Source organism: Dysosmobacter segnis (genome assembly GCF_014297285.1).
Lineage (GTDB): Bacteria > Bacillota > Clostridia > Oscillospirales > Oscillospiraceae > Oscillibacter > Oscillibacter segnis.
On the sequence record NZ_JACOQI010000008.1, the window covers coordinates 57,672 to 161,262 of the forward strand.

Genomic DNA, 103,591 nt, shown 5'->3' on the forward strand with positions numbered 1-103,591 from the left:
TGGAGCAGGCGGCATAGAGCATAATGAGGGCCGGGAACAGATCGTTCCCGACCTTCATTTTATACCATAGGTTTAATGTTTGCGCGCGTCCTCCGTGGTATGCTGAACTCATATAAGGGGGGACAAAATCATGGGCATTGAGAGTCAATATTTAGGAGAGATCAATATCCCGGAGGAACACCGGGCGGAATACGCGCAGCAGGCGCTGAAGCTCCTGCGGGCAGGCAGTATGGTGACAGTGGAACCGGTACAGCTATACGGACACAAGCTGTATCTGCTCTCTCCGCCGGAGCTGGACGAGGAGGACGGCAAGGCCGTCGGCCACTACAATTATCTGGACGAAAACAGCGGTGAGCAGTGGTGTCTCAACGCGAAAGACGGCTGGTTCGGCTGCGGCAAGATCATTGGAAGCTGCTACTATTCAACAATCGCCGCCGTGCATATATTAACAACGCTCTGGAGCAACTCCTATGCCGCAACGCTCATCAACGGCTGTCTGGTGCGGGAAAAGACCTATATCAGATGGATCAACTATGTGCTGGGCACACAGTATACGAACCAGCGGGCAACACAGCTGTGGGAGATCGGCAAGCTGCTCCAACTGGACGATGCCTACTGGGTACGTTGCAACCCGGACCTCGGCTATCTGCTGGAGGACTATCCACCGGAGTGCGCGGACCGGGACCACGCCAGCCAGAGCTGGGAGATGCGGCGGGGAGTCACCGCTGAGGCTGCGTTCATCCGGAGCTGCTCCACCCCCGGCCTGGCCTGGGAAGCGCTCGCAGACTACTGCCTGGAGCATTCGGACGAGCTGGACGAGCTGGCACACACCAGCACGGCCTGGGCAGGATACCCGGACGACTGGGCGGCGGCATCAGACGAGCTGATGGACGAGCTGCTGGGGGTGCTGCTATGAGTGCGCTTGCAGACCGGCATCTGGGGGAGGCGTTCGTCCGGCTCCGCCTCCGGCTGGAGCGGCTGCCGCCGGAATATCTGCGGCTGCCTGCCCTCATCCACGAGGGACTCACGCAGCAGATGCCGGACTATGCGGCCGCAGTGCGGCGGCTGGAGGGACTGCTGGGACGAGAACTCAGCGGGGCATTGGATGAGGCGGCCTTCATCACGGCATATGCCGCGCTGGGGCTGCCGGGAGAGAAGGATTATGATAATGATGACTAATATCAATTATAGAGATACCCGGCAGGTGCGGGCCGAGTTGGAGGGATTGCTGCGCACCTACTGGGCGCTCCGCAGGGAGGGGCGCGCCGGATGAGGTGGCTGCAGTTGCGCTCCATCATCCTGGGGATATGATGTATCGGGATCATGGGATTGGTGAAGGATCTGGGTTTCCCGCCGTAATGGCGGGAGGCTCGATTTTTTTGCTTTCGAGCCGATTTTTCAGAACTGAGTGATAGAGGGAATTTTACGGTCAGTTCTGAATCATCGCTCAGAACTGACTGCAAGGCTCAACCGCAAAAGCAGACGAAAACACGCAGGGGGAACGAACCCCCAGCAGCCAGCAGAAGCGCCTGCAACGGACGCTTTTTTGATGGGCAAAATAGCAGCGGAACGGCATGATATAGCGGCGGCATGGCTTCACGCTCAGAACTGAGCATACATCATATAAATAGATCTGCTGCTGCGTTCAGTTCTGAAAAGGCTGCCGGACTGCGCAGGTGTGCAGAAACTCAAAACATTTTGCACGGTGTAGGGCAGCCTAACAACTGTTAGTGCTTCCACTAAAAAGATTGAACAATTGTTAGCGTTTTTGCCTGCCAGAAAATCGGGCAGCTTTGAACTGCCCAGAGCGTCATTTTTTGGCTGGATTTTTAACATTGGGGGCGGTGGAGGGGTACAAGAAGGAAAAATTGCGGAGCGCCAACCGTGTATATTAAGGAAATGGCTGTCATTTTGCCATCATGTCATTGCCGCTTGACGGAACTAACAATTGTTAGTATAATAAACTTAAAAAATATTCAGAGGTAACATTATGCGGCTAAAGGCGCTCATGCACGATTTATTTAAGACCTGCGGAACGAATTCGAAAACGGTTTCCATTAATATGGGGCGAGACCAGAGTTTTCTTTCGGCTGCACTGATGCGGCCTGCTATCAGGACTGACACACTCTGCGAAATTGCTGATATAGTTGGTTATGAGGTTGTACTCCGGCCGAAGCGGTCTCCCAGCAAGAGAGCACGGAATCCGGAAGAGTTCGTGTTGGATTATGTGGACCCCAGCAATCCGGTTCCGGATGACGAAAAGGATGAGGACGAATGAAGAGAGTGGGTTATGGGCGCGTGAGTACAGCCGGACAGGCCCGCAACGGCACGAGCCTCGCGGAACAGAAGAAGCTGCTCATGGCTGCCGGTGTTGCCGAGGAGGATATCTACCTCGACGCGTACACCGGAACGAAGATGCACCGGCCCCAGTTCGACGCGTGCATGGCTGCGCTGGAGCCAGATGATGAGTTCGTTGTGTGCAAGCTGGATCGATTTGCCCGTACCGCCACGGAGGGCACCGGAATTGTCAGAGACCTCGTGGAGCGCGGCATCCGCGTGAACGTGCTGAACATGGGGATCGCGGATAACACGCCCATGGGGAAGATGATGGTTACGGTCATGCTGGCGTTTGCTGAGTACGAGCGCGACATGATCGTGGAACGTACCCAGTCCGGCAAGGCTGCGCGGCGTGAGGCTGACCCGGAATACACCGATGGCCGCCCCCGCATCGAGGCTGACGAGGAGCTGCTCCGTGACGTGGTGCAGCGCCAGATGGCGGGCGAGATCTCCGCCGCTGCTGCTGCCAGCGAACTGGGGATGAGCCGGAGAACCTATTACAACAGGAGGGCCGCCTGGTGTACGGCCAACGCCGTATATCCGCAGAGGAGATAACGCAGGAGTTCCGGGGAGATATCCTTACCTGAGGAAGGAAACGGTTATGTACTATAGTAAAGAAATGACAGAAAAAGCCCGTGCCGTAATTGCCGGGGAAATCGATATTCCGTGCCCGATTGGTTGGCACACGCTGTATGAGTCGAATGTATTGTGTGCGTATGCGTGTACGCTGCTAAGGCTGCCTGATGCCGGCATTGACGCCGACGCTATCGGGGCGGAAGATATCCCTATTTTCCAGTACGGGGTGGAACACAATATCGAGACTGTGACCGGTATAATGTATTCTCATGAAGCAGCCGGCATCACGGATGGCCGTTATGATGGCGTTGGCGGCTCCGACCTATACCGCTGGATTATTGGGCGCTGCGACGATGCCGAGAAGTGGCATCGGGCCAAGCGAGCCGGTATGTTGTACCTGATGGAAGTGAAGCGTAAGGAATGCAGCAGCCATTCCGACTTCGAAAAATTCTGCTGCGGTTTCCTCACGGATTGTCAGGATCTCGTGACTGCAAAAGATGTGAGCGCATGTACCGGCATGCCGCTCGAAGATGTTTTGTGGACGGCCGCAGCGATTGAGAAAAATCCGTTCTACTGATACAATATTTTAGAAAACCTGTCCTATTTGTCCGGTTTTGGTGTGCGATCACAGTTCATGAAGGGGTGCCTTTGCAGCCTCGTCAAATGCCGTGAGGGTTGAGCCGCAGCGGAGATTTGGGGGGTCTTTGCTGCGGCTCCCCAATAAACAATTGCTATCGACAGTCTCCCCGGCCAGCAGCTAATGCTGCTGGCCGCTTTTTAGTGTGCCCGGCATGGGCAGTATCAGCGCCCGGTGCACCGGGCGCGGTTTGATTTGCGGAGCAGGGGAGGGCTTTGTGTTCGGTTGCGTTCCTCCAGAGGAAGATGACGGGGCGGCATGGGCGATTTTACTAAGAAAAAACGGCTTTTCGCCGGGGTTCGTAAAATTTCTTCCGAAGTTCAAAAAAGTTCTTGCATCGTACACCGGTGTACGGTGTACAATCTTATCGCGAAAAAAGAGAGGCGAAATGGCATGTTGGCCGGAGCTGCTCCGGTGACATTTCGTGTCGAAAAAAGGACGTTTCATGCAGACGGCCCCGCAAGGCGCGGAAAATATGCTACACTGAACGTCTAAAGCTGAAAAACTGTCCGGGGGCGCCCCCGGCCCCGTAGGGAGGACTCCCTACGGGAAGCTCTTTGTCCATGGGAAATCAATTTGGGCGGAGAAAGAAACGAACAGGAGGAGATCTATGAAGAAGCGTATCTTGAGCTGTCTCATGGCGCTGGCCCTGTGCCTGACGCTGCTGCCCACGGCGGCGCTGGCAGAGGAGACGGAGGGGACGGCGCAGACGCCTCCGGCCGTGGAGGAACCGGCAGACCCGGCAAACAGGGAAGCGAAGCAGGAGAACCAGCCTGCGGAAACGAAACAGGAAAATCAGCCTGCGGAAGCGGAGCAGGAGAGCCAGCCTGCGGAACAGGAAGAACAGCAGGAGAACTCGACTGTAAAGCAGGACGAGGCCGTGGCCGCCGTGCAGGCGATGATCGACGCTCTGCCTGACGCGGAGGAACTGGACGGCATGGATGACGAGGCGCTGGACACGGTCTACGAGGCGTTTCAGACCGCCTGTGACGCGTATTATGACACCCTGACCGAGGAACAGCAGGCACAGCTGGAAAACACGGAGAAGCTGGCGGCGCTGTCCGACTGGTTCAATGCGCAGATGGCCCCGCTAACGGAGGGCAGCACGGCAATGACTGTGAGCATTAACAAAGTTGCCCTGTCGGCCGCCGCGCCTTATTTTCCCAGCAACGGCACGGCGGCGCAGGCGGAGAAGCCTGACGACAACTACGCCTGGTTCAACGCAGAGACGAGCACGCTGGAGCTGCATGATTTTGCGCTGGACTCCGGCGATATCAAGGTAGTTTCCCCCGTGAGAAACGACCCGCTGACCATCGCCCTCTACGGTGAGAACACACTGAGCGACGGTCAGATCTACGCCTGGAACTCGGACCTTGAGGGAGACGGCGCTATCTACCTGACCATCGAAAAGAGCGCCGACGCGCCGAGCGGCAGCCTGAGCGTTACGTGTTCCGGAAATAAATGGGGAGCGATTATGCCGGGGGACCTTACCGTCAGGGGCGGTGCACAGGTCACCCTCGTCAAGAAAGACGGCAGGGGCGACATCGGCAATTGCGGGATCAATGCCGACGGATGCAACGTGATCATCGAAGGCGAGGGCACGAAGCTCGATGTCACCAATACCGAAACCGATAAAGCCTGCGGTATCCGGGCAAAGGATGTTACCGTCAGGGACGGCGCGAGTGTGGCGATCGCTGCTCCCGGTGGCAGACCGCTTTTTGACCCTGAAGGATCAAGCGGCATGACCGCTACGACGCTGACCGTGGCCAAGGGCACGACAGTGCAGGGTTCTTTCGGCGGTACAACATATCGTGATATTACGGATGATCTGAATGGGGATCAGATGTATTTGTTCAAATATCTGAAGATCAGCGCCGCACCCATAGAAAACCACACCCACGCCATCGGCGTCGGGACGGAGTATGGGGACAGCTCCGAGGTGGCTTTTGCCCACAGCCTGGCCAGCAACAGTGATAAAAAACTGCTGATTGACGGCCGGGTCGTTAAGCATGAACAGATTCCATATAGTAAATTTGACGATTATGGAAACAACGATGTGTTCGTTCTCCCGGAGGGAAACTATTACCTTGAGGATGACATATCGCTGATGTATCCCCTTGCGGTCACCGGCGAAGTGAATCTGTGTCTGAACGGCAAGCAGATCATACAGAATTATACCTATGGTAAGGGGATGCGCTTTCCCACGGTCATCGTCCGACGCGACGCGACGCTGAACCTCTGCGACTGCAGGCCGGAGGGCGCTGTCGGAAAGATCACCCACGCCAGCGATATGATGGGCAGCGGCATCGAAGTCCGGGGAAAGTTCAAAGATGTGACCGGCGAGGCCGGTGTGCTGAATCTGTACAACGCTGAGATCAGCGGGAATAAACAGACCTCGGCCGGTGCCGCAAACGGCGGCGGTGTGTACAACAAGGGCGTCGTCAATATGTACGGCGGAAAAATCACGGACAACGCACATACTAACGGCGGCGGCGTCGGCAACAGCGGCACTTTCACCATGTATGCCGGCGAGATCACCGGCAACACCGCAAACAGCGGTTCATTCGCCGAAGGCGGCGGCGTATATTCCTACGGGACCTTTATTATGCGCGGCGGCAGCATTACCGGGAATCACGCAAACATCCCGGGGGCCAGCTACAATATCGGCGGCATCAGTAATCGCGGCACATTTCTGGTCTCCGGCAAGGTGACCATCAGCGGCAACGACGGCAGCAATTTCTTTGTCAACGAAGGACATCCCGTTCAGGTGGACGGCAAGCTGGATCCTTCCTCGGTGATCTCTCTGGATATGTTCCAGGGGACGGGTAGCTATAAGAAGGATGAGGTTAAGATCGTCGTCGAGGGCGTCACGGATGAGAACGAGGGTGTTTTCAAAAAGGACCGCGGCGAGTGGTACCTGACGCGGATCGATGGCGACAAGCTCGTGCTCCACACGATGGAGAAGGTGCATTATCACCCCGTCTGCGGCGCGACGTGCACGCATCTTGATGAGAATGGCGCCCCCAAGCACCCCAACGTGCTGTGGGAACCCACTGCCATTCTGCCCAAATACGCGGGAAACTACTACCTGACACAGAAAATTGATCTGACCAGCACGTGGACGGTTCCGGCAAACATCGTGCTTGACCTCAACGGGCGGAACATCACTCAGACGAGCTCGGTAAAAGATATCGCCGTGATCGAGGTCCCCGCAAACAAAAGTTTCACCCTTACCGACTGCCATACCGATGACAATAACGGCGGCGAGACGCGCACGATGGGCAGTGTCAAGCACGAATATGCAAACTCACAGTCCGGCCGCGGCGTGGTGGTGAAGGGCAATTTCACCCTGTATAACGGCGGCATTACTACCAACAATTGCAGCACCAACTATCCCCCTGAGCGTCTCTACAGCGGCGCAGGCGTGTACGTCGATGGCGGCGGCAGCTTCACCATGTACGGCGGTAAGGTCGCCGAGAACATCGCCATGAACGGCGCCGGTGTGTATGTCAACAAAGACGGCAGCGCCGCCATGTACGGCGGCAAGATCACCGGGAACAAGGTTGGCGAGGGATATGGCGCAGGCGTGTACGTGGGCGGCGGTACATTTGATATGTACGGCGGCAGCATCTCCGGAAACAATCAACTCGGTTGGAACTACAATGGCGATGGCGGCGGTGTATATATAAACAGCGGCAGCTTCAACCTGCACGATGGCACGATCACCGGCAATAATGGCTATTGGGGCGGCGGCGTGAATCTGTACAACGGTGCCTTCAACATGGAGGGCGGCAAGATCTCCAACAATACTGCCGGAAGAAACGGCACTGGCGGCGGCGTGTATGTATACAACGGTACGTTTACCATGACCGGCGGCGAGATCTCCGGCAACCGTTCCAATGGTTCCGGCGCAGGTGTGATTCTTGACGGCAACGGCAGCTTCATCATGACCGGCGGCAAGATCACCGGGAATACGGCAAACTTCTCTGACCAGGAAAAATATTCAGACAGTACCGATGCTGGCGTGTATGTATGTGCAAAAAAGTTGGCAAACTTCTCCGTCGGCGGCAGCGCACAGATCACCGGCAACCATGTAGGCCAGAGAAACTCCAAGACCAGCAATGTTTATCTGAGCGAAAATACCGAGAATAGCATTCTCAAGGTCATGAACGTTGTCAGCAAGTTCAGCGAGGACGCGGAGATCGGCGTGACCACCGCCAGCACCCCCGCGGAGAGCGGCATCCAGATCGCTCAGGGCAAGGACGGCTACGTTATTTCCGCTGATGACAGAGGGCACTTTACCCCCGACGCCACGGATCAGAACACTGTTGTATTCCTCAAGGAGAATGCACTGTACCTCGGCACCCACACCCACGAGTGGACCTATTCCGGCGTGGATAACACCATCACGGCCGAGTGCGGCAAGTCCGGCTGCCCTGCCCCCGACGGCGGCAGCGTGACCATCAACAAGCCTGCGCACACAACCTACGGCGACGGTAAAGAGGCAGCTGCCACGGTGACGAGTACGCTTGACAGCAGCATCACCAAATCTACCATCACCTATAAAAAGGGCAATGACATCCTTGACACCGCACCCACCGACGCGGGCACCTACACCGCCAGCATCACCGTGGGCGAGGGTGAAAATGCCAAGACCGCCAGCGTGGAGTATACCATTGCAAAGGCTACGCCGCGCGTTTTGAGTTGGATGGGATACCCGCGCGGATGGACGTTTAGGGAAAATACCCCGATCGCCAATCCGACGGAGCTGACGATTGCAAACGGTACATTCAAGGATGTTACACGGTTCGAATGGTACAATGCCACGAAAAATGCCGATAATTATACCGAAGGAGCAAAGCTGGACGGCAATCCGACGGATGCAGGCGACTACATAATCAAGGCTGTATTTGAGGAAAGCAATAACGTCTATGCGGCTGTCGATGCGCTTGGACTGACCATCAGCAAGGCTCAGCACGCCAACAACGGCGACAGCATTGAGGTGCCGCTGACCGTGTATCCGGCATCGGGAGCGTACACATATGATGTGGATATTGCCAAGGCGCTGAACAATATTCCGCATGGCGGCGGCTTAGAGCCGAATACGGCATATAACGGCATCTCTATACACTCGGGCCTTGTAAAATCGGCCAAATGGGACGAAGGCAAGCTGTACGTTACCATGAATCCGTTGGCGGGCATCACGGGAACAACGCTGGGAAGCATCACGGTCAATCTGACCAGCAAGAACTACACGGTTGTTCCGGTGGTTGTGAACATTACGCTCCAGCCCAAGCGGGAAGTGCCGGATATTTCCGTCAGCATGGACAACTGGACCTACGGAGAGAACGCAAAAACGCCACGGTACGATGTGATTGCGGGTGTAGAGGCAACGGTCACCTATGCCGCTCAGGGCAGCAGCGATTTCAGCACAACCGTTCCCACCAACGCGGGCAGCTACACCGTGAAGGTGCAGTATGAGACTGCCATCGAGATCCACACCGGCACGGCGAATTTCACCATCGCACCCAAGACGCTGACGAAGGATGATCTGATCCATTCCGGCCCGATCACCAAGGTCTATGACGGCAGCACCAATGCCCCCAGCGGCCTCACCGTTTCTGTGAAGCACGATTCTCTGGTGGGCAGCGATACCCTCGCTGTCAGCGGCACGCTGAAATACAACAGCGCCAATGTTAACGAGGCAAAGCAAATTATCTTTACCCCCACTGCTATCACCACCGGCAACTATGCGTTGGCAGCCACCGAGGTGCTGACGATCACCGAGGCCGCCATCACCAAGGCCAAGCAGGCCCCGCTGACCGTGACCTCCACTGACGCGACCTACGGCACAGACCTGACGCTGACCACTGATGGCGGCAGCGGCGACGGCACGGTGACCTACACCGTAACGGACGGCACCGGCAAGGCGACGATCGTTGACGGCAGCAAGCTGCATCCCACGAAGGCGGGCACGGTGTCCGTCACCGCGACCAAGTCCGGCGGCGATAACTATGAGGACGTTACCAGCGCCGCAAAGGAAATCACCATCGCTAAGGCGAGTTATGGAGACAAGGACATTCCCGTTTCCGCGAAGATCGGCAGCACAAAAACGGTGGATCTGACAGCGTGGGTCGTGCCGGGCGGCAGCTTGAGCTATTTGCGTAAGGACGATAATTTCTCTGTTGTTGAAAACCCCTCTCTTGATGGCAGCATTTTCTCCTTCACCGTTCGAAATTACGAAGGTGTAGTGGAGAAAGTAGCATACGCCTACTGTCAAGTCTCCAGCGACAACTATGCGGACTACGTCATCAACATAAAAATAACGGCCACCGCCAAGGATAAGCAGACCAACTTCAAGTTTGAGAACGGCAGCGTGACCAAGACCTACGGTGACGGGGACTTCACCCTCGCCGCTGCCGGTGAGGTCAAGGGCAGCACCGTGACCTACGAGAGCAGTGCGCCTGCGGTTGCCGAGGTGGACAGCGCAACCGGCAAGGTCACCATCAAGGGCGCGGGCACGGCGGTCATCACCGCCAAGGCGTCCGCCACGGAGGATTATGACGAGGCGGCGGTGACCTGCACCCTGACGGTGGGGAAGAAGACTGTTACCGTCAAGGCCAAGGATCAGACCGCCTATGTGGGCGACAAGGCCCCCACGCTGGGGGCGGACAGCTGCACCGTTTCCGGTCTGGTGGGCGAGGAGAAACTGACGACCCAGCCGACGGTGAAGTACGTCGGCGCGGACGGCAAGGAAATCACCCCCGACATGACCAAGACCGGCGAGGTCAAGATCCTTGCCGGCGGCGCGGCGGCCTCCGACAACTACACCATCCGCTATGAGGACGGCAAGCTGACCGTTAGCACCCGCCCCTCCAGTGGCGGTGGCGGCAGCTCCAGACCCTCCACCCACCCCGTTCAGGCGGAGGTGAGCAAGGATCCTGACGGCTCCGTTTCCCTCTCCAAGACCAACGCGGCCAAGGGCGACAAGGTGACCATCACCGTGAAGCCGGAGCGCCATTACGAGGTGGACGAGGTGATCGTCCGGGATTCCAAGGGCAAGCAGCTGGCCGTCAAGGACAACGGCGACGGCACGTTTACCTTTGAGATGCCCGCCGACAAGGTCACGGTGGAGCCTACCTTCTCCTGGGTGAATCCCTTTGCGGACGTGGCAAACAGCGCCTACTACGTGGACGCGGTGGAGTGGATGCTCAAGCGCGAGGTCACCCAGGGCACTACGGAGACCACCTTCAGTCCCAACCTGAACTGCACCCGGGCCCAGATCGTCACCTTCCTGTGGCGTGCCGCCGGTTCTCCCGAACCGAAGGGCACGGTCAGCTTTGCGGATGTTCCCGCAGGCAGCTACTACGCCAAGGCGGTGGCGTGGGCCGTTGAAAACGGCATCACCGGCGGTACGGGCGATGGCCTGTTCAGTCCTGACGCCGCCTGCACCCGCGCCCAGTCCGCGGCGTTCCTGTATCGCGCGGCGGGCAGCCCCACGGTCAGCGGCAGCGCCGGGTTCAGCGACGTAGCGGCGGACGCTTACTATGCGCAGGCTGTGGCGTGGGCCAAGGAGCACGGCATCACCGACGGCATCGGCGGTGGGCTGTTCGGCTCCGCCAACGACTGCACGAGAGCGCAGATCGCCGCGTTCCTGTGGCGGCTGTACGCGGAAAAGTGAGATCAAAACCTCTTATAAGAAACCTCCCTGGCCTTTCGGCCGGGGAGGAATTTTTTATGGGCGATAAGCCGGGCCGCGTATGAAACAGGGGGCTGGCGGGTCATGTGAGCCGCCAGCCCCGGTGTTTTACTTGCCCTGATAGGCGCGATAGAGGAAGGTGACGATCTGCGCACGGGTGCAGGGATCGCCGGAGCCGAACAGACCGTTGGCCTTGCCGTTGGTGATGCCCTTCTTCACAGCCCATTCCACTGCCTTGGCATAGTATGCGTCGGCGGGAACGTCCGCGAAGGTGGAGGCAGCCTTGATTTCCGCAAACTCAGCGGTGACGGTGACCTTGCTGTCGGGCATGGTGAAGGTGTACTTGCCGTTCTTTTCGGTGAGCTTCACCTTGCCGCCCTTCTGATCCAGAACCTTGATGGTATCCAGCTCATAGCCCTTGTCGGGCTTCACGGTGACGGTCACGGTGTCGCCGCTGCGGGCGTTCTTGGGAGAAACGGTGATGGAGCCGTTTTCGGTCTTATCCGTGGTGACGGAGTACGGTGGCTGACGGGGACGAGACGCCCCATGCCCTGACGGTGCTGATCCCGAAAAGCACCTATGACCGCATCGTGCTGAAAAGCGTGGCGGAGATCGCCGCCGTGCTGATGCTGCTGGTATTTTTTGCCGTGGGCTGCTGCCTGCTCTATACCCGCCGCTATTTCAGACCCATTCTGGAGGATCTTGTCCATGTCACCGCTGCGGGCGGCGAACGGAGAAAGCCCGTCTTTGAAGAACTGCTGCCCATCTCCGAGAAGTTCCGATCCCACGAGGAGGCTGTGACCGTCCTGAAGGTAGAACGGTAGGATGCACAGGACCGTGCCGAGCAACTTTTGGGCGAAAAGCTGGGCCTTCAGGAGCAGGTGGAGGGCATGCAGGGGCAGCTGGACGATTCCCTTACGGAGATCCACTGTCTGGCCCACCTGGGAAAGAAGGAGCTTGATCCGGCTGACTATGAAAACTTCCTGAAGGGCTATGCCAAGCTGAGCGCCAAGGAGTTGGAGATCTGCGAGGCGCTTGTCAGCGGTCTGAGCACCCGCCAATGCGCGGAGCGGGCCGGCTGCGCCACCAGCACTGTCGATACATACCGCAAGAGGGTCTATGAAAAGACCGGCATCCACAAGGTACGCCAGCTGCAGCTCTGTGTGGCACTCATGCGGATAGAGCAGCAGGAGAAACTATAAAAAAGAGACAGGCTGCGCCGGAAGGCGCAGCCTGTGCTGTTTTCTGGAGGGGAGGAGGAAAGGGACAAGGAAAATCTTCTAAAAGTGAATCAATTTGTAGGAAATTTTGCACCTATTTCTGATGTGAGAGTTCCCTAAATCGTTCAGAACGCTTTCTTGCCGATTTTCCCACATGAAGGTCGGGAGTGGTGCCGCCTTGGTTCTCATAAGACGGCACGTAGCAGAAAGAAACCAAGTTTCCAAAATTTGCTCGGACAGTCCTGAAATCTCACAACAAGATATCATTGACATCTGGAAGAAAACAGTAGGGGATGGGGATTGAGTGTACTTACAAGAGCGGATCAATCCTACGGGAACTGTAGAATGATACCATAACCTATTTGCTCAGATGAAAACCCACATGTGAAATCACATGTGATTTTTAAGTTAACAAGCCGGTTTTGGAGAAAGGTTACCAATTCATCCTCGGTAAAGTTTCCTTCCAAATTATTGGTAATGACATGAGAATATGTGCCATTTTCGTTTGGCTTTTTTTCTGCTAAAATATCTTCTCGAGTTGGTTTCAGCAGGTGAACTTTGATATTGCTAAAATCAGCAAAAAATCCAGAGCGAGACACAAAGAAAATTCCTCCTGACATGGAACGGGAAAGAAGATCATCACCAAATTTTTCAAGTATCTGTTGTTCTTCATTGCGCTCTCGATAGGAAAAGCAGTTTTTGCTGCCGATAACTGTATCGACCGGATGGCTGGCACTATCATTGAGTACGTTGATTATGGGAGATAGCGGTTCCCCAAATTTGACATTTTCTATTTTCAAGTGAGACTGTATTACCCCACAGATAAACGTCAGAATAGATGCTTCAATCGTATTCTTTAGACGTTTATTTTCTTTGCGGGAGAGTTCAAAGCAAAACTCGTAGCGGTTAACCAAGACGGTAGGGTTAGATGTCACGTTTGCAGGCTTATCAGAAAAACGACCCGAAAGAAGCCCGCAATAATCCTTCACTACCTGAGTCCACTTAGAAAGAAAATCACCATTATTCATTAGAAGGTCGTGCTCTTGAATGGCTTCATGGATGGAATACTGTTTATACGTTTCTGACAGAACAGACCTAAGCGAATTCACTGCAATTTTATTAAAGCCAAAGCCAAATAAGTTACAGAAATTGTAATATTTTTGCTCTGTTTGTGTGGATGCAGTGCCATCAGCAAAGTACTGGCTGTATAGCTTGAATTCTTTTCCGACAGCAAAACTTCGCAAAGCGCCAGATAGGAACTCTACTGAAGGGTTAACTGCCATGAAAGAAAAAATCCAAAAATCGTTTGTTACAGAATCAAACACCAAGGTTTTTACGCAGTTTGGTTTTGTTACTTCCCAAAATTGCATCAGGTCATACGATAGTTTGATGTCATCGTTTGAAATGTTAGAAAATACGCAAGACTCGATGACTTGTTGGAAACGAGTTTGGTTGTTTCGTATATAATCACGGCAGAAATGAACCAGCTCTTTGTCCGCCAAAGGCTCGCAGGATGCGATGTAATAGGAATATAGAATGATAAAAAGCTTGTCGATCAAATCGGTAGCAGGACGTATATCAGCGATATTATAAACCTTTTCGTCCAGAATGGTTTTATTCCTATTATCAACCAATGCCTTAAAAAAGTTGAGACGGTCATACCGCTCGAGAAGTGAAAAATCTTGAAAAGGAGAAAACCAGTCATACATCCCAGTTACGAAGCGGTCTTTAATGGAGGCTGTATTTAGCGGGTAAATATTTTCTACAACAGCAAACCGATATATCTGAGTCGTAAATGAACGCAGATCTGCAGCGTTGTTGTAAGCAGGATTACGAAATAGTTCATATCTAAGGTCATCGAGGACTCCACGCTTATGGGCGTCTGCTAAATTCAAATATTTGAGTCCGTTATAGAATTCAAAGCAGACTGCATGGAATATCGGGAATGCATTTGCCTTTTCATTAAAGTTGTGATATGCATCCTGCAATGCATCCACCATACCCAAGATTAAATCACTGCCTTTGGCGGCAAAAAGTTTATTTGCGCATTTGATATACTCGGAATTAAAAGCTGTTTGATCCGTATCACTGCTAACCGACAAGAGCATTTCATTCATGGCAGAGAGCTTTTCTTTTAAATCGTCTATGCTGGCAGTACTTGCGGATTTTATGATATCGTTTACAACTGCTGAGAATTTTTCTTGGGTGGGGGTACTTACTAAGTAAGACCGAATTTCCGACCTATAGAACTGGTAATCTGAGAGCAGCGAAAAGCAGTCTGTCATCAATATCAATGAATTAAACAATGTTACAAAAAAGGTTAATTCCAAAAGGTTGTACCATTGATAACTTGTGCTGACAAAGGCAATTATAATCATGAACATTTGCAGAATGGCGATGGAGTTATAAGTCAGAAAAACAGGCCTCAGTCGCAGTACATATTTAAGGACTGGAACGCCGTATAGAGTATCCTTGGACATACCTGTAATGAGTGCAATAATAGCCAAAGGTAAAACGGCTATTGTTACCTGTATCTGTAGGATCACAAATGAACTGTCGGTAAGTGGCAGATCTGTGAGCAACCATGGTGGTAATGGCAGGTGAAATATTTGCCAGATAATTACCGTTATAAAAGCTAAACCTACAAAAACGCAATAAGCAAGATCACATTTCTTTCTTACACTTACAGACTTCATTCTATTGCCTCCTTGAGGCCGCTGCGGGTTTAATCGGCGGCCTGATTCTATACGTACAATCCATTCCTCACAGAGCTTTGTTTAATTATACCATTTGTCACCTAACGGCTCAAGACATCAACCTGCCCGATAAAGGGAATCGAAAATGGCTGACTCTGTTGGAACGGAGGCTCTTTTCAGCTACGTATCAAATTTCGTCATGCCACGCCTGCTAAAGGACGTCAGACGCGATTGCGCTCATAAAAAAACCGGCATCATGTCATCTGACATGATGCCAGGGGAGAGAGAACCGTTGGCCAGAATACCTGTTTTTGCTTTCCGGGCGAAAAATGCGTAAAGCGACAAGCTGCTGTTCAACCTGACGGCAGGGAGGGAGCCCTTTGATGAATATGCCGGCCGAAAACTATACCTTGACCGTTAACCGTCCGACACCCTGACCGCTGAAAACGGACACCCTTTCCGCTGGTCCTACACCGAGGCCGTGGTGCATGCACCACCACGTCGGTCCACGGACACCGCCCAAATGGTGCACCCGGCCGCCGGGGAAATTACTCTGTCATACCCATGCGCTTGCGCATTGACTCGCCCTCGATCTGAACCGTGTACGCGTTGTAGATGATCCGGTCGCAGATCGCGTCCGCCAGAGTTGGATCATACAGATTTTCATGCCACTCACTGGTGTCATACTGGGAGCAGAAGATGGTGGACGCCACCTTGTTCCGAGCTTCCACCAGCTCCAGTACATCCCGGGCTTCTGCCTCCTTCAGCGGGTACAGCAGCCACTCGTCCAGAATGAGCAGCTTCACCTTTTTCAGCTGCTTCATATATTCCCGATAGGTCCCATCCCTCTGGGCTACAGCGATCTCCACCAGAAGATCCGGCAGCCGGAGATACCGAGCGGCGTAGAAGTTCCGGTTGGCCGCCACACCCAGGGAACAGGCCAGGAATGTCTTTCCAGCACCGGTAGCGCCCAGGATGATCACATTTCGTGCTTCCTGAATGTACGAACAGGATGCCAAGCGGAGGATCTGCTCCCGGTCCAGATGCCGTTCGGCAATATACTCGATATTCTCCACGCTGGCCTGTGTATCTGCATATCATCACGCTGATCGTCTATGGGCTGCTGGGCTTGCAGTATGATGCCAGCTCCGTGGACTCTGAGATGGTGACCATGATGACGGCGGCGATTCAGGAAAACTTCCACATGAATATCCTGCTGCTTCTGCCCGCCGTGGTGGTCATTATCATGGCGGTCTGCAAGTGTCCCTCCATTCCCACGCTGATGGTCTCCACTCTGGGGGCTGTGGTGTTGGCGATGCTCGTTCAGGGGCAGACGCTCTCCGGCATTTTGAATATTCTGGATAGCGGCTTCTCTATTGACACCGCGCTGCCCGAGTTCAACCGGCTGGTGAACAGAGGCGGGCTGCAAAGTATGCTGTGGACGGCGGCTCTGGGCATCCTCGGTATGCTGTACGGCTCCATCATGGAAAAGACCGGCTTGCTGGAGGCTCTGCTATCCAAAATGGACCCTCTGGTGAAGTCTACCGGCGGGCTTGTTACCGCTGTCGTCCTGACGTGCACGCTGCTGCTGATGGCAACGGCATCTCAGACCTTGGCGATTGTGGTGGGCGGCAGAATGTATATCGGCGAGTTCAAGAAGAAAAACCTCCTGCCCCAGACCCTCTCCCGCACCTTGGAGGACTCCGGCACGATCATCAGTCCTCTGGTTCCGTGGTCTCTGTGCGGCGCCTATATGGCGGGCACCCTGGGGGTCTCCACCATGTCGTATCTGCCCTTTGCCATGTTCTGCTGGCTGTGCCCTGTACTGGCTATTGTATATGGCTTTACCGGCAAATTCTTCTGGAAGACCGGCGAAAAGTCCAGCCAGAAAGTCTACCAGCTCAGCACATTGATGGAAGCGTCCTGATAAATTCATTGAGATAAGACCGCACAAAGAACAAAGCAGCTGCCACAAGTAAGCGAAAAGGCTTATTTTTGTGGCAGCTGCTTTTTTCACGCGAGACAAGGCCGGGCGGCCGGAGGGCATCTGTGATTGCATGCTATAATAAAATGTTTAAGAAAACGAGATCAAGACCTCGTAAGTATGGGAACGTGACGCGCGGATCGCAAAAGCTGCATGTAAGAACGGGAAGCTGTGCCGGCGATCCGGGCGGTGTATCGGCTGCGGATATGGGACGGCTCCTCCGGGCGGGGAGAAACAGAGATCGAGTAGGGGAGGGCATTTATCTGGCATCCCGTCTGCCTTTTTTAGGTGAGAATCTTACAAGGCTCAGGCAGGTATAACAATTTCGTGATTTTGCAAGATTCGATTGATTTAGCTAAATTGATGTGGTATTCTTAGTTTAACAAACATGGATGTTTAGCTAAACCGGCTAATAAGCAAAGTGTTTAGCTAAATCGATGTGATACTCTTAGGTTAATGGATGGAGGTGTTTCCTATTTTATCGGATGAATTGGTGGAATTAGTGAAAACGGTCTGCGAACAGCGGGCAGAAACGCAAACGCTGGAATGCAAGGCCGCTCATACCGACTGTCCCAAGCGGCTGTATGATACGCTGTCCAGCTTCTCCAATCAGGACAGCGGCGGCGTACTGCTGTTCGGCATCGGCGAAAAGGCCGGTTTTCAGGTGGTCGGCGTTTATGACTTGCAGGAGCTTCAGAAAAAAGTGACGGAGCAATGCAACCAGATGGAGCCGCCGGTGCGGGCGGTATTTACGGTGGCGGAAGTGGACGGCCGGTGGATCTGCGCGGCGGAGATCCCTGCCATCGATCTGTCCGAGCGACCCTGCTACTATCGGGGAGCGGGCCGCAGCAAGGGCTCCTACATTCGGGTCGGTGACGCCGACCTGCCCATGACGGATTATGAGCTGTACAGCTACGAGGCGTTCCGCCGCCATTTGCATGATGATGAGCGCCCGGTGGAGCGGGCCGCGCTCTCCATGCTGGATGAGGATAAGCTGGAGCAGTATATCCTCCAGCGCCGGGCGGACCGTCCGGGCTTTGCGCAGCTTACCAGAGAGCAGACGCTGGAAATGCTGAATATCACCCGCGATGGGGAAGTGACCTTGGCTGCCGTCATGAATTTCTGTCTCTATCCGCAGGGTTATTTCCCCCAGCTCGGTATTACCGCGATCGTTGTTCCGGGAACGCAGATCGGCGATACGGATACCGATTCTGCCCGCTTTACCGACAACAAGCGCATCGAAGGCACCATTGACAGGATGGTGGAGGATGCCGTCGCCTTCTGCCGCCGGAATATGAAGGTCCGCACGATCATTGATCCGGTCACAGGCACGCGGAAGGATCGGACGGAATATCCGATCAATGCCATCCGCGAGGCCGTTTTGAATGCGGTCATTCACCGGGATTACAGCATCTATACAGAGGGAACGCCTGTGCAGATCGACTTTTTTGCCGACCGGCTGGAGATCCATAGCCCCGGCAGTTTGTATGGCCGCATGACGGTGGAGCAGTTGGGCGTTGCCAGACCGGATCTTCGCAACCCCGCGCTGGCCGTCATGGCTGAAGAGCTGACCGGCGCGGAAAACCGGTACTCCGGAATTCCCACCATTCGCCGGGCCATGGCGGACTATGGACTGCCGGAGCCGGTATTTGAAAATCGCCGCAATGAGTTCGTTGTTATCCTGTATAATCAGACTGCGGCAGAGGCTGCCGCGGAGCACGGTGAGCAGGCAGACGAACCGGATCTGCTGGCGTTCTGCAAAACGCCCCGTTCCCGGCAAGAGATCGCAAATTATCTCGGGATCAAAACGGTGTTCTACGCCATGAGCCACTATGTCCAGCCGCTGCTGCGATCTGGGCAGCTGGCCATGACGCTCCCGGAATCCCCCAAAAGCCGGAAGCAGCGGTACTATGCTGTGTGATGACGGGAGGAACACCCCCAAATTGACTGACCTCCTGCGGAGCGTACTGATATGTTGCTATTTTGCCGTATGTCCGGTATAATTGCGTTATACAAATACCCTATATGAATTATTGAAAGTGAAGAAATTAAATAGAAACCTAAAAGGCCTTTAATATTTTCAGGTGAGAGGGAACCATATGGATGATTTCAAAAAAACTCACAGAGCAACTTTTGAAAATATATATTAACGCTGAATCAGTAAATGGTTTAGATATCGAAAAATATTTTGATGAAAATATTAGTCTGATTGGAACAGGAGAACATGAGGTTTACAGGAATCTGCATGAGTTTCTGGATTCGTTTAAATTTGATGTAAAACGAAGAGGCAAAATCAAAATCGATATAAGAAATTTATGTCAGAAAGAAGAGCAGCTTGATGACAAGTATGTTCTTGTACATGGAATGGTAGATTTTGCAGGTCTATTTGAAGATGGATCGGTCTGCTTTAAAATGAATACAAGATTTACAATTATCTATAAATGGACAGGAGATAAATGGGTAGTTCAGCATCTGCATCAATCAGTTCCAGATCAGGAACAAATGGATGGTGAAGAATTCCCTCTTTCATTGGGAAAGCAGGTGAAGGAGAACCGGCAGGCGCTTCTTGCATTAGGCACTGCCTATTACCATGTATCAAGTCTGAACTTGAAAACAGAGAAAATCGAACTCGTCAAAAGGTCAAGGGCATCAGCTATGGGTATCGAGGAAAATAGTGGAGACTGGTATCCTCAGTTTGAGATTATTAAAGAGGTGATTGCAGAGCCTTTCGTGCAGAAGTATATGTATTTTTTTGATATCAAGACCATGGCTGCGCGGCTTCGTAATAAAGAGTCAATGTCTGATGAATTCATGAAGAAGGATGGGACATGGTTTCTTTCAATGATCGTTCCACAGACCTATGATGCTGATGGAAATGTTGCATCCGTGCTTTTTGCAAATCGAGATGTGACAGACGAAAAACTGCGGGAATTAAGACAGGAGAAAGAATTACGTGAAGCTAAACTAAAGGCAGAAAGTGCAAATAAAGCAAAATCGTCATTTCTGTTCAATATGTCTCATGACATCAGGACTCCTATGAATGCAATCATTGGTTATGCAAATCTGGCGACCAGACATGTAAACGATACAGAGAAACTGAGCAGATACCTTGAAAAAATACAGGTCTGCGGAGGAGAGCTTCTGTCACTGCTCAATAATGTTCTGAACCTCGCAAGAATTGAGAATAACAAGACTGAAATGGAATACACGGTTTCAAATGTCCGCGAGAATTTTGAAAACTGTATCACCATGTTCCAACAGCAGGCAGAAAGTAAAAATCAGACGATTTCCATGACAGAGCAGATTTTATATCCGTACGTATATATGGATGCTCCGCATGTATCTGAAATCTGTCTCAACATCATAAGTAACGCTATAAAGTATACCAATGCTGGAGGATCGATATCCTGTCATATCGCACAGACATCTTCTGAAAAAGAGGACTGGTGCAATTTGGCGATTACCGTGACGGATAATGGAATCGGTATGTCCGAAGAATTCCGGAAGCATCTTTTTGAAGCTTTTGAAAGAGAAAGCAACACTACACTCAGTCATGTTGAGGGGAGTGGCATCGGCATGGGTATTACGAAAAAACTTGTGGAACTCATGGATGGTACGATAGAAGTAAAAAGCAAGCAGGGTGAGGGATCAACTTTTACAGTGACTATACCTTGCAGGAAAGCATCAGAAGAAGATTTCCTGGTGAAGAAAAATAATGCTTTACATGATAAGAATTGTTTAAGCGGCGTCCGCGTTCTATTAGTTGAAGATAATGAGATCAATAGAGAAATCGCCACAGAATTATTGACAGGAGAAGGGTGCATAGTTGAGACGGCCAGCAATGGTGTGTCATGTATTGATATGATCGAGAAGGCGGATGCTGATTATTACAAGATGGTTCTTATGGATATTCAAATGCCGATTATGAATGGGTATGATGCTACATTAACTATCAGAGAGATGAAGGACCCTAAAAAAGCTGGGATTCCGATTATTGCGATGACTGCCAATGCTTTTGCAGAAGATGCAAACAAGGCTCTTTCTGTTGGGATGAATGATCATGTTGCTAAGCCGATTGATATGAGTATTCTTGTCCCAACAATGATGAAATATCATGACACACGAAGCGGAGCAACATTTTTGACAAGGTGAACAGCAGGAGGAGGTACAAAAAGAGCTAAAATGATAAGTTCACTTTGTCAAAATAACTAGGCTAAAAAGTCTTCATACGTCCTGGTTTCACGGAATTTCTTGTTTGTAATCGTATCAATGGCCTTTTTCTGTTTTCTTCTTTGACGATAAGAGACTTTCCGGCGCAGATCCAGATTTCCAACACCGAGCATACCGGCATCGATATAGCGATACAATGTCCGTTCAGATACCGGGATCTTGTCTCTGTGCGTAGAATAAATGTGAGTCAAGGGCTGGCCTTTCTTGATCAGGGGAGTCACCAACTTGTCCAGAGCAGCCAACTCATCCCCGTGTGTTTGCGGTTTACTGCGAGACTCTGAATAACGCCTCATAGCAACAGCATGTGCCTGTGTGGCAACATAGTAGGCGCGATCACAGACACAGTCTCTCCGCAACTGGCAGACATTGCAAACATATGGAGGAGATTGGATACGCATACAGGAGAGTGGGGAATAGGCAGGGCAGAGCGTTCTGCAATCGATTTTTCTGCAAAATACACATTCCTGTCTGCAAAGGAAATCCCCGCAAACGCATTGACGTGTGCATTCTGCAGCGAATCTGCAATCCTTACCATTGAATTTTGCGGCAGGGGCAAGGGTTCTGTTTTGCCGAATTTCTTTTGAAAGAGATTTTCTACTTATACCAGTGTCTTTAGCAATTTTAGTTAGAGAATCTCTACGATAGATACCAGCTTCAATTGCAACTCGTTCGGATAATCCAAGTCTCATAAGATACCTGCTTTCCGCAGAATGTGGCCAAGATTATCCTATCATGACACAATCAAATTGACAAAGAGAAGTTCACCCCTAAGCCGTAAAAAATGGCCTAAAAGGGGAAGCTCACTTTGTCAAAATAACCCCGATGCCGTCTTGGGCCTCATTGGTAGTAATTGAACAAAATGATATTTTTGTTCAATTAAGGGGAGGGCGAGCCAGGGAGGGGGGGTGACAGTTGTTTTGACAAAGTGAACGTCTCCCCCGTTTAGGCGCTTTGCCCTCTTTTTACGCTTGCCATACACGCACCGTCAGTATTTCTTGGGAAAATTCGCCTTTCCTAATTGCCAGAGATATTGGTCGATTTCCTTTACGGTATATGATTCCAATTTATAAAACCGTTGAAAATCATGCAATACTGCAATGTATCATATATTTAATCTTATTACAAGCCAAGACAATAGCCAAGACAAGACAAATCCATCATAGCCTCCATCGCCATATCCTCTAACTGGCTTTTCATTGCATCTATGAAACTGTTCTCACCTTCTGCACGGTGCATGTCAATATCAAGCCATGACTCCCAGAAAAACCACCTGTAGTTGTCTGGATCTTTGTATTCTGCAACAAAATCGATCAGATCCTGAATGTCCTTCTTCGGCTCTTCTGTTTTTGCTTTCTCTTTCAGCTTCTGAAACTGAATTATCGTTGCCTTCTGATTGCACGTGCCGTAGAAATAGAAAATCATCAGCTGTCTTGCATTAAACATCTTTTTGTCCTCCTTATGATCCAAAAATAAACTTTAGGCACCACGGAATTGCGTTGCCTATGTATGTGAAAACCGCCCACCATAGCTGGCAGACGGTTCTCAAAATCGCATTGAATTGTACTTGTGTTAAGATTGAATGAAATCATTCACGCATGACCGTAGAATGTCTACTATCGTCAATGCTCTGACTGCCACAAACGGCAGTAATCCAGTCCGTTTTCATCATGCGTCCATAGCGATAAGTTCTTCTTCATCCTTTTGCTCCTTCCTTTGTTTTGGGTGATAATAGATGCCCTTTGCTTGATCCTCGGCACGTATGGCCTCCTTGGCTGCATCCATTTTTTCTTTCCGTGCCCGCTTATTTTTCCAGTAGTAAGTGGCCTGCCAGCCTGTTGACTTCCTGCGAAGATATGCCTCGTGCCGTTTCTCCCGAATTTTCTGCCGTTTCTCCATCAGCAGAATCTCCTCCGGCGTCGGCCCTTGCTCCGTGGCCGGTGCCTCGAACTTGCCAATGAAGTTGAAATAGAACTCAATGGTCTGCGGCGAATCAACGGAGCCTTTAATGTCACGCTCATTTGGTTTTCAAGGTACATGGAGGGCGTGTGACCCTCTCACCCCCCTACTACAACATTCAAGGCCCGAAAGCGAACTTATTTTTCGAAAAATTTGAAAAAATTTTTTATGGCCAAACAAAGGTGCAAAAAAACAGGGTGTCAAGCTGCCACCCTGTTCAGCATGTCGAAAAAGTCCGGCGGCCTTGAAAAGTTCCCCGTTCAGGTATATAATAGAATTTAACCTATAAAAGTCGAGACCGCACGGCCCGTCTGCTTCTCTCTCGGAAGAAGCGGAACAGGAGATCCCATGCCGTGCCGCGGCAGCCGCCGCAGAAAGAGAGACGCTATGCGTGTAGTGATTCAGGAGGATTACCGGAAGATGTGCAAGTGGGCGGCGGACTATATCGCCGCCAGGATCAAGGCGCACGGGGAGGACCGTCCCTTTGTCCTCGGCCTGCCCACCGGCTCTTCTCCCATCGGCGTTTATCAGGAGCTTGTCCGGCAGAACCGGGCGGGGGAGCTGTCCTTTGCCAACGTGGTCACGTTCAATATGGACGAGTATCTGGGCCTGCCCCAGGAGCATGACCAGAGCTACTGGTACTTCATGCACAACAACTTTTTCAACCATCTCACAGACATGAAGCCGGAAAACATCAACATTCTCAACGGCATGACGGACGATCCGGAGGGAGAGTGCGCCCGCTATGAAGCAAAGATCGCCTCCTACGGCGGCATCGACCTCTTTCTGGGCGGCATCGGCGTGGACGGCCATATCGCGTTCAATGAGCCGTATACCAGCCTCGCCTCCCGCACCGGCGTGCGGGATCTCACAACGGATACCCGCATCGTAAACAGCCGCTTCTTCGGCAACGATCCGGGAAAGGTCCCCGCTCAGGCCCTGTCTGTAGGCGTCGGCACGGTGACGGATTCCAAAGAGGTCTTGATCCTCATCAACGGGCACAATAAGGCCCGGGCGCTGGCGGCGACGGTGGAGGGCGGCGTAAGCCAGAAGTGGACCTGCTCCACCCTTCAGATGCACAACGGCGCCATCATCGCCTGCGACGAGGCGGCCTGCGGCGAGCTGACCGTGGATACCTACAAGTATTTTCTGGACATCGAAAAGAATCAGCGGCTTTGAGGGCGGACCGTATCCGCCAGCCGCCGCTAAAAAACAACGGCAGAGGACGTATGTCCTCTGCCGTTTCTTGTATAAAGAAAACCACCGGCAATGCCGGTGGTTCCAAAAAGCTTTAGCTATGCATAGAAAAAATATCCTCCTTTGATAAAATGAAGATGGTCTGCCAACCAAGAACAAAAAATCAAAGGAGGAATCAAGTCCAAATGAAACTTGATGTCAGTAGTTTAGCACACACGAAAGTACAGTTTACAAGGGACTACACAGGGTAGGTATCTGACGGGAGGTGTACCGCCCGTCAGATTTTCCATGTGATATTCAAACTATCGCTTGTGGCGGCTATGGTGGTAATCATCAAATCCACCACACGCCGCTTGTCGTCAAAGGATACATTCTCCCAAGTGTCGAGGTAGCCGGAAATCTGGTTGACCTGTTCCGGGCTAATGGCTTCCACCGTCAGCTCCGCTATCCTCGCCAGAAGTTCCTGCTTGCGTCCGTCCAGTTCCGCTATCTTCACATTCACATAGGAGAGCAGGACATTGTTTGCACCCGTCAGACTGTCCACCAGCTTTTCAATCTCGCTATCCACATGAGCAAGCTCCACTTGCAGGGCGGCAATTTTAGGGTTTGCCTTTGCCGCTTTCTTTCTGCCTGTCAGCGTCTTGTAGCTTGCCAGTTTCTTTACCATCTGCTGATAAACAACCGCTTCCAGTTCCGAAGTAATGATTTTCCCGCACCCCGGACAACTCTTGTTATCCAGCCGTTTCGTACAGCGAAGGTATTGCTTGCCTGAGGGATTGAAGATACTCATAAGGGCATACCCGCAGTTTCCGCATTTGATTTTTCCCGCCAGCCATGTATGGGTAGCTTTTCGGGCAGACTGGATTTTCATGTTGTTCATCAGCTTCTTGCGGCAGGTCAGCCAGATGTCAGAGGGGACAATGCCCTCATGGGGAGCCAGCACCAGCATTTGGTCTTTCAAGTCGTTCTTTTTGCTGGGCTTCACATCCCGCCCTTGATACAGATAGCAGCCATTCATGCCGGTAAAATCGGCAGCGTCATTGACAATGACCGTCCCTTGACTTTTGAAAAACTCGTACACATCAAGGTCTGCCTGCACATAGACGGGATTGCGTAACATCTGCGCCAGCGTGGGGCGTATTAGTTCCTTGCCGTTGAATAAAATTCCCTGTTCGGCAAAGTACCGGGTAATGTCCCCGTAGGAGGTTGTGGGCTGGGCGTACATCTCGAACATCAGCCGGATATTTGCCGCTTCATCTGGATTTACCACCAGCTTCTTTGTGTTGATACCGTCCATCTTGATCGGCTCTGTATGAAAGCCGTAAGGGGCTTTCCCACCCATCTTGAAGCCTCGCTGGCTGCGGGAATAATAAGCGTCCGTCACCCGCTTCTGTATCGTTTCCCGTTCAAGCTGGGCGAACACGATACAGATATTCAGCATCGCCCGCCCCATCGGGGTGGAGGTGTCAAACTTCTCCGTAGAGGACACAAACTCCACTTCGTACTTTTGGAAGAAGTCCATCATCTTCGCAAAGTCGAGAATGGAACGGCTGATGCGGTCGAGCTTGTAAACCACCACTTTCCGCACAAGGCCGCTTTCAATATCCCGCATAAGCTGTTGGAATTGTGGACGCTCCGTATTTTTCCCGGAATACCCTTTGTCCTTGTACTCTTTGCAGTTCCCGCCTTTCAATTCGTATTTGCAAAACTCAATCTGGCTTTCAATGGAAATGCTGTCCTTTTTGTCCACCGATTGTCTTGCATAGATTGCGTCTATTCGATTGTTCATATTGTCGCTCCTTTTCTTAAAAAAGAAACGGAGCTGCTGACAGTTTTATTATACCGCCAGTAGCCCCGCAAATCAACGATGGCTTCGGAAAACCTTATGCCCCGGCTTCCTCACTCTGCCGTTTGTCGGCATACTTGCGGAACACCTCGTAAAGCTGCTGTTCCAGCTCCCGGCGTTTTGCCGCTTCCTGCTCCGGCGTGAACACCGGGGAGAGATTTTCCAGCGTGATTTCCTTTCCCTGAAAAGTCACGACTTCGGTTTCTTTCTTGTATCTGATATGCTCCATAGTACCTCCGTATTTAATTTTCAAAGTGCAGTGCCGCCATGCTGCGGCGTGAAATGTTTTCTGTCATCGATCACCGTTCCCTTGTGTGCCGCTGCTGCCGTTTCAGTTCTGCCAGCACCTCCGGCGGGATACGGTCTACCAGCCGCTGAATGTCTTTCAGCTCGCTTTCCAGCTTTGTCCGTTCCATCGTATCTTTCATCTTGCCTTTTTCACTGGCTTTTGCTCTGGCTTCCAACTGTTCATTTTCTGCTAAAAGGTCGTTTATTGTGACCTTGTATTTTTTGAGCTGACCGGAGAAATTCTCCATCTGCGGAAACCACTTTTTCAGCAGGGAGAGGGCTTCCTCTTTCTTCTTTCCGGCGTTGAACGGGGTAATATCGCCCAGCGTGGCTTCAATGGCTCTTGCCTGTTTGGAGAGATTGACCGCCTGCTTGAACAGACGGGTGGGGATATGCTTCCTGCCTGTCTTGCTGGCACTTTCTCCACGCTCCAAGTCGGGATATTTCTCCACCATATAGGCGTGAAAATCGTCCTGCCATTTTGTGAGGTTGGCTCTGTTCCCAATAATCTCCTTTGCACACAGGCGGTTGTCCTCTGTCAGCGGGACAAAGACCAAATGCAGGTGGGGCGTTTTCTCGTCCATGTGTACCACCGCCGACACGATATTTTCTTTCCCTACCCGCCTGATTAAGAAATCAGCCGCCCTCTGGAAAAATTCCTGTATTTCCTTTGGGGACTTCTTCTTGAAAAACTCCGGGCTGGCGGTAATCAGCGTATCCACAAACCGGGTACTGTCCTTACGGGTACGGCAGCCAGCTTGTTCAATGCGGCTTTTAATGAAGTGGTAGTACCTGCCCTCTGGCTTAACGATATGGAAGTTGTACTTGCTCCGGCTGGTGTCAATGTCGGGATTGCTGGCGTACTGTTCCTTTTGCCGTTCGTGATGGGCTTCCAGCGGTCTTGCCGGATTGCCTTTGTGTTTTTCAAATCGCAAAATTGCGTGTTGTGCCATGAAACTCCTTTCCCCATTCCATTCCTTTCCGGGACTTTTCCACAGGAAAATCCCGCAGAAAATATCTCAGATAGGAAGGGAATGGATAGAATATAAATCAATATTTTTATCTCTGTATTTCTATATACCGTCCGGTTTTCGTACTTCAAGAGGATTGATTATCGTACTTGTGGAGTGCGGTTTTCAGTCCTCCGGTGTTCCATAACCGGATTTCTTGAAGTCGGTGTTTGGAACCGCTTCGTAGGATTTTGGGTAAATACGGTTGGGTTTTCCACAGCCCTGCTTCTGGATCTCCACCAGTCCGGCATATTGCAGTTCCCGCAGGGTGTTCACCGCCTTTTGCCGCCCACAGTGAAGCAGGGCAACAACCTCGCAGATTGGGTAATACAGGAAAATCCGCCCGTACTCGTCCGCCCAGCCGTTCTTCCGGGATAACTCCGTCCGGCGCAGGATAAAGGCATACAGTACCTTTGCTTCGTTGGACAGGGGTGTGAATGTGGGGGCTTCAAAAAGGAAATTGGGAAGCCGGGTAAAGCTGACCGCCTTTTCCGGCTGATGGATATAAATGGTGTTTGTCATATCGTGTTTTGTGGACGGTTAGAAGCCTGTTTCCGGGGGCAGACGGTAGTTTCTATTGCCTGCCCCTGTTCTGTGCTTGCAAAGCCTTGTAAATCAAGGACTTTTCAGCCCCTAACTGTCCACACAAGACCTCCTTTTCCGTTCACTTTCTGTTTTCTGCCGTCTGTGAACTCTGGCGGCACAGTCGGGACAGTATTTCGCCCGGTTGGACTTTGGGACGAACTCTCTGCCGCAGACCGCACAGCGTTTTAGCTCCTTATCCCGGAAAATCTCTGCTTCCAGCGTTCCGATTTGTGGCAAGACCGACCAGCGGAACCACTTACAGCAGACCGAGAAAGAAATGGTCTGGGGGCAGGTGTGGGTGTCCCCATCGTCAAGGAGCATACAGTTCCCGTCCTCATAACAGCAGCACTCCCGGCGGAGCAGGGCGTTTGCCTGTTTCCTCTGTGCCGGTGTCATGCGGTAAAGGGAACCGTCCTGCCTGCACTCTATGGGCGGCAGTCGTTTATATGGGTTCTCTCTCATGTGTTCCCTCCATTTTTCCTTTGCCGTTCTCCCCGAAAAGGCTTCCTGCCCCATTCCTGCGGCGTGTTTCTCCTTTGGTACGCAAATGCGCTACTTCTCCAGGAGAGGTATTCCTTTTCGAACGGTCATTCTGTTTTCAAGGTGCAGCTCATCGATGAACTACCCTAAGTCTACACCTAAAAGACCGCCCGCCCCGTATATCCATAAGGTCGGAAATCAGCCCGGAAAACTCTCTATTTCCACGCTCTCGGAATTGTGGTAGAATGAAAATGGTCATACAACAATCTCAAAATGACAGGAGTGAAAATTATGAATACTAAAATCAAAAGAGCGATTATCTCTGTAATTGTTTTTGTTGTCATTTATTTTCTGGCAGGCTTCATAATTAGGTGGAGCAATTATGACATGTATTTGGAGGCTCTTAAGGTATTAACTGCTGTTATCGGGGCTGGTTGCTATTGGGTAGGAAGCAACGAATAACAGGAATTATATCGGGCAGACAAGGAGGGAGAGAATGGAACTATCCATACAAGAACGATTGAAAGACCTGCGTGTGGAGCGTGGGCTGACGCTGGAACAGCTTGCAGAGCAAACACATCTCTCCAAGTCTGCGCTGGGCAGTTATGAGGGGGATAATTTCAAGGACATCAGCCATTATGCCCTTATTGAGTTGGCAAAGTTTTATGAAGTGACTGTTGATTATCTGCTGGGGCGTTCTCAAACAAAAAATCACCCAAACGCCGATCTTGCAGACCTGCGTTTGAGTGATGATATGATTGAACTCTTGAAAAGCGGGCTGGTGGATAATTCCCTCTTGTGTGAACTGGCGGTACACCCGGATTTCCCCCGGCTGATGGCTGACCTCGAAATCTATGTAAACGGTATCGCTGGCAAACAGGTGCAGAGTGCAAATGCCATTATAGACGCTGTGAGCGCGACCATTATGAAGCAGCACAATCCCGGCTTGACCGACCCGCAGTTAAGACAGCTTATCGCCGCCCACATTGATGACGACAGCTTTTGCCGCTATGTGATACAGCAGGACATAAACAAGATAGCTCTTGACCTGCGGGAAGCACATAAGGACGATTTTTTCAGCGTCCCGGAGGACAACCCGCTGGAAGATTTTTTACAGACCGCAGACGAAGTCGCCAGCGAGGACGGCGACCCAGAACAAGCGTCTTTGGCGTTTATCTGTAAGCGGCTCAAGCTGAATTTGAAAAAGCTGTCCGAGGAAGAAAAGAAGTGGCTGAAAAAGATTGCACAGAAGTCTGACTTGCTGAAAAATCCGAACCCGCAGCGGGGGAGGAAATAAAAGAAATATATTACGGAGGAAATACAGATGAGATTTTGGGGCAAAGACAGAAAACAGGATAACAGAAAAAATATTTGGATTGAGCATCTCAATATTGATACAGGAAATTGGTTTCAAGTGTTTTCAGCTTGCTTAGGTAAAATGATAGCAATACAGACTGCTTGTAGTGAGCAGGTGGTAAAGGGGCAGGACTGGAATGTTGATTTTTCAGAGGGCGTAATACTTTTTGGAAATCAAAAGTATCCGCTTCAATTCATCGGAAGCGAAGCAACATCAAGTAACACATGGCTGTGGGGGTGGGAAAATATCAATGGATTTTCCGAGAAAATTATTCAGGTAGCCACACACGCAAAAGTAGTGGGGGAACGCTGGAATTTAGAGCCACTAACGACAGCAGAATTTACATTGGACGATACATTCAACGGGCATAACCTGTCTATCGTAACTTGCGGCTTAGTTGATAAGTATTGTTATTACAGAGGTCCACATTCTGGTGGAGCAATTTTTGTTGCATTTTCAGGTGTTCCTGATAGTGTGTTTGCCTCCGTCGATGTTCAAAAATTCGTATCTATAACGACGCAATGTATTCAACAATTTCATATTGATCACAAAATTTTTGTGGAGGGATTTCTCTCGTGGAACAATACGAAATGTGAATGGGACAATCAAACATTACTCGCTCATTTTCAGCAAGATTTGAAAATTGAGTTTGAACAAGTAAATGATTTTTGGCGTATTTGCGCTATGAATACCATTTTATCTGGAAAATAGCAAATCCAGTCGAGCCAGTCAACGGTCAAGATGAACGGCACATTTTATGCGCCGCCATTGACAGCCCCGCCCGCCTTTGCTGATGGGCAATCAAGGCGGGAAAGCCCTAAAATGGCTTCCCGCCCATTTCAATTTTGAGAGAAAAATCTGTCTGCTTTTTCGTGAGTGTGTCCACAAGTTCGGGACATTTTGTCCCGAAGTCCGGCATAGGACGAGGGACGGGGGCTTTCATATACGCCCTGTCTGCTGATGAAACCACCCCTGCGCTTGCGGCTCCACGCCACACAATCACAGCCTTGTTTTCTTGCTGCTTCAAATGCTCTTGCCATCCCGGTTGGCAACCGCATTTTCGCAGCAACGCCGACAGAGCGTATAACACACTACACTTTGCAAGCAAAGTCGTGTGCCAAAGGGAAAGCCCCTTTGGAAACCCCGGACAACAAAACAGGCTGAATATCTCGCACTTCCCCGGTGCTTGATATTCAGCCTTTATTTGTTGTCAGCAGCCCCCGTTTCGTGGTCTGCGTGTAGTTCCTTGTAAACTGACCTAAGTGGGAATGTAAATATCATATCGTATTCGCACCGAAATACAGGAGACAGATCATATACGGAAAGATCAAACAGGATATCGGACAGATGATCAGAAAGCTGTGCCAATATAAGGGTATCGAGATTCATGAAGCGGAAGCGTGCAAGGATCATATCCATATGCTCGTATCCATACCACCGAAATACAGCGTATCGCAGATTATGGGATATCTCAAGGGAAAGAGCAGTTTAATGATCTACGAAAAGTATGCAAATCTCAAGTATAAATATGGAAACCGGCATTTCTGGTGCCGGGGATATTACGTCAGCACAGTGGGACGAAATAGGCGCGCAATAGAGGAGTATATCAAAAATCAACTTCAGGAAGATTACACAGGCGACCAGCTTAGTATCAAGGAGTTCGTAGACCCGTTTACGGGTGAGCCGGTAAGAGGAGGCAAATAAACAAAAGCCCCTTTAGGGGCAGCCCGGGAGAACTGCGCGGTTGGCAGACTTTTCGACGAGCCTATAGGCTCAGCCCGGGTCATGCCCCAAGGGGGCTAGTGCAAACCACCGGCACGGCCGGTGGTTATGATTGTATAGTGCAATTCCTTTACACATTAGGTCATCAAAAGGGAAGGGAAGTCCACACCTCCGTTACCGCCCGCAGACCATGAAGAATGGACACGAGTGGTGGAAGTATGTCTATGATGAATTCTACAACTGCGTGATATGTCCCGAATACCAGCCCTTGAAATATAGCACGACGAACCGTGATGGATATAGGGAATACAAGAGCGATCCGAATATCTGCGCCGCCTGTCCGACCAGAGAACGGTGTACGCATTCCAGGGACTGTATCAAAACGGTGCAGCGGCATATCTGGAAGGACTATGAGGAATTGGCGGACGATGCCAGATATACGCCTGCGTACGCGCAGCTCTACAAGTGCCGAAAGGAAACCATTGAACGGGTCTTCGCGGACGCCAAGGAAAAACACGCGATGCGTTATACACAATACAGAGGCTTGGCTCAGGTGACGAACTGGGTGAAGCTTAAGTTTGTTGCCATGAACTTGAAAAAATTGGCCACATGGAAATGGAGGGATCTGCTGTCCTCGTTTCGTTTTGCTGTTTTTTCGCTCATATATGTTCGAGACCCAGTCTGCTCCTGAGTACAGACCGGGTTCCTCGACAGACTGAGATAAAAGAGCAGGAACTCCGGCATAGCCGGGGTTCCTGCTCTTTTATCTGTCAAACACACTTTGCTTTTCATTGTCTTGACAGAGTCGAATGGGGCTACCCATCGGTTTGATATAATTCTTATATCACTGAATCGGCCGAAACAGCATGGCCTGCTCCATCATGGCAAACCAGCGTTCATCCGCACGATCACGGTGTTTTTTGAAGAGTGCGCGCAGAATCATGACAGTCATCTCCTTCAGTAATCGTTTAACTGTCCTTTATTTTACTGCTTTTTCTTCAAAACGCAATCTTAAAATTCCACAAATCGCACAAATAACATATGCCGTTTTTATGCATATTATACTACATTGTTTTAGTTGCCACAATATTCACATCTGTACCCAGAATATCAGCCGCCAATACATCTCCCACATGCACCGGTGCATCGGCTGTGATGGTGTTGAGCAGTGCCATGCAGTCGAATATTTTCTCTTTAGCCAAAGGACGATCTGTTTTCACCGGCAAGCGCGGCAGGTCTGCCCCTTGGATCCGGACAGTGGAGGTTACCGTGCGAACCGGGTGCTGCAATTCGTTTCTTCCGTACTCCGCACCTCTAGGACAGCTGTTGCCGGTAACAGCGAAGCCCTTTTCCTCATCCACCCTAAGGTGGCAGCCCTTAGGACAGGTAATGCATATCAGTTCAGTCATGCCAGATCCTCCTCCACGCTCACCGTAATGCTGCCTTGCGCATTCTCCAGCAGCTTACGAGGCAGCTTGATATTCTCCATCTCGCCAGGGGCTAGCCGTTCGCGTCGGAACGATGCAAGACAGGTCCCCGCCTCATCGGTCACTGTGATACGGCTCTTGCCGCATACGGCCCGTACACGGAAGAATACATCCACCGTCTGAAAATCTGCGGCCATATGGATGCGCTGCGGAACCGTGTAGCTTACCACAGGACCGTTTTTCAGTTCCATTATCTGACTGGAGGACGGCGTCGTACCGGCGCATAGCGCCGCAGCAGCCTGACCCGCCCGGGCCGACTCAGCAGTTACAAAGTCTACCAAATCGTGAACATGCAGTACATTACCGCAGGCAAACACGCCGGGAATGGAGGTTTCCATGTTTTCATATACCACAGGGCCATTGGTGCGGGGGTCCATCTGCACGCCGGCACTGCGGCTAAGTTCGTTTTCCGGGATCAAGCCAACCGACAGCAGCACGGTATCGCAGTCAAGGATCATCTCCGTGCCGGGTATGGGGCGGCGGTCCGGTCCTACCTCGGAGATAACCACCCGTTCTACGCGGTCTTTGCCCTGAATGTCACTGATGGTGTGGGAGAGATACAGGGGAATATTGAAATCATGCAGGCACTGGACAATGTTGCGGGTCAGGCCTCCGGAATACGGCATGACCTCCACGCAGGCCAAAACTTTGGCTCCTTCCAAACTCATACGGCGAGCCATGATCAGGCCAATGTCACCGGAACCGAGGATGACCACCCGGCGGCCTACCAGGTATCCTTCCATGTTCAGATAGCGCTGCGCCGTGCCAGCAGTGAATACGCCTGCGGGTCGGGTACCGGGAATTGCGATAGCGCCCCGGGTGCGCTCACGGCAGCCCATGGTCAGGACGACCGCCTTGGCTTCTAGGACCTCATAGCCGCCGCTGGGAGAAACGATATGCACATGCTTTTCAGGCGTAACTTCCAGCGCCATGGCTTCCAGACAAATATCTACGCCTGTGGAGTGGATCTTTTCAATAAACCGTCCGGCATACTCGGGGCCGGTGAGTTCTTCCTTAAAATAGTGAAGGCCAAAGCCATTGTGGATACACTGGTTCAAAATGCCGCCCAGTTCACGGTCCCGCTCTACAATGCAGATGGAGCGGCAGCCTGCCTCCCAGGCGGCATTCGCAGCAGACAGCCCCGCAGGACCGCCGCCGATCACAACAAGATCATACTTCACTTTCCGCTACCTCCTTTGGTTTCTTCCATCAAAAGCCAGGTCGCGCTGCCGTCCTGCACGATCTCCATGGGATCTTTCCCAAGTTCGTCCGCGAGGATCTTCAGCACGCGGGGGCCGCAGAAACCGCCTTGACACCGCCCCATGCCCGCTCCGGTCCGGCGCTTCACACCGTCGATGGAACAGGGGGGGATCGGCGAATGAATCGCGGCGATAATTTCTCCCTCAGTGATGGTTTCGCACCGGCAGATTATCCGGCCATAGCGGGGATCCTTCCGTACCAATTCTGCTTTTTCACTATCAGAAAGCTTCCGGAAACGTATTTGCGTACGCTTGCCGCTCCACATGGTTTTCTTTTCGGCTGCAAGCCCCATTTCTTTCAGCTTTTCCAACGCATAGTCCGCAATGGCGGGAGCGGCGGACAGGCCCGGAGACTTGATGCCGCACACATACAGCATCCGGGGAGAATTCTTTGCGGGACGGATAATAAAATCCTCCTCACTGGTTACTGCCCGCACGCCGGAAAAGTTGCGGATGGATTGGCGCAGATCTACAGAGGGCACGCTCTTGCGGCCGAAAGCAGCTACCTGATCCAGACCGCTCTGGGTTGTAGCCCGGTCATCACCATCTTCTACAGGCTCGGCATTAGGACCCACAATCAGATTTCCGTGCACAGTGGGGGCTACCAGAACGCCCTTACCCAAAACGCTGGGGCACTGAAAGATTACATGGTTGACCAGATCGCCGCTGGACTTATCCAGCAAATAGTACTCTCCGCGTGAGTGTTTAGGCATCCATTCGCTCTCTCCGACCATGGCGCTGATTTCATGGCCATGAACACCTGCGCAGTTGACCAGATAGCGGCTCTCGTAATTTCCGGAGGCCGTGTGAACCACATAGTGATTGCCCAGATCCTCCACACCGGCAACGGCGCTGCCACGCTTCAGCTCCGCGCCGTTGCGCACAGCCGTTTCAGCCGCAGCAAGGCACAGTCCCCATGGATCGACAATGGCAGCAGTCGGAGCCAGCAGCGCACCACGCACCGTTTCCGCCAGAGCCGGCTCCATGGTCCGGGCCTCCTCGCCGCTGAGCAGCCGCAGCTCTTTCACACCGTTCTTTATGCCGCGGTCATACAGTGTTTTCAACGTGGCGGTCTCCTCCGCAGAGAATGCCAGCACCATGGAACCGCAGCGGCGGTATTCCACATCCAGTTCCCGGCAAAGTTTCTCCATCTGCTCGGAACCCTGTACATTCAGCTTTGCCATCAGTGTACCGGGTTCCGGATCGTAACCCGCGTGTACGATCGCGCTATTGGCCTTGGTAGTGCCCATAGCGACATCGTTTTCCCGTTCCAGAATCAAGATCCGCAGATCATACTGTGAGAGTTTGCGGGCCAGCACCGCGCCGATAACGCCGCAGCCAATAATAGTCACATCAAACATTGGGATACACTTCCTTCCCTGCTGATTTAAAAAAAATCAAAGCGAACCAAACCGCCTAATGCGGCTGTGTTCGCTTTGACTCAACTTTCTCAGCAGAAATATGCAGTTTTTAGTCTCTACTTGGACTATATCACAGTCCTTTCTGAAAAGCAAGGACTTTTTTGAGCTGTACAAGCCGGATTCATATTAGGCGCCTTTATGCCTCCCACAATTCCTCACTGGTGGTAGAGACCGCAACGGCTCCGGCTGCAAGAGCGCCGCATACATCCCGCTTATCCGTCAACAGCCCGCTGGCGATCAGTGGCTGCGTCACCCGCTGAGACAGACGCCGGATCACATCCGGCATTGCCCCCGGCAAAATGTCGATCACATCCGCATGGGAACTCTGGCGCACCACATTTTCAAAGGAAATGGAATCCAGCAGGAAAAAACGCTGCACCGTGATCAGTCCCAGTTCCTTCGCGTGATGGATGAGATTGGGTCTGGTGGAGATGATCCCATCCGCTTTTGTAGCCTCCGCCAGAAAATCCACGGCGATCTCCCCCCGATTGCTCAGTCCCTCGATCAGATCCGCATGGACAAAGGCCAGCTTGCCTGCTGCCCTGATCCGCTTTACGATCTGCCCGATGTCCAGGATCGTCCCATACAAAATAAACACGGCAGCACATTCCGATCTCAGGGCATGGGCAAGTCCCATGTCGTTTTTTACAGCCGCAATCACCGGAGCCTCCTGAATCGCTTCTTCAAACACCGCCTGTCTGCCTTTCATAAACTGCCCTCCCATAGTGCGTCTGTCTCTCATACATACTGAGAAACATCATCATGAAACGATAGATCATCAGAGATTATTCTTCTCTCCCGCATTATAGTAAATCCTCTGGCATTTCACAAGCGAATCCGTTCATTTTCTAAAATGTAAGTTTTTGCTGTGATTATGGTACAATTTTGTCGCGCCCATTTTTCTTATTCTGCAAGCGCGTCGGCGCTCCCGGAAAAACGCAGGTTGACAGGCGTCACACTTGGACGCAACAGCTAAAATCTCCTCACAGAATCTGTGCGGTTTAAACGAAAAAAATGCAAATTGGCGAAATGCACTTGTCACTTCGCTAAAAAAGGAGTAAAATGAAGGCACTTCAAAGGGTTGCTGAAGAGTTTGAGAGCTGGGGCAACAGAGCAAGTTTTCTCCCGGAATCGAGAGACTTGTTCATGTTGTACTTGGCTTTTTTCTTTGCACCTTTGCTGATTTCACAGCAGAGCCGGGGGCGCTCTCTCCCCGTTTCTGCATTCCATGCAAGGAGTGATGGAATGCACACAATGATCACGGCCCACTCAGGTTGCGAGGGTAGGCCGGACAATTCTCTGGAATATGTTCAATACGCTCTGCACTGCGGTGCGGACGCATTGGAAGTGGATGTACATCCTAAGGATGACGGCTTTTACATCAGCCATGATCCATCCGATGGCGCACATCCTGATCTGAAAGATGTGTTTTCTCTGATTCGCGGCAGCGGCGTAAAGGTCAACTGCGATCTCAAGCATCCCGGCATCGAACACGCAGTCCTAACATTGGCGCAAGCCTGCGGTGTGGACGAACAGTTGATTTTTTCCGGCTCCGTCTCCCTTGAAGCTATACAGGATCCCGCGATCCGGTGCCGCACGTTTTGGAATATTGAAAGTGCCATGCCTACGCTTTATGCGCAGTGCGAGGCTGGTATTCCGCTTACAGAAGAACAGATTCGCGCCGCTATTTCCCTCTATCGACGCTGCGGCGTGCAGATCGTCAATCTTTATTACGGCCTGTGCACACAGGAGCGCATTGCGCTCCTGCGTGAAAACGGGATCCTCGCCTCCGTGTGGACTGTAAATGACGTGTCTTGTGCCCGGCAGTTTCTGGACGCCGGTGTATACAACATCACCACGCGGCAGCCAGTTATGGTTTGCGGACTGCGAAAGGAAACCGGCGTATGAATCAAACATCTTCCCGGCGGATTCTCCTGCTGGCCCCCCATCAGGATGACGAGTGTCTGCAAACTGCCGGTATTATCTATCAAGCCGCTCACTCCGGCGCCCATGTAAGCGTGTGCTTCGCTACAAACGGTGAATACGCTTCCGAGGCAGATGCCGCAGTCAGAGCTGCGGAAAGCCGAAGTGTACTGGCCGCTTTAGGCGTCCCTGCGGAGCAGATCTATTTCTTGGGGTATCCCGATACCGGTATGCCTTACGAAGAAAGCTTTCTCCGCCGGTTATATGACGGCTGCAGGGTATCCGCCTCCCGTTGGGGGAGAACAGAAACCTGGCGGCCTGACGGACAGGATTTTCACTTCATGCGCAGCGGCTGTCACGGTACTTATACCGCCGCAAGCGTTCTGCGGGATCTTTCCGATGTGTTAGCGCTGGTCAATCCGGATACCGTCTACGTTACAGCCCCCGGCGACTGCCACGGCGATCATGACGCCTTGGGCCGTTTTACGACGCAGGCCGTCGCCGCCATGGAAAATCCTCCTGCTTTGTATTATTATCTGATTCACGCAGACCGGACAGATATCTGGCCAGAGCGGGACGCTGAATGGTTCCGCTTGCCGCCCATGGCGGCGGATCATCCGCTTTTACGGTGCGCCGCGGAGCGCCGTCCGCTGCCGGATGGTTTTCCACCCGCGGAAAAATACAGCTTGATTCAAAGCTATACTTCACAGGATCCAGCAGCCTATAACGGGTATCTGCTGGCCTTTGCCAAAAACGATGAGCTCGTCTTTCGGGTCGAAAGACTTCCCTCTCGAACGTGACATTTGCAAAAATTGTGTGAAAAGGGTGGTCGAAGGTGTTCAAATATCTAAATCCAAAGCGCTTTTACTATGCGGTAGGCAAGAAAAAATTTCTGGAATTTATTCTGCTGGCAGTCTTTATGCTGTTCTTTTACGGCCCGCTGATGTACATGTGCATTACAGCTTTTGGCAACGTATATGAGGTTCCCAATATTTTCCCCACGGAATGGGGCTTTAAATGGTGGAACTTCGTGTTCTCTCAAAAGAGTCTGGTCTCCTCAATCGTACAGTCCCTGACCATTGCAGTCATCACCACAGTCTGCTCTATGGTGCTGTGCATCCCGGCGGCTTATTCTCTGGCCCGGTTCCGCTTCCCCGGCAGAAAGATTTTCATGCTTTCTTTCCTGCTGACCAATGCGTTTCCAAAACTGGGCATCTACACTTCTATTGGTATTCTCTTCTATAAATACAATCTGATGGGTACACTGCTGGGCGTTGTCATTATTCATATGATCAACTCCATGATGTTCATGGTTTGGCTCCCATGCAGCGCCTTTCAAGCCGTTCACAAGCAACAGGAGGAAGCCGCTCGGGACGTAGGTGCCGGCCCCATCCGCACCTTCTTCCAGGTGTCCTTCCCCATGGCGATGCCCGGCATTATGGTCGCCACGCTCTATACCTTCCTCGGTTCCATGGAAGAGGCGCAGGGCACACTGCTGGTTGGCCTTGCCCGCATCAAGACGATGCCCGTAGAGATGTACGGCATTATTCTGGATTATCCCGGTCAGGCCGGTGCGGTGTTTGCAATTTTGCTGATGATCCCCGCCGCAGTCATGATCTTTGCGATGAAGAAATATATCGGTCCCGAGGCAATTGCCGGCGGTTTCAAGATGAAGTGATTGAGAGGAATAGAAAATGGCTGAACGGAGTTTAAAACTGGAAATCCGTGATATGACAAAGCGCTATGACAACGGTGATGGCGTCGAGCATATCAATCTGAAAATTTATGAAGGCGAGATCGTCACCATGCTGGGGCCATCCGGCTGCGGAAAGTCCACCATTCTGCGGACCATCGGCGGTTTTCTGGATGTCACTGACGGCGACATTCTGATCGACAATGAATCTATCGTGAAACTGCCGCCGGAAAAGCGGCCGACCGCCATGGTATTCCAGAGCTACAACCTGTGGACCCACATGACGGTATATGAAAATCTGGCTTTCGGCCTGAAGCTGCGCAAGATCCCCAAGGATCAGATCAGGGCCGATATTGATAAGCACCTAAAGCTCGTAAGCATGTCCGGCTTCGAAAAGAAGTATCCCACCCAGCTTTCCGGCGGCCAGCAGCAGCGCATCGCAATTGCCCGTTCCCTGCTGCTCAAGCCCTCCGTACTGCTGTTGGATGAGCCGTTCTCTGCTTTGGACGCCAAAATCCGCCAGCAGATGCGCGAAGAGTTGAAGAAGATTCAGGCCGAACTGGGCATCACCGTGGTATTCGTGACCCACGATCAGGAAGAGGCCATGGCCCTGTCCCACCGCATCGTGGTCATGAACAAGGGTAAATTTGAACAGGTAGGCACTCCTACGGAGATCTACGATAACCCCGCAACCAAGTATGTGGCATCCTTTATTGGCGAAATGAACTTCGTCGAAAAGGACGGAAAGACCGTTGCCGTCCGTCCCGAGGATGTCGCCATCACCAGTGAGCCTGCGGATATCCAGGGCTGCGTGCGGACCATCATGGTTCTGGGACATTACGTGGAGGTCAACGTCCAGTGCGGAGACCTCGTTGTCAAATGTTTCGTGGACCGCGATCAGTCTGAACGTCTCAACCCCGGAGACCCCGTGAACCTCAAATTCCTCAAAACGCATATTTTTTAATTGAAAGGAAGAAGTAAAATGAAAATGAAGCGCATCTTAGCCACCGCGCTGGCCGTCATGATGGCAATGTCTCTTGCTGCCTGCGGTCAGAAATCCGAGCAGTCCGCCAACTCCGGCAGTGACACAAAGAGCACTACCATTCATCTCTGGGCCACTGGTTCCGACAACGTCCGTCAGGTTTATGAGGCGCTGTCCGCCGATTTCAATGGCAACGCCGAAGCCAATCAGGGTTATCAGGTGGAATTGAACTTCCTGCTCTCCGGCACTGGTGGTCAGGGCATGCCTGATATGCTGGCTTCTGCCTGCAAGTCCAACCAGACCAACACCGAGTATGATCTGGTGGATCTGGGCGGCGACGATCTTTCCAAGGTTGTTTCTCTGGTCGGCACAGACGGCTTCATGAAGCTGGATAAATCCAAGATCCCCAATTCTTCCCGGGTCAGAGCTGAATCTGCTGACGCCGCCGAGTTCTGCCAGCCTTATCGCGGCACCACCGTGGTTCTTGCCTACAACTCTCAGAATGTAACTGAAGTTCCCACCACCGCCGAAGAACTGTATCAGTGGATCAAGGATCATCCCGGCCGTTTCGCTTATAACGTGCCTGGCACCGGCGGCGCTGGTGACTCTTTTGTCCGCACCACCGTCTATAACTGCATTGACGATCAGGAAGCCATGACCTCTGATGACCCCAAGTGGATGGATCAGTGGGACGAAGGCTTTGCTAAGCTGGCTGAGCTGCATCCGTATATGTATAAGTCCGGCGGCAGCATCGTCTATCCCAACAAGAACCAGGGCGCTCTGGATCTGCTGTCTCAGGGCGAGATCGACATGTGCCCCATGTGGGCGGATATGCTGCTGAGCCAGCGTGCCGCCGGCACTGTCCCCGCTTACATCAAGATGGCCACCATTCAGCCCTCCTTCACTGGCGCTGTGCAGAGCCTGCTGATTCCCAATTTTGGTTCCAACCCTGATGGCGCCTATATTTTCATCGACTACATGCTTTCCGATACCGCTCAGCAGATCCTGGTCAAGGAAATGGCCGCTATTCCTCTGGTGGACGTCAGCGGTATGGATATGACCGGCTACGAAGATCTGAAGGATCTGGATGTGGGCAGCTTCCGCACGCTGTCTATCGGCGATCTGGGTACCAACTTTAACGAGCGCTGGGATAACGAGATTGGTTCTCTCGGCTAAACTCTGATTTTGAAAGTGTCCGAGGTGTAAAGAATGAGCAAGAAACTAAAACAGATGTTGGCTGCTTATGGATTGGTACTGCCGTCCTTCCTGACGGTCATGCTGGTAGTAGCCTGGCCAATCCTGACGGCCATTAAGACCAGCTTTACAGACCCGGACACCGGCGGTTTTACCTTCGATAACTACAAATACTTTTTTGAAACACCGCGTGAACTGACCAATATCCTCTTCACACTGGGTATTGTGTTCCTCACCGTGGCACTAGCCATCGTTCTGGCTTATCTGTTGGCGCTGTATCTGCGGTTTGTCAAGTCCAAGGTTTCCCGGCTGATTGGCAACCTCTACCTGCTGCCTCGTTTTGTGCCCAGCATGGTGGCGGTGTACGCCATGATCACCGTGGTTCGCGATTCTGGTCTGCTCAACCGTATTTCTCAACTCTTCGGCGGCGATTTTAAGCCGGGTATGATGTACCACGCCAGCGGACTTGTGACCATGAACATGTGGTTCAACATCCCCTTCGCTGCGTTGATGATCACGGCGGGTCTGGGAGCGATCCCCGACTCCATGATTGAAAGCGCTCGGGATGTGGGTGCCAGCAAACTGCGGGTGCTCCGAAGCATGATCCTTCCTCTTTCCATGAAGGACGTGGTCATTGCAGCAACATTCGTGTTCATGTCCAACGTCGGTTCGTTTACCACGCCGTATTTGATGGGCGGCAACTATCCCAAGATGCTGGGCATTGTGCTGTTCGATCAGTTCAACAAGTATTTGCGCTATGAGCGGGCGGCCGCCATGTCGTTTATCATCTTCCTCATTTGCTCTGTTTCCGCCGGTGTATATATCTACACCAACCTGCGCGAAAAAGAGTGGGAGAAATAACGTCTGCCTTACAGGGAGGAGCTCATAGGAGTCTCCTCCCTGTATTTTTCCGGGAAGCCTATCCGCCGCGCCGGCTTCCTTTCTCCATCCGGTACGCTAAAAACAGGAGGAAAAACTGTGGAACTGCTACTTGACCAGACATTCGCCTTTACTCTGGCGGATGTCCGCAAAAACATTCTGGTTCCTTTCCGCGTTGACCGGGATTTCGATCATCTGGCTATTTGCCTGCACTACGGGCCTAAGGCCATTCGAGATCCCGAGATCATTATGCCGCAGATCCGTAAGTGTGTGAAAACATACTTTCCCGCCGGCTATCAGCTGACAGAAGCGGATATGCAGGAATACCAGGAGCTTTTCAACTTTGTAACGCTTTCTCTGGATAAAAACGGCGAATATGTGGGCTGTGCCCACCGTCATCCGCCACAGCAGATACTGACAATTTCCGCAAGCGGCTCCAGTTGGGGCTTCGCCCCCACAGCAGCTTCCGCAGGAGACTGGCGGGCAGTGCTGCATGTACAGGCCGTGGTAGTCGGCACGGTAGACTACCACTTGAGAATTTACGGAATGGAACGAGGTGAGCAGGATGCTGAAATACCGTCCCTTTGAAATGCACTGCCACACTCGCCACAGCGACGGGACCTTTCTGGTCCCACAGCTGATAGAAAGTGTGGCTGCCTATGGATATGCGGGTCTGGCGCTGACTGACCACAACGCCGTAACCGGACTGCTGGAGGTCACGGAGGAACTGCAGCGGAAAAACAACTGTCTGGTGCTGCCCGGTATTGAGTGGACTACCTTTTACGGCCATTTGTTGGTCATCGGTTGCGACCGCTTCGTAGACTGGCGCTTTGTAACGCCGGACACCATTGACGAAGCCCTGCAGGAGATCCGGGCCGCAGGTGGCATCGCCGGCGTGGCCCACCCCTGTGAGGTTGGATCTCCGCTGATGTGCGGCTGTAATTGGGAATTTCGGGTCAAACGCTGGGATCTGATGGATTATGTGGAGATCTGGTCAGGTCCCGATCCTCACGCCTCCGCCAAGAACGGCCTTGCCATGCCCTGGTACGACGCGCTTTTAAATCAGGGCTACCATTTGGCTATTTCAGCCGGACGCGACTGGCACGGCCCCGACAAGCCCGGCCAGATCCCTCTGCTGACCGCTACCTATCTTGGTATTGACGGAGATGTTACAATAGAGAATGCCAAGGCTGCCATCCGCGCCGGACGAACCTATGTCACCACGGGTCCAACCGTGGATGTTACTCTGAAGCAGGAAAACCGGATCTACAGCCTGGGCCAAACCGCACATCCCGGTCCCGCCTCTGTTTCCGTGCGGATCGGCATGGAGGAACGAAGCAGCGTTTGGGCTCACAATGAAATCACACCTCAGTCCATCCGACTGGTACACAATGGAAAAATCTTGGCTGAACAGCCCTACAACGGTAAGCCTGTGGATTTTTCCGTAAGCTTGGTACCCGGCTGGCTTCGGGTGGAGGTATACGGAACGGCACTTGACCGTCCAGCGGATTCCATTGCACTGACAAGCCCTATTTATTCGGCGGACCTGCGGGATGAATGAACCAAGGAGGAAATCAAGCATGAAACTGACAGTCATCGGAGGCGGCGGTGTCCGCTCCATGTTCCTGGCAAAGAGCATTGCCCAGAAAGCGGCGGAACTCCATATCACTGAACTGGTGTTCATGGATAACGATGGGGAAAAACTGCGGATTTACGGCGGTCTGGCCGCGCATGTCTCCCGGATGCTCAATCCGGAGCTGAAATTCCGGTTGACCACGGATGCCGTAGACGCCGTGAAAGATGCCGACTATATCATCACCACGATTCGAGTGGGCGGCGATCACATGCGGGTGCGAGAGGAGCGCATCGCCTTGGCCAACGGTGTGCTGGGACAGGAAACCACCGGCGCTGCCGGTCTCTCCTTTGCCATGCGCTCCGTTCCGGCATTGGCAGAGTATTGCGAACTGATTCGTCAATATGCCAAGCCAACCGTGAAGGTTTTCAACTTTACCAATCCCGCCGGCGTTGTCTCTCAGACTCTGCGAGATATGGGCTATGACTTCACCTATGGGATCTGCGATGCCCCCAGCGGCATGCTGCACCAATTTGCGGACCTCTACGGTGTATCTGCGGATCGGATCGTAGGCGAATGCTACGGTCTGAACCATCTCTCCTTTTTCCGCTCCATCAAAATTGACGGCAAGGAGATCATGCCGGAACTGATTAGCCGGGACGACGCCTATCGTGAAACAGATATGCGCTTTTTCGGCAAGGATCTACTGGAACATATGGGCTGCGTGCTTAACGAATATCTTTACTATTTCTATTATCGGGAACAGGCTGTCAGCAATATTCTCCACGCCCCTCAGACCCGCGGCGAAGTCATCGAGGACATCAATCGTCAAATGACGGCAGAACTTTCCAAAATGGATATTGAAAACGACTTTGAAAGTTGCCTGAAGTGCTTTGAAAAGTGGTATGGCCGACGGGAAGACGCTTACATGGCCAACGAGACCGGTATCCACCGCAATAAGGCGTGGACCTTCGATGTGTTTGCCCCTGATGCCGGCGGCTATGCCGGCGTGGCTCTGCGTTTCATTGATATTGTGGAGTCCGGCAAAGCGGGCAGCATGATCCTCTGCGCTCCCAACCAAGGAGCCATCCCCGGCTTGCGGGATAACGACATTGTAGAGATCACCTGCGACATCGCGCCTGACAGCTGTACGCCTCATAAGGTCACGGATGGCGACGAACGGGCGTTGGAACTGATCCGCCGGGTAAAAGCCTATGAGCGGCTGGCATCTAAGGCTATCCGAGAAAAAAGCCGGACGGCCGCCATTGACTGCCTGACCCTTCATCCTCTGGTGAATTCCTATTCGCTGGCCGTGAAACTGGTGGATTCCTACATTGCGCTGAATACGGGATATAGTGATGGTTGGAAGTAAGACGTTTATCTCCGGCGCCGCTAATGTAAACATTGACCTGTTTTTCTCAGGTCTGCCCCGGCTGCCGGAAGAAGGGCAGGAACTTTATTCCAAGGGATTTTCCCTGCAAATGGGCGGCGGACTGCCCGCCACCCTTATCAATCTGGGGCGCTTAGGCATACCTGTGCGTATCCAGACAGGGCTGGGAAAGGATATGTTCTCTCGTTTTGCTCGGGATGCCTTTGAGTCCGCCGGTGTAACTCCCTTTAACCTCTGCCCACAGACGGATGCGATTCCCCTGAATATCTCCGTCGCTATGCTGACGCCGGGCGACCGAACCTTCTGCTCCTATTCTGATGGTTTTCCGGTGACGGATACGGTATTAGAGCAGGTTTACGCAGACTCCAAGGGAGCGTCCATCTGCGCCATGGATCTTCGATTCCCGGAAGTCTACCGGCAACTGCATCAGGAGGGAACTCTTCTGACGCTGGATACTGGCTGGGACGATGAGATGTCCATCGAAAAATACCGCCCCATGTTGGAATTGGCAGATTTCTACACACCGAACCAGAAGGAAGCGCTGAAAATCACCGGCACAAACACGCCGGAAGAGGCTGCCCGGGTGTTGAGTGAATTTTTCCAGAAAGTGGTGGTAAAGCTGGATGCTTCCGGCTGTCTCATTCAGGAAAACGGCGTGCAGCAGGTGATCCCTGTGATCCCGGAATATGTACATCAGGACTCCACCGGCGCGGGCGACGCCTTTCTGGCCGGTTTCCTGTATGGTCTCTATCATGACTGCTCTCTGGCTGAATGTGTGTTGTACGGCAACATCACCGGCGGCAAATGCGTCACCGCAGTAGGCTGCCTGACAGCCTACTGCACAGAAGCGGAGCTGTTGGAAAAGGCTGCACGCTACCGCAGTCTGCTTCCCTGACACAAAGAAAAACGCACACCACGAGAATTTTTCACGCCAGAGATCATACCGGTGTGGACCGCAAGGCTGTCAATGGGGTCACTCCTTCCCAATGCCTGTACCGAGAGATCAGAATGGGATCATCGGATACCATGATGAATCTCTCAAAGTCAGACTGTATTTCAAGAAACATTATTCGCATGGCTAAGCGGGCATACGGCATATGCTTTGAGCAGTCGGTGACAGTGGTATATCATATTCAGGCAGTCTGCAAACCTAAAAAATAGCGCCTGCCGCAGGACATTGTCTTGCGGCAGGCGCTATTTTTTATATCAGGTAAGACGACGTTTTTCCCATCCGTCTGATTCAACAGGAGAAGCTGCACAAAAAAAGACATGGTTTGCAGACTCCGTCAGAATAAAGTTGTGGGATATGCCCACCTGAATGAAGAGAGCAAACCATGTCCAAAATTATGCAATTCAGCGCAAAACAGCCAACAATCCAATCAAAAACGCCGTTCTTTCCGCTAATCAACGAAATATATAACTGTACACGGGGAGCGACCGTAAATTATTTCTCAAGCCATTCCAGATTTTTCTTGGTATTCCGGTCGAAAAGATGGGCCATAGCGCCGTTGAAGGTAAAGGCGATGGGGCTGCCGATGGTAAACGCGGAGGTGCTTTCCAGCTCCGTGGTGGGAACGATCATGATGGTATCGCTGCCGCAGGCGCTGACGTGGAGATGGACGGCGCTGCCCATCATCTCGCTGACGTCCACGGTGCCGTGGATCATGGAACTCTCATCACCGCTGAGGATCAGGTGCTCAGGCCGGACGCCCAGCGTGATGGGGCTGGCTGCCGCGCCGTTGGCCTTCAGCTTGGCCTGCTTCTCCTCCGGCAGGGTCACCTTGGCGCCGTCCAGCACCACGGCATACTGCCCGTCCTCCAGCACCAGCTCGGCATCGTAGAAGTTCATCTGAGGCATGCCGATGAAGCCGGCCACAAACAGGTTTGCGGGGTGGTTAAAGACCTCCTGCGGCGTGCCGATCTGCTGGATGACGCCGTCCTTCATAATGACGATGCGGTCGCCCAGAGTCATGGCCTCCGTCTGGTCGTGGGTCACGTAGATAAAGGTGGTGTTGATGCGCTGGCGCAGCTTGATCAGCTCTGCCCGCATCTGGTTGCGGAGCTTGGCGTCCAGGTTAGACAAAGGCTCGTCCATCAGCAGGACCTTCGGCTCCCGGACGATGGCGCGGCCGATGGCCACACGCTGACGCTGGCCGCCGGAAAGGGCCTTTGGCTTGCGGTCCAGATACTCCGTGATGTCCAGGATCTCCGCCGCCTGCTCCACCCGCTGATCGATCTCAGCCTTGTCCATTTTCCGCAGCTTCAGGGGGAAAGCGATGTTCTCCCGAACGGTCATGTGGGGGTACAGGGCGTAGTTTTGGAACACCATGGAGATGTCCCGGTCCTTGGGGGCCACATCGTTCATCAGCTGGCCGCCGATGTACAGCTCGCCGCCGGAGATCTCCTCCAGACCGGCCACCATCCGCAGGGTGGTGGACTTGCCGCAGCCGGATGGTCCAACCAGCACGATGAATTCCTTGTCCTGAATGTGCAGGTTGAAGTTATCAACGGCCAGAACGCCCTCCTCCGTGATCTGGAGGTTGGTCTTTTTCTCCGGCTCGCCCTTCTTCTTTTTCTTAGGCTCCTGATGGGGATAGACCTTCTTGATATTCTTTAAAATGACTTCTGCCATGGCAATAAGACCCTGAAAGCGCTGCCTCCGCATACGCTTTCTCCCGGTTGTCAAAACAACACGGCTTACGGCAGGTCTCCACACTGCCGCACCGCAGGCCTGCGGTATTCCTCCTTTTTGATCTGGCTCCGAAGCTGATATCATGGAGAGCTGGCGAAGCCGTATAGATTGGTTAGTAAGTTCCGGCGAATCCCGCGTTTCACTGAGCAGACCAACAAACCGCCTGCCGCAACAGCATATAGTCCAAAAGGCAGCAGATCAGATTTCCTGAAGCCCCGGCAAATCCGCAGGCAGTAAAGACGCCGCTTCATCGTCCAGCAGGTAAATGCAGTTTGGATGCTCTTGCAGCACAGAAGCAGGCACTCGGTTAGTCACTGGTCCCAAGATCGCCTCCGCCACAATTTCAGCCTTCTTTTTGCCATTGGCAATCACAATTACTGTTTTGGATTCCATGATCTGGGCAATTCCAAGCGTAATCCCCTCTGTCAAAGGGAGATCCTGACCGCTAAAATACTTCCGCTGCACAGACTTTGTTGTGGCGCTCAGCGGCGTCCGGTGGGAGCGCAGTGAAAAATCCACGCCATCCTCGTTAAAACCTAAGTGTCCGTTCATGCCGATCCCCAACACTTCCACAGAAATGGGGCCATAACGGTCGATAAAGGCATCCTGTTCCTCCAGCTGGGCGTCAATGTCTGATTGAGAGCCATCAAAGAGGAAGGCATCAGCAAACGGTTTGCTCATCTTTTTCAACAGTTTTTCACGGATGAAGTTGGAACAACTGCCCGCATCGTCCGGACCAATGCCTACCCAGTCATCCAGTTGGACAAACTTCAATTCGGCGGGGTCGATCTCTCCGCGGTTCACCTTACTGCAGAATACCTCCAGCATACCGACCGGCGTATCACCGCCGGGAAAACTGATCAGCGCCTGAGGCTCCGCTTTGATTTGGTGCTCCACTATATCCGCGGCGACACGACTCATGGCGTCATAATTTTTCGCAACGAGTACCTGCATATAACAGTTCTCCTTTCAGATTGTACTCCTGTATGTATCATACCATCAAAGCCATCTGTTTCGTTATAACGATTTTGTCCCATTTTCTGAGTTTTTTTGCCATCAGAGCACGGCAAAATTTTTATAGAAACTGTGCGAAAAACTTCATTGCTTACCTCTTCCGCTTTCTTTACAATGAAAGAGCATGATAGCCGCTCTCCATTGTGCGGCACTATTAAGAAGGGAGACTTTTTTATGATCGTTAAAGTCGGCGTTATTGGAATCGGTACCGTTTCTCAGCTGATGCACCTGCCCATTCTCAGCGGGCTACATGAGCAGTATCAGATTACTGCCGTGTCCGATATTTCCCCCACTCAGCTTGCGTTTATCGCGAAAAAGTACAACGCAACACCCTATACCGACCCCTATGAGTTGGTAAAAGATCCCAATGTGGATGCCGTATTTGTCTGCTCCCCCGATCAGTACCATGCCGCATATGCCCTGGCCGCTATGGAGGCCGGGAAACATGTGTTTGTGGAAAAACCTGTTACCCTCTGCATGGAGGATCTGGAAAAGCTGATTGCTGCCGAAAAGGCACATCCTGAGCTGGTGTGCATGGTGGGCTATATGCGCCGCTACGGTAATGGCTTCCTCAAGTGCAAGGAACTGCTGCAAGCTGATGACCGAAAGATCGAATATATGCGTTTCCGTGACATTATTCTGGAGGGCGACTTTTTCATGGGACAGACCCGTCTGCCCTATTTGTCCAGCGACATTCCCCAGTCTGCCAAGGAGGAGAGCGGACGTCTGCGCCGGGAACAGGTGGGACGTGCTCTGGGCGAAGGCTGCACGGAACAGCAGCGCATTACCTATGTGATGCTCACTGGCCTTGGCTGCCACACGTTAGCCGCCGTCCGTGAGTTGGTGGGACTGCCGGTGGAGATCGAATCTGTCTCCGTTCAGGGAGAGCATGTGGTCATCGTGTTCCGCTATGAGGATTTCCTCGCGGTATATGAAATCGTCAACGATCAGGATGTGGTGCAGTTTGATGCCGCCATCGAGATCTATCAGCATGACCGCCGCATGAAGATCAAATACGAAACTCCCTATCTGCGGTATCAGCCCCAGACCTTTGAGGTGATCGAATCCACCAAGAACGATACCAAGACCACTCTGTATGGCCCTGACTACAGAGATGCCTTTGAAAACGAGGTCAAATATTACCACGACTGCATAGTAAATGGCACTAAGCCCAAATCTGATTTTTCTGACGCCATGGCTGACCTGAAGCTGTTCCGCGACATCTGTATGAAGATCAAGGAGTAATTCGCATGGATGAGTCACTGCTTCAACGCTATATTTCCCAACAGAGCGCTGTGTGGAAGGCTCTGCTGGATAAGCGGGAAAGTCTGACTGCTCCCTTTGCCGTGCTGGAGCCGAAGCCTGATCGGGTAATCCTGATCGGCTCCGGTTCCTCCCACTATGCCGCACTGATGGCACGGCCAGTTCTGGAGCAGGCGTTCGGCGTAGAAGTCAGCTGCTTCGTTCCCTCGCAGGAAGAACAGCTGATCCGCTGCCGTGCTGCGCACCCGTTGTATATTGCCGTTTCCCAAAGCGGCATCAGCACCAATACATATACACTGATCCGATCCCTGCGGGCACAGGGTTATCCTGTTGTCGCGCTGACAGAACATCTGGATTCTCCTGTCGGAAAGGCGGCGTCGCTGGCCATTCCACTGCTCATCGGTGAGGAGCGTATCGGCGCCAAAACCAAGGGGGTCACCGCCACGGTGTTGACGCTGATGCTGCTGGGGCTTTCCGTTTGCCGCGATGAATCTTACCGGACGAGATTATATGCCGCGATGGATGCGCTGATTATCCAATCGGCGGAAAATCTTCGCCGCGCACAGATATGGAGCCGCGCACATTTGGAGGAAGTAATTCCCTTCCGCCACCTGTACGTCATCGCCGGAAACGATGGTCTGGGGGCTGCTCAGGAAGCCGCTCTAAAGCTGCTTGAAACAAACTACCTGCCGGTTTCCTGCTATCCTTTAGACGAATATACCCACGGGGTTCAGAACGCCTTAGATGGTGATGCCTGTCTCATTTGCCTGCTGCCGCCGGAAACGCATACCGAGCGGACGCGGATGCTGACGCTTACCGCCTTTGCCCGTTCTGTGGGGGCGCAGTGCTTTCTCATTGCTCCTGGCGGTGTGGAAAATGATCTCACCGCTTTGAATCTGCTGGATACCGAATGCCGTGAGCTCCGCTGTCTCACCTATCTGCCCGCTGTGCAAACTCTGGCCGCCGTTCTATCTGCTGCCCGTGGAATCGATACCTCCCGCCGCCGTTATCCGGATTTTTTTGCCCTGATGGGCAGTAAAATGGAGTAACGGCTATGGAAAAACGCCCATTGAATCTGCCGTTTCTCGGTTTGCAGGCACTGCTGATCTTAATTGACTGCATTGCCGTTGCATATGTGTCGCCCATTCTGGTGTCTTTCGGCTATTCCCCTATGCGTATCGGACGGGTGATGACTTTGGCGGCGCTGGCGGCCACCCTTGCCCGACCGGTATGGGGTTATCTCAACGACCATTTTGCGTGTGCCCGGCAGGTTACGTTGCTGGCCACCGCCGCAGGGATCAGCTGCTACTGTCTGCTGGTTTTTGGGGGTGACGCCCGCCCAGCAGTAACGGCAGTTGCCGTTATGGGGCTGAATGTGACCATTGTGTGCATGATGAACTTTGTGGACGCTTGGGCGCTGCGGCTTATCAGCGAGGGGTATGTGCTCAATTACGGTGCCACCCGCGCCGGTGGGTCGCTGTCCTTTGCGCTGGGGGCTATGGTCTTTGGCTGGGCAGCCGCCCGGTGGGGCTTTCGTCCGGGAAGTGTGATTTTATGGGTACTGTTCATACTGCTGGCAATCGTGATCCTGCACCTGCCCAATCCGGCGCCCGCGTCAGCTTCCTCCGTCGGCTTTTTTACAGCACTTCATCATGATGCCGCCGCCTTAGCCGGAAACCGGGCGTATCGGCTGATGCTCCTGGCCTCTTTCCTGTGTATGCTGGCCTCATGCGCTATCGACAGTTTTCATTCTGTGCTCATTCTCGCTTTAGGCGGGACGGAACGGCATGTAGGCGCGGCGCTTTTTGTGCAGGCGATCTGCGAACTGCCTGTGATGATTGGATACACCCGCCTGCGTGACCGGCTGTGTGCAAGCCCTGCGGTTCTGATGTCTGCCGCCATGGTATTTTACGGTTTACGTGCGCTGACGCTGGGCTTCGCTCACAGTCTGTGGGTGCCTTTGGCCGCATCGTCGCTGCAAGCGCTTTCTTTCGCGCTGTTTACACCTGCCTGCGTGGATTTCATATTAAGAACGGTATCCCCGCAGCGCCTTTCCACCGCCCACCTGGTCTTTCAGGCTCTTGGATCCGGTCTTGCCGCCATGGTGGGGAATACGCTCAGCGGTGCCGTAGCGGATGCCGTCGGCATCCACCGCATGTTTTCTCTGATGAGCTTACTGGCATTTCTCGGCAGCGCATTTGCCTGGAAAGCTGCTCACATTCCGAAAGAAAGAAGGGTATCCGAATGATTTTCATTGGCTGTGACGGCGGTTCTACAAAAACTGAATGGCTTTTGTGCAATGAGAGGGGCCGTGTGCTGGCCCATCGGACTTTTTCCGGCTGTAACTGTGCATTCCTGGGTGAAGACGGCTTTGCGCGGCTGATGGCAGACAGTGCCGAATCGCTTTTAGCTGACGCTGGGATCAACGCTGCCGATGTTGCCTCTGCCATGTTCGCGCTCACGGGATACGGTGAGATCCCCGGCACGGAAAGCAGCTTCCCTGCTGCCCTGCGGGCGGCGCTGCCGGGATGCGGGCAGATCTTGATCGACAATGACTCTGTGGCCGGATGGGCCGGTTCTCTGGCAGCCAAGCCCGGTATCAACGTGGTGGCCGGAACCGGGTCCGTGGCCTATGGAAGAGATCCGCAGCGGCACGGTTACCGTGTGGGCGGGTGGTCCCTGTTTTTTGCAGATGAGGGTTCCTGCAGCTGGGTTGCACGGCAGTTAATCACGGAATTCGTCAAGCAGTCAGACGGCCGCCGCCCACGTTCCGCTATATATGAGGAGGTACGCAGTGCTCTGGGGATCACCAAAGATTTGTATGTTTCCGGGTATCTTCAAACGGAGGTTCGAAATAATTCCGCACTTCTGGCCCAGCTTCAGCCGGTAGCCCTGCGGGCCGCCCGCAGGGGAGACACCTCCGCGCTGGATATCTATCGCCGCGCCGCCGCAGAACTGGCTGAAACCGCCGTAGCCATTCGCTGCAAACTGGACTTCCCTGTTGAAGTTCCTGTCCGCGTCTCCTATTCCGGCGGGCTCTTCCACGCGGGAGAGATCATTTTGCAGCCTTTCCGCAAAGAGATGGAACAAAACGGCTTCACCATAGAACCGCCCCTCTATTCCCCCGTGATCGGGGCTACCGCCCTGGCAGCAGAGCGGTTTATTTCCCCCGCAGCTTTGGATGACCTGCTGGCAAATGCCGCGCAGGCGCTATGATCGAACAGAAAGGTCGAATAAACTATGAGTATTCAAGTCACGATCGGCACTGCCCCTTGTTCATGGGGGGTATGGTGGCCGGACGGCACCCCTTCCCGCACACCCTACAACGTCTTTTTGGATCAGGCTGCTCAGGCCGGATATAAAACGCTCGAATTGGGACCTGTGGGATATCTCCCCACAGATGTGGAACAACTGCGTGATGAACTTGACAGCCGGGGGCTTTCTATCTGCGGTGGCACCGCCTGCTATGAATTTCTCAAGGCGTCATCCTTTGCTGATGTACGCAAGGACGTGGATGATCTGTGCAAACGTCTGCTGGCATTCGATGTGCATTATATGATGTCTATGGACGGCACAGCCTTTGCTCCCGGCGAAAAGGATAAACTGACAGAAGCCAAAAAACGTACGTTCGGCATTTTTGCAGAGATGGGCCGTTACTGCCGGGAGACCTATGGCGTGGAAGTATTGATGCACCCGGAGCGCAGATCCCTGATTGAAACGCCGGAGGAATTGGAGGAACTGATCGATCTGGGTCTCTCCATCTGCTATGATAACGGCCACTTCGCCGCTGCCAACGGCGGTTGGCAGCGAGGCGACCGCACTGCTCTGGATTTTCTGGAAAAACACATCGACAGGATTCCCTATCTGCATTTCAAGAATGTATCCCCCGCTATTCGCCGGCTGGAACTGGAAGGCGGTCTTGCCCCGGACGATCCTCGACAGGATGAGATGATGTGCGATCTGGAGGATGGCGTCATCGACTATGAAGCCTACCGAGACCTTCTGGATCGGCTGAATTTCAACGGTGTGGGCATTATCGAGCAAGATTGTCCCCACGCCACCACGGACGAGGCCTTTGCCATGGCGAAGCGCAATCTGAAGTATCTGCAGCGCATCCGTTTGATCCCCCAGGAATGAATAAAAACGTGAGACAGCATTACTGTCTCACGTTTTTTCGATCTAAATGTGCCCATTCGTCTGGCTGCGGTACTCTTTTGGCTTGACACCGGTAACTTTTTTGAAGATTTTGGAAAAATACACCGGATCGTAGATTCCCACAGCCTCTGCAATTTCATAAGCCTTTTTATCCGTGGTCTGCAGCAGCAGCTTTGCCTGCTCTATACGGGTATTGAGAATATAAGTGCTGAAGTTTTCCCCCATCTCGCGTTTAAAGAGTTTGCTGAAATAGCTGGGACTCAGATGTACCTGCGCCGCCAGCAGATCCAGAGAAAGGTTCATGCTGTAATTCTCATCAATGTATTGCTTGACCTCATAGATGATGCTGTCGATATTATCCGGCGTTCTGCCGACACGTAGCAGCGTCTCCCGTACTACTGTCCGCAATTCAGTCTCCAGTTCAGCCGGCGTTTCGCAGTGCAGGGCTGCGTAGTCCTCCGGTAAGCTGCCATCGGAAAGGTTATGGCTCAAAAGCAGACTTGTGCAGAAGCTGTGCAGCAGCCTGCCAATCTGCTGCATCCCGGAAAAGGGAATTTTTGCCTGATGCATACAGGTAAAGAGTTCCTCGAGATTTTTGGCCGCCGCATCCCGGCTACGGTTTTCCAAAGCGCTTTCTACCAGCCGGAGTCTTTCCAGCAGATCCTTCGCCGTATTTTCGGAGAACTTCGGCAGATCCTCGCTCCGCATAACAGAGGGCTGGCTGCTGTATAGGGTGAATTGCTGGGCATCATCTGCCTCGCTTGCCGCCACGGAGAGATGCAGTGAATTCTGATGGTGACGGCTGATGCCAATCGTCAGCACGAAGTCCGTATTCCGGTCCACCTCTTCCACCGCCTGCACGCAGATAGACTGAGGGTCTTGCCCGGTCTCCATTTGCAAAACAGCATAGCAGCAGTTATCACTGCGGGAAATCAGATAAAGTTTTCTTTCCCCGGCACAGGCACATAGGATCCGCTGGGCTTCTTGCAGCATGGCACATACATCGCCAGTTTCTTCACGGGAAAGCACGTGCATACTGAGGACATAGTAATTGTCCAGCTGAATATGAAGCGCATTAAGCCGTGTCAGTGTGTACAGCAGAGAGTGACGATTATGAAAAATCATTTCTCCCAAAAGCAGCTGCTGTTCCAACAGCAGGTTTCGCTGCTCCGCCGCGGCACTGCCGTCTTTTTCCAGCAGACGGCAGGCTTTGTTCAATGCTTCCGTCAGCGCATCCTCCGTTGTGGGTTTGAGCACGAAGGCCGCCACCTGATACTGAATGGCCTGCTGGGCATATTCAAAATCCGGAAAGCCTGTCAGCAGAATGATCTGCGTCCGCGGGCAGTGTTCACGCACCCAGGCGCACAGCTGCAAGCCGTCCATTTCCGGCATGCGGATGTCCGTAATCAATATGTCAGGCGCTTGTTCCCGGATCTGACGGACTGCATCTATACCATCCCTGGCTACTGCCGATATTTGGCAGTCACAGCTGCGCCAATCAATAAGCTTCATCAGTCCCTTGGGGATGATCGGCTCATTATCCACCAGCATAACAGAATACATCATCACATCTCCTTGTCTATTGGCAATGCCAGCATGATCTGTGTTCCAGATCCCGGATGGGACCGAATGGTAAGGGAGGCCTGATCGCCGTAAAGCAGATTCAGCCGCCGCAGAATATTAGGCAAAGCAATATGATTGTGCCGTCCGGCCTCCTGCGCTTTCTCCAGATCCACTTCCGCCGGATCAAATCCTACGCCGTCATCCTCCACTCGAACGCAGACGCTGCTGTCCTCTTCCCATAACCGTACCATGACGCTGCCAAGCCCCCGCCGCGGCTCAAGACCGTGGACCACAGCATTTTCCACAAGAGGCTGAATCGTCAGCCTTGGTACGAGGCAGTGTAAAATATCCTCATCCTCATAATCGACAGAAAAGTGCAGATTCGCCGCTCCGAAACGGCTCTGCTGCAGATCCATGTAATAGCGGACATAGTCAAGTTCTTGGGCGAAGGTGATCTTCTGGCTTCCTCCGCCGGCACCCATGTTGCCCCGCAAAAGCTGAGCCAGATCCGTAACCATACGGGAAAGGTCCTTTAAACCCGCTTCCACGCAGCGCATATGGATCGTTTCCAGGACATTGAATACAAAATGAGGATTGATCTGAGCTGCCAAAAGTCTGGATTCACTTTCGCGCAGCGCAATACCCTTTTGATAAGTTTCCTCAAAAGCAGCGTCCAAATGATCGGCCATGGCATTGAAGGCCTCTTCCAACACCGCAAGCTCCCGACAGTTACTGCAGGGCATTCTTGCCGTATAATCCGATGCAGCCATGCGCCGCAGCGCCGTTTCCATATCCCGCAAAGGCCGCATTACCAGATAATACCCCAGCGAGGCAGCGGCTGTCGTCAGTAACAGGATCAGAATACAGGACACAAAAAAAATCAGATTTGTACTCCATACCTGGTTGTAAATTGCTGCTGCCGGAACAAACACATCCATTTGCATCTGGCAGCCTTGGATCTGTCTGCTGACATGGTAGTAGCGGTCTCGGCTGTGGCCTGTACCCAATCGTGAAAAGCTCTCCATATTCGAATCTGCGATCACTCTGTCCGCAGTTTCCGGTTCATCTCCCAGAGTGTAAAGCGGTTCGCCGTCTGTGTTGCTGAGAATCAGGCAGGTGCCGGGATACAGTTCCATCAACCCATCCGCATTGACCATAGAACTCACATCCAGTTCCATCACCAGCTTGCCCAAGTGCGCCATGGTGTCAATGTTTTTATAATCCAGCAGAAAATACACCATATTCTCCGGCGCACCGGGAATCTGAAACAGCGTTTTGGCCGAGGACAGTTCCAGACTCTGGTTACAGATGTTCTCCATGCGGCGTTGTTCCTGCGCATAGCCCCCCTTGGCGGAATAAAAGGTGTACTGACCGTCGTCCCGAAAAAGATAAATACTGCTCAGCACATTACGGCTCCAGGCGGATTGATAGGCTGTTACGCTGCCTACCATCTGTTCCAAGGCGCCACGTCCCATACTGCTCAGATAAAATTCTGTTCTCTGCATGTTCTTTTGCAGCATAGGGTCTCCCAGCGCGCTGAAGGCCACCTCTCGAGCCAATTCCATAGAGTTTTTCACGGAGGAATTGGTCTGATCGATGTAAAAGCCTACATTTGCCTGTGCCTGTGTTTCCATTCGCTCCGGAACTGTGCGGAAAAACACCAAGAATGTCAGAATAGACGGTGCTAAAATCGTAATCGTTACAATGGTCAGTAACCGCAGCAACAAGGATTTCTGCCGTTTCATGTTTCATTCACCTCTCCGATGTTCCCGCGTTTCTCGTTTTGTCTAAAACAATATAGCAGATATCTGCTGGTGAGGCAAGTCGCTGCAAATTGATCGAGCTTTAAGGATAAATAAAATTTCATCGTTTTTAATAATAAATTTTAGTAGTTTTCGCTGGCAGCACAGCATTTTATCCTGTCAGAACAGATTTGCCTAAGAATCAGGACAAAAGAATCTTATTACTTTTCACAGACGATATGGTACAATGTGAATTACAAAGAGGCTTGTACTGCGCGCCTCTCATATAAAAGGAGGAAAAAGTATGAAAAGAATGTTCGCCTGCCTTCTCTCCCTTGCGATGCTGCTGGCCCTTATTGGCTGCGGTGGGTCATCTTCCCAACCCTCCAACAGTGAGGACAGTGCTTCCAGCAAAGAAATCGTGATCAAATATCCCACCTTTCAGGTCGGTGCCAACACGGCAGCTCCTGTTGTTGCCAAGTTGGTAGAAGAATTCAACGCCGAATATGCCGGTAAGTACCGCATTGAGGTGGAAGATGTTCCTGGCGATGCCAACTATGCCGATAAAATCAAAGTCATGATTTCCTCCGGGGAGTTGCCTCCTGTGGTTTACGGCGGCGGCTATAAGCTGCTGGATCTGGCACTGCAGGCTGATCTGGTTGTGGATCTGACCGATGCCGTTAACGCTGACCCGGAGTGGAAGGCCATGTACAACGAGACTTGGGAATCCACAGACTGCCGTGACGGCAGAATATACGCATCTTCTTCCGAGGGACAGTTGATCGGTTATTACTATAATAAGGAACTGTTTAATCAGGCTGGTATCAAGCCCGCTGAAACCTGGGAGGAATTCTTCGACAACTGCGATCGTCTTCTGGCCGCTGGCATCACGCCGCTGGCCATGGATACCGCCGACGGCGCTTGGTGCACACAGCTTCTGCTCGGCGCCATGATCGCTGGCAGCGGCGATGAAGGTCTTGAGTTCATGAACACTTCTTATCCCACCAACTATAACATTCCCAGCGTGGTGGATGCCATTGCCAAGATTCAGAAGCTTTATCAAACCTGCACGACCTTGGATGCCAACGGCGGCGCTTATGAGAATGCAGCCAATAACTTCTTCTCCGAAAACGTGGCTATGATCTGCAATGGCCCCTGGATGATTGGCGATTTCTCTGATACCTCCAAAACCACTGAGGGCTTTTCCGATAAGGTTGGTGTTGCGACCTATCCCGGTGGATTTGTCTATGATGCCCCTATTGAGGGTATGTTCGTTACCAAGCAGTCTGATCCTGCTCTTGAAGAGGCTGGTATTGCCATGGTGAAGTTCTTCACCAGCCCCAAGGCCCAGCAGACTGCTCTGGAAACGCAGGGCATGGTTCCCGCCGGTGCCACCGTGGAAATCACCCAGACCGCACTGGACGCGTTTCCCCTGTTGGCTGACTTCCTGGAGCAGGCTTCCGTCTGCGAAAAGCGCGGCAACACTTTGACCGGCCTGATGGTCCCCGGTTTGGAGGATACTTTCAGTGCTGAACTGCCCAACTTGGCTTCCGGTGCTGATACGCCCGAGCAGTTCTGTCAGGTTCTGACGGACTTTGCCACCGCCAACCCTGTGACCTGATCTGCTACAACTTCGCGGAGCGGGCTGCCGAATGTAGTTCGGCAGCCCGCTTCCCCCCACATTCTACCGACTTACCGCCTCCAAGGAGATGGACCATGAAACAACGAAACACCGGGTGGATCGCTCTATTTTTGGCCCCCACCTGTATTATTTTCCTATTGATCTTTGCAATCCCGCTGGTCATGGTTTTCGCAACGTCCCTATTTGACTATCGTTTGCTACCACGGACCTTTGAGTTCATCGGTTTCAGTAACTTTATAAAACTTTTTACACAGGATGCCAAATTTCTGCCGGTATTGAAGAACACAGTGGTTTGGATCGCCATTCACTGCGTCCTCCATGTGGCGCTTGGCACCGTTCTGGCATTTATTCTGTACAAAAAGCCCCATGGCTGGAAATTTGTCCGCGTGACCTACATGATTCCGAATATTATCTCTCAGTCCGCTATCGCCATGATCTTTTTGAATCTGTACAATGCGCAGTACGGCGCTTTGAACTCTCTTCTCAAGGCAATCGGTCTGGAACACTTACAGCATAACTGGCTATTCGACACGGCTACCGCTTTCCCGGCTGTAACGATGACATGGTTCATCTTTGCTGGCTATACCACCACATTGGTGTTGGCCCAGTGCCTGAGCACGGACGAAAGCATTATTGAAGCCGCTAAAATCGACGGCGCCACCAGTTTTCAGATCGACCGGCTGGTAATGTTTCCCCTGGTCAAACGCATGATCGGCACTACGGTCATCATGGCTGCTACATATATGCTCCAGATGTTCTCCATGATCTATATCACCACCGGCGGCGGCCCTGGCGTTTCCACTGCCAACTTGCCGCTGTACCTGTACACCACCGTGAAAGCCAATAACTACGGTTACGCCAACTCCATCGGCGTTGTCATCATCATTGTGGGCTTTATCACCATGACGCTGATTAACCGTTTGTTCGGTATGAATAAAGAGGACTGATCATGACACATTTTAAGCTAAGCCCCAAGCAGAAGGCTGCCCGCGTTTTTTCCTATCTCTTTATGGCGCTCTGCGTCCTCGTGGCGCTATTCCCCATCGTTTGGGTGGTGCTGTCCTCCTTCAAAACCAACCGTGAAATCCTCTCTAACGGTTTGCAGCTGCCCAGCACTTTCAGTTTCTCCGGCTATAAGCAGGCTTTGGAGATGGCTCCTATTTTGAAATTCTTCGTCAATAGTCTTATTGTCTCATTCGCCAGTACGGCTTTGAATGTTTTCATTCTGGCGATGGCGGGATATGTATTCGCTAAGAAAAAATTCCGCTTCAAAAATCTCATATTCGGGATCCTGTCCCTTTCCATGGTGATCCCATCCACCGCGCTCATGAGTCCCGTGTACACGGTAATCACCAAGCTACACCTGTATGACACCAAGATGGCGCTTATTCTGGTCTATACCGCATTGAACATGCCCATTTCCCTGATGATCCTGCGTTCAGCCTTCGCCGCTATTCCCACGGAATTGGAAGAAGCAGCCTATATTGACGGAGCCGGTTTTTTCCGCACGTTCTGGCAGGTGATGATGCCCTGTGCTAAAGGTGGTCTGGCCAGCGCGGCAGTATTGGCTTTTCTTGGGAGCTGGAACGAGTTTACATTTGCCCTGCTGCTCACCAGTTCTACCAGTACGCGAACGCTGCCGCTGTCGCTGAGCTACTTCACCTCTCAGTTCAGCTTCAATTACACCGCTATGTTCGCGGCGATTACCATTGCGGTCCTACCCAGCATCATCGTATTCTCCATATTCCAGGAGCAGGTATGCTCCAGCCTGACCGCCGGCTCTGTAAAGGGTTGAGATCGTTAAACTCCAAGGTACGCCGCTCGGTCTGCTATCCGCAGAACCGGTCCCGCAAAACAGCTGATCCGTCAACTGTCTGACCATAATTATTAAAAAGGGATATGCACCGTGAACGGTGCATATCCGTAAGCGTAAAATCTAACCACGTATAAAAGGCCGCCATCTCAAGGAGCTTTTGCTCACTGAGATGGCGGTCATCTATTTTTGCGGCATATAGCATTCTTCCGGAGCGCTCGCGGGAAGCAGCTTTTCAGCCCATGCCTCATCTGTTTCGCTTAGACCCGGCGCATTTTGCAGGAGCCAGAGCAGATATTGGTACGGGTCCAAGTCGTTTTCCTTCGCCGTTTCGTAATGGGAAGAGGACATAATTCCGCCCCATAACAAAGGGCTTTATGCTGCGCTCGGCACGGTTGTTGCTCAGTTCCAGACGGCCATCTTCCAGATATCGAACGAGATATGGCCATTGTTCTTTCAGGTAGTGCAGTGCTTTGCCAAGTGCGGATTTCGGCGCTGTCCGGGGGATCAGATCATTTGCCCATGCCAATAAAGCGTCTAAAACAGGCTTAGCCTGCTCCAGCCGCTTGGTATAGCGTTCTTCCGGTTTCAATTCCGCAAATGACTGTTCCAACTGGAACAGCTTCGCAAAATAGCACAGCGCCTCTGCTGCCTTGGAGGTTTGCTGCTGTTCCTTGGGCAATGCGGTCAGTGCCTCATCAAATTTACGTCGGGCATGAGCTGCGCAGCCCACCACTCGGATGCGTTCCGGCAGCTTGTGGTATCCTTGGTATCTATCTGCATGAAGCCAGCCAGAGAACCCGTCCAGAAATTCTTCCGCGTGTTTTGCTTTTCGGTCCTCTTGGTACTCAGCTTTCCACAACAAGCTCGTGCAGGCGGGAATGCCGCAGAGTATGTCCCGCGTAGCGCATTGCATTGATAACGGCCCGATGGAGGGCTTCTGGGGCATTTTGAAGCAGGAACGCTATTATGGCAGACGGTTTACCAGCAAGCACGAGCTTGTGCAGATGATTGAGACCTATATCCATTATTACAACACCAGACGGGTGCAGCGTAAACTGGGCGTGTTGACGCCGATGGAATAGCACGAACTTGGTCTCGCCGCATAAAAAGCGGCCAGCAGCGAATGGCTGCTGGCCGGGAAAACTTTATATTTTTTCACTGTCCTCTTGACGGGATACGGTTCACGCTTTCGGGCGCTTTTTATCGTAAATGCAGCATTGCGGAGCGAAATAACATTGGCTTGACGGGCAGCGGTCTAAAGCAACTGTTCAGGGCAGCGTAGCAAATCAGGTAAGGCAGCCGTTTTAAACTCCAGCAGAATCATTTTTATGTACCGATCTCCCCGGTTTCAGGAAATAGACCGCTTTCTGCGATTGCAATGGGATGCCCCATGGCGCCGTGATGAAGACAACACTTCGCAGCAAATCCGGACGCATCGGCAGCAGCTGCTGCCGCATCTGCGCCGTTATCGTAAAAGGCCCGCAGGAAAGCTGCAATAAAGCCGTCTCCCGCGCCTAAGGCATCAACCGCATCCACCGGTGTGGCAGGCACATGCCACTTCTTTCCGTGGGAGATCCCGCAGGCGCCGCGCAGTCCCATGGTGAAGATAACTTCCGGCACTCCGCACTCTGCGGCAAAGGATGCAAACTCCATAGCCTGTTCCTCACTGCGTTCACCGGCCGAAAAAAAAGCAAAACGCAACAGCGGCGCCAGACGCGCCACATTGTCGTGGGTAAAACCGTCGCTGGAAAAGTCCATAGACAAGTCTGCGCAGTGGCTCAACGCCGGCAGCGCATCGTCCAGACCGCTGTGAATACTAGAGTGCACCACATCAAATGTAGCCGCATACATTCGATCTGCACTGGTAATAATTGGACGGTACAGGTTTTGCACAGTCTCCTGTCCGTTATTGCCCGAGAAAGCCCGGTCGCCTTGATCATCCAGTGTAATGTAGTTGCAGGCTGTACGACCTACGCCCCGGCGCAGGCGTGAAATGTCCACATTTTCCGTCTGCAATACGGTGCGGAAATGTTCGCCGGCAGCGTCTGTTGCCAGTACCCCTATGTAACCGCTTTTTTCTGCACCGGCCCGTTTGGCCAGTACAGCCACATTAGCAGCATTTCCGCCGGGATACAGTTCTCCGCGGAAAAGATAGGCATCCATCACATTGTCACCCAAGCCGAGAAGTTTCATACGCCCCCTCCTATTAGTATTTCATGATACCCATATAGCGCCGGGAACTCATGGGATGTCCAAGCCGCTGAGAGAGCCTCAGACAGTAGTCAGAAGCAATGGCATGCAGCACCAGCGGGGCCACGATATCCTGAACCTCTGCCGGAATCCCCGTCAAATCCAGGGCAGCGGCGTCCAACACCGTTAGCTTGTCGGTTACCCGCTGAAGGAACTTCACCGCCCGTTCCTCCACACTGCGCCACGGCCCGATCCCCAGGAATGCAACCACTGCCGTTTCTTTGTCAATTGCTTCACAGGCGCCATGGAACAATTCGCCTGCGTGGAGCGGAGATGAGTGGCGCCATACGGACTCCATAAAGGAACAGTTGGTGAGAATGTACGCAATGCAGCGATCTAAACCGGCGGAAACGGTATAGATGATGGGTTCCGTGCGGTGATTCGCGGCAAATTCCAGAGCTTCCGGCTTAAAACTAGCCGTCGCACGCCCGCACACTTCCTCCAAATTCTCCATAGCCGTTTCCATAATCGGCAAACGCTTTGTTCCTTCCCACACATCCAGTAAAGCAAACACCGTCTGATAGACCTCCGGGAAGATGGATAGCAGCAGCGGATAGGGATTCACCGGGTCATCATAGTAGTAGATGGGGAAGTCCACAGCTTGCTCCAGAGGAGATTCAGGCGCCGTAGTATATGCAGCTGTCAAAGCGCCGCGCTCCTTAGCCAGTTGCGCCGCGCGGACGGTCTCTGCCGTGGTGCCGCTTTGAGAGTTGAGAACCACCAGACAATCCTCTCCCAGTCCCTTGGGCGGCTCTGCGGCAAACTCTGCCGCATTCACCGCCGCAGCGGAAACCTTATCCGTTTCCGCAGTCAAAATATATCGGAAAGGATCTAAGGTAGCCAGCGAACCACCGCAAGCCACAACCCACACATGGCGGATATTGCGTGACGCCACAGCTGCTGCCAAGGCTTCAATTTGCCGACGGACCAGTGCAATCTTTTCTTCGTGCATAAAAACTCCTCCTAAACATATTTTTCCTCATCTATCTCAGGCAGTTAAGTCCTGTAACGCTCTCTGCCGCATTTTGCTCAACTTTCTGAGTTTTTTTAAAAGTATCATGGTGCACGGAAAATGTAAATGGAATTTACGGCGGTCTTTCATGTAAATTTTTGTACCAACCTTGCTAAAAAATCAAACCCCAATTAAGCCGGACAGCCATCACATTCCGACTTGGTTCTCGGTGGCAAAGAGATTAAGTAGTGCTTACTGAACGGCGCAAAAAATCTCGGAAACCATTGAAAACACTGGGAGAAACAAGGGTAATATGGTATAATATCTGCAAAAGGATTCAGGAGTTCTAAAGAAAAAGTTTGCAGGTGATGAAGATGTATCGGCACGAAGTTTATGACCAGCTTAAGATGGAGATGCCCTTTGGGGTCACATTGCGTGAGGATAACCGGTGGGTAATCCTCAGCAAGAAGTTCCCTTGGGAAGAGATTGACCGGGAGTATCAGGAACATTTCAAAAGCAGTGAGGGCCAAGTGGCCATTCCATCTCGTCTGGCCTTCGGGGCACTGTACATCCAGGCCGAGGAAGGCTACACAGATGAACAGACCAGACGAAATATCCAGGAGAACCCCTATCTGCAGTACTTCTGCGGATTTGAGTGCTACACCATGGAATCGCCTTTCGACGCATCCATGATGACACATTTCAGGAAGCGTATTTCTCCTGAGATGATTCAACGGATCAACGATCTGGTTTTTGCGCCAGAAGCAGTTGCCAGCACGGATAATCCCGAGGAAGATGATTCCGTAAATCAGGAAGACAGTGAGGACCCTCTCTCAGCACAGCCGACAGAAAAATCTGAGAACCGTGGAACACTGATTCTTGACGCGACCTGCTGTCCGGCAGATATCCATTATCCGACGGACGCTGGGCTGCTGAACCACGCCCGGGAGCTGGTAGAGAAAATGATTGACAGGCTCGGAAAAGATATTTGGCATACATCAAGAAGCGTACCCATACTGTACGAGAAACGCGGATGGTGCTCCGTGGGAATTTGCAATATATCCAGCGAGATATCGGCTACATCGAGAAGATGGTGGCCCACGGCGTGTCCTTATCGCTGCTGGGGAATGACCTATACAGGAAGCTGCTGGTGATCCAGGAACTCTGCCGCCAACAGTGGGACTTGTATGTGCGGAAGAGTCATCAGATTGAAGACCGCATCGTCAGCATCGATCAGCCGCATGTTCGTCCTATTGTGCGAGGTAAAGCGGGATGTCCAACTGAGTTTGGTGCCAAGGTCATAGTAGGTCTTGTGAGTGGTTACGCTTTCCTGATGAAGGCTGACTGGAACAACTACTCTGAGAGCAGAAGTCTGAAGCAGGTCGTTGAGGAATACAAAGAGACCTTTGGCTTCTACCCAAAGACGATTCTGGCAGACCGGGCTTATCCCGGCAGAGAAAATCGGCTTTGGTGCACCTCGCTGGGGATCCGTCTTTCAGGTCCCAGGCTGGGACGGAAGTCGGCAGAGGAGAAGCAGGCGGAAAGCAAACAGATCTACCAGGATGGCTGCGACCGCGTCGTGATTGAGGGAACATTTGGTGTCGTCAAGCGCCGATATAGCTTGGACCGGGTCATGACTCGGTTGCCCGACACTTCCATGACCTCAATTGCGATGGGCTTCTTTGCCGCAAATATGGAGCGCAAACTGCGTCTCCTTTTTACACCTGAATACGGTTGGGCTCTGGACTACGATTTTGACCTCGGCGAACTGGTCATTTTTCCGAGATTTCCAGATGTTCCAGCCATTCAGTAGCCCTAAAATATGCTGTGTTGTCCACGGCTTCCAACCATTCATTGGATGGTTCGTCCCCTGGAACCTCTACCGCCAGATGAGAGAACCAGCTATCCGGTGCAGCGCCGTGCCAGTGTTTTACACCCACAGGAATATTTACTGCATCGCCAGGGCGTAGCTCCTGTGCCGGTTTGCCCCATTCCTGATAGTAACCTCGTCCGGCCACACAGACAAGAATCTGTCCGCATCCCCTTGGGCCGACAAAGGCCGTCAGCAATAGCAATTTGCATCGCAAATCAAGCACAAGCCGTTGTCACGATATATCTTCTCGGGAATACTTGAGATAGGTCTCAAAACTAAATGTAGAAGGCAAGATTTACTTTTTTCAAGTAATCTTGTCTTCTGTTTTTCGACCGCTTTTACACACAAAATGCCGCATACAGCGGAACAGACTTTAGCCCATCTTTCTCCCCGAAATTCTTGAGCGAAAGTCGGACTGAGTAAGCTGGCTTATTCCAGCAGATACACTTCCACCCCATCCGCCTTGCACGTTTCCAAATATTTGCAGAAATAATCTCTCGTCTCGCTCGTTTGCTCACGAAAAGTTCCGCTATCAAAATCAATACTGCTCCATACGGATTCCTGATTTACGCCTGTCATAATATGATCAATATCCCCATAGCGTTCCCTATATTCCGCCACATAAGTATCTCCACCGTTGATGATGACCGCTTTTCCAAACGTCATCATGTTTTGTAGAATTGCTGTAAGACCTTCAAAAATACTCTCGTGCGGAGCGTAATCATATACATCACAATTATCTATAAAGAATCCGTCAACACCTTTTTCATTTAGTTCCTGAGAAAGCTGTCCTATAAACTTCTGCCAGTCTGGGTTTGCTACATCCACCCATTCTTCTTCCTCCCAATGCTCATACTCACCGATTGCCAGTTCCGCATAGGTTGTATAGTACTCCCTGAAGTTTTCAATCGACCCAATATTTAGATATGTATCCATGCCGAAATAATGAAAAAGCTTTGGATCGTTTTATTGTCCCTTTTCCTGCTGACCGGCTGCGGACAGAAACCCGAAACGCCGGTCCCACCTTCCGACCCGTCTCCCACGCAGCAGGAACCCAATGAACCGCCTGCGAACACAGAGCCGGAAACGCCTGCCCGTGCAGAACACGTCGACTTGACCTTTTTCGTTGAGGGCGAGGAAGAAGCTCTGCCTGCCACCCTGTATGTCGGAGATGGGTACTCCCTCTATATTCCCGATGAGGACTGGGACGGCCCGGAGCAGTCCACGGAGAACGGCGTCCCGACAGACACCTGGGTCAGTGCCTTCAACAGCGATGTGGCGCTGTCTGTATCCCGCTATGGGGATATGACGGTCACGGAGGCGCGGGATGCCTTTGCTCAGTCCAGCGGCTATGAGTTTGAGGATCTGATGGGCGGCAGCCCCGGTGACCTGCTGACGGGCACAAATGAAAAGGGCGAATACCTTTCTTTCTTTGTAGCTGCGGGCGGCGGCGCGGATTCCTATGCTGTTTCGTGGCGGTATCCGGCGGAAGCGGCTGAAGGCTTCGGCGCCCGGCTGCCTACCATCGCGGAAACCTTCCTTGCAAGCTGAAGGATTCCCTCTGTCGAGAAATACTCCGCAGCCGGCAAATGCCCTCTGGGAGCTGTTTTGCGGAGGAAACGTTCCGAATCGCGCGAAAGACCGCCTTGTGCTTGACCCGGGCAGTTTTTTGCCGTGAAAACAGGCAATGCAGAATTTGGTACGGTCATTTTGACAACGTGGAAAAAACTGCTCCGGCACACAAGTGTCGGAGCAGTTTTGTTTACCGGAAAAACCCAGATAGACGGGCTTTTTGCTATGCAAAAGCATAGAAAAATAAGAAATGTGCCAGTTCCTCGCCCCTGCGGGGCAGCCGGAAATGATGAAGAAAAACTATTTGTGCATGTTCGCGGTGCGCTGCTCATGCAGGAAGCTTTATGGAGAATGAGGCGGCATATTGAGATCCCGGCCCCATCTATCGCTCACGCCTTTTCTTCTTCCCGGATGAACATGATGAAAAAGCTGACGGCCAGCAGTACACAGGAGACCCAGATGCCCCGTTCGGCCATGTGCGCCGACAACAGCGCCCCCAGTCCCGCGCCTATGGCAAACAGGCCGATGACGCCGAAATAGGTCAGCGCCTTACAGAGCACCTCCCGGTCATGGGTGTGAAAATAGACGCACAGGGCTTCCGTGCCGCTGCGCATATTGCCGATGCACATGGTGCTGGCGTAAGCGTGGCCCCGGACCTTGCGGAAGGTCTGCACCTGCATGGCACAGACAAAGGACACAACGGCGTTGGCGAAGGTGTTGGCCTCCTGCGGCAGAAAGCCCACCGCAAACAGCAAAGCGATCTCCGCTAAAATGATCATCTGCCGCCAGTGCACCTTCTCCGTGTACTTGAAATGGCGGTGGATGCACTCCGCCGCGAAGATCCCCAGCAGAAACGACAGCACCGGGACGAGATACCGGGCGCTGTGCCGCCACTGGCCGTCAAACAGATAGGCGCTGCACAGTACGATGTTGCCCGTCTGGGCATTGGCAAACACCTTGCCCCGGCAGAGATAGGTATAGGCGTCCTGCAAGCCGCCGGAGAGAATGATAAATGAGGCGGTCAGCAGGGATTCCGACATCTGGCCGTGATGATTCCGGAGGTTCACAATCAAGACTCCTCTTCAAGTGTTCTCATGGCTCAGCGTCTGCTGTTCCAGTGTTCTTTGGTCCGCAGACGGCTGATGGCCCGGGCCAGCTGGGCCTCCGCGTTCCGGTGCTCCTGCATACTTTTCTTTTGCAGAAGGGCCTCCTTCGCAGCGTCCTCCGCCCGTCTTGCCCGGTTGACGTCAATGTCCTCCGGCCGCTCCGCCGTGGACACCAGAAGCATGACCTCCCCTGCTTCGACCTTCACCAGTCCGGCGGAAACGGCCGCTGTCCGCAGCGAGCCGCCCACCGGCTGAAACCGCAGCTCCCCCGGCACCACAGCCGCGATCATATTGCTGTGGTGGGAGAGGATCCCCATTGCGCCGTCCGTACAGGGCACCACCATGAATTCGCAGTCACCGTCAAAGAACAGAGTGTCCGAGGCCAGGATCTGTGCGTGAAACGCGCTCATCAGACCTCACCTTCCTCGATCTTTTTCGCCTTGGCGACCACATCATCCAGCGTACCCACATTGTAGAAGGCCGCTTCCGGATACTGGTCCATTTCACCGTCCACGATGGCGGCAAAGCCCCGCAGGGTCTCCTTTAGAGGGACATACACGCCGGGGATACCGGTGAATTTTTCAGCTACATGGGTGGGCTGCGCCAGAAAGCGCTGGATGCGGCGGGCGCGGTTCACGGTCTGCCGGTCCTCGTCGCTCAGCTCGTCCATGCCGAGAATGGCGATGATGTCCTGCAATTCCTGATATTTTTGCAGCGTCTCCTGCACCCTCCGGGCGATGCGGTAATGCTCCGCGCCCACAATGTCCGCCTCCAAAATCCGGGAGGAGGATTCCAGCGGGTCCACGGCGGGGTAAATGCCCTGCTCAGAGATCTTCCGGCTCAGCACCGTGGTGGCGTCCAGATGGGCAAAGGTGGTGGCGGTGGCGGGGTCAGTCAAATCGTCGGCGGGCACATAGACCGCCTGTACCGAGGTGACGGAGCCGTCCTTGGTGGAGGTGATGCGCTCCTGCAACTGGCCCATCTCGTTGGCCAGCGTAGGCTGATAGCCCACGGCGGAGGGCATCCGGCCCCGCAGGGTGGAAACCTCGCTGCCTGCCTGCACAAACCGGAAAATGTTGTCGATGAACAGCAGCACGTCCTTGTGCTCCACGTCCCGGAAGTGCTCGGCCATGGTCAGGCCGGACAGCGCCACCCGCATACGGACGCCGGGAGATTCGTTCATCTGGCCGAAGACCAGCGCCGTCTTATCTGCCACGCCGCTCTCCCGCATTTCCCGCCAGAGGTCATTGCCCTCCCGGCTCCGCTCACCTACGCCGGTGAAGATGGAATAGCCGTTGTGCTCCATGGCTACGTTGTGAATCAGCTCCTGGATCAGCACGGTCTTACCCACACCGGCGCCGCCGAACAGGCCGATCTTGCCGCCCTTGGGATACGGCTCCAGCAGGTCGATGACCTTGATACCGGTCTCCAGAATCTCCACGGCGGGGCTTTGATCCTCAAAAGAGGGCGGATCCCGGTAAATGCTCTTGCGGGGCGTTTCCGCCGGGAGCGGCTCTCCGCCGTCGATGGGCTGGCCCAGCACGTTGAACATCCGGCCCAGCGTCTGCTCTCCTACCGGGACCTCAATGGTCTTGCCGGGAGCGGTTACCTTCATGCTCCGGGCCAGACCCTCGCTGCCCGCCAGCATGATGCAGCGGACGATCCGCTCGCTCATGTGCTGGGCTACCTCCATCACGCGGGTCTGGCCGTTCAGCTCCACGGACAGCGCTTCCTTGATCTTAGGCAGATGTCCGGCTTCAAACTCCACATCTACCACAGGGCCGGATACCTGCGTGATCGTTCCGATTTTCATTGTTATCCCTCGCTTCCAAAGGTTCTCCGCTGTGCTGCCGCGCCGGCGGAAATTTCTGTGATCTCCTGAGTGATGGCCGCCTGCCGCACGCGGTTGTATTGCAGCCGCAGAGCGCTCAACAGCTCCTCCGCGTTCTGGTTGGCGGCGTCCATAGCGGTCATGCGGGCGTTCTGTTCACTGCAGAAGCTATCCAGCAGGGCGCTGTACAGGAAGCCAGAGACATAGCTGGGGATCATGCTGTTCAGCACCGCCCCTACGGACGGATAGAATTCAAAGGGCTCCTGCACAGCCTTTTCCTTGGCGGGCGGCGTGAACTGCATCCGGTGGAAAGGCAGCAGCCGGGTGGACTTGGCCTCGGAGAGCAGACTGCTCTCCATATCGGTGTAGACCACAAAGATCTCCTTCAGCGTTCCCGTCAGGAAACCGTCCAGCAGCAGAGCGCTGATCTCCCGCGCCCGGTCCAGCGTGGGATTCTGGGCGGTGTAGAGAAAGCTGTGCTCAATGGGGATCCTGTGCTGGTCAAAGTACCGGCGGCCATACTCCCCCACTACATACAGCTTGGTGTCCGGGTGCTGGGCAAGGAGCTTTTCAGCCTCCTTGATGACGTTCTGGTTGTAGACCCCTGCAAGGCCCTTGTCCGCCGTGATGACCAGACACCCATAAGTGCCCTCCAGCGGTGTGTTATTGTCCGGCGGGTAGAAATAAGGACTGTCCACATCCCCCGCCGTGCGAAAGACCCGCTTGATCTCGCCCCGCAGCGCGTCAAAATACGGCCGGGTGTTGGCCAGATCGTTCCGTGCCTTCCGCAGCTTGGTGGAGGCGATGAGGTACATGGCGTTGGTGATCTTCCGGGTCTGCTGTACGCTTTCGATCCGGTTTTTGATCTCACGGGTATTGGCCATCTCACTCACCGCTCTTTTCCACGGCTTCCGTCTGGAACCGCGTCAGAAATTCTCTGGACAGCTTCAGGATCGTCTCCCGGTCCTCATCACTTAACTGACCGCTCTCATCGATCCGGCGGCACAGGGCCTGGTCCTGGGTCTCGATATAGGTCAGGAGCCCGGTGCGAAAATCGTCCATCCGCGCAAGGGGCACCGTCTGCATTACATGATCCAGCGCCGCCACCAGCAAAATCACCTGCTGGTGCTGCTGGTAGGGGTGGTTCTGGGGCTGGCGCAGCAGGCGCATCAGGCCCTGTCCGTAAATCAGCTGCCGTTTGGTGGTCTCGTCCAGATCGCTGGAAAACTGGGTAAAGACCTCCATCTCCCGGTACTGGGCCAGATCCAGACGCAGGGCGCCTGCCGCTTTTTTCATGGCCTTCGTCTGAGCGTCGCCGCCCACACGGGACACGGACAATCCCACGTTGACCGCGGGCCGCTGGCCGGAGAAGAACAGGCTGCTCTCCAGAAAGATCTGGCCGTCGGTAATGGAAATGATGTTGGTGGGGATGTAGGCGGACACGTCGCCGGCCTGGGTCTCCACGATGGGCAGCGCCGTCATGCTGCCGCCGCCCAATTCCTCCGAGAGGTGGGCAGAACGCTCCAGCAGACGGGAGTGCAGATAGAACACATCGCCGGGGTAGGCCTCCCGTCCGGGGGACCGCTCCAGCAGCAGGCTCAGCGTCCGGTAGGCCACGGCGTGCTTGGAGAGATCGTCATAGACGATCAGAACATCCCGGCCCTTCCGCATGAAATACTCGCCCAGCGCTGTTCCGGCATAGGGAGCGATGTACTGCAAGGACGCTGATGCGCTGGCGGGCGCATTCACCACGATGGTATAGTCCATAGCGCCCTTGTGCTTCAGATTCTCTACCAGTTGGGCGACGGAGCTGGATTTCTGCCCGATGGCGACGTAGATGCACACCACGCCCTTCCCTTTCTGGTTCAGAACGGTGTCCAGGGCGATGGCGGTCTTGCCGGTCTGCCGGTCGCCGATGATCAGCTCCCGCTGTCCCCGGCCAATGGGAAACATGGAGTCGATGGCGAGCAGGCCCGTCTCCATAGGCGCGTTTACCGGCTGGCGGTCAATGATGCCGGGGGCCGGGGACTCAATGGGCAGATAGCCCTCTGACGGAATGTCGCCTTGCCCGTCAATGGGCATACCCAGCGCGTCCACCACCCGGCCCAGAAAGCCGTCCCCTACCGGGATACCGGCGGTCTTACCTGTGCGGCGGACGATGCTGCCGGATTCAATGGCCTCACTGCCGCCGAACAGGATGCAGCCTACACGGTCCGGCCGCAGATCCTGCACCATGCCCTTCACACCGGAGGAAAATTGCAGAATTTCGCCGTAGGCCGCGTGCTCCAATCCGCTGACGGTGGCGATCTCGTCACCCACCGTCAGAACGCTGCCCACCTCCTCCGGCGCGGCATCCGGCTGCCAGTTGCGGACGGCCTCCCGCATCAGCGGGATCACGGAGACCCCGGCGGGGTTCAGCTGCTCCAACCGCTCCCGGAACTGCCGCAGACGGCCTTCCAGACTCCAGTCATACAGGTCGGCGCCCACTTCCATCCGAAAGCCCTTTTCCAGCGCGGGGTCCTGCTCCCAACGGAGGGGAACCTCCTGCCCGTACTGCTTTTTCAAAAAGGCCGCAAAACGGTTCCGCTGCGCCTCACTGGGGGCGTCCGCACTGCGCAGAACCGCTTCCAGTACCGTTTCACGCATGGGACTCCCCCCTCTCCGCCGCGTCCAAAAACTGATCGAACGCATCGCCGTCGGATTGCAGCACCAGCTTTTCCGTGGCTGTCACCGCCAGATCCTTCAGCTCCTTCTGCGCGTCGGACAGCAGCTTGTCATGCTCCCGCTGGGCAGCGGCATGGGCGTCCGCCAGAATTTGCTCCGCCTGTGCCCGTGCGTCGGAGAGCTGCCGCTGCATGGCGGCGTCCGCCGACTTCTGGGCGGCGGCGAGCTTTGCCGCAGCGTCGGCGTCGGCATTTTTCAACTGCTGACGGACCTCTGCCATCGTTTTCTCCGCGTCTGCCAGCGTCTTTGCCGCTTTCGCATCCTGCTCCTGATAGTACTGCTGCCGCTTCTCCATAAACGTCTTGACGGGCTTGTAGAGCAGCAGATACAGCCCGCCTGCCAGAATCACAAAATTCAGCAGGTGCAGCAAAATTTGCTGCCAATCAATATTCAACGGGATATTCACGGTTTCCCACCTGCCTTACTTATAGGACGAAGATGATCAGAATGACGACCAGCAGCGCATAAATGATAGCGGTTTCGATAAAGACCAGTCCCAGCATCAGCGTGGTACGGATCTTGCCCTCCGCCTCCGGCTGACGGGCGATCCCCTCCGCAGACTTGCTGACGGCAACGCCCATGGCCACGGCGCCGCCTGCGGCGGCAAGGCCGATGGCAATACCCGCGGCGATGGACTTGGACCCCGTGGCATCGTTCTGGGTCTGGGCGGTTTCCGCCGCAGCGGGTGCGGCAGCGGTATCCGTGGAAGAAGCGGCCAGTGCGGGGACTGTCAGGGACAGCACCACCAGCAGGATCAGGAACAGCGCGGGGACCTTTTTCTTAAGCAGTTTCATATTGATTACCTCCAAAATGATTCGATCCGTAAATGATTGGGACGGTCATGCCCGCCCGGACGCCGGTTCGGGACGCTCCGACACCTCGCCGTAGAACAACGCTGTGAGCATGGTCAGAACATAGGCCTGGATCAACGCGTGAAGCAGGGTGAACAGAACGCCCACCAGCACTGGCAGCACATAGCTCAGCTGCACATAGTAATAGACCAGCTCCGTTACCAGCAGGCCGCTGAGCAGCGCGCCGAACAGACGGAAGCTCATGGAAATAGGCAGCGAGAATTCCTTCAATGTGCTGCCCACGCCCTTCAGACCGTTGCCCGCGATCCCGCCGGAGAGGATCACAAGATAGGATAAGCAGCCAAGGGCGATGGCACCGTTTACGTCCGACAGCGGCGCGGGAAGGGTCACGGAGCGGCCCGTGGTGGTGACGGCCTGCAAGCCCAGCAGCTCAAACAGCGTCCCCACGAAGATATACGCGCCCGCGCCGAAGATGTAGGCCCCCAGAAATCCGTTTCGCTGAGGACTGCTGGTTCTGGCCATACCGTCAAACAGGCTTACGGCCTGCTCCAGCAGCAGCTGGAACCGCCCCGGCACCAGCTTGAATTTCGGGATGACAAACACGCGGATACACGCCGCCGCTATCAGCAGGATAGCGGATACCGTCATGGCGGAGATCAGTCCCGGATTGACGTTTTTCCAGCCGAACAGGCTGATCTGATTTTCCTCATGCAGAACCGCGTCCCGCATGGCGGTCTGAATGGTCTCCGTTTTTCCCGGCGGCGCCGTCAACAGACTGCCCGCGAACAGGACCGCGATGAGCAGGACCCATAGGATCATAAATTTCTTTTTGCTTTTCATGCTGATAGCCGGTCTCCTTTCCACACCGGAATACAGGCGCTGCGGTCTGCCCTGACCGCGTCCCATTTTCCGGCGTGACCGTTAAAGGACTTGTCTTCTAAGAACGCCCGTATTATACTGTTCTAACAGAAAGATGTAAAAAGTATATTTGATATGTTGGACATATCTAAATGATATGGCACGGAGGCGAAAAAAGTGGCTGTTCCCTACGATTATTACCGCATTTTTTACTATGTTGCCCAACACAAGAGCTTTACCAAGGCCGCCGAAGCTTTGGGCAATAACCAGCCCAACATTACCCGCTGCATGAACAATCTGGAGCAGGATCTGGGCTGCAAGCTGTTTGTCCGCACCAACCACGGCGTCTCCCTGACCCCGGAAGGCCAACGGCTTTACAGCCGTGCTGCTGTGGCCTTTGAACAGTTGCGCCTTGGCGAAAGTGAACTCCGATCAGATTGCAGCCTGCGGACCGGCAGCATTTCCATTGCCGCCAGCGAAGCCGCGCTCCATCTGACCCTTCTGGACCGCCTTGACGCGTTTCACCGGCGGAATCCGGGGATCCACCTGCGGATCACCAACGATTCCACCCCCCGCGCCATGGAAGGGCTGCTGCGGGGACAGGTGGACTGCGCGGCGGTCACCACGCCCTGTCCGGTGAAAAAGTCCCTGCAGGAAACCGCGCTGGTCTCCTTCCGGGAGATCCTGATCTGCGGTTCGGATTTTCATGATCTGACCGCAGAAACGCAGAGTCTGCGGGATCTGGAAAACATCCCCTTTGTGTGCATGAGCAGAGGAACCAGTACATATACCTTTTATCAACAGCTGTTCTTAAAGTATAATCTGGCTTTTCATGTGGAAATGGAAGCCGGCACCATGGATCAGGTCCTCGCGATGGTGCAGAGCAATCTGGGCGTCGGTTTCTACCCGGAGTCCATGGCTGCTTCCGCCCTTGCCGCCGGGACGGTATTCCAGATCCACCTTGCGGAGCCGATCCCGGAACGGTTCGTCAACCTGATCGAGGATACATCCCGCCCTCAAAGCGTTGCCATGAAAGCCTTTAAGAAAATGCTGCTGGCCCCGGAGGAAGAGTAAAATACCGGAGAGGAAATCATTTCCTCTCCGGTGTTTTTTGGGGATGGTTTTGTGTCTGCCGGTATGGGCTTCCGTGCCGTCAGTCACCCAGCGCCTGCTTCAGATCGGCGATGATGTCATCCGGGTCCTCCAGACCGACGGACATCCGGATCATGCCGTCGGTAATGCCGGCGGCCTCCCGGATCTCCTTGGGAATCATGGTGTGGGTCATGGCGGCAGCCTGCTCCACCAGAGTCTCCGTATCGCCCAGAGAGACGGCCAGCGTGCAGAGCTTCAGGCTGTTGATGAACTTCTTACCGGCCTCCAGACCGCCGGCCACGTCAAAGGAGATCATGCCGCCTCCGCCCTTCATCTGCTTCTTGGCGATGGCGTACTGGGGATTGGATTCCAGGAAGGGATAGCGGACCATTTCGATCTTGGGATTGGCCTCCAGCCACTTGGCAATCTTCAGAGCGCTTTCATTGTACTGCTTCATGCGGACGCCCAGCGTCTTGAGTCCGCGGCACACCAGAAATGCGGTGAAGGGCGCCATGACGGAGCCAAAGTGCATGAGGGTACCCAGACGGCACTCCCGCAGGAACTGCTCATCGTTGGAGATCACCGCGCCGCCCAGCAGATCGCCGTGGCCGCCGATGTATTTGGTGAGGCTGTGGATGACTGCATCCACGCCCAGATCCAGCGGGGTGGTGTTGTAGGGCGTGGCAAAGGTGTTGTCGATAAAGACCTTGACGCCGTGCTTATGGGCGATCTCCACCACGGCGGCAATATCTACCAGCACCATGGTGGGGTTGGCGGGAGATTCCACATAGATCAGCTTGGTGTTGGGCTTGATCAGGCCCTCCAGTTGGCTGAGATTGGCGGCGTCAAAGGTATCGTGGGCGATCCCGAAGCGGGGCAGCCAGTCGCTGGTCACGTCCTCCGTGCCGGAATATTTGGCCTTGGTGAAAATAGCGTGGTCGCCGCTTTTCAGCAGTGCGAAAATCGCGCCGGAGACAGCGCCCATGCCGGACGCATAGGCCACGGCCCCCTTGCCGTGCTCCAGCGCCGCCAGCTTCTGCTCCAGATAATCCACGGAGGGATTGGTGATCCGGCTGTATGCAAAGCTCTCGGCGTAGTCATCGCAGGCCTTCACCGCATCGTCCGTGGAATCAAAATAGAATGTGGACGTCTGATAAATGGGCGGGATCAGGGCACCGTACATATCCCGCGGCTCGCCGGCGTGGACCTCTACCGTGTTGAATTTCAGATCTTCATGCTTCAAATCGGGGTGCTTCAAAACTAACTGGCTCATTTAAAATACCTCCCGTCGGTTGTGTGACTGCGCAAATGAATGCCTACTAACTTACTTGGTTGCATTGAGCATAGCACAAACACCCATGGAAACGGAAATATCCGAATGTTATCGCTGGCAATAACATTCGGATATTCAGCTTCTGCGTTTTGCCGCACGGTGGAAATGCGTCTGGGACCTAAAGTCCCGGAAGCACCATCCTTAGCGTTTGCGCTTGGGTGGTGGAGTTCACGTTGAGGCTGTGGCTGTCTTCATGACAGAATATATTTTCAAAATATCGTATAAAAGCGTGATTATTAAGCATAAAACGCCAATAAAAATGTGAGAAGCGATTCTGCGGAACGATTTATCTCAAAAAAATGCTGGCTTGGAAGAATTTTCCCTACCGCAAGCCCTTGATCTTGAAGGGCGTACGTCAGGTGGGTAAGACTTGGATTCTGAAAGAGTTCGGCAGGCGCTGTTATGCAAATACAGCTCAATAGGAGCTGAACAGTACGCAGATTTTGCGTATTGCTTGGTTCTTTTCTTTTTTTAAACCCGCAATGACAAAATTCACCAGAGCAGAACTCAGAAACATTCTCGGCGTCGCTTGCACCGAAGATGTTGAGAATCGCTTAGTTGCGCTGCATACAGACTGCTGCCGCAGTCATGCCTGAGGCAATCTTCGGATTGTCTTTACATAGTATCCGCTTTCAAAAAATAAAATATTTTGTGTTTTTGAAAGCGACATCTTGCATATACTATTAGCAGGCAGTATAATGAGCACAACGGGGCGGTTTCGAGAAATAAAAAAAATTCAATTTTTGAAAGCGGGTGACTATATGAAAACAATTACGAGAGCAAAGTATCTCGATAGAATCATTGAACTGAACGGCACTCCTGACATCAAAATCATCACGGGCATTCGTCGATCCGGTAAGTCCAAGCTGATGCAGGCGTATATTGAGTATCTGAAAAGTAATTTTGAAAACATCAATATCATCTTCATTGACTTCATGGATTTGGCCTATGAAGAAATCAAGGAATACCATGCCCTACATGCCTATGTGGAAGAACATTATCAGGAAGGTAAAACGAACTACCTGTTTGTAGACGAGGTTCAGATGTGCCCCAAGTTTGAGCTGGCAATCAACAGCCTGTACTCTAAGGGAAAATACGACATCTATGTAACAGGCTCCAATGCTTTCCTGTTGAGTGCGGATCTGGCAACTCTGTTTACCGGACGCTATATTGAAATTCATGTGTTTCCTTTCAGCTTCCAGGAATATTGCCAATATTATGATGATATTAGCGACAAAGATAAGCTCTTTGATGATTACACTATCAAGGGCGGTTTAGCAGGTTCCTATGCTTATAGAACCGAAAAAGACAGAACAAACTATATCGAAGAGGTCTACAAAACGATTGTGACAAGGGATTTGGTGCAGAAATATGCGCTCCCGGACACTTTGGTTTTACAACGTCTGAGCGAGTTCCTTATGGATAATATCAGCAATCTGACTTCCCCCAACAAGGTTAGTCAGCTGCTAACGGCAAACGATACCCCGACCAATCATGTAACCGTTGGCAAGTACATTAAGCATTTGTGCAATGCTTTTGTATTTTATGATATTAAGAGATACGACATCCGAGGCAAGAAATATCTTGAAAGCTCTGAAAAGTTCTATCTTTGTGACAGCGGTATTCGATATGCAATACTGGGAAGCAGAAATATAGATTATGGCAGAGTATATGAAAACATCGTTTGCATTGAGCTTCTTCGCCGGGGATATGATGTTTATGTCGGCAAGCTCTACCAAAAAGAAATCGACTTTGTTGCGCAGAGAGGCAGCGAGAAGTTTTATATTCAGGTCAGCGACAACATTTCCGGGCAGGAAACATTTGAGAGAGAATGCTCTCCTCTGCTTCAGATTCGAGATGCTTATCCGAAAATGATTATTGCCAGAACCAAACATCCAAAATACAGTTATGAAGGAATCGAAATTCATGATATAGCCGATTGGTTGCTACGAGAATAAGCAAGGCGAAATATCTCTGTCATTCTCTATTGTAAGATCCACGCAAAGACAAGCCCTCAGTCAAGGGGAACGGATCACGGGATATGCGGCGTCTGTTCCGAGCTGTCCGCAATCTCTGCACCGCAGGCAGGGGATCGGTTACTTTACCTGACAGCCATATCCGAATGAGGACACAATAATATTACGCGAAACGCAAGATACCTCGGGATACTTGCTTTTGTTATGTGTGAAAAGCATTCTGCTCACGATAGGTGCAGAGTCTGTCCACAGGGGAATCTATCTGTGTCTATCATACTGCTTTCCCGTGTCCAATTTCTACCCCTTCTGTGCCCAGTTTCATCTTACTGCGTCCCAAGAAGAAGTTGCGGAATTTGGAAAGAGAAATACTGCTGTGAGATTGGCCAGATGGCCAGTGGCGGAATCGAAATGTAACATAAAACGCTTTGCTGGACCTGCATACTTTTCCGGTCCAACAAAGCGTTTTAGTATTTTTAACAAAACTTTTTTACTACATCTGTGTAAACACACAAAAACGACCGTTTGCGTTAACAGGTATTGAAAAAACGATTACATAGTGCTATGATTTCCCTGCGTTCTGGAAAAAACAATAAAGAATAGAGCGCACGAGGAAAAGAAGGGAGAAACAGCATGAGAAAAAAATTGATTGCACTGCTTTTGGCAGCGGTCACCACGGTGTCTTTGCTGTCCGGCTGTGGAGCCGACAGCGGTGTGATGGACACTGCTAACGCCAACGCAGTGGCTGGCGGCAACAGTAACCTGCCTGTGGTTACCTGGAAGATGGGGTCCACTTGGGGTGCCGGCAACGTCCACTTCACTGTGGATCAGCGCTTCGGCGAAATCCTCAGCCAGCTCACCGGAGGTCGCTTTACCGTGACTAACTATTCCGAAGGCGAGCTTTGCTCCGCCAAAGAGCTGTTTGATTATGTCAGTCAGGGCACCATTCAGTGCGGCGGCGACTGGGGCGGCTACTGGTCCGGCAAGGACACCGCGTTCGAGCTGCTGTCCACCATTATGGACGACTTCACCGCTCTGGACTACTACACCTGGATCTATGAGGCCGGCGGTCTGGACTGCTACAAGGAAATGTACGGCCAGTACAACATGAACTATTTCCCGCTGGTCACCAACCCCTCCGAGTCCGGTATCCGCTCTGTGAAGCCCATTACCTCCATCGCTGATATGCAGAAGATGAAGATCCGTCTGGGCGGCGTTATGGCTGGTAAGGCTGCTCAGAAGCTGGGCATCAACATCACCACCGTGGCTGCTTCCGAACTGTATGAGTCCCTGCAGCGCGGCGTCATCGATGGCGGCGAGTTCTCCGGCCCCAAGGCTGACGACTCCCTGAAGCTGCAGGAAGTGGCCAAGTACTGGTGCGCTCCCGCTTGGTATCAGTCTGCCGGCGTCAACGGCGTCATGGTGAACATGGACGCCTGGAACAAGCTGCCCGAGGAATACCAGACCGCCTTTGAGACCGCCGCCCGCCTCTGCTGCGGCGAACAGTTGTCCCGCTACATTTACAACGATATGACCGTCACCAACAAGATGATCGACGAGGAGGGCATCACGGTAACTCACCTCAACGACGAGGACTGGCAGAAGATCCGTGAGACCTGCCTCCAGACCTATGCGGAGGAGTGCGAGATCAACCCCAACTTCAAGATGGTCTATGACTCCATGCAGGCTTATCGTGAGACTGCCAACAACTACCGCGACTGGACCGGCGACTATGGCTTCGGCTTCAACCGGACCGAAGGTTAAGCCCCTTTCCTTATAAGAAATTCTGAAACATAAGAGAAAGAGGTGCTGAAATGAAAGTAATCAAAGGGATCTGCAACGGCATCGATAAGTTCAACGACATCCTTGGCCGTGTGTTTTCCGTTCTGGTGCTGGGCATTCTCGGTGTCATCCTCTGCGAGGTCGTTCTGCGGCGTATTTTCAACCGTCCCCAGATCTGGACCCAGGATCTGACCGTGATGCTCTTTGCCTGCTACATTATCCTGATCTGCGCGTATGGCTTCCAGAAGAAAGCCTTCGTGGCAGTAGACGTGATATTTGCCATGCTGCCCCAGATGGCGCAGCACATCCTGCACATCATTACTTACCTGATTTTCCTGGTGCCCTTTGTGGTAAGTATGCTGCCCACAAGCTGGAGATTTTTCCTGCGGGCCTACACCACCCATGAGCAGACCTACTCCGTGTGGGCCGCGCCTACCTGGCCGGTGAAGCTGTGCCTGTTTATCGGCCTTGCGCTGCTGGCGATTCAGTCTGTCTCTGAGATTCTCAAGCAGGTTCAGGCCATTGTGGAGCTGGCACAGGGGAAGAAAACGCTTCCCGCTGACGGAAAGGAGGCCCAGTAATGGCGGCAATTATGCAACAACTTCAGGCGTGGGTCTCCGCGTCCGGTATTCTCGCTGATAAGATGGCGGTCATCATGATCATCGCCCTGTTCGGCCTGATGGTTGTGGGCCTGGTGCTGGGTCAGGAACTGGCCTTCGTGCTGGGCGGCGCCGGTGTCATCATCGGCTGGCTGGCTTGGGGCGGCCCCGGCGTTACCATCGCCATGACCAAAATTTACGACCAGATGCAGAGTTACTCCATGGTGGCAATCCCCATGTTCGTGCTGATGGCAAACTTCCTGACCCATTCCAAGGTGGCAGATGGCCTGTTTGAGTCCATCCGTTACCTTCTTGGCCCCCTGAAGGGCGGTCTGGGTCTGGCCGTCATTCTGGTTTCCACTGTGTTCGCCGCCACCACCGGTATCGTGGGCGCATCCGTGGTCACCATGGGTATGCTGTCCCTGCCTGTGCTGCTTCGCAGCGGCTACAAGCCCTCTCTGGCCTGCGGCATGGTGTGCGCCGGCGGTTCTCTGGGTATTCTGATCCCGCCCTCCATCATGCTGGTGTCTATGGGCAGCTATGCGGAGGTTTCTGTCGGCAAGATCTTCTTTGCCGCCATTACCCCCGGTCTGATGCTTTCCCTGTGCTACATCATCTACCTGATGGTGGTCTGCCGCATTCATCCAGATTGGGGTCCGGCCATGAGCGCTGAGGAACTGGCTGAGATGCCTCTGAAGAAGCGCATCAGCGGTTCCCTCATCAACCTGATCCCGCCCCTGATCCTGATCTTCGCCGTGCTGGGTTCCATCTTCGGCGGTATTGCCACGCCTACGGAGGCTGCCGGCATGGGTGCGATCTTTGCATTGATCCTGGCAATTTTCTATAAGCAGTTCAGTCTGGAAATGCTGAAGGAGTCTCTGATCGATACTGCCAAGACCACCGCCATGGTGTTCATCATCCTGTTCGGCGCCGCGGCCTTCACCGGCGTGTTCATGTCTCTGGACGGCGATCAGATCATTGCGAACTGGGTGCTGGGCATGGGCATCGGCAAGTGGGGCGCTTTCGCCATCATGTGCGTCATTGTCTTCATCCTGGGTATGTTCATCGATTGGCTGGGCATCGTGATGATCGTATTTCCGATCTTCCTGCCCATTATGGACCAGTTCGGCTTTGACCGGCTGTGGCTGGTGGCTGTCACTGCCACGTTGCTGCAGACCTGCTTCATGACCCCACCTTTCGGCTTTGCTCTGTTCTATGTCAAGGGCATCCTGCCGGGGGATGTCAAGATCCAGGAAGTTTACAAGGGCGTTATTCCCTTTATCATCATTATCTGCATCGTCACCGTTCTGTGTGCAGTATTCCCGCCTCTGGTGACCTGGCTACCCAGCCTGCTGGCTAGCTAAGCAGAAAACAAAACATTAAGGATCAGTGCCCCGCCATTTTTGGCGGGGCACTGATTTGCATAGCGCTTTTAATGAACACGCATGCAGATGCATTAACAATAAAATCAAGACTCTACGGTGCAAATGGTACAGCTATCCAGGCGATAACTACTTCTTCCTGAAACTATTCGATGTCAGATGGAAACCCTATATCAGAAATTCTTCATTCTACTGCTTTTATGATTGCCTCCCTGATATGTTTTTATAACCATGAACGCATACAGCTTGCTACAAAAATGACCTCTATGGAAGTTCGATTTGGCACCGCTGCATGGCTAGTGTCCTAAATTATTGTCTAATTGACAGGGGTTGGCACAAGCCAGTGTCCGGTTTATGGGACACCTATGTGTGATAGACTACGGATAGAATCAAACGAAACAGAATCTTTCAAAAAATATTTTATCAGGGAGGAAATATATGATGGGAGTAATTTTGGCTCTGTTTGCGCTTTCGTGCGCATTGTCTACAGTCAGTGACGCTGCCGCTTACAGCGACATGAAACGGCAGCAGAAGGGTCATTGGGATAAAATGCGGGAACATATAAAGGAAAATTATGAACGCATGGCAAAAGAAAATGACTTTTATTGGCGTGCATCTGAGGATCCTTTTGGTATGATTGCGCCAGACCGGAGCCGCCACTATGACGGCACCCCCAGATGACGGACCGTTCACTATGAATAGAAAGCACCCAGAGAGACAGCCTCAAAAGGCCATTTCCTCTGGGTGCTCATTTCAGTGCTATTTTTCCAGCTCTTTGCTATTGGTCATATATAAAAGGCTTGTTTTGACCCCGGCATCATGACATTGGTCTTAGCTGGAGGTTTTGACTCAGGCTTCGGGGAGATCCCGTCCGTATTTTTGCAGAAGCTGGATAAAGCGTTCCGCGGGCTGCGACAGCGTATGGGCCTTCTGGCAGACCCAGCCGATGGTGATGGGATCGTCAAAGCCCTTGATGGGACGCTTGATCACCCCCTGAGCCCCGTTGCTTTCGGAGATGAAGCCGGTACCCAGATCATAGCCCTGACACTGCTGCATGACCATCAGGCTTTGATAGAGTCCGTTGACAATGGTGACCTTCTGGGGATAAAAGTCCGGCACCAGCATCTCCTCCTGCAAAACGGAGGGCGCGTCGGAGTCCAGCTCATACATGATGCAGGGATATGGGTGCAGCTCCTCGATCGTCAGGACCTCCTTGGAGGCCAGAGGATGGGACTTATGGATAAACACATAGGGCTTGCTGTCAAAAAGCGGGTGAAATTCCAGGTTGTTGTCGCCAAAGACACGGTTCATGTGCTTTCGGCTGCGGCTGCTGATGAACAATACGCCCAGCTCCGTGGTTTTGTCCACGACCTGCTGGATGACCTCCGGGCCCTGCCCTACCAGAAATTTATAGGTATAGGATTCCTTTTGATAGGTATTCTGATAGGCCATCATGGCGTCGATGACGAAGCAGTAATGCTGGCTGCTGACGCTGAGGGTCTCGTGGGTCTTGCTCAGATCCTGTGAAAAATGCTGGGAAATATGCTCAGCGTCCGTCAAAAGCCGTTCTCCCATGTTCAGAAGCTCCCGGCCCTCGGCGGTCAGGGTGATCCCGGCGGCAGAGCGGACAAAAATCGTGATCCCCAGCTCCTCCTCCAATGCGCAGACCATTTTGCTGATGCCGGGCTGGGAGACATACAGGGCCTGAGCGGCTTTGCTGAAGGAGCCGCATTTTGCCACCGTGGAAATATACTTCAACTGGAGCAGTGTCATACCAAGTGCCGCCTTTCCTCATTTTTCGATGGATCTCTCGCATTATAGCACAGGAAATTCAAAATGCGCAACTAAAATCATACCAAAATGGTTTGCTTTAATAAAAACAAACATTTTCGCGGCACAAAACAGCATTTTTTAAAAAAATGCACGATTATGAGGCGATATACACAAAAGTAATTGCGGTTTATAACATTGGTTTATTGGACAAATCCGACCTTTGCGGCTATCATAGAAAACAGCAAGCGGTTCTCAGTTTTTCAGTGTGCAAAATAGAGAAATAGGGAGGAACTTACTTTATGCAAGAGAAAAAAATCAAATTTACCGACGTATTGTTCGTCGGTCTGGCGTTCTTCGCCTCCTACTTCGGCGCGGGCAACCTGATCTTCCCGCCGATGCTGGGCCTGCAAAGCGGCAGCAACTGGCTCAGCGGCATGATCGGTATGCTGGCCTCCGGTGTGGGTCTGCCCATTCTGGCCATCATCGTGCTGGGTATGTGCGGCTCTGTCCAGAAAATCTCCGACCATGTGAACAAGAAGTTCTACACCGTCATGATCGGCGCCATCATGATCCTCTGCTGCTGCGTGTCCATCCCCAGAACTGCAGCCGTCGGCATTGAGATGGGCCTTCAGGGCATCTGGCCCGGCGCGCCCTACCTGATTTTCGTCATTCTCTACTTCGTGATTGCGTTCCTGTTCGCCAAGGACCGCGGCACCGCACTGGATAAGGTCGGCAAGATCCTGACCCCCATTATGACCATCATCCTGTTCATTCTGGTAGTCAAGGGCGCTGTCAGCCCCATCGGTACCCCCGGCGCCGCCTCCGTGGATAACGCCTTTGTCAACAGCTTCCTGGGTGGTTACAGCACCGGCGACGTTCTGGTGTCCTTCCTGGCTGCCGGCGTGTTCTTTGACAGCATCAAGCGCAAGGGCTACGAGGGTGAAGCCTTCCGCAAGGCCCATGTCCGGGCCTGCCTGATCGCCGCCGTCTGCCTGGCTATTGTCTATGGCGGCCTGCTGTATATGGGCGCCTGCGTCAGCACCGAGTACACGCCCGACAGCATCAGCAACGCCAACCTCCTGCTGTCGATCATCCGCTCCAGCGGCGGCCAGATCGCGATTTACGGCCTGTGCCTGTCCGTGGTGCTGGCCTGCCTCACCACCGCCATCAGCCAGATCACCGCAGTGGCAGATTTCTATGAGACCGCCACCCACGGCAAGCTGTCCTATAAGGTTCTGGTCATGATCGTCCCCATCGTCACCACCATCGTCGCCAGCTTCGGTCTGGATACCATCGTGAGCCTGACCTCCCCCTGGTTCTCCTTCTTCTATCCCATCACGCTGGTGATGACCATTCTGGGCATCTTCGAGAAGAAGATCCCCAATGACGGCGCGTTCAAGGGCGCTGTGTACTTCACGGTGATCTACGCCGTTCTGGATCTGCCCCACGAGTATGGCTTCGGCTTCCTGGACCCCGTTCTGAATCACATCCCCCTCTATGGTCTGGGCTTCGGCTGGATCGTTCCCGCCATCGTGGGCTTCATCGTGGGTCTCATTGCCTGGAAGGGCAAGGGCCGCACGGAGACCTGAGCAAACTGTTACTGAGCTTTATACCGTATTGGAATGGAACGCGCAAAGCGCGTAAGGAGGAATTTCTATGTCCATTGAAAAAGGCGACGCGACCAAATATGTCCATACCGGCAACGGCGAGCTGTGCTATGAGCTGAACAAGGCTCTGACTGTGCCGGAGACCTTCCCCATCTACCTGTCCTCTGCCTATATCTTCGATTCCATTGATCCCATCGACAAGATCTGCGACGAGGGCGCTCCCGGCTATGCTTACTTCCGTCTGGGCAATCCAAACGCCGACGCCACCTCTCAGATCCTGGCCGCCGGTGACGGGGCCGAAAAGGGTCTGGTATTCTCCTCCGGCATGGCGGCCATTACGACCTCCATTCTGGCAACGGTGAAGCCCGGCGATCACATCGTGGCCTCCCCCATCATTTACGGCGAGGCGTTCTACTACCTGAAGTATGAGCTGAAGCGCTGGGGCGTGGAGACCACCTTCATCGACTTCAACACGCAGGATGTGGCGGACTATATCCGTCCCAACACCAAGCTGGTATACGGCGAGACCATTGCCAACCCCCTGATGAGCGTACCGGACATCCAGCATCTGGCGGACGTGGCTCACGCCAACGGCGCCAAGCTGTTTATCGACAACACCTTTGCCACTTCGATCATTGCCAAGCCCATCAAGTACGGCGCGGATCTGGTGATTTACAGCGCCACCAAGTATCTGGGCGGTCACGATGACCTGGTAGGCGGCGCGGTGGTCGGCTCCGAGGAGATCATCAAGTCTCTGAGCTTCTACCTGGGTCTCTACGGCGCGAATCTGGGCGCCACGGAATCCTGGCTGCTGGCCCGGAGCCTGCGGACGCTGCCTCTGCGGGTAAAGAAGATGGCTGAAAACGGTCTGGCGCTGGCCAAGTTCTTTGAGAGCCATCCCAAGGTGGAAAAGGTTTACTACCCCGGTCTGGAATCCTCCCCCAGCAAGGCGCTGGCCGATAAGCAGTTCGAGGGCAACGGCTACGGCGGTATGCTCTGCGTGAACTTCAAGGGCGGTCAGAAAGAGATCGACAAACTCATCAGCAATTTGCAGCTGGTACGCTTCGTACCCACTCTGGCCGGCGTCGGCACCACGCTGACCTATCCGCCCAGAGCGTCTCACCGGGATCTCAGCCCCGACGAGCTGGCGGCCATCGGTATTACTATGGGCCAGATCCGGCTTTCTTCCGGTCTGGAGGATACCGACGATCTGCTGAACGACTTCGATCAGGCATTGGCAAAGATGTGATCCAGCGAAAGCAACACTGCGATTTTTCAAAAGAGGGACCGTTTCAGAGCGGTCCCTCTTTTACACGTCGACAGATCGGATATTTGGCGACAGCATGAAATTCATGGTGCCGATACATGGAAATCAGCAGCGGTAAACGCCGCAAAATATGCTGTAATTTCCAATAATAAGTGACATGGTAAACTACTTTACACAGACTGAAATCAGCGGATGTGCGATACAATGACCTTTTGGGAGCGCGCATGCATGGAAAAACCTTTATTACGGCAATGTCCCGGTGGGAACTGTCCAGACACCGTCCGGCGCGGGGGTCTCGACCCATAGGGTCTTGCCCCCCAGTTTGATCTGAACGGAGCCGCGCTCCATCAGCCGTTTTCTGGCAACGCCGTTTGACGGGAGGCCGTTCCGTCGCTGATACTGCGTGGTGGAAACCAGACTGCGGATAGTCCGGGGAGACAGTTCCGGCAGCGGGACCGGCTGCCAAAGGAACCTCGTGAACTGCGTCCGATACGTGTAAAGCATATATCCTTCACTGGTAAGCAGACGGCGCATTTCTGCATCGTGACGCTGCCCTTCCCCCTTTGCTCGCTTTGCAGCCTCGTGGCGCGCTTTTTCTACGGAGAGAGATTTGCGGGAGCGGCCGTCAGTCAGATAGTCGGCCAGATCTACGGTCCGGCATTTGACGGCGGCAGACGCATTTTCCCGCCAGAAACGGCCAAGATCCACGTCGGAGAGGAAGTAGTGCCCGTGGATCAAATGGGACTGTTCCTCCGGAGTGAGACGGTCCGCAAACTGTTGGATGATATAGGACATGAAGAAATGATTGACGTGAATGTGGCGGATGTTTGGGACGAAAAAATCTTCGATCCACTGCCGCTCGCAGCAGAACATACGGCACAGATCCGCGATCGTGTAGCGGTATTCGGAGCGGATCAGCGCAAGAATCTCTCTTGCCACCGCTTCTGCCGGGCGGTCCTCGGAGACTGGCTGGATGGTGTGGAGGAATGGAGTTGAAACGGACATGAGAGCACCTCCGATGGTGTGGTGGAATGCGTTTTTGTAAAAAATTTGCCCCGGAGGGGCAATTTATTTTGGTGTCGAAAGCTGTTTATTATAATCAGTATATACTGTTTATAAACGATTGTCCACATATTTTATTTGATTTTTCGGGCTTAACCAAATATGCAATAATTTCGCTGCCTATCGCATGTCTATCCATTTAAATATAAGGGTTGACATGGCATGGAACTTTACAGCTTGAACCACGCTTCATTGCGTAGACCCCGCTGCTCTGCGGCGAAAAAGGAATGGTTCGCTCCCCCTCCTTCTCCGTCAAACAAAATCCTGTAATCCGATCCGCGGACTGCTAACACATTTTCTGTATGGCCGTAAACATCCAGCGTAAAACTGGCAGTGACATGGCCCAGATTGATCTGCATTTTCTGCATCTCCTCTCATCGTTAACCGACTGCGGCAAGCACCATCTGCTGAATACGGCTCATGACGCCAATGTAGTAGGAAAGCTCTGAGGCCGTTAGCTCAGACTCATCTATGCTTTCCAGTGCCTCCATGGTCTCTGTGTATGGAAAACGCGGTCTCTATCGTAAGAGAGGATGAAAATTTCGCAAATACCGCAGCAGAGGCTTTGCGGTTTGGACATAACGCGCGCATTCAAGACTTCCTTGGATGCGCGCGGCTCCTTTTACGCTGCACCAGCCACTCGCGCCATGCGGTTCAGATTGAAAGCCCGCCTTAAAATAGGTTGATTTTTACCTACAATTTGCGTATAATAGGTGCTGCAAGGAGGTGTTCCCATGACCATTGATACGAACACAATCGTTTCCGTGACAGAGGCCAATCAGAATTTTTCCCGCGTGACGCGCATCGCTGAAACGAATGGACAGGCTGTGATTTTCAAAAATAACCGCCCCAAATATATGTTGGTTGATTTGGACAATTCGCCCTTGATCGACATGACGGATGACGAGAAGATCGACTTTGTGGCGGCAAGAATTTTAAAGAAATATAAGCCCGCGTTTATGGAGTTGCAAAATGATCAAATTCTCAAAAGAGAAGGTCTTGCTGCTTCACAGGCTCATCGCGGAGGAGACTGGCGGGAGCATCGGCGTCAGGTATGAGACTCTGCTGGAGTCCGCGCTGGAGAACGTCTTTTCCGGCTTTGGCGGGCAGGAATTCTACCCTACTAGGGAGGAAAAGGGCGCTCGGCTGGGCTATGCGCTCATCTCTAACCACGCCTTCGTGGATGGCAACAAGCGCATCAGTATGTATGTGATGCTGACCTTTCTGGAGGTCAACGGTATTCGGTTGGACTGCGCCAACGACGAGGTTGTCGAGGTCGGTCTGGCTGTCGCCTCCGGCGCAATGGACTACGAGGCGCTGTTGGCGTGGGTGCGGGCGCACCGTGTCTGACCCAGTTTTGACCCAGAACGGAATTGGAGTGGGCAGGGCCGGACGGAAACAACGGAAAATCCGCCGAACGTGTGTAAAGACCCAGCAAGTGGACATCTACTACAAGTTCATCGGTCTTATCAACCAGAAGGCAGAGGGCGGCTACAAGGGGGAAGTTGTCAAAGTGAAAAGGACAGAGATAGAGAACCAGCCTGCTTAACGGAAGGGGGGTGTCGGCAGAAAGCCGACACCCCCCCTTTTTTAATTCACGCGAACGGCATACTTCATGCGATTTCCATACTGCGTCGACTTGATCAGTCCCAGCTTCTCAAATTTCAAGACAAAGCTGCGGATCGTCGCGTAGGCGGCGTCCCCAAAGTCCTTTTCCAACTGCTTGGTGGAAAACTCTGCGTCGCCGTAGGTCATATATTATCTTTGATAGCTTCGTTCAGCACACCATCCGCTGCTGAGGATCGGGAGCGGCAAGCTCAGGCGATGGCACTGCCTGAAACAACCGCAGAGAAATAAAGCAGCAATGCCCGGAGCGAGGCAACTCATTCCGGGCATCTTGAAATTTTTATGAATAAGTCTCGGAAAAACCGCAAACAATATTGTCAAGTAAAAATGAAATTTACTTGACATTGCGCGTGCTGCGGCATAAGATATAAACATCATCGGGACAGGAGGTGGAGCGAGTGACCGGTGCGCAAATCATCACGCAGACAATGGAGCAGTTCCCGGAAAGTGAATTGATCTTTGCCAGTAAGCTATATACCGAGCAACTTAGCGAAGCGGTCAGCGAGGAGGCGTATTATCAGACGCTTGGTCGGATGTGCAAAGCAGGTTCACTTTGCAGAATAGCAAAGGGAACGTATTATCGGCCTAAAACAAGTAAATATGGTATTGTTCCGCCGTCCCAAAAGGAGATCGTTGCGGCCTTCACAGAACCGGACAAAGGTACTGTTGTCGGATATTCCTTGTATAACAGTTTGAAACTCACCACGCAGGTTGCTAAAACTGTTGAGGTTTTCTCTTCCGAGATCGAGCAACGCACCAAGAACATCAGTAATGTTCTTCTGCAGTTCTGCAATTTGGTGTATACACCGGAAGTGAAGGGTATGATCCATATGCTTGAAGTGCTGCAAAATTTCGGTGAAATTCAGGACTTGAACTATCATCAATTCATTACGTTCTGCGAAAAGTTTGCGCAAGAATACGATGGCAAAGTTTTTGAACAAGTTCTCCAGAAAATGCGGTACCAGAAAAAAACGATTTCTTTCCTGCGGAATATTTTGAATCATTATGGTGTGGAGAACAACCTGAATAAATACCTCTCCACCCTATCCGAATATAAGCATCCCACTATGGAGGAGATTTATGAAACTGCATACGCATCCTGAAGAATTTCGTGAATTGATCACCGTTGTTGCCAATGAAAAACACATTTCCGAGTCTGCCGTCGAGCGCGACTATTATATCGTCATGATGCTGAAATCGCTGGCCGACAGTCCTTATGCAGACCAGTGCGTTTTTAAGGGCGGCACCTCTCTCAGCAAGTGCTACCCAGGTTCCATTGACCGTTTTTCCGAGGACATCGACCTTACCTTCCTGGGAATGGAACTGTCGGATAAAGCCTGCGACAAAGCGATCAAGAAAATCGAAACGATCATGGCGGCTGGCGCACAAACGGAGAAGATCGTGGAGGAACGCTCCAACCGCAGCAAGAGTATGTATGTTTGGTTCGGTAATCCTGAAAACCGTGTGAAGCTTGAAATTGGAAGTACTGTCCGTCCAGACCCGTATCAGAAAATGCCGGTGAAAACCTGCATTCAGGAGTTTCTGGAAAGCCGTGGGTTTACCGATGATATCGAACGGTTTGAACTGGAAACTGTGGAAATCAACACGCTGAATATTGAGCGAACCTTCATCGACAAAATCATGTCCGTAAAGCGCCACGCCATCTGCGGCACATTGAACCGTAAGGTGCGCCATATCTATGATGTGACCCGTCTGTACCAGATGCCGGAGATCCAGGCATTCCTGGCCGAAACAGACGAACTTAAACGGTTGGTGCGGTTGACGAAGGATACGGATTCTTACTATATCGGAAAACGCAATATTTCTGCCGAATATGATCCCACCGGCGCTTATGACTTTGATGGGTGGCAGAAATATTTTGACGCTGATATCCGAATAACCTACGAGACTCTGCACACCACGCTGCTCTATACAGACGAAAAACAGGACTTTGATGTTGCGGTAAACACTTTTAAGCAAATCAACGGGAGACTAACGGAAATCGGGGAATAACATCATCCATCCTTACCAACAACCAGCGGTCGCAGGTTCGAGTCCTGTCTCTGCAACCAGAAAAGTCCTGAAATCAGTAGATTTCATGGCTTTTTCCGCACTTTTACGTCCACTAACTTGCTTGCCGTTTTTTCTGACCCAAACGCTGACCCAAACGGGAGCTAAACTGTACCCAAGAAAATGGACACGAGATTTTGACCCATGGCCCCGTTCGGCGGACACGCATTTGACCCATAGGGTCAGAAGCGCCGCACCTGTGTTATGATAGAACTACCGAACGGAGGTGCTGTATGGGCACGAAGAAGAAATTTACACCAGAGGAACTGAAGCATCTGCAGGCAAACCCCTACACGCTGCGGGTGACGGCAAACAGCATATCCTACACCCTCGCTTTCAAGGAGGCGTTCTGGGCGCTCAGTCTCCAGGGCTACACCGGCACAGCCGCCTTCCGCAAGCTGGGCTATAACACGGAAGTTCTGGGTTTCGAGCGGATCCACAGTCAAAACCTCCGGCTAAGCCGGAGGCTTGAGTAAGCCCTATAAGGGCTTTATGCGGACAAAGCCCCTTAAGGGGCCCGAAAAGATTTGCCGATCGCATTGCTTTCTCGGGCTACCCCTTAAGGGGTTTTTGTTATGCCTTGGTATTCTTGCTACCCGTAAACGGGTCTACGAATTCCTTGATGCTTATCTGGTCGGCTATTTGGTCCTCTTGCAGTTGATTTTGGATGTAAGCTTTAATTGCTTTTTTGTTTCGCCCTACTGTATCTACGAAATACCCTCTGGCCCAGAAATGTCTGTTTCCATACTTGTACTTGAGATTTGCGTGTCGGTCGAATATCATCAGGCTGCTTTTTCCCTTTAGATACCCCATGATCTGCGATACGCTATACTTTGGAGGGATACTGATTAGCATATGGATATGATCCGGACACGCATTTGCTTCTATAATCTCTACTCCCTTTTGTTGGCATAATTTTCTTATGATTACACCTATGTCCGCTCGAATTTCCCGATAGATTTCCATCCTTCTATACTTAGGCGCAAATACTACATGGTATTGACACCGCCAACTGGTATGTTCTAAACTACTGATATCTGGATTTTTCATGAATCAGTCTCCTTGTTTTTGTGAATTTGGTCGGCAAACCTTTCATTCACTCTAACTTGGAGACTTTTTCTTGTCTACTCCGCCCCTCGCTATAAGCTCTTTTTCTCCCCCGGCATAGCCGGGGGTTGCCTTTGTCAAGACAATACTACAAAGCGCATCCGGCGGGAGGCCAGATCGCCGGATGGCTTTCATGAGGGCGCCCGGGGCGGTGTGCGTATACCAGGCGGCGGGAACAACCAGACAGAGGAGGTGTCCGCCCCGTCTGACGAGGCCGCCAGACGCATGAAACGGGAGATTTTGTGTCTCCAGCAGCAGATGGCGTTCTTAAAAAAAGTCATGCGGCTGCACGGCAAGCCGGGAGAATAGCCATGGACAGCGCCGGAGAGAGATTTGAGGCCATTTGCGCCGCGTTGGCGGATCGGAACAACATCCTCACCGTGAAAGACCTGTGCGAATTGGCAGGTGTCTCCCGCTCCGGCTACTACAACTGGGTGCGTTCTGAAAAAAACAGAGAGCTGCGGGAGGCGAAGGACCGGGCGGCATTCGAACAGATCCTGGAGGCATACCGGTTCCGGGGCTACGCAAAGGGCGTTCGCGGCATTCATATGCGGCTTTTGCACATGGGTATCCGAATGAACGTGAAGAAGATCCGCCGTCTGATGCGGAAATACAAGCTCACCTGCCCCATCCGAAAGCCGAATCCCTACCGCAGATTGCAGCGATCCATCCGAATGGGCAGCGCCGCGGAGAATTTGGTCAACCGGGAATTCGAGTCTCATGGGCCGAGAGCCATCCTCCTGACGGACATCACATACATCCCGCTCCGCGGCAGATTCTGCTACCTCTCCACGATCCTGGACGCCTGCACAAAGCAGGTCCTGGCCTATGCGATGAGCGAATCGCTGGAAGTGGATTTTGTTTTGGAAACGGTCCAGCTACTGGTAAAGCACCATGGGATCTCGCTGAGCAAGGAGACCGTGATCCACAGCGACCAGGGTACCCACTACACCAGTCTGAAGTTCATCCAACTGGTGGAGAACAGCGCGCTGCGGCGGTCCATGTCCCGCAGAGGGAACTGCTGGGACAACGCGCCCCAAGAGAGCTTCTTCGGGCACATGAAGGACGAACTGGCCAGTGAGATCCCGGGGTGGACGTCTTTTGAGGCCGCCAAAGCCTCCATTGACCGCTGGATGGATTACTACAACAACGACCGCTGCCAGTGGGATCTGGCGAAGCTATCCCCTAACGAATATTACAACTACATCACCACAGGTGAGTACCCCGCCGGTATGCTGCCGCTATGGGTCAAATGAAAATGTCCTTGACTTGGGGAGCACTTTAAGCGGATAGCGGAAAGGGCTATACCGCACGGGATAGGATATTGCCCATTGTTTTTGCTGCTTCACGCTTGGCCGAGGTCGTGGCGTGGGTGTAAGTCCAGATGTATATCGGTAAGATGGACAGCACACAATGAAGTATGGGATAATCGCAGGCAGCACCTCTTTTAATGTCTTTATTTATTGACAATTATAGATGTATCGTCTATAATAACAAGCACAAAGATGATGTAGAGGTGATGTGCAGAATGGGACGAAAGAGTGTTGCTGTGCTGCCGCAGACGCAGGCGATTTTAGAACAGCTGGGAGAACAGATCAAACTTGCCAGATTACGGCGGCATCTGTCTGCCGAATTGGTCGCGGAAAGAGCCGGTGTGAGCCGAGCCACAGTGTGGAATGTTGAAAAGGGAAACCCCTCTGTCGCGATTGGGATCTATGCCGCAGTCCTGCACGCACTGAACAATATGGATAAAGACCTCCTGCTCGTTGCAAAGGATGACGAGCTGGGGCGTAAACTCCAAGACCTTGAACTTACCACTCGCAAGAGAGCACCACGAAACGGAGGTGATTGACCGTGGCGTCAAACCAAAAAATAATTTATGTCTATGAGAGCTTCAAATTTACAACGCCAAACTTCCTGGGAACGCTCTTCGTGGAGAATGTCCGCGGCCGTGAAAGCTATTCCTTCGAGTATGATGCTGACTGGTTAAAAAGCAGCGCAAACTATATGTATCTCGACCCGGATCTTCAACTGTATGCCGGGCGACAGTATCCCACCGGTGCAAAAAATGTGTTCGGTCTTTTCGCTGACTCTTCCCCCGACCGTTGGGGTCGTCTGCTGATGACGCGCAGAGAAAGAATACTGGCGGAACAGGAAGGCCGGAAGCCTCGAAAGCTATTAGACAGTGACTTCCTGATGGGCGTCTACGACGAGACTCGGATGGGAGCGATCCGCTTCAAGCTGGACAAAGACGGGCCGTTCCTTTCGGATGATTCGGAAACCCCGACTCCTCCCTGGACCAGTCTGCGAACGCTGGAGGAAGCCTCCCGCCAATTCGAAAACGACGAGTCCGGTCTTGAGCAGAAATGGATCAATCAGCTCATTAAGCCCGGTTCCTCGCTGGGCGGCGCTCGTCCGAAGGCCACCGTTCTGGATACAAAGGGGAATCTATGGATCGCCAAGTTCCCGTCCAAGCACGACGATATCAATGTGGGCGCATGGGAAAAGGTCACCCATGACCTTGCAAGACTTTGTGGCTTGGATGTTCCTGAGTCCATGTTGATCGACTTCTCTAAGTACGGAAGCACCTTCCTTGTACGCAGGTTTGACCGGAATGGTGCTGCACGGATCCATTTCGCGTCCGCCATGACAATGCTTGGAAAAACGGATGGAGCATCGGCAGCGGACGGCTCCAGTTATCTTGAACTGGTGTCCTTTATCAAGGCCAACGGCGCTGCTCCCAAGAGAGATTTGACAGAGCTATGGAAGCGGATCGTGTTCAATATGGCTGTTTCCAATACGGATGACCACATGAGGAATCATGGCTTTATCCTCAAGGCGGATGGCTGGCATCTCTCACCCTTGTACGATGTAAACCCCGTCCCGGAGGGTGACGAGCTGTCCCTCTGCGTAAACGAGGACGATGCGACGATCTCCCTCGACCTTGCGCTGGAGATCGCACCGTATTGTGAGATCAGCACCAAGGACGCAGCTGCTATGGCGGCGGATGTCCTGAAAACCGTCCGAGAAAACTGGAACCGCCTTGCAACAGAATGTGGATTGAGCCGGAGCGCACAGGAATATATGAGACCGGCCTTCTCGCTGGCTCTTGAAGAATAGAAGAAGAGGGGGAATATAAGGCTGTATCTATTTTGGTCACTCTTAAAAATCCCTCGACTTTTCTCTACCACGGGAAATTGTAAGCAAAAAATATGGCTGAAACAGCGCAAAGCCGCTTTAGCTCTCGATTTTTCCTATTTTCAGCATGTATCTAAATTGGTCACGCATCACATGATGTGCGACCAAAATAGATACGCACCGAGGAAACCTTAGAACCGCAACGGTTCTAAGGTTTTTTCGTACCCAAATTTGAGGTTGGGATAAAAAGATACCGAAGTGAATATTGAGGGGTTAGACAGGATTTGAACCGAAGCCCCCGCCATTTTGGGCCGATTTTTCGAAGAACATTCGAGAAGTCGGCCCATTTTTTCGCCCTAAATTATGAATTTTTTGTTAATAAAGTGGACACGCATACAAAATGATACTGTCCACTTTAGATAAATCAAGAAAAGGAGGAGCCTATGAACAGATACCTAGTTTGGTATTGGGCCAGAGATGGACCCCACAACTGAATAGCAGAAATATGATGAAGGTCGTTTTGTGTGTATGGATTGAGCCATACATAGAAAACGACCTTTCTTTTTGCGTCTGGCCTGTCCATACACCTACGACCTCGAAGGAGGTCTTAACTTTGTCGGCATCAACCAGTCCCCTGCCCTACACAGGAAATAAAAGTTGCATCGTCAATACCATTTTGTCAGTGATGCCGAAGCACACAGTCTACATTGATCCTTGCATGGGCAGCGCCGAGGTATTCTTCCGTAAGCCAAGAGCAGAGAAAGAAATCCTCAACGACTACAATGGCGATCTCGTGAACCTGTTCCGTGTGATCCAGAATAACGAGAAGCTGGCTTATCTGTTAGGCCGGTTGTACCTCTCCATTAACGGTGAACTTGCGTTCAAGCAAAACAAGGATAGGCTCAAGGGCGTCCCCAACATCCTTGACGATGTCATTGAGACATCCCAAATCTTCTATGACGCCAGCTGGGAAGACATCCAGAATGCGGCTGCCTTCCTCGAGAATCAGGTCTACAGCTTTTCCTCCACCGGCCAAACCTTCGGAATCGCCAGGAGGGATATGTCGCAAAGACTGCCTCGTTTGATGAGCGCCTACAACCGCATTCGAGATGCAATCATTCTGCATCGTGACTACAAGGATGTAATTACCTACGCAGCTTGCCCAGGGAGCTTCATTCTGCTTGACCCGCCCTACAAAGTGACCGAGGACATGTACTCGAAAGCCAACTTCGACATAGAGCAGCATGACATCCTCTTCAGCTTTATGAGCGAGGTCAATCAACAGCACCATGGGGAAGTGAAGTTCCTCATCACCTATAACAACGACCCATACATCCGTGGACTTGCTGAAAAGCATGGGTTTGACACCTTTGTCCAAACTCGACTTCACTCTATGAAGCAGAGCAAGGAGGCTGGTGCGCTGTATGAAGAACTGCTGATCGCAAACTGCGACCTGGAAAAGCAAGCCGCAGCCAACCACCTGTATCTGGACGAACAGAAGAGTCAGATGACCCTGTTCGACTTCAAAACAAACTATACGGAGGACTAAAACCATGTTTGAGTTTACCCTGAAGATCGATTCCGCCGTCGCCGAGCTTCTCGGCTTGGATGGGGACTCGATCATTGAAGCCTTTTACGACCCCGACGAGGATGAAATCGTGATCCGAGTCCTCGACGAGGACGAACTCGACGGTGAGTTCAATGCCCCCCCCTGCAATGGCTGTCCGCTGTTCTGCCAGGAACACGGAATCTGCCTTGCCAAAACTATTTTGGAGTGAGGACCATTTATGGCTAAGATTTATCGCATTCTCGGCAAGCGCGGCAACACTACGATTCCTTATGCACTTCGTGTATTTCTGGGCTTCCGCCCCAATGATCTCCTCAGCTTTCGAGCCGAGAGTGATGAGGTCATCATCCGCAGAGAGAAGATCTGCGACGATTGCTGCACCAGCGAGCATCAGGCAGATGCGCCCACCTCTTCTGAGGCACTGCGCAGTTTCCTTTCCTCTCTGCCTGCCAATGTTCAGAAGGAGGCCCTCATCTATTTGAGTCTCGGGATCGCCCAGTCCAAAACCTAAGAAAAGTGAGGACAAAAGCATGAATCAGTTTCCGTATCTTTACCCGCATTCGCTATCTGAAGCAGAGCGGCTGAACGAGGAAGAACTGTGGCAGGATAACAGAGATGCAGAAGTAAGCCACACACAGCTCACAGAGATGTTCAGACATTCCGACCCCGCAGCTCTGATGGACGAAGCGGAACAAGCCCAGCTTGCAGAACTGGATGATACGGTCACAGTATACCGCGGCGTGACTACCATCAACAGCGACAACCTTCTGGCTTTGTCGTGGACATTGGACTATGAGACTGCCGACTGGTTTGCCCGTCGCTTTGATGAGGACGGCACAGTGTATAAAGCGCAGATCGATAAAGAACATATCTTTGCACTGTTTAATGGCCGTGATGAATCGGAGGTCGTGCTGGACCCCAAGTACTTGAAGGATATAACCCAGGCTCAAGAGCCTACCCAGGGCCAGGAACTATCAATGTAAAGGAGAACCTATGGGAACAAGAAGCTACATAGCCTTGCAGATCGAAGAGGACGAGTATCTCATGATATTCTGCCACTACAATGGCTATCCCGACGATAACGGTGCAATACTGGCTGAACACTACGACAAGCAAGAAAAGGTAGAATCCCTTATACAACTGGGCGACCTCTACTTCCTACGGTCGAAGCTTGAGCCCAACCCAGATCTGCCTCACAATCACAGCACCCCACAGCCCAATGTGACGATTGCTTATAACCGTGATGAGGGCTGGTCCGACTGCGAAGCCGTGCATAAGACTTTGGACGAGCTTAATGATCCAGGCGAAATCGGCATTGAGTTCACCTACATATTCACTTTTGAAGGCAGGTGGATATATTTCCCGACCGGTGAGGCTGAACTCGGTTTTCGAGATGTCAAGGAGGACTTGGACAACGATACCGTTCAGTATGGCTCATTTTTCACCGAGCATGAAAACAATATGGACTGGCCAGATAATGGTGACTTCGCCCTCGACACGGATCTACGCCTGTGATCGACCTATGATGATGTGCGGTAGAGTTAATTGCACCATTTCGGCATAAATTCCTGACCTTAATTGCACCATTGCAGACGAAAAGCCAAGGCCGTGGTTGGCCTTGGCTTTTAACTGCGCTTTATTCGTTTAACAGCCTGTCCGCTTTCACGGCGCAGGCATAGCCGGCCGGAGCGACCTTCCGCAGACTCTTCAAGGCTTTCAGTTCATCTGAGATGAAGCCTGCTCCCAAGTAAGCGGCGGAGTCAATGTCCTTTTCAAAAGGAACATTTTTGAGCAGACAGGCGACCAGGTACATAACGACCGGAACCCGCTTGGACGCCTCTTCTGCGGAGAAGTTCTCTACGTAGATATGGCTGCGCACATCACGGAGGCCTTGCAGATAAGAGACATAATCCTCTTTGCTGACCTTGCCGCGGGAGGCAATACTCACCGCAGCGTTGTATGTATCTCTGAGCGCATCCCCGGGGCCGATGTCAAGACCACGATATGCGATCTCGTCCTGCACGAGGCTGTAGTAGGTTTCCCGCACCTCGGTAAAATCCTCTGCCACTTCGATCAGAGTCATCACATCGTAAAGCTGCTTGATGATCTCCATATCCTTGTTGCTGTTCAAGAGAATGCCGGTGGTGTGCGGTGCAAACGCTGTCAGCTTGTCACCCAGGATAGATTCCACGCTGGGGATCTGCACCGTCAGATCCTCTCCATCAGTGAGAATCAGCTCGTTTTTGATGGGTTTGGCGATGAGCCGCTTGTACTTCGCATCCTCGAACAGCACATCCAAAAGGATATAGATGCTACGCTCCATGACCGGCGACTCGTAGACGAACTTGAAGTGCCGCTTCTCTATGTTGTTTTTGCCCTTTCTGACCTGTTCCTCAACACTCACAAAGGGGAATATCTTGCCGGCCTCCTCGATAAAAGTATTCAGGTCGGTACCCGGCGCAACGATGATGTCGATGTCGGTGGACAAACGCATGGGACGCTCCAACAGCAGCATCAGACAGGTGCCGCCCTTAAAGATGAACGGCATGCCGACTCTCGTGATGGCCTCCAACAGGCCAAAGGCGTACACGGAACGCTCCAGAAGCAAAGGGTCCCGATGGCTGGCACTTTGCAGATCGCGAATGTGCTCTTCGGTAAAATTCTCTTTCTTCAACATGGCCTTACTCCGTTCTTAACAGTGATTTGTCTATCTGCTCAAGCACCTTGGCCTTAGCGTTCCTTCTCCGCGCATAGCGGAAGAGTTGGCTTTCATCAATATAGAAATCTTTGAAAGCCTGCGTGAAAATTGTCTTGTATTCGCCCTGGTTCACACAGGAGCGAAGCAGTTTATCCGAAACAATGTCTACGAGCATCTTTTCCAAGTCAGTATGCCAGAACTCGTCGGTGCCTTTTGGTGCCTCCGTGATCAGTTTCTTGATAACGAGCATATCGTCCGCCCAATACTGGTGGTACATATCCGCATTGGGATTGAGCAGGATGTGTCCGGCATACTCTTCTTTCAGAGTGTCAAAGACATACTCTCCGAGGTCGCCTTCTACAAAGATGAACACGGCATTATGTGCAATCTGGTGATTCACAAACTCGTTGAGCTGGACAAGTTCAAAAATGCGGAAGTCCAGTTCCGGATAGGTCTCTCGGATCTTACCGGCGACCGAAGTTGCAAGGTCAGAATACTCGTGGGTGTACTTTCTCGAGGTCTTATCATTCACGCAATAATTGTTCCTTCCAACTCGGGCAATGGAACCGCTGTCCAAGAGCTTTTGCAGAACAAAGCGACAGGAAGACTCTGTGGCGTCCTTATTCTTTGCCCTGTAGACAAGGGCAAAATCGTCCCGCGTAAAATTGCCTGCGTTTGAAAGCGCAGTTAAAAACTCTGCCATGATGTAGCACTCCTTTCAGCGAGAACTGCAAATCGGCAAAAAGAATCCGAATTTGCCGTATTGCAGTTATATCATACTCATCAGCGCCTAAGTTGTCAACTGCAAATCGGCAAAAAATAAGAAATTTGCCGTTTTGCAGTATTCGCTTATGTTTAGTATATGCCAAATGATAGAGGTTGATACTGAGCCAAAAGGTTGTCCTGGCTTTATGTGGCAAGGGCGGGTATAGTGTTCACTTACCAACCGCCCAATGAAACAACAAAGAAACGAGGAATGGAAATGAAACAAATCACGAGAGAGTGGCTGGCGTTTCTGTGGGAGCAGTATCCTGTCGGTAGCCGCATCAGACTCAACAGTATGGAAGACCCTTACGCACCCGTAGAACCTGGCACGATGGGAACGCTTCAGCGCATTGATGATGCTGGTCAGTTCTTAATGAAATGGGATAATGGACGAACCCTATCTCTGATTCCTGGCGAGGACAGCTTCAGTCTCATCCTGCCCGAGCCGACGATGATGAAGCTGTACATGCCTTTGCACGCTGACCTCTACACTAAGGATGACTGGAGCGACACCAGCGAGGAGCCTGAAATGCTGACTGGCCGAGCGCTCATGGAATATGAGGACTCCATCCTGATCGCTCTCATCAAAAACCGTATGTCGGAGGAAGCCGAGCGAGGCATCATGCGCTGGTATGGTCGAGAGGACAGTGTCGACCGCAAGGTTAAATCCGTCGTATTTACCGCAGAGGAGCGAGAAGGCCAACTCTGGGGCGTTGCCGAGTGCAAAGTGGTCGGTGAACTTACACCCGAAGAACTGGATACCCTAAAGGACTACATCTCTGGCCAGGCCTCGGACGGTTGGGGTGAAGGCTTTGAACAGCGGGAGATTCAGGTGGATGACGGAGAACTGTATGTCCATCTCTGGAATTTCGGTGACTGGAGTATTCAGACTGAAGAAGAGTGCTTCTCCCCAAAACTCGCCGAGGGTCTTCCCGATATGTGCTTCTCTACTTTGAAAAGCACCGGTGACCTCATCTGCATCAAACGAGGCGAGAGCGGCTACTACCCGTCCGACTGGAACACCGCAGACAAAGCCAGAAACGAGGACATGGCCGATGAACTCAACGAGAAGCTGGGAGTAACTTCGGCACAGCGGCAGGCCATGGAGGTCGGCAGTATGGCTGGCTTATCTTAGAACTGGGATAAGCCGTGTAATCCCGTGAGTTTTGTTATCCGAGGAGTTTTCATATCATTCACTTATATCACACCTTTCTAAATTCTGCTGCTGGGATAATATTGCTCAATGCACCACCGTCTTGTATTC

At 52.6% G+C, this 103,591-nt stretch carries 102 protein-coding genes and 2 pseudogenes (1 of these 104 running past the window's edge); 62 read left to right on the forward strand and 42 right to left on the reverse strand.

Annotated features, from left to right (window positions below):
* From H8Z83_RS09675 to H8Z83_RS09700, 6 genes are all read left to right on the forward strand, one after another.
* Nucleotides 1-17: the 3' end of a helix-turn-helix domain-containing protein gene (locus tag H8Z83_RS09675; RefSeq protein ID WP_243184879.1), read on the forward strand. The gene continues 229 nt to the left of window position 1, outside the view; the window shows 17 of its 246 coding nt (coding positions 230-246); the start codon falls outside the window, past its left edge; it ends in the stop codon at nucleotides 15-17.
* 113 nt (nucleotides 18-130) lie between these two features.
* Nucleotides 131-916, forward strand: a complete 786-nt coding sequence (locus tag H8Z83_RS09680; protein WP_187014837.1) for a hypothetical protein — start codon at nucleotides 131-133, stop codon at nucleotides 914-916.
* Entirely contained in the window at nucleotides 913-1,179 is a 267-nt protein-coding gene (locus tag H8Z83_RS09685; protein ID WP_187014838.1) for a hypothetical protein, read from the forward strand. Before H8Z83_RS09680 ends, H8Z83_RS09685 begins: the two co-directional genes overlap by 4 nt.
* Before the next feature lie 1,095 nt (nucleotides 1,180-2,274).
* Nucleotides 2,275-2,892: a recombinase family protein gene (locus H8Z83_RS09690; RefSeq protein WP_187014839.1), complete on the forward strand. Its 618-nt coding sequence runs from the start codon at nucleotides 2,275-2,277 to the stop codon at nucleotides 2,890-2,892.
* Nucleotides 2,893-2,938: 46 nt separating this feature from the next.
* A complete protein-coding gene (locus tag H8Z83_RS09695) occupies nucleotides 2,939-3,490 on the forward strand; it encodes a hypothetical protein (protein WP_187014840.1) in 552 nt (183 codons plus the stop codon).
* Nucleotides 3,491-4,160: 670 nt separating this feature from the next.
* Entirely contained in the window at nucleotides 4,161-11,231 is a 7,071-nt protein-coding gene (locus tag H8Z83_RS09700; RefSeq protein ID WP_187014841.1) for an S-layer homology domain-containing protein, read from the forward strand.
* A gap of 126 nt (nucleotides 11,232-11,357) precedes the next feature.
* Here the strand turns inward: H8Z83_RS09700 and H8Z83_RS19880 are convergent, their stop codons facing one another.
* Nucleotides 11,358-11,888, reverse strand: a complete 531-nt coding sequence (locus H8Z83_RS19880; RefSeq protein ID WP_366464097.1) for an InlB B-repeat-containing protein — start codon at nucleotides 11,886-11,888, stop codon at nucleotides 11,358-11,360.
* On the opposite strand from H8Z83_RS19880, the gene H8Z83_RS09710 reads away from it, so the two are divergent.
* Nucleotides 11,771-12,073 (forward strand): hypothetical protein, encoded by a 303-nt coding sequence (locus H8Z83_RS09710; protein WP_187014843.1) that lies wholly within the window; start codon nucleotides 11,771-11,773, stop codon nucleotides 12,071-12,073. The genes H8Z83_RS19880 and H8Z83_RS09710 overlap by 118 nt on opposite strands.
* A 27-nt stretch (nucleotides 12,074-12,100) precedes the next feature.
* Nucleotides 12,101-12,451: a helix-turn-helix transcriptional regulator gene (locus H8Z83_RS09715; RefSeq protein ID WP_187014844.1), complete on the forward strand. Its 351-nt coding sequence runs from the start codon at nucleotides 12,101-12,103 to the stop codon at nucleotides 12,449-12,451.
* Nucleotides 12,452-12,798: 347 nt separating this feature from the next.
* Here H8Z83_RS09715 and H8Z83_RS09720 read toward each other — a convergent pair whose 3' ends face one another.
* The gene (locus H8Z83_RS09720; RefSeq protein WP_187014845.1) at nucleotides 12,799-15,165 is read right to left on the reverse strand and encodes a hypothetical protein; all 2,367 of its coding nucleotides are present in this window, start codon (nucleotides 15,163-15,165) and stop codon (nucleotides 12,799-12,801) included.
* A gap of 548 nt (nucleotides 15,166-15,713) precedes the next feature.
* Nucleotides 15,714-16,241: an ATP-binding protein gene (locus tag H8Z83_RS09725; protein WP_366464060.1), complete on the reverse strand. Its 528-nt coding sequence runs from the start codon at nucleotides 16,239-16,241 to the stop codon at nucleotides 15,714-15,716.
* An 8-nt stretch (nucleotides 16,242-16,249) separates the two neighbouring features.
* Between H8Z83_RS09725 and H8Z83_RS09730 the strand changes: the two genes are divergently transcribed.
* From H8Z83_RS09730 to H8Z83_RS09740, 3 genes are all read left to right on the forward strand, one after another.
* Complete coding sequence (locus H8Z83_RS09730; protein ID WP_187014846.1) at nucleotides 16,250-17,092, forward strand: Na+/H+ antiporter NhaC family protein; 843 nt, start codon at nucleotides 16,250-16,252, stop codon at nucleotides 17,090-17,092.
* Between the two features lie 550 nt (nucleotides 17,093-17,642).
* Nucleotides 17,643-19,070 (forward strand): ATP-binding protein, encoded by a 1,428-nt coding sequence (locus H8Z83_RS09735; protein WP_366464062.1) that lies wholly within the window; start codon nucleotides 17,643-17,645, stop codon nucleotides 19,068-19,070.
* Between the two features lie 182 nt (nucleotides 19,071-19,252).
* Nucleotides 19,253-21,301, forward strand: a complete 2,049-nt coding sequence (locus H8Z83_RS09740) for an ATP-binding protein (protein ID WP_243184880.1) — start codon at nucleotides 19,253-19,255, stop codon at nucleotides 21,299-21,301.
* 56 nt (nucleotides 21,302-21,357) lie between these two features.
* On the opposite strand, the gene H8Z83_RS09745 is transcribed toward H8Z83_RS09740, so the two are convergent.
* The 3 genes from H8Z83_RS09745 to H8Z83_RS09755 form a co-directional block, all read right to left on the reverse strand.
* Nucleotides 21,358-22,068 (reverse strand): helix-turn-helix domain-containing protein, encoded by a 711-nt coding sequence (locus H8Z83_RS09745; protein ID WP_187014847.1) that lies wholly within the window; start codon nucleotides 22,066-22,068, stop codon nucleotides 21,358-21,360.
* A 430-nt stretch (nucleotides 22,069-22,498) separates the two neighbouring features.
* Nucleotides 22,499-22,822, reverse strand: coding sequence for a hypothetical protein (locus H8Z83_RS09750; RefSeq protein WP_187014848.1), 324 nt, complete (start codon nucleotides 22,820-22,822; stop codon nucleotides 22,499-22,501).
* 222 nt (nucleotides 22,823-23,044) lie between these two features.
* A complete protein-coding gene (locus H8Z83_RS09755) occupies nucleotides 23,045-23,275 on the reverse strand; it encodes a hypothetical protein (protein WP_187014849.1) in 231 nt (76 codons plus the stop codon).
* 447 nt (nucleotides 23,276-23,722) lie between these two features.
* On the opposite strand from H8Z83_RS09755, the gene nagB reads away from it, so the two are divergent.
* Nucleotides 23,723-24,514: a glucosamine-6-phosphate deaminase gene (gene nagB, locus H8Z83_RS09760; RefSeq protein ID WP_187014850.1), complete on the forward strand. Its 792-nt coding sequence runs from the start codon at nucleotides 23,723-23,725 to the stop codon at nucleotides 24,512-24,514.
* A 295-nt stretch (nucleotides 24,515-24,809) separates the two neighbouring features.
* Here nagB and H8Z83_RS09765 read toward each other — a convergent pair whose 3' ends face one another.
* The 5 genes from H8Z83_RS09765 to H8Z83_RS09785 all read right to left on the reverse strand — a co-directional run bounded on the left by H8Z83_RS09765 (nucleotide 24,810) and on the right by H8Z83_RS09785 (nucleotide 28,723).
* Nucleotides 24,810-26,321 carry a recombinase family protein gene (locus tag H8Z83_RS09765; protein WP_187014851.1) on the reverse strand — a complete coding sequence of 504 codons (1,512 nt, stop codon included), beginning with the start codon at nucleotides 26,319-26,321 and terminating at the stop codon, nucleotides 24,810-24,812.
* A gap of 94 nt (nucleotides 26,322-26,415) precedes the next feature.
* Entirely contained in the window at nucleotides 26,416-26,607 is a 192-nt protein-coding gene (locus H8Z83_RS09770; protein ID WP_002566025.1) for a hypothetical protein, read from the reverse strand.
* A gap of 70 nt (nucleotides 26,608-26,677) precedes the next feature.
* The gene (gene mobV, locus H8Z83_RS09775; RefSeq protein ID WP_119251521.1) at nucleotides 26,678-27,619 is read right to left on the reverse strand and encodes a MobV family relaxase; all 942 of its coding nucleotides are present in this window, start codon (nucleotides 27,617-27,619) and stop codon (nucleotides 26,678-26,680) included.
* Nucleotides 27,620-27,802: 183 nt separating this feature from the next.
* Entirely contained in the window at nucleotides 27,803-28,198 is a 396-nt protein-coding gene (locus H8Z83_RS09780) for a replication initiator protein A (RefSeq protein WP_055222213.1), read from the reverse strand.
* A 111-nt stretch (nucleotides 28,199-28,309) separates the two neighbouring features.
* Nucleotides 28,310-28,723: a cysteine-rich VLP domain-containing protein gene (locus H8Z83_RS09785; RefSeq protein WP_118339098.1), complete on the reverse strand. Its 414-nt coding sequence runs from the start codon at nucleotides 28,721-28,723 to the stop codon at nucleotides 28,310-28,312.
* 309 nt (nucleotides 28,724-29,032) lie between these two features.
* Between H8Z83_RS09785 and H8Z83_RS09790 the strand changes: the two genes are divergently transcribed.
* The 5 genes and pseudogenes from H8Z83_RS09790 to H8Z83_RS09810 all read left to right on the forward strand — a co-directional run bounded on the left by H8Z83_RS09790 (nucleotide 29,033) and on the right by H8Z83_RS09810 (nucleotide 32,511).
* Entirely contained in the window at nucleotides 29,033-29,203 is a 171-nt protein-coding gene (locus tag H8Z83_RS09790) for a hypothetical protein (RefSeq protein ID WP_156796953.1), read from the forward strand.
* Nucleotides 29,204-29,237: 34 nt separating this feature from the next.
* The gene (locus H8Z83_RS09795) at nucleotides 29,238-30,038 is read left to right on the forward strand and encodes a helix-turn-helix domain-containing protein (protein ID WP_187014852.1); all 801 of its coding nucleotides are present in this window, start codon (nucleotides 29,238-29,240) and stop codon (nucleotides 30,036-30,038) included.
* 27 nt (nucleotides 30,039-30,065) lie between these two features.
* On the forward strand, nucleotides 30,066-30,809 hold the full coding sequence (locus H8Z83_RS09800) for a DUF6882 domain-containing protein (RefSeq protein ID WP_187014853.1): 744 nt from the start codon (nucleotides 30,066-30,068) through the stop codon (nucleotides 30,807-30,809).
* A gap of 549 nt (nucleotides 30,810-31,358) precedes the next feature.
* Nucleotides 31,359-31,802: pseudogene (gene tnpA / locus H8Z83_RS09805) on the forward strand (IS200/IS605 family transposase); the annotation flags it as partial.
* A gap of 208 nt (nucleotides 31,803-32,010) precedes the next feature.
* On the forward strand, nucleotides 32,011-32,511 hold the full coding sequence (locus H8Z83_RS09810) for a transposase (RefSeq protein WP_215686535.1): 501 nt from the start codon (nucleotides 32,011-32,013) through the stop codon (nucleotides 32,509-32,511).
* A gap of 373 nt (nucleotides 32,512-32,884) precedes the next feature.
* Here the strand turns inward: H8Z83_RS09810 and H8Z83_RS09815 are convergent, their stop codons facing one another.
* From H8Z83_RS09815 to H8Z83_RS09830, 4 genes are all read right to left on the reverse strand, one after another.
* On the reverse strand, nucleotides 32,885-33,229 hold the full coding sequence (locus tag H8Z83_RS09815) for a DUF1667 domain-containing protein (RefSeq protein WP_187014855.1): 345 nt from the start codon (nucleotides 33,227-33,229) through the stop codon (nucleotides 32,885-32,887).
* Nucleotides 33,226-34,488 carry an NAD(P)/FAD-dependent oxidoreductase gene (locus H8Z83_RS09820; protein WP_187014856.1) on the reverse strand — a complete coding sequence of 421 codons (1,263 nt, stop codon included), beginning with the start codon at nucleotides 34,486-34,488 and terminating at the stop codon, nucleotides 33,226-33,228. The genes H8Z83_RS09815 and H8Z83_RS09820 overlap by 4 nt, the downstream gene beginning before the upstream one ends.
* On the reverse strand, nucleotides 34,485-35,927 hold the full coding sequence (locus tag H8Z83_RS09825) for an NAD(P)/FAD-dependent oxidoreductase (RefSeq protein ID WP_187014857.1): 1,443 nt from the start codon (nucleotides 35,925-35,927) through the stop codon (nucleotides 34,485-34,487). The genes H8Z83_RS09820 and H8Z83_RS09825 overlap by 4 nt, the downstream gene beginning before the upstream one ends.
* Before the next feature lie 196 nt (nucleotides 35,928-36,123).
* A complete protein-coding gene (locus H8Z83_RS09830; protein ID WP_187014858.1) occupies nucleotides 36,124-36,696 on the reverse strand; it encodes a glycerol-3-phosphate responsive antiterminator in 573 nt (190 codons plus the stop codon).
* Nucleotides 36,697-37,232: 536 nt separating this feature from the next.
* Between H8Z83_RS09830 and H8Z83_RS09835 the strand changes: the two genes are divergently transcribed.
* The 10 genes from H8Z83_RS09835 to H8Z83_RS09880 all read left to right on the forward strand — a co-directional run bounded on the left by H8Z83_RS09835 (nucleotide 37,233) and on the right by H8Z83_RS09880 (nucleotide 46,516).
* On the forward strand, nucleotides 37,233-37,895 hold the full coding sequence (locus tag H8Z83_RS09835; RefSeq protein WP_187014859.1) for a glycerophosphodiester phosphodiesterase: 663 nt from the start codon (nucleotides 37,233-37,235) through the stop codon (nucleotides 37,893-37,895).
* The gene (locus tag H8Z83_RS09840) at nucleotides 37,892-38,710 is read left to right on the forward strand and encodes a PIG-L deacetylase family protein (RefSeq protein WP_187014860.1); all 819 of its coding nucleotides are present in this window, start codon (nucleotides 37,892-37,894) and stop codon (nucleotides 38,708-38,710) included. The genes H8Z83_RS09835 and H8Z83_RS09840 overlap by 4 nt, the downstream gene beginning before the upstream one ends.
* A gap of 35 nt (nucleotides 38,711-38,745) precedes the next feature.
* Complete coding sequence (locus H8Z83_RS09845; RefSeq protein WP_187014861.1) at nucleotides 38,746-39,588, forward strand: ABC transporter permease; 843 nt, start codon at nucleotides 38,746-38,748, stop codon at nucleotides 39,586-39,588.
* 16 nt (nucleotides 39,589-39,604) lie between these two features.
* Nucleotides 39,605-40,567, forward strand: coding sequence for an ABC transporter ATP-binding protein (locus H8Z83_RS09850; RefSeq protein WP_187014862.1), 963 nt, complete (start codon nucleotides 39,605-39,607; stop codon nucleotides 40,565-40,567).
* An 18-nt stretch (nucleotides 40,568-40,585) separates the two neighbouring features.
* Complete coding sequence (locus H8Z83_RS09855; RefSeq protein ID WP_187014863.1) at nucleotides 40,586-41,761, forward strand: extracellular solute-binding protein; 1,176 nt, start codon at nucleotides 40,586-40,588, stop codon at nucleotides 41,759-41,761.
* Between the two features lie 33 nt (nucleotides 41,762-41,794).
* Nucleotides 41,795-42,640 (forward strand): ABC transporter permease, encoded by an 846-nt coding sequence (locus H8Z83_RS09860; RefSeq protein WP_187014864.1) that lies wholly within the window; start codon nucleotides 41,795-41,797, stop codon nucleotides 42,638-42,640.
* A gap of 117 nt (nucleotides 42,641-42,757) precedes the next feature.
* Nucleotides 42,758-43,246 (forward strand): hypothetical protein, encoded by a 489-nt coding sequence (locus H8Z83_RS09865; RefSeq protein ID WP_187014865.1) that lies wholly within the window; start codon nucleotides 42,758-42,760, stop codon nucleotides 43,244-43,246.
* A complete protein-coding gene (locus H8Z83_RS09870) occupies nucleotides 43,224-44,219 on the forward strand; it encodes a CehA/McbA family metallohydrolase (RefSeq protein ID WP_187014866.1) in 996 nt (331 codons plus the stop codon). Before H8Z83_RS09865 ends, H8Z83_RS09870 begins: the two co-directional genes overlap by 23 nt.
* Nucleotides 44,220-44,238: 19 nt before the next feature.
* Nucleotides 44,239-45,603: a family 4 glycosyl hydrolase gene (locus H8Z83_RS09875; RefSeq protein WP_187014867.1), complete on the forward strand. Its 1,365-nt coding sequence runs from the start codon at nucleotides 44,239-44,241 to the stop codon at nucleotides 45,601-45,603.
* Nucleotides 45,590-46,516: a carbohydrate kinase family protein gene (locus H8Z83_RS09880; RefSeq protein WP_187014868.1), complete on the forward strand. Its 927-nt coding sequence runs from the start codon at nucleotides 45,590-45,592 to the stop codon at nucleotides 46,514-46,516. Before H8Z83_RS09875 ends, H8Z83_RS09880 begins: the two co-directional genes overlap by 14 nt.
* Before the next feature lie 549 nt (nucleotides 46,517-47,065).
* On the opposite strand, the gene H8Z83_RS09885 is transcribed toward H8Z83_RS09880, so the two are convergent.
* The gene (locus H8Z83_RS09885) at nucleotides 47,066-48,253 is read right to left on the reverse strand and encodes an ABC transporter ATP-binding protein (protein ID WP_187014928.1); all 1,188 of its coding nucleotides are present in this window, start codon (nucleotides 48,251-48,253) and stop codon (nucleotides 47,066-47,068) included.
* Nucleotides 48,254-48,511: 258 nt separating this feature from the next.
* Entirely contained in the window at nucleotides 48,512-49,267 is a 756-nt protein-coding gene (locus H8Z83_RS09890; RefSeq protein ID WP_187014869.1) for a glucosamine-6-phosphate deaminase, read from the reverse strand.
* A gap of 234 nt (nucleotides 49,268-49,501) precedes the next feature.
* On the opposite strand from H8Z83_RS09890, the gene H8Z83_RS09895 reads away from it, so the two are divergent.
* The 5 genes from H8Z83_RS09895 to H8Z83_RS09915 are packed head-to-tail and all read left to right on the forward strand — an operon-like array spanning nucleotide 49,502 to nucleotide 54,727.
* Nucleotides 49,502-50,572 carry a Gfo/Idh/MocA family protein gene (locus tag H8Z83_RS09895; protein ID WP_187014870.1) on the forward strand — a complete coding sequence of 357 codons (1,071 nt, stop codon included), beginning with the start codon at nucleotides 49,502-49,504 and terminating at the stop codon, nucleotides 50,570-50,572.
* Between the two features lie 5 nt (nucleotides 50,573-50,577).
* Complete coding sequence (locus H8Z83_RS09900) at nucleotides 50,578-51,639, forward strand: SIS domain-containing protein (protein WP_187014871.1); 1,062 nt, start codon at nucleotides 50,578-50,580, stop codon at nucleotides 51,637-51,639.
* A gap of 5 nt (nucleotides 51,640-51,644) precedes the next feature.
* Complete coding sequence (locus H8Z83_RS09905) at nucleotides 51,645-52,838, forward strand: MFS transporter (RefSeq protein WP_187014872.1); 1,194 nt, start codon at nucleotides 51,645-51,647, stop codon at nucleotides 52,836-52,838.
* Nucleotides 52,835-53,806: an N-acetylglucosamine kinase gene (locus H8Z83_RS09910; RefSeq protein ID WP_187014873.1), complete on the forward strand. Its 972-nt coding sequence runs from the start codon at nucleotides 52,835-52,837 to the stop codon at nucleotides 53,804-53,806. Before H8Z83_RS09905 ends, H8Z83_RS09910 begins: the two co-directional genes overlap by 4 nt.
* A 24-nt stretch (nucleotides 53,807-53,830) precedes the next feature.
* The gene (locus tag H8Z83_RS09915) at nucleotides 53,831-54,727 is read left to right on the forward strand and encodes a sugar phosphate isomerase/epimerase family protein (RefSeq protein ID WP_187014874.1); all 897 of its coding nucleotides are present in this window, start codon (nucleotides 53,831-53,833) and stop codon (nucleotides 54,725-54,727) included.
* 42 nt (nucleotides 54,728-54,769) lie between these two features.
* Here H8Z83_RS09915 and H8Z83_RS09920 read toward each other — a convergent pair whose 3' ends face one another.
* Nucleotides 54,770-56,311, reverse strand: a complete 1,542-nt coding sequence (locus H8Z83_RS09920) for a response regulator (protein ID WP_187014875.1) — start codon at nucleotides 56,309-56,311, stop codon at nucleotides 54,770-54,772.
* Entirely contained in the window at nucleotides 56,311-58,053 is a 1,743-nt protein-coding gene (locus tag H8Z83_RS09925; protein WP_187014876.1) for a sensor histidine kinase, read from the reverse strand. The genes H8Z83_RS09920 and H8Z83_RS09925 overlap by 1 nt, the downstream gene beginning before the upstream one ends.
* 301 nt (nucleotides 58,054-58,354) lie before the next feature.
* On the opposite strand from H8Z83_RS09925, the gene H8Z83_RS09930 reads away from it, so the two are divergent.
* The 3 genes from H8Z83_RS09930 to H8Z83_RS09940 all read left to right on the forward strand — a co-directional run bounded on the left by H8Z83_RS09930 (nucleotide 58,355) and on the right by H8Z83_RS09940 (nucleotide 61,487).
* Nucleotides 58,355-59,671 (forward strand): ABC transporter substrate-binding protein, encoded by a 1,317-nt coding sequence (locus H8Z83_RS09930; RefSeq protein ID WP_187014877.1) that lies wholly within the window; start codon nucleotides 58,355-58,357, stop codon nucleotides 59,669-59,671.
* A 95-nt stretch (nucleotides 59,672-59,766) separates the two neighbouring features.
* Nucleotides 59,767-60,639, forward strand: a complete 873-nt coding sequence (locus H8Z83_RS09935; protein WP_187014878.1) for a carbohydrate ABC transporter permease — start codon at nucleotides 59,767-59,769, stop codon at nucleotides 60,637-60,639.
* 2 nt (nucleotides 60,640-60,641) lie between these two features.
* Nucleotides 60,642-61,487, forward strand: coding sequence for a carbohydrate ABC transporter permease (locus tag H8Z83_RS09940; protein ID WP_187014879.1), 846 nt, complete (start codon nucleotides 60,642-60,644; stop codon nucleotides 61,485-61,487).
* A gap of 201 nt (nucleotides 61,488-61,688) precedes the next feature.
* On the opposite strand, the gene H8Z83_RS19595 is transcribed toward H8Z83_RS09940, so the two are convergent.
* Both H8Z83_RS19595 and H8Z83_RS09945 read right to left on the reverse strand, forming a co-directional pair.
* Nucleotides 61,689-61,799: a hypothetical protein gene (locus tag H8Z83_RS19595; protein ID WP_243184903.1), complete on the reverse strand. Its 111-nt coding sequence runs from the start codon at nucleotides 61,797-61,799 to the stop codon at nucleotides 61,689-61,691.
* Complete coding sequence (locus tag H8Z83_RS09945) at nucleotides 61,753-62,454, reverse strand: IS66 family transposase (protein ID WP_366464076.1); 702 nt, start codon at nucleotides 62,452-62,454, stop codon at nucleotides 61,753-61,755. The genes H8Z83_RS19595 and H8Z83_RS09945 overlap by 47 nt, the downstream gene beginning before the upstream one ends.
* Between H8Z83_RS09945 and H8Z83_RS09950 the strand changes: the two genes are divergently transcribed.
* Nucleotides 62,387-62,590: an IS3 family transposase gene (locus H8Z83_RS09950; RefSeq protein WP_418737576.1), complete on the forward strand. Its 204-nt coding sequence runs from the start codon at nucleotides 62,387-62,389 to the stop codon at nucleotides 62,588-62,590. The genes H8Z83_RS09945 and H8Z83_RS09950 overlap by 68 nt on opposite strands.
* Nucleotides 62,591-62,834: 244 nt before the next feature.
* Here the strand turns inward: H8Z83_RS09950 and H8Z83_RS09955 are convergent, their stop codons facing one another.
* Together H8Z83_RS09955 and H8Z83_RS09960 are read right to left on the reverse strand one after the other, a co-directional pair.
* Nucleotides 62,835-63,701, reverse strand: coding sequence for a PfkB family carbohydrate kinase (locus tag H8Z83_RS09955; RefSeq protein WP_187014881.1), 867 nt, complete (start codon nucleotides 63,699-63,701; stop codon nucleotides 62,835-62,837).
* Between the two features lie 13 nt (nucleotides 63,702-63,714).
* Nucleotides 63,715-64,710 (reverse strand): SIS domain-containing protein, encoded by a 996-nt coding sequence (locus H8Z83_RS09960; RefSeq protein ID WP_187014882.1) that lies wholly within the window; start codon nucleotides 64,708-64,710, stop codon nucleotides 63,715-63,717.
* A 368-nt stretch (nucleotides 64,711-65,078) separates the two neighbouring features.
* Here H8Z83_RS09960 and H8Z83_RS09965 point away from each other — a divergent pair, with 368 nt between their 5' ends.
* Nucleotides 65,079-65,864, forward strand: coding sequence for a transposase (locus tag H8Z83_RS09965; RefSeq protein ID WP_243184905.1), 786 nt, complete (start codon nucleotides 65,079-65,081; stop codon nucleotides 65,862-65,864).
* Nucleotides 65,861-66,523, forward strand: coding sequence for a transposase (locus H8Z83_RS09970; RefSeq protein ID WP_187014884.1), 663 nt, complete (start codon nucleotides 65,861-65,863; stop codon nucleotides 66,521-66,523). The genes H8Z83_RS09965 and H8Z83_RS09970 overlap by 4 nt, the downstream gene beginning before the upstream one ends.
* Here the strand turns inward: H8Z83_RS09970 and H8Z83_RS19600 are convergent.
* Together H8Z83_RS19600 and H8Z83_RS09975 are read right to left on the reverse strand one after the other, a co-directional pair.
* A pseudogene (locus tag H8Z83_RS19600) lies at nucleotides 66,483-66,752 on the reverse strand (cupin domain-containing protein); the annotation flags it as partial. The gene H8Z83_RS09970 and the pseudogene H8Z83_RS19600 sit on opposite strands and share 41 nt — an antisense overlap.
* A gap of 260 nt (nucleotides 66,753-67,012) precedes the next feature.
* Nucleotides 67,013-67,519, reverse strand: a complete 507-nt coding sequence (locus H8Z83_RS09975) for an endo alpha-1,4 polygalactosaminidase (RefSeq protein ID WP_243184888.1) — start codon at nucleotides 67,517-67,519, stop codon at nucleotides 67,013-67,015.
* A 9-nt stretch (nucleotides 67,520-67,528) separates the two neighbouring features.
* On the opposite strand from H8Z83_RS09975, the gene H8Z83_RS09980 reads away from it, so the two are divergent.
* On the forward strand, nucleotides 67,529-68,134 hold the full coding sequence (locus tag H8Z83_RS09980; protein ID WP_207732042.1) for a putative periplasmic lipoprotein: 606 nt from the start codon (nucleotides 67,529-67,531) through the stop codon (nucleotides 68,132-68,134).
* Between the two features lie 410 nt (nucleotides 68,135-68,544).
* Here the strand turns inward: H8Z83_RS09980 and H8Z83_RS09985 are convergent, their stop codons facing one another.
* From H8Z83_RS09985 to H8Z83_RS10020, 8 genes are read right to left on the reverse strand one after another with little or no spacing between them, the layout of a single operon-like run.
* Entirely contained in the window at nucleotides 68,545-69,222 is a 678-nt protein-coding gene (locus H8Z83_RS09985; protein ID WP_366464079.1) for a YoaK family protein, read from the reverse strand.
* 32 nt (nucleotides 69,223-69,254) lie between these two features.
* A complete protein-coding gene (gene atpC / locus H8Z83_RS09990; RefSeq protein ID WP_187014886.1) occupies nucleotides 69,255-69,671 on the reverse strand; it encodes an ATP synthase F1 subunit epsilon in 417 nt (138 codons plus the stop codon).
* On the reverse strand, nucleotides 69,671-71,074 hold the full coding sequence (atpD, locus tag H8Z83_RS09995) for a F0F1 ATP synthase subunit beta (protein WP_187014887.1): 1,404 nt from the start codon (nucleotides 71,072-71,074) through the stop codon (nucleotides 69,671-69,673). Before atpD ends, atpC begins: the two co-directional genes overlap by 1 nt.
* A gap of 2 nt (nucleotides 71,075-71,076) precedes the next feature.
* Complete coding sequence (gene atpG / locus H8Z83_RS10000; protein ID WP_187014888.1) at nucleotides 71,077-71,976, reverse strand: ATP synthase F1 subunit gamma; 900 nt, start codon at nucleotides 71,974-71,976, stop codon at nucleotides 71,077-71,079.
* A gap of 1 nt (nucleotide 71,977) precedes the next feature.
* Nucleotides 71,978-73,738: a F0F1 ATP synthase subunit alpha gene (gene atpA, locus H8Z83_RS10005; protein ID WP_187014889.1), complete on the reverse strand. Its 1,761-nt coding sequence runs from the start codon at nucleotides 73,736-73,738 to the stop codon at nucleotides 71,978-71,980.
* The gene (locus H8Z83_RS10010; RefSeq protein WP_187014890.1) at nucleotides 73,731-74,222 is read right to left on the reverse strand and encodes a F0F1 ATP synthase subunit B; all 492 of its coding nucleotides are present in this window, start codon (nucleotides 74,220-74,222) and stop codon (nucleotides 73,731-73,733) included. The genes atpA and H8Z83_RS10010 overlap by 8 nt, the downstream gene beginning before the upstream one ends.
* Before the next feature lie 19 nt (nucleotides 74,223-74,241).
* Nucleotides 74,242-74,610, reverse strand: a complete 369-nt coding sequence (locus tag H8Z83_RS20380; protein WP_187014891.1) for an ATP synthase F0 subunit C — start codon at nucleotides 74,608-74,610, stop codon at nucleotides 74,242-74,244.
* A 45-nt stretch (nucleotides 74,611-74,655) separates the two neighbouring features.
* Nucleotides 74,656-75,468, reverse strand: coding sequence for a F0F1 ATP synthase subunit A (locus H8Z83_RS10020; RefSeq protein WP_187014892.1), 813 nt, complete (start codon nucleotides 75,466-75,468; stop codon nucleotides 74,656-74,658).
* Nucleotides 75,469-75,663: 195 nt separating this feature from the next.
* Here H8Z83_RS10020 and H8Z83_RS10025 point away from each other — a divergent pair, with 195 nt between their 5' ends.
* On the forward strand, nucleotides 75,664-76,560 hold the full coding sequence (locus H8Z83_RS10025) for a LysR family transcriptional regulator (RefSeq protein WP_187014893.1): 897 nt from the start codon (nucleotides 75,664-75,666) through the stop codon (nucleotides 76,558-76,560).
* A 79-nt stretch (nucleotides 76,561-76,639) separates the two neighbouring features.
* Here the strand turns inward: H8Z83_RS10025 and H8Z83_RS10030 are convergent, their stop codons facing one another.
* On the reverse strand, nucleotides 76,640-77,851 hold the full coding sequence (locus tag H8Z83_RS10030) for a trans-sulfuration enzyme family protein (protein WP_187014894.1): 1,212 nt from the start codon (nucleotides 77,849-77,851) through the stop codon (nucleotides 76,640-76,642).
* A 785-nt stretch (nucleotides 77,852-78,636) separates the two neighbouring features.
* On the opposite strand from H8Z83_RS10030, the gene H8Z83_RS10035 reads away from it, so the two are divergent.
* The 5 genes from H8Z83_RS10035 to H8Z83_RS10055 all read left to right on the forward strand — a co-directional run bounded on the left by H8Z83_RS10035 (nucleotide 78,637) and on the right by H8Z83_RS10055 (nucleotide 84,328).
* On the forward strand, nucleotides 78,637-79,869 hold the full coding sequence (locus tag H8Z83_RS10035; RefSeq protein WP_366464103.1) for an ATP-binding protein: 1,233 nt from the start codon (nucleotides 78,637-78,639) through the stop codon (nucleotides 79,867-79,869).
* A 648-nt stretch (nucleotides 79,870-80,517) separates the two neighbouring features.
* Complete coding sequence (locus tag H8Z83_RS10040; protein WP_187014895.1) at nucleotides 80,518-81,648, forward strand: TRAP transporter substrate-binding protein; 1,131 nt, start codon at nucleotides 80,518-80,520, stop codon at nucleotides 81,646-81,648.
* Between the two features lie 50 nt (nucleotides 81,649-81,698).
* Nucleotides 81,699-82,247 carry a TRAP transporter small permease subunit gene (locus H8Z83_RS10045; protein ID WP_187014896.1) on the forward strand — a complete coding sequence of 183 codons (549 nt, stop codon included), beginning with the start codon at nucleotides 81,699-81,701 and terminating at the stop codon, nucleotides 82,245-82,247.
* Nucleotides 82,247-83,629, forward strand: a complete 1,383-nt coding sequence (locus tag H8Z83_RS10050) for a TRAP transporter large permease (RefSeq protein ID WP_207732036.1) — start codon at nucleotides 82,247-82,249, stop codon at nucleotides 83,627-83,629. Before H8Z83_RS10045 ends, H8Z83_RS10050 begins: the two co-directional genes overlap by 1 nt.
* A 456-nt stretch (nucleotides 83,630-84,085) precedes the next feature.
* Entirely contained in the window at nucleotides 84,086-84,328 is a 243-nt protein-coding gene (locus H8Z83_RS10055; RefSeq protein ID WP_187014897.1) for a hypothetical protein, read from the forward strand.
* Between the two features lie 168 nt (nucleotides 84,329-84,496).
* On the opposite strand, the gene H8Z83_RS10060 is transcribed toward H8Z83_RS10055, so the two are convergent.
* On the reverse strand, nucleotides 84,497-85,420 hold the full coding sequence (locus tag H8Z83_RS10060) for a LysR family transcriptional regulator (RefSeq protein WP_187014898.1): 924 nt from the start codon (nucleotides 85,418-85,420) through the stop codon (nucleotides 84,497-84,499).
* Nucleotides 85,421-85,719: 299 nt separating this feature from the next.
* Here H8Z83_RS10060 and brnQ point away from each other — a divergent pair, with 299 nt between their 5' ends.
* Together brnQ and H8Z83_RS10070 are read left to right on the forward strand one after the other, a co-directional pair.
* Nucleotides 85,720-87,009, forward strand: coding sequence for a branched-chain amino acid transport system II carrier protein (brnQ, locus tag H8Z83_RS10065; RefSeq protein ID WP_187014899.1), 1,290 nt, complete (start codon nucleotides 85,720-85,722; stop codon nucleotides 87,007-87,009).
* 67 nt (nucleotides 87,010-87,076) lie between these two features.
* Nucleotides 87,077-88,276 carry a trans-sulfuration enzyme family protein gene (locus H8Z83_RS10070; protein WP_207732037.1) on the forward strand — a complete coding sequence of 400 codons (1,200 nt, stop codon included), beginning with the start codon at nucleotides 87,077-87,079 and terminating at the stop codon, nucleotides 88,274-88,276.
* 261 nt (nucleotides 88,277-88,537) lie between these two features.
* Here H8Z83_RS10070 and H8Z83_RS10075 read toward each other — a convergent pair whose 3' ends face one another.
* The 3 genes from H8Z83_RS10075 to H8Z83_RS20185 form a co-directional block, all read right to left on the reverse strand.
* A complete protein-coding gene (locus H8Z83_RS10075) occupies nucleotides 88,538-89,299 on the reverse strand; it encodes a hypothetical protein (protein WP_187014900.1) in 762 nt (253 codons plus the stop codon).
* Nucleotides 89,300-89,526: 227 nt separating this feature from the next.
* The gene (locus H8Z83_RS10080; RefSeq protein ID WP_187014901.1) at nucleotides 89,527-89,715 is read right to left on the reverse strand and encodes a hypothetical protein; all 189 of its coding nucleotides are present in this window, start codon (nucleotides 89,713-89,715) and stop codon (nucleotides 89,527-89,529) included.
* Nucleotides 89,716-89,736: 21 nt separating this feature from the next.
* The gene (locus H8Z83_RS20185) at nucleotides 89,737-89,847 is read right to left on the reverse strand and encodes a hypothetical protein (protein WP_366464085.1); all 111 of its coding nucleotides are present in this window, start codon (nucleotides 89,845-89,847) and stop codon (nucleotides 89,737-89,739) included.
* A 243-nt stretch (nucleotides 89,848-90,090) separates the two neighbouring features.
* Between H8Z83_RS20185 and H8Z83_RS10085 the strand changes: the two genes are divergently transcribed.
* On the forward strand, nucleotides 90,091-90,414 hold the full coding sequence (locus H8Z83_RS10085; RefSeq protein ID WP_187014902.1) for a type II toxin-antitoxin system Phd/YefM family antitoxin: 324 nt from the start codon (nucleotides 90,091-90,093) through the stop codon (nucleotides 90,412-90,414).
* Nucleotides 90,329-90,706, forward strand: coding sequence for a type II toxin-antitoxin system death-on-curing family toxin (locus H8Z83_RS10090; protein WP_187014903.1), 378 nt, complete (start codon nucleotides 90,329-90,331; stop codon nucleotides 90,704-90,706). Before H8Z83_RS10085 ends, H8Z83_RS10090 begins: the two co-directional genes overlap by 86 nt.
* Nucleotides 90,707-90,946: 240 nt before the next feature.
* On the opposite strand, the gene H8Z83_RS10095 is transcribed toward H8Z83_RS10090, so the two are convergent.
* Nucleotides 90,947-91,111, reverse strand: a complete 165-nt coding sequence (locus tag H8Z83_RS10095) for a hypothetical protein (RefSeq protein WP_187014904.1) — start codon at nucleotides 91,109-91,111, stop codon at nucleotides 90,947-90,949.
* Nucleotides 91,112-91,380: 269 nt separating this feature from the next.
* On the opposite strand from H8Z83_RS10095, the gene H8Z83_RS10100 reads away from it, so the two are divergent.
* The 3 genes from H8Z83_RS10100 to H8Z83_RS10110 all read left to right on the forward strand — a co-directional run bounded on the left by H8Z83_RS10100 (nucleotide 91,381) and on the right by H8Z83_RS10110 (nucleotide 93,528).
* The gene (locus tag H8Z83_RS10100; RefSeq protein WP_187014905.1) at nucleotides 91,381-92,085 is read left to right on the forward strand and encodes a DUF6088 family protein; all 705 of its coding nucleotides are present in this window, start codon (nucleotides 91,381-91,383) and stop codon (nucleotides 92,083-92,085) included.
* Nucleotides 92,063-92,995 carry a nucleotidyl transferase AbiEii/AbiGii toxin family protein gene (locus tag H8Z83_RS10105; protein ID WP_187014906.1) on the forward strand — a complete coding sequence of 311 codons (933 nt, stop codon included), beginning with the start codon at nucleotides 92,063-92,065 and terminating at the stop codon, nucleotides 92,993-92,995. Before H8Z83_RS10100 ends, H8Z83_RS10105 begins: the two co-directional genes overlap by 23 nt.
* A 290-nt stretch (nucleotides 92,996-93,285) precedes the next feature.
* Complete coding sequence (locus H8Z83_RS10110; protein WP_187014907.1) at nucleotides 93,286-93,528, forward strand: HTH domain-containing protein; 243 nt, start codon at nucleotides 93,286-93,288, stop codon at nucleotides 93,526-93,528.
* A 97-nt stretch (nucleotides 93,529-93,625) separates the two neighbouring features.
* Here H8Z83_RS10110 and tnpA (H8Z83_RS10115) read toward each other — a convergent pair whose 3' ends face one another.
* Nucleotides 93,626-94,102 (reverse strand): IS200/IS605 family transposase, encoded by a 477-nt coding sequence (tnpA, locus tag H8Z83_RS10115; protein ID WP_187014908.1) that lies wholly within the window; start codon nucleotides 94,100-94,102, stop codon nucleotides 93,626-93,628.
* Nucleotides 94,103-94,312: 210 nt separating this feature from the next.
* Here tnpA (H8Z83_RS10115) and H8Z83_RS10120 point away from each other — a divergent pair, with 210 nt between their 5' ends.
* The 9 genes from H8Z83_RS10120 to H8Z83_RS10160 all read left to right on the forward strand — a co-directional run bounded on the left by H8Z83_RS10120 (nucleotide 94,313) and on the right by H8Z83_RS10160 (nucleotide 100,379).
* Nucleotides 94,313-94,468, forward strand: coding sequence for a hypothetical protein (locus tag H8Z83_RS10120; protein WP_187014909.1), 156 nt, complete (start codon nucleotides 94,313-94,315; stop codon nucleotides 94,466-94,468).
* A gap of 2 nt (nucleotides 94,469-94,470) precedes the next feature.
* Complete coding sequence (locus H8Z83_RS10125; protein ID WP_187014910.1) at nucleotides 94,471-95,415, forward strand: IS3 family transposase; 945 nt, start codon at nucleotides 94,471-94,473, stop codon at nucleotides 95,413-95,415.
* 272 nt (nucleotides 95,416-95,687) lie between these two features.
* Nucleotides 95,688-96,011, forward strand: a complete 324-nt coding sequence (locus H8Z83_RS10130) for a helix-turn-helix domain-containing protein (RefSeq protein ID WP_118746389.1) — start codon at nucleotides 95,688-95,690, stop codon at nucleotides 96,009-96,011.
* A 2-nt stretch (nucleotides 96,012-96,013) separates the two neighbouring features.
* The gene (locus H8Z83_RS10135) at nucleotides 96,014-97,279 is read left to right on the forward strand and encodes a type II toxin-antitoxin system HipA family toxin (RefSeq protein WP_187014911.1); all 1,266 of its coding nucleotides are present in this window, start codon (nucleotides 96,014-96,016) and stop codon (nucleotides 97,277-97,279) included.
* A 631-nt stretch (nucleotides 97,280-97,910) separates the two neighbouring features.
* On the forward strand, nucleotides 97,911-98,846 hold the full coding sequence (locus tag H8Z83_RS10140) for a DNA adenine methylase (RefSeq protein WP_187014912.1): 936 nt from the start codon (nucleotides 97,911-97,913) through the stop codon (nucleotides 98,844-98,846).
* Between the two features lie 4 nt (nucleotides 98,847-98,850).
* Nucleotides 98,851-99,075 carry a hypothetical protein gene (locus H8Z83_RS10145; RefSeq protein WP_187014913.1) on the forward strand — a complete coding sequence of 75 codons (225 nt, stop codon included), beginning with the start codon at nucleotides 98,851-98,853 and terminating at the stop codon, nucleotides 99,073-99,075.
* A gap of 9 nt (nucleotides 99,076-99,084) precedes the next feature.
* Entirely contained in the window at nucleotides 99,085-99,375 is a 291-nt protein-coding gene (locus H8Z83_RS10150; protein WP_187014914.1) for an AbrB/MazE/SpoVT family DNA-binding domain-containing protein, read from the forward strand.
* 19 nt (nucleotides 99,376-99,394) lie between these two features.
* The gene (locus tag H8Z83_RS10155; RefSeq protein WP_187014915.1) at nucleotides 99,395-99,847 is read left to right on the forward strand and encodes a hypothetical protein; all 453 of its coding nucleotides are present in this window, start codon (nucleotides 99,395-99,397) and stop codon (nucleotides 99,845-99,847) included.
* A 10-nt stretch (nucleotides 99,848-99,857) separates the two neighbouring features.
* Nucleotides 99,858-100,379 carry a hypothetical protein gene (locus tag H8Z83_RS10160; protein WP_187014916.1) on the forward strand — a complete coding sequence of 174 codons (522 nt, stop codon included), beginning with the start codon at nucleotides 99,858-99,860 and terminating at the stop codon, nucleotides 100,377-100,379.
* Nucleotides 100,380-100,500: 121 nt separating this feature from the next.
* On the opposite strand, the gene H8Z83_RS10165 is transcribed toward H8Z83_RS10160, so the two are convergent.
* Both H8Z83_RS10165 and H8Z83_RS10170 read right to left on the reverse strand, forming a co-directional pair.
* A complete protein-coding gene (locus tag H8Z83_RS10165; RefSeq protein ID WP_187014917.1) occupies nucleotides 100,501-101,541 on the reverse strand; it encodes a nucleotidyl transferase AbiEii/AbiGii toxin family protein in 1,041 nt (346 codons plus the stop codon).
* Between the two features lie 4 nt (nucleotides 101,542-101,545).
* Nucleotides 101,546-102,265, reverse strand: a complete 720-nt coding sequence (locus tag H8Z83_RS10170) for a DUF6577 family protein (protein ID WP_187014918.1) — start codon at nucleotides 102,263-102,265, stop codon at nucleotides 101,546-101,548.
* A 279-nt stretch (nucleotides 102,266-102,544) separates the two neighbouring features.
* Between H8Z83_RS10170 and H8Z83_RS10175 the strand changes: the two genes are divergently transcribed.
* On the forward strand, nucleotides 102,545-103,462 hold the full coding sequence (locus tag H8Z83_RS10175) for a DUF4314 domain-containing protein (protein ID WP_187014919.1): 918 nt from the start codon (nucleotides 102,545-102,547) through the stop codon (nucleotides 103,460-103,462).
* The last annotated feature ends 129 nt before the right edge of the window (nucleotides 103,463-103,591 follow it).

Excerpts from the sequence above, each read along its gene's own strand:
- H8Z83_RS10165 (WP_187014917.1), bottom strand. The coding sequence starts at position 101,541 with ATGTTGAAGAAAGAGAATTTTACCGAAGAGCACATTCGCGATCTGCAA.
- H8Z83_RS09770 (WP_002566025.1), bottom strand. The coding sequence starts at position 26,607 with ATGGAGCATATCAGATACAAGAAAGAAACCGAAGTCGTGACTTTTCAG.
- H8Z83_RS10095 (WP_187014904.1), bottom strand. The coding sequence starts at position 91,111 with ATGACCTACGGCGACGCAGAGTTTTCCACCAAGCAGTTGGAAAAGGAC.
- brnQ (WP_187014899.1), top strand. The coding sequence starts at position 85,720 with ATGCAAGAGAAAAAAATCAAATTTACCGACGTATTGTTCGTCGGTCTG.
- H8Z83_RS09915 (WP_187014874.1), top strand. The coding sequence starts at position 53,831 with ATGAGTATTCAAGTCACGATCGGCACTGCCCCTTGTTCATGGGGGGTA.
- H8Z83_RS09765 (WP_187014851.1), bottom strand. The coding sequence starts at position 26,321 with ATGAACAATCGAATAGACGCAATCTATGCAAGACAATCGGTGGACAAA.
- H8Z83_RS09750 (WP_187014848.1), bottom strand. The coding sequence starts at position 22,822 with ATGTTTAATGCAAGACAGCTGATGATTTTCTATTTCTACGGCACGTGC.
- H8Z83_RS09810 (WP_215686535.1), top strand. The coding sequence starts at position 32,011 with ATGAAGAATGGACACGAGTGGTGGAAGTATGTCTATGATGAATTCTAC.
- H8Z83_RS10070 (WP_207732037.1), top strand. The coding sequence starts at position 87,077 with ATGTCCATTGAAAAAGGCGACGCGACCAAATATGTCCATACCGGCAAC.
- H8Z83_RS09800 (WP_187014853.1), top strand. The coding sequence starts at position 30,066 with ATGAGATTTTGGGGCAAAGACAGAAAACAGGATAACAGAAAAAATATT.
- H8Z83_RS10110 (WP_187014907.1), top strand. The coding sequence starts at position 93,286 with ATGGGCACGAAGAAGAAATTTACACCAGAGGAACTGAAGCATCTGCAG.
- H8Z83_RS09890 (WP_187014869.1), bottom strand. The coding sequence starts at position 49,267 with ATGCAGGTACTCGTTGCGAAAAATTATGACGCCATGAGTCGTGTCGCC.
- H8Z83_RS09840 (WP_187014860.1), top strand. The coding sequence starts at position 37,892 with ATGAATCAAACATCTTCCCGGCGGATTCTCCTGCTGGCCCCCCATCAG.
- H8Z83_RS10175 (WP_187014919.1), top strand. The coding sequence starts at position 102,545 with ATGAAACAAATCACGAGAGAGTGGCTGGCGTTTCTGTGGGAGCAGTAT.
- H8Z83_RS09785 (WP_118339098.1), bottom strand. The coding sequence starts at position 28,723 with ATGAGAGAGAACCCATATAAACGACTGCCGCCCATAGAGTGCAGGCAG.
- H8Z83_RS09945 (WP_366464076.1), bottom strand. The coding sequence starts at position 62,454 with ATGCCCCAGAAGCCCTCCATCGGGCCGTTATCAATGCAATGCGCTACG.
- atpD (WP_187014887.1), bottom strand. The coding sequence starts at position 71,074 with ATGAAAATCGGAACGATCACGCAGGTATCCGGCCCTGTGGTAGATGTG.
- H8Z83_RS09950 (WP_418737576.1), top strand. The coding sequence starts at position 62,387 with ATGCCGCAGAGTATGTCCCGCGTAGCGCATTGCATTGATAACGGCCCG.
- H8Z83_RS09960 (WP_187014882.1), bottom strand. The coding sequence starts at position 64,710 with ATGCACGAAGAAAAGATTGCACTGGTCCGTCGGCAAATTGAAGCCTTG.
- H8Z83_RS09855 (WP_187014863.1), top strand. The coding sequence starts at position 40,586 with ATGAAAATGAAGCGCATCTTAGCCACCGCGCTGGCCGTCATGATGGCA.
- H8Z83_RS09850 (WP_187014862.1), top strand. The coding sequence starts at position 39,605 with ATGGCTGAACGGAGTTTAAAACTGGAAATCCGTGATATGACAAAGCGC.
- H8Z83_RS09830 (WP_187014858.1), bottom strand. The coding sequence starts at position 36,696 with ATGAAAGGCAGACAGGCGGTGTTTGAAGAAGCGATTCAGGAGGCTCCG.
- H8Z83_RS10090 (WP_187014903.1), top strand. The coding sequence starts at position 90,329 with ATGATCAAATTCTCAAAAGAGAAGGTCTTGCTGCTTCACAGGCTCATC.
- H8Z83_RS10160 (WP_187014916.1), top strand. The coding sequence starts at position 99,858 with ATGGGAACAAGAAGCTACATAGCCTTGCAGATCGAAGAGGACGAGTAT.
- H8Z83_RS10055 (WP_187014897.1), top strand. The coding sequence starts at position 84,086 with ATGATGGGAGTAATTTTGGCTCTGTTTGCGCTTTCGTGCGCATTGTCT.
- H8Z83_RS09940 (WP_187014879.1), top strand. The coding sequence starts at position 60,642 with ATGACACATTTTAAGCTAAGCCCCAAGCAGAAGGCTGCCCGCGTTTTT.
- H8Z83_RS09835 (WP_187014859.1), top strand. The coding sequence starts at position 37,233 with ATGCACACAATGATCACGGCCCACTCAGGTTGCGAGGGTAGGCCGGAC.
- H8Z83_RS09795 (WP_187014852.1), top strand. The coding sequence starts at position 29,238 with ATGGAACTATCCATACAAGAACGATTGAAAGACCTGCGTGTGGAGCGT.
- H8Z83_RS09980 (WP_207732042.1), top strand. The coding sequence starts at position 67,529 with ATGAAAAAGCTTTGGATCGTTTTATTGTCCCTTTTCCTGCTGACCGGC.
- H8Z83_RS20185 (WP_366464085.1), bottom strand. The coding sequence starts at position 89,847 with ATGGAGGCACTGGAAAGCATAGATGAGTCTGAGCTAACGGCCTCAGAG.
- H8Z83_RS09910 (WP_187014873.1), top strand. The coding sequence starts at position 52,835 with ATGATTTTCATTGGCTGTGACGGCGGTTCTACAAAAACTGAATGGCTT.
- H8Z83_RS09930 (WP_187014877.1), top strand. The coding sequence starts at position 58,355 with ATGAAAAGAATGTTCGCCTGCCTTCTCTCCCTTGCGATGCTGCTGGCC.
- H8Z83_RS20380 (WP_187014891.1), bottom strand. The coding sequence starts at position 74,610 with ATGAAACTGCTTAAGAAAAAGGTCCCCGCGCTGTTCCTGATCCTGCTG.
- H8Z83_RS09780 (WP_055222213.1), bottom strand. The coding sequence starts at position 28,198 with ATGACAAACACCATTTATATCCATCAGCCGGAAAAGGCGGTCAGCTTT.
- tnpA (WP_187014908.1), bottom strand. The coding sequence starts at position 94,102 with ATGAAAAATCCAGATATCAGTAGTTTAGAACATACCAGTTGGCGGTGT.
- H8Z83_RS09900 (WP_187014871.1), top strand. The coding sequence starts at position 50,578 with ATGGATGAGTCACTGCTTCAACGCTATATTTCCCAACAGAGCGCTGTG.
- atpC (WP_187014886.1), bottom strand. The coding sequence starts at position 69,671 with ATGAGCGCGTTTCACGCACAGATCCTGGCCTCGGACACTCTGTTCTTT.
- H8Z83_RS09875 (WP_187014867.1), top strand. The coding sequence starts at position 44,239 with ATGAAACTGACAGTCATCGGAGGCGGCGGTGTCCGCTCCATGTTCCTG.
- H8Z83_RS10080 (WP_187014901.1), bottom strand. The coding sequence starts at position 89,715 with ATGCAGATCAATCTGGGCCATGTCACTGCCAGTTTTACGCTGGATGTT.
- H8Z83_RS09745 (WP_187014847.1), bottom strand. The coding sequence starts at position 22,068 with ATGAGACTTGGATTATCCGAACGAGTTGCAATTGAAGCTGGTATCTAT.
- H8Z83_RS09905 (WP_187014872.1), top strand. The coding sequence starts at position 51,645 with ATGGAAAAACGCCCATTGAATCTGCCGTTTCTCGGTTTGCAGGCACTG.
- H8Z83_RS10150 (WP_187014914.1), top strand. The coding sequence starts at position 99,085 with ATGGCTAAGATTTATCGCATTCTCGGCAAGCGCGGCAACACTACGATT.
- H8Z83_RS09695 (WP_187014840.1), top strand. The coding sequence starts at position 2,939 with ATGTACTATAGTAAAGAAATGACAGAAAAAGCCCGTGCCGTAATTGCC.
- H8Z83_RS09680 (WP_187014837.1), top strand. The coding sequence starts at position 131 with ATGGGCATTGAGAGTCAATATTTAGGAGAGATCAATATCCCGGAGGAA.
- H8Z83_RS10105 (WP_187014906.1), top strand. The coding sequence starts at position 92,063 with ATGAAACTGCATACGCATCCTGAAGAATTTCGTGAATTGATCACCGTT.
- H8Z83_RS09870 (WP_187014866.1), top strand. The coding sequence starts at position 43,224 with ATGCTGAAATACCGTCCCTTTGAAATGCACTGCCACACTCGCCACAGC.
- H8Z83_RS10170 (WP_187014918.1), bottom strand. The coding sequence starts at position 102,265 with ATGGCAGAGTTTTTAACTGCGCTTTCAAACGCAGGCAATTTTACGCGG.
- H8Z83_RS10045 (WP_187014896.1), top strand. The coding sequence starts at position 81,699 with ATGAAAGTAATCAAAGGGATCTGCAACGGCATCGATAAGTTCAACGAC.
- H8Z83_RS09880 (WP_187014868.1), top strand. The coding sequence starts at position 45,590 with ATGGTTGGAAGTAAGACGTTTATCTCCGGCGCCGCTAATGTAAACATT.
- H8Z83_RS10060 (WP_187014898.1), bottom strand. The coding sequence starts at position 85,420 with ATGACACTGCTCCAGTTGAAGTATATTTCCACGGTGGCAAAATGCGGC.
- H8Z83_RS09925 (WP_187014876.1), bottom strand. The coding sequence starts at position 58,053 with ATGAAACGGCAGAAATCCTTGTTGCTGCGGTTACTGACCATTGTAACG.
- nagB (WP_187014850.1), top strand. The coding sequence starts at position 23,723 with ATGCGTGTAGTGATTCAGGAGGATTACCGGAAGATGTGCAAGTGGGCG.
- H8Z83_RS10125 (WP_187014910.1), top strand. The coding sequence starts at position 94,471 with ATGGACAGCGCCGGAGAGAGATTTGAGGCCATTTGCGCCGCGTTGGCG.
- H8Z83_RS09895 (WP_187014870.1), top strand. The coding sequence starts at position 49,502 with ATGATCGTTAAAGTCGGCGTTATTGGAATCGGTACCGTTTCTCAGCTG.
- atpG (WP_187014888.1), bottom strand. The coding sequence starts at position 71,976 with ATGGCCAATACCCGTGAGATCAAAAACCGGATCGAAAGCGTACAGCAG.
- H8Z83_RS10030 (WP_187014894.1), bottom strand. The coding sequence starts at position 77,851 with ATGAGCCAGTTAGTTTTGAAGCACCCCGATTTGAAGCATGAAGATCTG.
- H8Z83_RS09885 (WP_187014928.1), bottom strand. The coding sequence starts at position 48,253 with ATGGCAGAAGTCATTTTAAAGAATATCAAGAAGGTCTATCCCCATCAG.
- H8Z83_RS10050 (WP_207732036.1), top strand. The coding sequence starts at position 82,247 with ATGGCGGCAATTATGCAACAACTTCAGGCGTGGGTCTCCGCGTCCGGT.
- H8Z83_RS10130 (WP_118746389.1), top strand. The coding sequence starts at position 95,688 with ATGGGACGAAAGAGTGTTGCTGTGCTGCCGCAGACGCAGGCGATTTTA.
- H8Z83_RS10085 (WP_187014902.1), top strand. The coding sequence starts at position 90,091 with ATGACCATTGATACGAACACAATCGTTTCCGTGACAGAGGCCAATCAG.
- H8Z83_RS09935 (WP_187014878.1), top strand. The coding sequence starts at position 59,767 with ATGAAACAACGAAACACCGGGTGGATCGCTCTATTTTTGGCCCCCACC.
- H8Z83_RS09740 (WP_243184880.1), top strand. The coding sequence starts at position 19,253 with ATGATTTCAAAAAAACTCACAGAGCAACTTTTGAAAATATATATTAAC.
- H8Z83_RS09975 (WP_243184888.1), bottom strand. The coding sequence starts at position 67,519 with ATGGATACATATCTAAATATTGGGTCGATTGAAAACTTCAGGGAGTAC.
- H8Z83_RS09955 (WP_187014881.1), bottom strand. The coding sequence starts at position 63,701 with ATGAAACTTCTCGGCTTGGGTGACAATGTGATGGATGCCTATCTTTTC.
- H8Z83_RS09720 (WP_187014845.1), bottom strand. The coding sequence starts at position 15,165 with ATGAAGTCTGTAAGTGTAAGAAAGAAATGTGATCTTGCTTATTGCGTT.
- H8Z83_RS09815 (WP_187014855.1), bottom strand. The coding sequence starts at position 33,229 with ATGACTGAACTGATATGCATTACCTGTCCTAAGGGCTGCCACCTTAGG.
- H8Z83_RS09700 (WP_187014841.1), top strand. The coding sequence starts at position 4,161 with ATGAAGAAGCGTATCTTGAGCTGTCTCATGGCGCTGGCCCTGTGCCTG.
- H8Z83_RS10155 (WP_187014915.1), top strand. The coding sequence starts at position 99,395 with ATGAATCAGTTTCCGTATCTTTACCCGCATTCGCTATCTGAAGCAGAG.
- H8Z83_RS09920 (WP_187014875.1), bottom strand. The coding sequence starts at position 56,311 with ATGATGTATTCTGTTATGCTGGTGGATAATGAGCCGATCATCCCCAAG.
- H8Z83_RS10075 (WP_187014900.1), bottom strand. The coding sequence starts at position 89,299 with ATGTCCGTTTCAACTCCATTCCTCCACACCATCCAGCCAGTCTCCGAG.
- H8Z83_RS09790 (WP_156796953.1), top strand. The coding sequence starts at position 29,033 with ATGAATACTAAAATCAAAAGAGCGATTATCTCTGTAATTGTTTTTGTT.
- H8Z83_RS09755 (WP_187014849.1), bottom strand. The coding sequence starts at position 23,275 with ATGGAGAAACGGCAGAAAATTCGGGAGAAACGGCACGAGGCATATCTT.
- mobV (WP_119251521.1), bottom strand. The coding sequence starts at position 27,619 with ATGGCACAACACGCAATTTTGCGATTTGAAAAACACAAAGGCAATCCG.
- H8Z83_RS09685 (WP_187014838.1), top strand. The coding sequence starts at position 913 with ATGAGTGCGCTTGCAGACCGGCATCTGGGGGAGGCGTTCGTCCGGCTC.
- H8Z83_RS10040 (WP_187014895.1), top strand. The coding sequence starts at position 80,518 with ATGAGAAAAAAATTGATTGCACTGCTTTTGGCAGCGGTCACCACGGTG.
- atpA (WP_187014889.1), bottom strand. The coding sequence starts at position 73,738 with ATGCGTGAAACGGTACTGGAAGCGGTTCTGCGCAGTGCGGACGCCCCC.
- H8Z83_RS09965 (WP_243184905.1), top strand. The coding sequence starts at position 65,079 with ATGAAGATGTATCGGCACGAAGTTTATGACCAGCTTAAGATGGAGATG.
- H8Z83_RS10145 (WP_187014913.1), top strand. The coding sequence starts at position 98,851 with ATGTTTGAGTTTACCCTGAAGATCGATTCCGCCGTCGCCGAGCTTCTC.
- H8Z83_RS10020 (WP_187014892.1), bottom strand. The coding sequence starts at position 75,468 with ATGAAAAGCAAAAAGAAATTTATGATCCTATGGGTCCTGCTCATCGCG.
- H8Z83_RS09690 (WP_187014839.1), top strand. The coding sequence starts at position 2,275 with ATGAAGAGAGTGGGTTATGGGCGCGTGAGTACAGCCGGACAGGCCCGC.
- H8Z83_RS09825 (WP_187014857.1), bottom strand. The coding sequence starts at position 35,927 with ATGTTTGATGTGACTATTATTGGCTGCGGCGTTATCGGCGCGGTGCTG.
- H8Z83_RS09860 (WP_187014864.1), top strand. The coding sequence starts at position 41,795 with ATGAGCAAGAAACTAAAACAGATGTTGGCTGCTTATGGATTGGTACTG.